This is a genomic window from Photobacterium sp. R1 (assembly GCF_054600795.1).
In genome coordinates this window covers 230,686-344,447 of sequence record NZ_BAAHZP010000006.1, presented here as the reverse complement: position 1 = coordinate 344,447, position 113,762 = coordinate 230,686, and the positions used below count along the sequence as shown (strand labels likewise).

The window sequence follows — 113,762 nt, the reverse complement described above, 5'->3', positions numbered from 1 at the left end:
TAGGTATGCCCGTCAGAAGCTAACTGCTGGTCATATATGGCATCGTTGATCCTCAAGCTGATTTGATCAACAACGCCCATAAAAGGTAATAGCAGCATTTCCATAACCTTCGTAGTTATTAATTTCCTCAAGAACCATTTCGTCTCGAAATGCGGTTTTATTTTGCCAAGGTAACGCAGTGCCTTGATATTTAACTTGTGTTTGGATTACTTTTCGCCCCACTTCTGGAGTACTTGGATAGCCCAAGCGATTTAAAAATTCGATTACGGTGGTTTTTCTTGAGCCAGGTCCACCAGTAAAGACAACTCGATTATTCAAATGAATCTCCGTAGACGGCTAACAAATGACATGGCTCCCCCTTTAGGCTTTGACACAACTGGAAAGTCTGAACACAGATCACTGGAAGCCACCATGTCACCATTTGTCTAAGGCATCGATTTGGCCAAACATAGCTTTATGTGTTCACGGTGAGGATCATCAAGGCAAGGTGCTGATGCACAAATAATCATGCGGTCTAAAGTCCTTGAAGCTTTTGTAAACATGCCACCCTGCCAACATCTGCACATTTTTTGGGTGACTGCCACGATATATATTTCATAATGATATAAGGTTAAGAGTTTTTGCGGGAAAGCCTGATAATGCGGCGGCACGTTTGTTGCCTTCTAACAAATGAGAAAACGTAACCGCGTAGTGTCATCAGGGTCATGGTATAAAAGCCAATCAACAGAGCGAATGTAGAGCGGCAGTTCCAAACCTTATATAACCTGACGCTGTTGTTGACAACCGGAGGGAGTCTATGTTGCTGCATTTAGGTGTGAGCAACGATGGAATGAGAAATGCCAAGCGTTGGGAATCGCTCTTAAGCAATTTGTCAGTACATGCGCTACTTCTATTTGTGCGCTCCAAGATATTGAAAAGTGGCATAATATGAAAAGCTTTGAACACTGAAGTGAGACTGGCAACTACAAAACTAAACCTCATTTGAGATGACGAAAGCTGGCTAGAAGAAAATAGCACTGAACACCCCTAACTTTGCAAGCTTCAAATTGAAAAAGGATTCGATTCTCGCACTCCGACGACAGCACCGAAGAAAGACAAGATTCGCTTAGAAACAACCGCGAGAATGAAAAAGCGCCAAAGAAATAAGTTAAGAGTTAGAAACCGTAATCGATGAAACCAAAGCGAACACTCTGCATTTAGTGCCACCAGAAAGAACGTGAAAGGCACAAACTGTCCGGTGTAAACATGAACACCAATACAAATAAACACCAAAACTTATGACCTTTGATGCCAAATCCGAACTAACGCTTGGGCTCACTGGCAGCCAAAAGCGGAGTGGCTTGAAGCAAAGCAGAAAGCCGCGCAGCTTTTGGTTGTCCGGTGTAGCCCTTTGTTATGCAATTTGATTTATGGAGCAATTACTCCCAGAAGTTTTTTTATAGATATCACTGTACTGGCCACCGAGCCAACGGCTTTAATACCATCAAGCAAAGAAAGCAAGATAGACTTTGCACTAAAGAAATTAGGAGAGTCTTTCTCCAATTCTGATTTTGCCAATTTGGCAGCATCTATTTTTTCATTTCCAACGTCAGAATTTTCTAAATGCTCAATAAGCCGAGAGATTTCAGTTACCAATTCTAATAGTGCTGGTTCTACAGTATTACTGCCATGTTCGTGATTAGAAATCTTGGCGTTTTCTCCGACGGCCAAGTTCTTAGCAGTCAGTGTCCCACCAGTCATAATAACACCTTGATTTTCCTTGTCGGTAGCTCGTGTCACGACTTGTTACCTCCCCCTTTAACAGCTTTTATAGCATCTTTGGCGATAGATGCTCCCTTTCCAACAGCGAATGAATCTGCTTTTACCTCTCCGCCGGATATCATTACGCCCTCGTTAACAATCTTTGTTGATGTCTGTGAAAACTGCTCGGTTGATATATTATTTTTCTCAAGATATTCGCGTAAAGCTCCTAAAAACTCACTTGTAACCAATTTCAGTGCTACGTCCTTGTCAACCTTTTGAAAGTAGCGCTCAAAAGACACAGAAGACCACTTTTCTCTCAATGAGCTATCCCAGCCATAGTTATATAACCTATTAGACTCTAATTCCCTTTTCCAACCTTTCTGACGCGCGCTATCAGCCATAAATCCACCTTGAACGAAAGTAAGCACATTGATTACTACTCCAATCCAGGAAAATGCTCCAGTAAATATTGATTGGATGAGGCTTTCACCAAACTCTTTGCCTGTTGGTTTCAAGGGGATTTCATCAATTGCTAAATATTTTTCTTTTAAAGGAGGAAGGAGAAAGAATCGCGCCTCAGTAAATAAATTGTCCTTAACACTTAAAAACCTATAATACACACTTAGTATCATCTGACCATCCCACATGGGAATTCGCACAACTCTGTAATGACGCTCTCTTTTGTCGTCATTATTTATCTTAGTGTTAATATACTGAAGGTCGACATTATCAACCGGCTTAGAAAGGCGGCCATTTGGAAGCAAATACGCAACCAAATTAACATCTTTCCCGTTGATGTATAACTCATCCGTTATTTCAATATCGTCAATGCCAAGAGATAGTAATCTTTTTTTTAGTTGTTCATGCAATTCTGTTACCGAAACTGGCTTTACGGGTTTACTCTTATCCTCGGCTTCTTTTGTATTTATTGTAAAGGACCAGCTATCTAAATCAATGCCAGCACCTACAAATGGAGAATATCCACCAGAAATCATAATATTCTTTTTGTTTGTTTTGTTTTCCTCATCATCTTTATTTTCACCAGCTAAAATTAGCCGAGCTTTTTTCTTTGCGGAACGATTATAAATAAATTCCGCGATTGAAGTTAATGCCAAAGCAGGTATCAACATTACCCAATTGTCTTTTGGGTCCTCAATGAAAATAAAGAAGAAAATCAAGACAACTATAAATATAAATGCCGATTTTCCAAAATGACTTACTTTCGCTTTTTCAAGTTCTTGACTGATTTTATTCAATTCAACGCCATACTCAGGCGCTGAAGATTTATATGGGTGACCTAACCTCTCTTTCAAGTCCTCTTTAAAGTCGTCCGGGTACAAGTGCGCCGCCGACATTAACAGTCTAGTAGTTCTGTTTGTATTGGTCACAACATCCTCCTTTTCATTGTCAACGATGAATTCACTGCGTGGTCTATTACGCATAACGCCCTATTAAGGTGTGAGTATCGCAATACTGAAGCCGCCGCATACCACCTTAAACACTAAAACCAACGCATAGTAAAAATGCGACGCGTGCCGAATCACCTTGAACAATTTGTTATGTATAATTGGGCAACACTTTGAAATTCTTCCTCACTTGAGACAACTATTCCCCCCTCTATAAATAGAAGATGTTCGACTGGTAGCTGATCCTCTATTAGAGCACAAAGGTCTTGGACAGATTTAGCTATGCCAAATCTACATTCACATACTCTTTTGACCAGAGTACCCATTAATGTATCAGCTTGAGTAGCAGCCAAATTGTCAATATCTTGATCTATCCAAACACTGGCATTTGGAGGAACGCCCCTATAATTAACAGCTATATCATGTAAAATACATGTCGAACCTCCGTCATTTCTATTTCCATTTGCACAACCATTTGCTTGGCTAGAGTAAAACTGCTCCCAAATAGCAAACCCCATGTTAAATGGCTTAACCTGACGCGCTAATTGGGTAGAAAAATGAGATACTTGAGATGTTTTATTAGGTTTAAGATAGTCCCAATTAATTCGATCAGTTTTAGCTTCGAATAAACAGAGTTTACATTCACGAAGATCATGATCTACTAATATGATACAAGCATCAACGCCCCATGCTTGTTCTGCATTAGCTGGGAGCTTTTGTGCAACTGTAGTTGCTCGTAAAGGAAGATGAGTATTTATGATTCGACGAATATGTGCGGTCAAATTAGACGTATAATCATTTTCGTCAACTACATACCCTAAATTAAAATCTGTCCTGATTTCTGCATCCGATATATTAATCAAATGCTCCAATTCAAAACGAATTTTATGATCAAACAATGCCATACTCCCTCTCTTTATACATAACGCCCTGTTAAGTAGTGAGGCACGCTATACAAAAGCCTCTGCACTACTCCGTAATCAAAAAACTAACTGCAAACCAAAAGTGCCACGCGTGCCGAATCTGCTTGAACAGTTTGTTATGTGCGTAGCCTTTGGGGCGTGATGAATTGTTCATAACACTCATTACACAACCAAGTGCTGCCGCCATAGTAATAGCCAAATCCAGACTCTTCATCAATTTTATGGAAGATTGTCCAATAACATATTAAACAATGTTCGTGTTCATCTTGTTCACAGTATTTTTTAAATATCCAATCCTGATGTTTTTCCCAATCGACATTATCTTTAATATCTTCAAGATTCCATTTATTTCCATAAATTAGAACTTTTTGAGTCACATATTCTCCCAAGTACATAACGCCCAATTAAGGTGCGACAACGCTATTGCACTATACTCTAACCTTACCACGTAAACACTGAGGCTAACTCTAAGTGAAATCACCAGGCGTTGGGAGTCTCTCTTAAATTGTTTGTTATGTTTGTAATAGCGGTTACTCCACTTTTATAGCGTACAGATCATGTAACTGTTCATTATTCGAAGAAGCTAGATTCTGACCTTTACAATAGAGATAAATTGGATTATCAGGCTTATTTTGACAGCCATAAATTATCTCTAAGATTCTAATAATGCTAAGGTCAATAGCTTCGGCAACGACCTCTAAAAGTAGAATTTTCTCATCGTCAGACATTGTACTCAGCCAGCCTTGAGCACGACTAGATACCCCAAAATTATTTCCAGTCATCCACTCGATTGTATGATTCCGTGCATTTTTAATTATAAGGCTCATCAAATCGTTGCTATTCATTTTTTCCCTCAAAACATAACGCCGCGCTTTGCGGCTGGCTTGGAGCACAGCGGAAAACCAGTCTTACAACAGCGCCTTGTTACACATTTATTTGAATTTTGCCTGTTTGGCGAAAAGTTTATACAGCAAACTGCTATTAAATATGACAAAGGCTGCCAAAGCATAAACCACCATGACATACAGAGTGTTATCTACATCAAATTTCCAAAATTCGATTTGACTTGATGAGATAATCTTTACTGCTGTTGGCAAGTTGATGTAGAAAAGCACAAAAAAAGCAATAAATATGGGAAGCACTGTCCCATATAGAGTTTTATTGATTTTATCTCGACATCTTTTTCTTGCACTATCCCCTGATGTGGCCTCATCCTGGTTTAAGGCCTCAGTAATTTTTGGCCAAGCAAGATTAAATAGAAATGTTACGAGAGTAAGCAATAAACCCGATACGGCAACAATATCACTCAACTTCATTTAGACCTAGCTCCCGGCAAAGCAAAGCATGAGAGTCTTCACTAATTTCGAATTGACCAGCACTTCCTTTCCGCTTGGTAATAGGCTTATAGGTTGGTTCATTCTGAGTGATAAGCATATTTAACTCATCTTTGACAACATCAGAGCTTATAACAACCAGATACATCTCATTGACGTGGTCAGCTGATTCTATAACTGTTCTCATTGTACTTGCGAGTACATCGTCTAGTTTATGCCTAAATCGAGAAACAGTATTTTTCAATAACGTCTTGCTTTGGCTTTGAGTTAACTGAAAAATTGTTGATATCTGAGACTCTGTCGGAATACTCTCCTCAAAATAGCTTTCTATTAAGTAAAGCAATCTATCTTGCTTTGCTTCATCAGCCCTATTTGGCATACCGCCTTCTACGAGCATAGTAAGATATTCTGTAAGCGATGCTCTGGCGATTTTATTTAGCGCACCTTGTATATCATGATCTTCAATTTTCAGAGTCTTCTTTATAAGTTCTTTCTGCTCTTGCTCAAATTCATGAGCATCAATTTGGAATGTGATCTCCATTTCTACTCCTTATGTGTAACATTTCATTCAACGACATCACGTCGTGTATCTTATTTCAGCCCATAATCATAACCATCTGTTTCTATAAACTTTTATCATCTGATAAAACATCCCATTCAGCGACAGTGTATCCACATCTGAAAAGCGACATCGAACTGCCACCGCCATCTGCCACCACACGCATCAGGCACGCTACCGCCCATAACTCTGAAGTCACTGAACAAAATAAAATTACAATTATCACCACACTTTTCAGTTATGGGGCAGTTTTCACTAAAAGGCATATTCGGGATTGCATATCTGTGCTTTGGGGCAAAGTTCTGAGGGGATAGAAAAAAGAAGAGATGAGGTTGGCAGCTGTCGCACCGACGCCATGCCAATGTTCAGGAGACTTGCGCCTGGAGCAGGATGAGAATGTGTAGGAAGCAAACTAGCGACTTACACCATCATTTGACCCATATCGTTGTTTTCTTTCGGGTTGGGGCCATATTCGTTGGTGCCGGGTTGGCCGTCCTGCACAAAAAAGTAAAGTAAAACGAGAAAGCCCAGAACCGGGATCAGGCTGAGCAGCATCCACCAGCCAGAGCGGCCAATGTCATGTAGACGCCGGATGCCGACAGCCACCGAGGGTAAAAGTACAGCCAGTGAATAGACTCCCCCGAGCAGCCCGGTACCATCTTCCGAGCCGGGGGTATTGAGCAAATGATCGACAATGCCCAACGCCAATGTAATCACCAGATTAATCAGGAAGAAGTACCAATACTCCTGTCGCTGAGCACGTCCTGCAAAAACCGCGTACTTTTTGAGTGCGTAAAGATACCAGTTCATCTGACTCCCTCTGGGCAATTGACCTTTCAGGCATGTCTCATTACGAGCTGATGGACACTTACAGTCTAGTATAGAGGCAGATCACAAATTTACCGGGCAGCTCATTTAAAAATAATGAGAAATCGCCTGATAAGCCTGACGAATATGCTCGATCAGTAAACGAATTTTTTGTGATGGCTGGCGTGTGAACGGGTAAACCGCATAAATTCCCAGTTTCTTGCCAACCTGATTGGGTAACAAATCAATCAAAACGCCCGACATTAAATCGTGGTACACCAGACATCGCGGCATGTATGCAATCCCATAACCGGCCAAAGCTGCCTTTCGGAGCGCGGCGGCATTGTCCGTCGTCAGATTACCGCGGACTTTGAGCGTATACCCTTGCCCGTGTTCATCCAGAAACTCCCATTCTGCTGCGCCAGTGCTCTGATAGGCATATTGCAGACAATTCTTGTGCAACAAATCTTCAGGCTTCCGGGGCTTTCCTTCCCGGCGGCAGTAATCGGCCGAGGCACAGACCACCCATTGCGAATCAATCAGATGGCGGGCAATCAGACTGGAGTCTTCCAGATAGCCGGTACGAATGACGAGATCAAATCCCTCACCCACCACATCCACAAACCGGTTTTCCATCGACATCTCAACCGTGATCTTCGGATGCTGCTGACAAAAACCGGCCACAGCTTCGGCCAGTAAGAGTTCACCTGAAATCGTCGGGACAGACATCTTCACGTGCCCGCTCAGGCTTTCGCCAAAACCACTGACGGCATCCACGGCCTCGGCTGCCGCCTGTTTGACATGTTTTGCCCCCTGATACAGCACTTTTCCGGCTTCACTCAGCCGGATACTGCGCGTGGTGCGAAACAGCAACTGAACGCCCAGTTCGTTTTCAAGCCGGGCGATATGCTTACTCACCACGGAACTGGTGATCCCCAGGTTATCTGCAGCTTTGCTGAAGGAGCCGTCTTCTACGACCTGTACGAACAAAATCAGATCATCGGTCTTTATCATCTGGATTCATCAACTTTTGGAATGAATGTTTTTCATTACATTCATTTATTGCCAAAAAATAAAGCGATAGTGTTCACAACCGTTTCACATGGATGAAAACAAAATGCAAACCTGGGATCCCAAACACCCATTCCTGTTGCAGGCACGCTAGACTCAAAATCAGCACCAAATATCCATCTGATTCATAAACAAAAGATTTTCTCAGATAACAAAAAGACTCTGACCCAAAAACAACTGAGCAAGGGCACCTGAGCAAAGGCAGATCAATCATGACGAACAATGATCAACAACTGATTTCCCGGCTGACACAGTTCCTCACCCCAGAACAAATCATCACCGACGAAGCCAAGCGGCTGGCTTACGGTACGGACGCCAGCTTTTACCGCATGGTGCCCAAGGTCGTCCTCCGGCTGCATACACTTGAAGAAGTCATTCAGGTGATTGGCCTGTGTGCCGGGCTGCACATTCCCTACACTTACCGGGCAGCAGGCACCAGCTTGTCAGGGCAGGCCGTCTCCAATTCTGTGCTGATCACCCTGAGCGATCAGTGGCGTCATCATGAAATTGAAGATGAAGGACAGAAAATCACGCTGCAGCCCGGTGTGATCGGGGCTGACGCCAACCGTTATCTGGCCCCTTTTGGCCGGAAAATCGGACCGGATCCGGCCTCTATCAATACCTGTAAAATCGGCGGGATTGCGGCCAACAACGCCAGCGGGATGTGCTGCGGCACCGCACAAAATTCATTCCGTACGGTAAATGGCATGACGATTGTGCTCACCGACGGCACCGTGCTGAATACCCGGGATGAAGCCAGTAAAGCTGCGTTCCGGCAAAGTCATGCCGATTTACTGGCGGGAATCGCGGCACTCAGAGAAACCGTCGAATCCAATGCCGACCTGAAAGCACGAATCAGTCATAAATACCGGCTGAAAAACACCACCGGCTATGCGCTCAATGCCCTGACCGACTACAGCGATCCCATCGACATCATCGAACACCTGATGATCGGCTCCGAAGGCACGCTGGGATTTATTGCCGATATCACCTACAACACCGTGATTGAGCATCCGCACAAAGCATCCACCCTGCTGGTGTTCAGCACGATTGAACAGGCCAGTGAAGCGACTTCTGTGCTTGCAAAAACACCGGTCTCTGCAGTCGAAATGATGGACGGCCGCGCAATGCGCTCTGTCGCTGATAAGTCCGGCATGCCCGCCTTTATGACCGAGCTTGATCTGGAAGCCGCAGCCCTGCTGGTCGAAACCCGGGCCGGTACAGAGCAAGACCTGATGAACCAATGCCAGAAGGTGATGGAAAGTCTTGCAGATTTCCGGATTATCGAGTCCGTTCCCTTCACGACCGAGCCGACAACGGTCGATACCCTCTGGGCCATCCGGAAAGGGATGTTCCCTGCAGTAGGTGCGGTGCGGGAAACCGGCACCACAGTGATCATTGAAGATGTCGCCTTTCCGGTTACGGATCTGGCCCGTGGCGTCCGCGACCTGCAGGCTCTGTTTGACCAGTTCCATTATGATGAAGCCATTATTTTTGGTCATGCGCTGGAAGGAAATCTGCACTTTGTGTTCACTCAGGGCTTTGAGGCGCAAAGTGAAATCGACCGTTACGGCGCTTTCATGGATGCTGTCGCAGAACTGGTCGCGGTGAAATACCAGGGGTCGCTCAAAGCCGAACATGGTACCGGACGAAATATGGCGCCCTATGTCGAGCTTGAATGGGGCAAAGACGCGTATCAGCTGATGCTGCGGATCAAACAGCTCTTTGACCCTCAGGGGTTACTGAACCCGGGCGTGATCATCAATGAAAACCCGCTTGCCCATATCACGCACCTGAAACCCATGCCCGCCGCCGATCCATTGGTGGATCGCTGCATTGAATGCGGCTTCTGTGAGCCTGTCTGCCCGTCCAGAACCCTGTCGCTGTCTCCGCGGCAGCGGATTGTTCTGTACCGCGAGCTGCAGTATCGCAGGCGCAGCGGACAAACGGCGCAGGCAGCTTCGCTGGAAAAAGTCTTCAACTATGAGGGCATCGATACCTGTGCAGCCACCGGCTTATGTGCTGAGCGCTGTCCGGTAGGGATTCATACCGGCGAGCTGGTCAAAAAGCTGCGCACTGAAAAATACCGGCGTTTTACGCCGATTGCCCGGTGGACCGCCAATCATTTCTCGACCACCACGCGACTGGTCAAAACGGGTCTGGGCGCTGCGCATGCGCTGGAGTCCATGCTGGGAGAGCCGCGAATGCTCGCGCTCAGTGAACACGCGAGAAAATTTACCCGGGGTGCCACCCCGCAATGGTTGCCGGAACTGCCGGTACTGAATCGCCACCAGCTCGGTGATGCTGACAGCACTCAGAAACATGGCGACAAAAAAATTGTCTACCTGCCGTCGTGTGCCAGCCGTGCGATGGGACAGCAACCGGATAATCCGGAAACCCGCCCCCTGACGGAAGTGACAATGTCACTGATAGAGAAAGCCGGATTTGATGTCATCATCCCGCCGCAGGTGAATGATTTATGCTGCGGCATGCCCTACGACAGCAAAGGCATGGCTGAACCGGCCCGCCAAAAGATAGAGCAGCTGGAAGCATCACTCTGGCAAGCCAGTGACCACGGCAAGTATCCGGTGCTGATTGATACCAGTCCCTGTGCCAAGCGCAGTCTGGAGCACTTCACCAAACTGATGCATGTTGTCGAACCCGTTGGTCTGGTTCTTCATTATTTACTGCCTCATCTGGCGCTCAAACGGAAGCAGGAAACCGTCATGCTTCATATTACCTGCAGCAGCCGCCGGATGGGCCTTGAACATGAGATGGTCGAACTGGCAAAAGCCTGTGCCAGTCAGGTTGTGGTGCCGGAGCATATTCAGTGCTGTGGCTGGGCCGGTGATAAAGGATTTTCCACACCGGAGCTGAACGCTGCCGCGCTGGCGCCGCTGAAAGCACAGGTGCCAGATCACTGTACCCGGGGATTCAGTAACAGCCGTACCTGTGAGATTGGCCTGTCACACCATAGCGGGATTCCCTACCAGTCGATTCTCTACTTAGTCGATGAGGTGGCCAGTTGACCCGACGGCCGCATAGCAGATATCAGATGTGCTGTTTTATTTTCTATCAATAGTGGTAGGCAGCGCCCATTTCTCACCGTTAAGACAGTCAGGGGGAGCCGTGACCACTAAGATCAGTAATGCCTTTAGGTCTTACAACTAGCGATGAAAAAACCCGCCTTGGGGTACCAATGGCGGGTTTCTTATTTCGGTTTTTGTTTAGGTTATTAGATAATCAGAAATTCGCTTCTCCGCTGTTTCAGGACACCCTGAAGAAGCTGACCTGATCCTTCACTTCCTGGCTGACCCGCTGCATGTCATCACTGCACTGAACCGTGTCAGAAGCAATCGAAGACGTCTTATCCGACAATGCCTGCACCGTATGAATGTTCTGACTGATGTCTGCAGCCACGGCGCTCTGCTCTTCCGCTGCCGTTGCAATTTGCTGGGTCTGTTCATTCACCTGGTGGATCATATTCATGATGTCATCCAGCAGCTGATTCGTTTCGGCCATTCTGGATTCGGCCTGATCGGCTTCCGTGGTGCTGTCAGCCATCATATCAACCGCACTGCTGCATGCCTGCTGCAGCTGAGTCAGCATCTGCTCAATTTCATTGACTGAGGTTTGTGAGCGCTGCGCCAGTCCGCGCACTTCATCTGCAACCACCGCAAAACCGCGGCCCTGTTCACCGGCACGGGCAGCCTCGATGGCAGCATTGAGCGCCAGCAGGTTTGTCTGCTCCGCAATCCCGCGGATCACTTCCAGAATGCTTTCAATTTTTCTCGATTCGCCATGCAGCTCATTCACAACGCCCGAGGTCTGCTGCAGGGTTGCCACCAAACGTTGCACGACTGACTGCGTGTGATTGGACGATTCAATGCCCCGCTCTGCCAGCACTAGCATCTGATCTGAAGCCCGGGCAGAATCTGAGGTGTTCGAAGCAATACTCTTGCTGGTGGTCGACAGCTCTTCAATCGCCGTCACCGCCTGAATGGTGTGCTCCGACACTTCACCGGCAGCGACCTGAATATTATTGTTGGCTTCCTGCAAAATGTGACTGTTTTCCGCAACCAGTACGCTGGAGCTGACAATTCCTTTCACCGTATTCTGTAAACGATGCACCGTACTGTCGATCGCGCTGCTGAGCTGGGCCACTTCATCCCGGCCCTGAACATGAGACAGCACATCCAGATGACCGCTTGCCAGTGCTTCTGCCGTGGCTTTGACCCGGCTGATCCCGTTCACCAGACCCCGGGCGATCCACTGACTCAGGACAAAAGCCATCACCACCGCCAGCACAATCGAGATGTAAAACACCATGTTGGCATCATTGATCGCTTTAACTGTATCGTCATTGGCACGGACAGCGTTCTCCTGACTGGCCTGCTGAATTCGGTCAAACTGTAAGTTCAGCGCCGCATAACTGTCCACAAATGCCCGGAAGACCGCATACGGGGCCTGATGATTCGGGGCACTTTCCATGTCGTTGACAAATTGCTGTGTATTCTTCTGATAGATATTGAGTTTGGTTTCAAACTCAGTGAACAATGCCGGATCACCGCTGTAATCGTGTTTGAGTGTTTTTACTAGCTCAGGAGTCTTTGCACTGTTCTCATCAATGATGGCGCGAAACTCTGGGACCTGCTCCGTGAGACCCAGCAGATAGACGACCTGCAGCCCCCTGACATTCCCGATGATGTCGGCCTGTGCCTGGCGGATCTGCCCGATCAGCAAAGAGACCTGATAATTGTGCTGGTAAAACTCACTGAAATTTCGGCCAATCCGATCATTGGCTGACTTAATAAAAAGCATTGCAACCACAAACAGCAGGGAAACAGCACTACCTAATACGAGAATTTTGTTACGAATGGATAAATGACTCAGCTGCATCGAAGCATCCCAACAATCAATTGATGTTATTTTGTGCACCAACTATTCACAAATTGGATACTAAAGGCAATAAAATGCGGCATAGGAATGATAGAATGTCCCTCGGGCTCAAATTTTCTTATAAAAATTATCGGTTTTCTTAATTCCGACTTGAATATCGGACAATGATTTGCTTGATCATTGTATACAAAAAATGCATATGCATCGCGCTGATTACATGACAGCATACGGCTTACGAGCCTTGCTGCTCCTGGATATACAGTGCATATAAGATGAGGTATCAGCCACTTTGTTACTGGTACTGCGTCGCTGGTACTTTGTGGCAGGTACTTTGTCGCCGTCGACGCATAACTGCCCTGCCGTTCAGCAAAGTTCCGGAAACAGCGATGCCCGAGGGTCAGGGATGGCCGAAAGGCGGGAGGTGGATTCCAAAAACAAACGCCTTTTTTAGAATAAAACATTCCTTTATGGGATAGTTTAAGAACATTTCGTAATCTAAGATTCCACATTCATACCCTTTCTCCCTGATTTTCAGCCACTTAGCGTTGTCTTCATAGAGTGTTCAATAAACTGCAACAAACCTGTCATAAAACTCTCCTAACCTGTGCCTCGTTCGTTAAACACTGATTGGCAATTTCGCCAAAATCGAAAGGATTAGGAAAATGAAAGCAAAGGTTCTCGGCGCAATCGCACTGGCAGGCTCAATGGTTTTCAACCCGGCTATGGCGGCTGAAACAATCTCTGTCGTAGGTTCTTCTTCTGTGACTCCTCTGATGGAAGTATTCGGTGAAACTTACGCGAAATCACACGATGTTGTCGTTGAAGTTCAGGGCCCTGGTTCTTCTGCAGGTATCCGTGCTGCGCACGACGGTTCTGCTGACCTGGGTATGAGTTCACGTGATCTAAAGTCTTCTGAAGAAGCACCAAACATCAAGGAAGTGGTCATTGCACGTGATGGTATCGCTGTGGTTGTTCATAACTCAAACCCAGTGAAAAACCTGACCAAAGAACAAGTTTCTAAAATCTACAAAGGCGAAATCAAAAACTGGAAAGAAGTGGGTGGCGAAGACAAGCCAATCGTTGTTGCGACGCGTGACACCGCTTCTGGTACTCGTGGTGCATTCGAAGAAATCATGTCACTGCAAAAGAAAGTGAATGGTAAGAAAGTATCTGCGATTTCTCAGCGTGCTCAGGTTGCCAGCGGTAACGGTCAGCTGAAAACCATGGTTGCCAGCAACCCATTCTCAATCGGTTACATCTCTCTGGGTTCAGTCGACAGCTCTGTAAAACCTCTGGCAATCGACGGTCACCAACCATCTGTTGAAGCGATTAAAGCCGGTGATTACGGTGTTCAGCGTCCATTCCTGGTGGTTTACAAAGAAGGTCGTCCTTCTAAAGCTGCGCTGGATTTCCTGGACTGGATTAAAACTGCAGACGCTCAGAAAATCGTTGCTGCAAAAGGCTTCATCGCAACTCACTAATTTGCAAAACTTTTATGTCCGGTCTGATTTCAGGCCGGACATTTCGATTCCTCAGTACCTGAATGTTTTGGTTCAGTGTCTGGAGTAAGAAATAATGACCATCGCGAACAATTTTGAAAGCGCCAACAACAAATCCCCGCTGCCCGCAGCGGAAAAAATCGACTGGCGTGAACTCTTCTTCAAGTATCTGTTTCTGGCAAGTGCCGTTCTGGGCATCTTGTCTCTGATCACCATCGGCTACTTCATCTTCCGTGAAGGCTATGCGGCTTTTGCAGAAGCTGGCGTGGCCGGTATTGTGCTGGGTGACGAATGGCTGCCACCTGCGCTGTTCGGTATTTTCCCGATGATCGTGGCTTCCGTCGTTTCAACCGCCGGTGCCGTGATTCTGGGTGTACCAGTCGGGGTCATGACAGCGATTTTCATTGCTGAAATCGCCCCGAAACGCCTGTCGGACATCATCCGTCCAATGGTCGAGCTGCTGGCCGGTATCCCTTCCGTGGTTTACGGTTTCTTCGGCCTGGTGATTATCGTGCCGATGATTCAGAACGTCTTCAACGTTCCTGCCGGTAACACTGTGCTGGCCGGGATTATCGTGCTGGCAGTCATGATTCTGCCCACGGTGATCACGGTTTCAGAAACCTCGATTCGTGCGGTGCCCCGCAGCTATAAAGAAGGCTCGCTGGCACTGGGTGCTTCGCACATTTTCACGATTTTCAAGCTGCTGGTTCCTGCTGCCCGCTCAGGCATCATGACCGGTGTGATTCTGGGGATTGCCCGTGCACTGGGCGAAACCATGGCCATCATCATGGTGATGGGGAACTCCCCGGCGATGCCGCAAGGTATTCTGGATTCCGCACGGACACTGACCGCAAACATTGCGATCGAGATGTCATACGCGACCGGTATCCATGCAAGCGCACTCTACGCGACCGGCATTGTCCTGCTTGTTTTCATCATGGTGCTGAATGCAGCGCTGCTCTACCTGAACCGTGAGCGTGCGAGGTAATCACAATGAATTTATCGACTTCGAATATGATCCAAAAGGCAGGAAACCCTGCCAGGCAACAACTGAAAGACAAGATTTATCTGGGCCTGATCTGGACATGCGCCACGATCACCGTCGGATTCCTGCTGTGGGTGGTCTGGTACATTCTGAGCAATGGCCTGGCCTATGTCGACTGGACCTTTGTTTCCAGCAATTACACCACTCTGGGCGAAGAGTCAGGCATCTGGCCGATGATTGTCTCCACCATTTATATGGTGCTGGCTTCCATTCTGGTTGCTGCGCCACTGGGCATCATGACTGCGATTTACCTGACCGAATACGCCCGAGTGGGCAGTCGTCTGGTGAAAGTGATCCGTTTCTGTACCGAGTCACTGGCGGGTATTCCGTCAATTATCTACGGTCTGTTCGGGATGACCTTCTTCGTGGTCGTGCTGGGCTTTGGATTCTCGATCCTGTCCGGCGCACTGACCCTGAGTATCCTGATCCTTCCAGTGATCATCCGGACCACAGAAGAAGCGCTGATGGCTGTGCCGCAAACCTATCGTGAAGGTTCATACGGCCTGGGTGCTTCAAAAATTTACACCATCTGGCGTCTGATCCTGCCAAGTGCAATGCCAGGTATCGTTACTTCTATCATCCTCAGTGTAGGTCGTGTTATCGGTGAATCAGCGCCGGTCTTCATGACAGCAGGGATGGTGGCGCGTCTTCCGGAGAGTCTGCTTGACTCCGGCCGAACGCTCACCGTTCACCTGTATAAACTGACCCAGGAACTCTACACCATTCATGAATGGCACCAGGCTTACGCCACCGCCACCATTCTGATTGTTGTGGTTCTGGTCATTAACCTGTTTACCAAGCTGATTGCAAAACGCTTTAACACTGCGACTTACTGATTTCGAGGAAAGACAAGATGAACAAATTCAACATTGAAAATCTGGACCTGTTCTACGGCGAAAACCAGGCACTGAAAAAAATTAACCTGCCTATTCCAAACCGTCAGGTTACCGCATTGATCGGCCCTTCAGGCTGCGGTAAATCAACGCTGCTGCGCTGTCTGAACCGGATGAACGACCTGATTGAAGGCGTCAAAATCAAAGGCAAACTCACCATGGACGGTACAGACGTCTATGGCAACATCGATGTTTCCAAGCTGCGGATCAAGGTGGGCATGGTATTCCAGAAGCCAAACCCGTTCCCGATGAGCATTTATGAGAACGTGGCCTACGGCCTGCGTGCACAGGGCGTCACGGATAAGAAACAACTGGACGAAGTGGTTGAGCGTTCACTGCGCGGTGCCGCGCTGTGGGATGAAGTGAAAGACCGTCTGAAGTCTCACGCGTTTGGCCTGTCTGGTGGACAGCAACAGCGTCTGTGTATTGCGCGTACCATTGCGATGGAACCGGAAGTTATCCTGATGGACGAACCGACTTCTGCACTGGACCCGATTGCAACCAAAAAAATTGAAGACCTGATGGAATCTCTGAAGAAAGATTTCACCATTGTCATCGTCACCCACTCCATGCAGCAGGCGCGCCGCATTTCAGACCGCACTGCCTTTTTCCTGATGGGTGAACTGGTGGAACACGATGATACTTTTGCCCTGTTCAACAATCCGCGTGACGATCGTACCCGCGGTTATGTGAACGGTGACTTCGGCTGATTCACCCGAAATCAGCAGTGTTCAGCTCAATTGTTCCCGGCAGGCTTTGGCCGGTCTTCCCGGGAACAACCGGATAATAATAGCGATGGTAAACACTTGCCCCCTTTTCAGGGGGCTTTTTTTGTTCTCATTTTTTACTCGTGCCTGACATATGAATCAATAGCCGGACATAGACTCCAAATGAACACTGATTAATTCCCTGAAAGCCAGAACCATGGCCCAGCTCTACAGGTGAAATGATGCAAAAGAGTCATGAACTATCACAAGCAAAGTCCTGGATTGACATGCTCTCAGCTATGGATGCTAAACCTAAACTTACTGGCATTCTCCAGTCTTCAAGAGTCATCACCCAACAGCTGGCAGCATTCAGCCGGCTGCATCATCTGATGGCCTTTGCCTATACCCGAAAAAGCCACCAGCAGTTGCTGGCCGAGACCATTGCTGCGTCTGGCTGCGACACCCTGATCTGTGATCAGCACCACTACCCTGCGCTCTGGTATATGCTGCGTCAGGTGAAACGCCCTATGCTGATTATTCTGAATCAGGAACTGTGGACCCCTGACTGGTGCTGGCAGTTCAGCCATCATCGGTTTCTTTGTCAGCAAGATCTGCTTTAAAAGCATCCCGATCATCCACGAATCACATCGCGGTACGCCTGTGACCGTGATGATCTGTCTCTAGCTGTCCGCATGAATCCGGAATCCATTCAATGATACGCACGCTTTTACTCCTTTTTACCTTCATCACTTTCAGCTTCAGTGCTCTGGCAGAACCTGAAGTCACCCGGTCGAAACTGGACGATCTCGCCCAGCTCAATCAGGAAGTCATGGAACTCTACCAGGCCAGCCAGTCGCGTACCGGCTCCACCCGGGATGTCCTGCGTATGCAGGTGCTCAATAAAAATAACGACCTCAGAGACCAGCTCGGCCAGCTTATCAGTGCCCCGCCTGATGGCTCAGAAGGCAAACTGATTGACTATGTGAAGCATCAGGTCCGCTACACAAACGCGACGACAAAATATCTGGCTCAAAAGATTAAAACAGATGAGAAGACACTGGACAGTGCGCCTCAGGAAGAACAGCTGCTCAAGCAAAAGCAGCTGGATGAAGAGCGCCAGCTCTCCGTCGAAATGCTGGGAGACCAGTGGACAAACTACAACTGGCTTGAGCAGCTGAGTATCAACACTGACAGAGACAAAGCCAGACTGGCCAAAGATATCAGTGAGCGTCTGGCGTTTGTGTCGGCGTCACTTGAGTACAATAACCAGCAGGAAAGAATGCTGTCAAAGCAGCTGAAAGACGCCTCGGAAAGTGAACAGTCTGCACTGCAGCTGATGCATATTCTGGCGCAGCGAAAAGTGTCCAGCGACATTGATCGTCTGAACTATCTGGTCAGTCTGGGTGACAAAGTTCAGATAGACACCTCCGGCTATAAAAAACAGCAATTTGAAGTGACCGGTGACCTGACCAACGATATTCTGAATTTTCAGGTGATTTACTCGATTTTTGCCACCTGGTCCGGAAACCTCAAAAGCTGGGTGGTCGACTACGCACCGCAGGTGCTCTTCAAGATTTTCATCTTTATTCTGGTCATTCTGGTTTTCCGGTTACTGAAAAACCTGACCCGCAGAGTTGTGAAGCGTGCAGTCTCCTCGCCGAACCTGCGGATGTCGCAGCTTATGCAGGACTTTTTCATTTCAATGTCCGGCAAGACGGTGTTTTTCATCGGTCTGCTGATTGCCCTGTCGCAGATTGGCCTGAATCTGGCCCCGGTACTGACCGGTTTCGGAGTGGCGGGTGTGATCGTCGGTTTCGCGTTGCAAGACACACTGTCGAACTTTGCCTCCGGCATGATGCTGCTGATCTACCGTCCCTTTGATGTCGGAGATTTTGTTGAAGCGGGTGGTGTTTCAGGAAAGGTCAGCCATATGAGCCTGGTGAATACCACAATCCGAACTTTTGATAACCAGATCATCATTGTGCCGAACAGCAAGATCTGGGGCGATACCATCAAGAACGTGACTCATGAGCGTGTACGGCGGGTGGACATGGTCTTCAGCATTGGATACCACGACAGCATTGAGCAAGCCGAAGCCGTTTTACACGATATTATTGACAGCCACCCGGCTGTTCTGCGGGCCCCGGAAAAAACAATCAAGGTTCATACCCTGAATACTTCATCCGTGGACTTTATTGTCCGCCCTTGGGTAAAAACAGATGACTATTGGGATGTGTACTGGGATGTCACGCGGGCGGTCAAACTCCGATTTGATAAAGAAGGACTGACCATCCCTTTCCCGCAACAGGATGTGCATTTACACATGGTTCAAGCGGAAAATCTCAACTCGTAACCAACAGCGCGCAATTCACTTCTACAATAAATTGAGTTGCGCGCGGAATTTTTTGTCTCGACGAAAGTCAAAAATACTCAAATCCATCAGGGGAAAAACAATGAAAAAACACCTGCTGACCGCAATGGGCACTGCCCTGTTGTTATCTGCCTGCGCCGGAACAGGTGGCAGTACCGCCTCTCAATCGTCAGGCGATCTGACTCAGTATGAATGGGAACTGACGAAAATCGACAGTCAGGCTGTCACTGTACCGTCCATGGGCGCCGTTCCGACGCTGGGCTTTGAAAATCAAACGATGGCACATGGCCATTCCGGCTGTAACCGCTATTTCGGCAATGCCGAACTGAAAGACGGCCAGTTCCGCATTGAAAAAATGGGCATGACCATGATGGCCTGTCCTGAAGATGCGATGAAACTGGAGCAAGTGATGAGTGACACGCTGAGTCAGTGGAGTAAAGCGGAATTGAAAGGCAATACGCTGACCCTGTCGAACAGCCTGCATACGCTGACGTTCAAAGCGACCCAGCCTCTGTAATCTCAGTCCTTTTTTTGTCTGCCTGATCCCAGGCAGACAATTTATCTATCAGCTGAGTGCCTGCTCAGCTGATGTTTCCCCTTCACGCTGATCCGCACATATCTTATTGAACCCTTCTTCCTGAGCGCGGCTGAGTAATGCTTCAGTCTGATGGAACAGGGCTTCTGCCGTCATCTCCCGGGTTTCAAACACCGTCAGAACGCCGACCGATACCGTCAGGTATGGATTGGCACTCATTTCCGTGCTGGCAAGATTCAGTCTTTCAGCCGCTGAACGCAGCTGTCGTGCGACGACTTCCCCATTATTGGTGTTCGGTAAGACTGCAGCAAACCGGTCGTCATCCAGACGCGCCATTTTATCTCCGGGACGTTTCAGGGTCCGGTCCAGCTCATTGGCCAGCATCCGCAGGCTCGAATCCAGCATTTCAGCAGAACACTGTCTGACAAAGTGCTCATAGTCGTCGATCTCAATCACCAGCAGTGCCAGCGGTGTTTTTTCCCGCCGGGCAATCCGGACCGTTTTATCCAGCTCCTCCTCAAATGCACGCTGGTTGGCAATCCCGGTCAACGGGTCGACCCGGCTCATGCGTTCCAGTTTTTCATTCACAAGAAGCAAACGGTCATTTTGCTGATTGAGGTTATCCAGATACACCTGACCGCGTTGAAACACAAAAAAGCTCACCAGTGCGGCCAGTGCAAAGAACGCATTGACGCCAAAGAACACCCACCACGGCGTTGATGCCTGGTGACTGGTCACATAATCCTGCAGCGGAACCGCTTCAATCACCCAGCGACGACCACCTTTACTCAGCACCTGGTGGATATACCGGTAGTTTTCAGCATAGTGTTTTGCCAGTGCATCCGGCGTGAGTGCTTTCTGAACGTAGTGGTAACGCTTCTGCTGACTGACCAGCCCGGTTTCAGCTTCCGGCACCAGACTGAACACCACGCGATGGCCCGAAGGCGCCAGCGTGTCAATCAGCGTCAGTGAAAAAGCGTTGGCCTCACGGGCGCCGGAAGACGATAAAAAAATTTGTGCCGGATTAAAAACGCCGCCCACGAAGCCCAGCAGGCTGTCCTGCCGTTCGACAGAAGTCATGGGCTCCGGAAATTCATACACTGGCAACAGGCTAAGCACCCCTTGCGCCTCGACGTTATTCTGGTGTATCTGCAATGGCACGGTCAGCTGCAGCTGACCGCTGTCACGGGCGCGCTGTACGGCTTCAAAACGCAATGCATGTGATCCTAAGTCATACCCCATCACCGCTTCGTTCCCGGCGACCGGTTCCACATAGTAAACCGGGTAGTACAGGCCCCGGTCTCCGGCTGCCACACGCGCGCCGGAAGCAACCTGTTCGGTGATGACATAGCCCGGCAGCCAGGCACTGGCCTCTGATTCATGCGCAGAACGCGCCTGATGGTCCACTTCAGGAATCCACTCAAGGGCAGTGATTGCCGGATAACGTTGCAGGATTTTGCCGGTCAGGGCCTGGAAGCCCTTGGCATCAGGAATACCCTGCGTATCCAGGTTCAGTTGCAGGGAATATAAAGCTTCGAAATGACTGTTGATCGCCTGGATAAAAGCATGCGCCGTTTCCGTTACATCCGACTGAAACTCCCGTTCGAGCCGCTTCGTTTCCAGGTGAGAAAAAATGAACAGCAGGACCACGGATAACAGCATCCCGGCGGCGAGCAGTAAACTGATAAAGGTAAGGCGTTGTCGCTTCATTGATTTCCCTTACACACGCTACATTCCATTCGGCCTACCCCTATTTGTATGCGAGTTACATGATATTTGCCAATGAGTGATCGGAATACGGATCCAAGATCAATATGCGGCAGTCTTTCAGGCCAGATGTAATCATTTATAGACGTCTGGATGTTTACACTTCTCTCAAGAACCAGTACCCTGATTCACAGAAAACTTCAGGGACTGAGTGAACATGATCGAGATTAAACACCTTCGCACGTTAGCGGTACTGAGAGACACCGGATCCCTGACCGCAACAGCCAACACGCTGTGCCTGACCCAGTCAGCACTGTCCCATCAGATTAAAGATCTGGAACAGCGCATCGGTGCCCCGCTTTTCCTGCGAAAAACCCGCCCGGTGAGATTCACGGCGGAAGGAGAGATTCTGCTCCGGCTGTCGGATGATCTGATCCCCCGCATTACACGGGCAGAACATGAACTGGCGAATTTGAAGGAAGACGCCAAAGGCCGTCTTCATATGGCAATAGAATGCCACTCCTGCTTTCAGTGGCTGATGCCGGCGCTGAAGGAATATCAGATCCACTGGCCGGCCGTCAGTCTGGATTTTTCTTCCGGTTTCAGTTTCGAACCGATTCCGGCTCTGGCAGCCGGTGAATTGGATCTGGTGATCACCTCCGATATCAACCCGCGCGCTGAAGTTCACTATGAGCCCTTATTCGACTTCGAAATGCGTCTGGTGGTTTCGCCGCAGTCACCGCTGGCTGAACTGAGCACCATCAAACCGGCTGACCTCGCCAGCCAGACCATGCTGACGTACCCGGTTCATAAAAGCCGCCTGGATGTGGTGAAACATTTTCTGCAGCCAGCGGGGATTGAACCAATGGTATGGAAACAGGCCGACAACACCCTGATGCTGGTTCAGATGGTATCTGCCGGTCTGGGGGTTGCCGCCCTGCCAAACTGGGCGATTCACGATTTTGCCCGGCAGGGACTGATTGTCAGCAAACCACTGGGCAAAGGGTTATGGCGCAGACTGTACGCTGCGGTCCGGGCTTCAGAACGGGAACGGCACTATCTTCAGGCATTTTTTGCCACCGCCCGCCAGCAATGTCAGACCCATCTTGAAGGCATTAAAGCAGCCTGACCCATGAAAGACGACGGGCGCCATTTCCGGCGCCCGTCACACTGACTCACTGATTATTTAAACTGATTTGAGATTGGATCATATCGGTAGCCCAGCGACGCCATTTTTTCTCTCAGCGCGTTCTGATCCAGTTCATACCGGGTTGAGAGTTCCTCAATCGTATCGCATTCCAGCCGCAGTCTTTCGTTCACGATTCCCAGGACAATGTTGGCATCCATGTTCAGCAGGTTTCTGATTTCCACAGTCCCTCCTTCGGCGACAGCCGTCCGAGCACCAGCAAAAGGGAAATGGCTTCCCCCACAATGCATCTCAATCAGAATGATTGACATGACCTGTTATTAGCATAGACGCAGACGCTGGTATCTCACCAACAGAGCACCATCCGTAACTTTCAAAGCCAACCTTAAAAGAGGGAAAGCTGCAGACCGGCCGAAACTGTCAATAAGAACGATGCACAGGCAAGCTGCCAGACATGAACGGTTTTCCCCAGAACAATGTGGCCGACCCAGACCAGCTGCGCAGCAATCAGCAGCAGCAGTGCCGCACAGATAACCAGCAACTGATTTTCAACAGCGGCCTGAGGCAAGGTGTACAGCTGCCACAGCATGAGCAAGACCGTCAGCATGGCACTGACCAGACCAGCCGCAGGTAACAGGCGATGAAATGCCTGCAATCGGGTCCGGGCACGGGTCAGCAGCAAATGGGCTAAGGAAGATCCCAGCAAAGCAACCGCAACCAGGCTCATCCCGGATACAGGTAATGTCAGTGAAGGCAACAACAGCAACCAGTTCAGCAATGCCGCAGCGCAGGAGGTATACAGCACCCACAACGGACCGGCATCGCGGGTTTTGCCGGTTTTCACCTGAAAGGTAAACCAGGCTAATGTCAGTAACGGCAGCAGCGCAGCTGGCTGACTCGCAGTCACCAGAACCCAGCCAATCAGCAGCACCGGCAGGGTTTTATGGATTCGTCCCCGCTGACCCGGGCATATTTCCCCCTTCGTCAAAACCAGAGACAGAATGAGCTGTGCCCCAAGCAGGGCAGGAATCAAAAATGTGGTATAGGCAATATTCATGACAGGCAAACAACGAAGACACTGATAAGGCGCGAATTATATCAGAAGGCTGCCGGAAATACCCAGTGCTCATATTTTGTACACCAAACGCGGTTTCACATGTGTTATATGAACCAGGATCACGGTTTTGAGCCGCATCATGTAGAATAATTGTCCAATTATAAAAATAAAGGACGATTAGCGTCTGTTTTTCATTACAAAAACAGATGTCAGATGAGCTGGAAGCAAAGATGATATCAACCTATAACCATTTTTACAGGCATTTGTGCCATTCCCTCAGGCTCTATGTCCCGGATTTATGGAGTGCGAAGGCGCACACCCAAAATTTCCAGAACACCCGAAGCGGTTATCTGCGCAGCCGCATCTCACTGCTTGCTATCGTCTGGGCGATCCTGATCATCGCCTGGATCCCGTTTGATTTCTTTTATCTGAAAACCGGAGAAGATATCCGCATTGCCTCCGCACGGCTGATTCTGGCAACATTTCTGATCCTGGTTGCGCGGCTGAATGAATCTCACACCACCCTGCGCCAGTCGCAATTCTGTATGGTACTACTGGTCACCGGGCTGAACCTGTTTTACAGCTATTCCATCTGGGTCCTCGGTTTTCCGAAAGTCTACAGCGGATTTGAATACGGCTATACCCTGCTCCCGATATTGCATGTCGCGATTCTGACGATTTTACCGATCACCCTGAAAGAAAGCCTGTGTTTACTGGCGATCACCGCGATTACGGAAATGAGCGTTGATGCGCAGGCAGGCAGCATACAAACCCCGGAAACACTCGCCAATTACTGGCTGCAAAATATTCTGGCCGTCATTGTGATCTGGTCACAGCTCTCGAAGCTTTATATGCTGATGCGCCTTTACCGTCAGGCAACACTGGATCCGCTGACCGGTATTTACAACCGTCGCATGCTGTTACAGCAAGCCCAGAAAGCACTCGATATTTGTCAGGCAAAACGGCAGCCTTTCGCGCTGCTGCTGTTTGATATTGACCGGTTCAAGCGAATCAACGATACCTGGGGGCATGGTGTCGGAGATAAAGTGCTTCGGGGCTTTGCCGAGCACCTTCAGCAATCCTCCCGAAAAACAGACTTGTTCGGGCGCTATGGCGGTGAAGAGTTCATCCTTTGCCTGCCGTTTTGCGACACTTTAACGGCCCAGAAAATTGCAGGCCGGATGTTGCAAGACATCCGGGAGTTATCATTACCGACCGATATCGAAGACACTCATATTTCCGTGACTGCCTGTATCGGCATCTCCGCCTACACACCGGGTGACAGCCTGATGACCATGATCGACAGAGCCGACCGCGCACTGTACGAATGCAAAGATGCCGGCCGGGACTGCTTTCGTTTTCATCCCCACGGTTATCAACCTGCCAACCATGACCGGAGAACACCACTTGAGGCACGTACAAAGAAAACCCCAAGGGTTGCTGTCGTTGATTAGGGGGATGAACCTGCTCACTTCCCCCTGAAATCATCATTTTGTTACTTGTGGGGGAAGTCAACAAAAGTCACTCAGTGAGTGTTTATCGCTTACCCAGTTTTCGACGAATTTCTTGATAACTTTCAATCATAAACTTGATCAAACCACCCTCTGGATAAGAATTATTATACTCATCCAGCGCATAAATATAATTCGATCGGAACTTTTCCACCGCTTCTTCGGGTGTTTTTGCATAAATGACATCGTCTTCAACTTCAAAGCCTGATTGCAACAGCTGCTTCTTTTCTGCTAAATACGTATCACTTTCCATATTGATATAGGTAAACTCCCTGCGCTTGGAATCGGGTATACAAAAAAACTGATATTTAGCCACTCTTCATTTCCATTTTCAGTGATAAATGCAGCGACAACCAAGCAGTGATGTCACGACTTGGCTGATATATTTAAGAGATTATTGATGTCGAGAGCGACGTATCCAAACCAAAAGCAATAACAGAAATACTGCTCCGAAGTCGATACTACCACCACCTCTTTTACTGTTGTTATTGGCTCGCATCAGATCAAGCGTTTCACGCAGAAGATCATATGTGAGCTTTTGATGTTTGATATCAGTTACGCTGACGTGGCTATCTGATTCATTGCTATATTGATGTCTGTGATATACCAGACGAACAATATTACTTTGATTATACATCTCAATCGAGTGCGAACCTCGGTTAAAGATGTCACCTAAATTACCGCCTCGCATCGTTTGACTTTCTTTACCATTCACATAAATAGTCAGTGAATCGAGAAACTCATGAGAATGCACCCAATAATTAAACGTCAGCTCTCCTCTTGGCAGGCCTTCTAATACCAGCTCTGAGACTTGATCTTTTTCAAGAGAACTTGTACTTCTCAGATTTTCTCCACTGACTTGCCAAACATTGCCATTATCGTATGCTTTGTGGCCAGGTAATGTGGATAAATAATCAGTAACCTCTTGAGGCGCATCCTGCAATGCATGATAGTCGAGCCAAGCAGCAACTTTACCTTCCCTGAAATCATCCGAGTCAAATTCCAGCTGAACTCTACCCTGTTTGAATCTTGGAATCAGATAAGATATTTGGATGTTACACTCAGCACCGGGTTCTAAATCACCACTACATTGGTCTTGACTTGAATCAATATAGCCAAGTTCCATACCATCTACAGTCACTTTAGGGTTATTGAGCCGAATCGTATTGTCAGAGTGGTTCGTCAACGTAAAAGTATGGGAGTAGTTACCCATTTTAATGATGCCGAGATCTTCACTTTGACGATAAGAGAGCCCTTTTGTGTGATCGGAAATCCAATCACTGTAATAACTGACTTTGGTATACACACCAGGATAAATACCACATCCTCTGCCCCAGCTCACGATTCCCATTTGTCTGGGACCATCATTCGTGTCGAATATAATTGGACCACCACTGTCGCCCATACAAGTATCTTTACCCGTTTCTCCCGCGCAAAATACACCCTCCCCCAAATTTTGGTAACTGCCGGGCAAGTTTTTGCATTGCGTCAGTGGAACAAAGGGAACTTCGACTTGATGTAAAACAGGAGAACTATCGCTGCCTTCTCTCCGAGTCGGATCATATTGGCGATAGCCAAAGCCAATCGCTGTGAGCCCAAATCCCGCTTTCAACTCCTCAAAATGATTCAGATTCGCTAACTCTATGCGTGACTTTCCTAGCGCTCGGGTTAATTCAAGAATTGCAATATCATCGCCTTGGGCTTTGGAAGAAATTTGATAATTTTTATGCAGGTAAATATGTTTGATAGAGACACGCTCGGCTGGTGATAAGTTATTCATATCATAAGCACCAATCACAACTTCAGCATCGGTTGGCTTTAACCCCTGAACACAGTGAGCAGCGGTCAGAACATATCGATCGCCTAAAAAGCTGCCGCCACATAAGGCGTCATTTTTATTCGGCCGTGTTAAAGCGACCATAAATGGCCATGCGTTTAATTTCGCTTTGTCACCACCAATAATTCGGCTAGTTATGTCAGATTCCATTCCAGAAGCAGCAAAGGAGAACGATGCCAGCAAGAGTGCTCCAATCACTCCTGATAAATAGAATTGCTTCATAGATACCTCAAAAATATCCCACAGCCTTCGTGGGAACGGTACCATAGCATGATTGATTCAAAAGTAAATCAAAGAGATTTAGGCGTGAAAATTTTTACGATATGTATACTTTTATAAAACAAATCTCTTTAAATTTTTCAAAAATACCAGGACAGACATCTAAAGAAACAATAACCTCCCCTGGTTCGTCTCATTAAAATCAGAGAAGTCTAATCAAATTTTTCTATCGGATGACTGCCCCGTCATTTTATGTGCTGGGCCATTCATATTTAAAACACGCCATTTCCATTTCGAACTTGGCCACCCGTCATCAGTGCATACAACCGCATAGAGAAACTAATCCCTTCTACCGCATCCCAGTGTTCAACCAATCGACCGTCAGAAACTCTCCACGTATCTATAATATTTAAGCCCTGAGTATCATCACCGCGATGTTTCGCTTTCAGCGTGGCATGCGAATGTAAAATCACGGAGTCACCATCCACATAAACATGCTTCACGTCATAGCTAAACTCTGGCGCATTTTTAACCAAGTTACTCACCGTTTTAACCACGCCCTCAATCCCATTCGCGATGTTCCGATTATGCTGCTCATAAGGCTGGCCTGCATATCGACGCGTCATTTCGTCAAAATTGTGGTCGTTCATCATTAGCTGTACAAATTCGATTGCAAGCGCTGCATTCCTTTTGTCTGTGCTGCTCCAGTGAGATTTTTCCAGCGCTTCCAGATTGATTTTTGGGGATGACATCGATTCACTCCTCAGCATTTCAAGAGACTTTCCAGTGTGACCAGGTGGCCGTTCATTTAACTTTCAAAATGCAAGTTAATCCATTTGCTTGCAATGTGCAAGTGTTTTAAACTGAGCACTTCAACTGAAAACGAGGTAAGACATGACACGACGTTCAAACTGCCCAATCTCGAATGTACTGGATATTGTCGGCGACAAATGGAGCTTACTGATACTTCGGGATCTCATCTTTTTTGGCAAACATTCGTATTCCGAGCTACAACATTCGGAAGAGCGCATGGCAACCAACATACTTTCCAGCCGCTTAGAGCGGCTCGAGAAAGACGGCTTGATCACCAAGCAAACTGATGTCAACGACAAACGAAAAAAACGTTATGCGCTGACACAGGCTGGTAAAGACATGTTACCTATCCTGTTAGAGATGATTATTTGGAGCAGCAAATACGATCCGAATACCAATGCACCCACTCAGGTCATAGAGAGAGCACAAAATGACCGTGAAAACCTGATCAATGACTTGCTGGCAAGAATAGAAAACTGACAAACGATATGATCTCGCACATCAGATTAGGCCAACATATCACTCGCGATCATCGGCATAGAAGCATCCCATAAAACACTATCATTTGTTATGTTTCTGAGTACATTTCTCAAATCAAGTTCGTACCTTGATTTACTAATACGGAAATGGGCAATGAGGGCAAACATAATGAATGACAAGGCTCACCAACCAGGTATTGCTACACTTGGTGAGCCTGTTTAATTTAATCAATTCCGATATATGCCACTTGGTTTGATAATTCAGTCGTATCACTCGTATTCACGGAAATATTCACTTTCCTCTCAGCTGCTTTTGCTGCGAGCGCAACAGATAAAAAACCATTAAATGCAGGATGACTTAAATCTGCATGAACATAGGATTTACCACCACAGCTCTGAATGAGTTTAATCACTAACTTGTTTTCAAAAAAATGCTTATCATCGCGCGAACCTTCCACGGTCACTTTATCCAATGTGATACCTTCACAATCAATGGTCTCTGCCATTGAAATACTCGAAAATAAAAGTGGCAAAACCAAAAAAAACTTCTTCATAAGAACTCCACGATTGATAAAAGTTAATACGTCTAACCCTATCGATTCATGCCATAGCGACTCGCAGCGAAATTCATCTGCTACAGCGCCTTCCGAACCAAGCAATACCGCTGAGATGATAAAGATGTATGTGCACCGTTTCATGAATTGATGCATTTCAAGTCGCATCTTTGCGGGTAAGCGCAAAGTTGCATTGAGGAGTCGATTAAAATGAGTGCGCAGGAACCAATCAAAGCGCCCCGTCACACAGGAGCGCTATGAATTTCATCAAGTTAGGAGGGGGTTCTCAGGATAAAACGTTCACAACGGCTGTTTGTTAACGATGTCGTTCCCGTTCAGCCTTCAGGTTCGCTATTGTATGCTTGCTGAAAACTTGAATACCTTCACACTATAAGAGAGCCGCCGTTACTCCCGAACCGTCCACTTTTACTCTGCTAAAAGTGCCATCGTAGATTGCTGAACGGCCACACGACGGACTTGTGATCGTTATTCTCCGAGTTCAAGAGGTAAACTGCGATCGGCCGCCAATATTGGCAGAAACAGCATGCGTAACTCTTCAGCCGGACGATAGCGCATCGTAAAGCACGACATGAGTGCCCTTCCCGATACCTGCCGGCCCATGTGGTCGGCGAACCATTCCGCGGTTGGCATCGTAAACGTGTAGGAAGACCGTTGGGGATCCGATATTTTCAGGAGATCAGCAAATGTTGCGCCTGGAATGTGGCTTCGCTTAAACTCACGCCTCCCGCTTCTGATACGCGGAAATGGCCAGAGTTTAACTTGCACCATAGCATCCACAATGCGCAGGCCAGGGTCGTCCAGATGTTTCTCCAGCCACTCTGGTTCGACAAGCGGGTGGAGAGTGCCTGTCTCGGGTAAATGCATATTGAACTGACTCATAGCAATCTCCCTGTGGTTCCGCACCAGTGTCTAATCGCCGCCTGACGCGCCAATAATACGCCGAGAGGAGTGCAGCGTATTATTGGTCGGATTTATTGAGATCTGTCAGGTCCTGAAATCAGCTTTTCAGGGTGCCTGTCCCAGTATTCCAAACAGACGATCTGTATGTAACGAAGCTTATTACAGCATATCGATTAAAAGGGGAAAGCCCCACACTACTTCCATCTGGGCTCAAGTGGGGTCGTATCCTCTTTCGTTGCGGCAGAACGGTAGACCTTATGTTAAAGCAAAATACATCAATACTCATGAAAGTAAAAAGTCATCGAGAGTCGATGACTTCACCGTCAAACAGCCAGATGAAGATATTCACTGTGACGGTCTATCTCATGGCATTTTGTTATGATTCTGATGCTTCCCCATTTGGGCGTAGCTGATGTTGCAGACCTAACAAAAAGTTTCGAAGAACTTGGTCTTTGCATTCTCTATAATGTTTGTTCTCAGATTTACGGAAAAATGCACTGAGTTCATGCTTGCTTAAATGAATGTCAACACGCTGCAGAATGTCGAGAATATCTTCAGCTTTCAAATTCAAAGCAATGCGCAACTTTTGGAATACGATATTATTACTCAATTGCGCTTCCGGCTTGGGTTGTTCACCTTCCCGCTTACCACGTTTAAAGTTGATAAAACCGTTTAAAAATATTGCCAGCTCAGTATCGCTAAGTTTGACAAATGATTCGTCGTCTTCATTCTTTAGCCAACCAGCAACTTGTTCGTCTGTCACATTGAGATCTGCTAAAGAGAAGATTTCAGTCATTACATTATCTTGTAAATCAAATGTATAACGTACAGAGCATAAAATATCATTATTGGTCAAAATAGTTCCTAATCTTAGGTAAATCCAGTGCTATCAACGTGATTACTGGAAGACTGGGATTTTACCAGACTTACTTCCTGCTCCCTACCAATTGTGTCATTTGGCCTGAGAATCATAACGAATGATATGACTCACCCCAGCCAGGCATTACCACACTTGGTGAGCCTTATTGATGGTTTAAAAATTCAGTCGTAAGGCTCGTGTTCACTGAAAGATTCACTTTTCTCTCAGCGGCAGTTTTCTCTCAGCGGCAGAAAGATACGTTCCATTTTGGGCCATCATGATAGCGAAATATGAGCAGCATTTCGGAAACCATCTTTGCGGGTAAGCGCAAAGTTGCATTGAGAAGTCGATCAAAATGAGTGTGCTGGAACCAATCAAAGCGCCCCGTCACACAGGAACGCTTTGAATTTCAACAAGTTGAACAGAGGAATTATCAGGACGAGGCATTGGCAACAGTCGTTTCCGACATCGGGGCCAGATTGCCCAGTTTCCAGCACAGGCCGTAAAGCAGCAGATAAAGCCCGCTTCCACCCGCCAGCACACCGTGCCATCCCCAGTGTTGCCAGCAGGTAATCAGATAAAACCCGCCGAGGCTGCCTCCGAGGTAATAATGCACCAGATAGAGTGCCGTCGCGGTGGCTTTGGCAGTTCTGGCTTTCTGACTTACCCAGGCATAGGCCAGAGAATGGGTGAAAAAGGCGCCGGAGCTGATCAGCAATAAACCGGCCAGCATGGCAGACAGTGAATCCAGCGCTGCAACCCACATACCCAGCACGCTGATGGTCGTGCCAAGTACCATGCCATTGAGCGGCTTATACCGAAGACTCCAGCGACCGCTCAGTTTTGCAGTCAGAGTGCCGCTCAGGTAACACAGAAAAATCATCGAAGCCCAGCTGACGGGTAAATTATACGGCGGAGACACCAGTCTGAATCCCATGACGGTATAAAGATTCACAAATAAAGCAAAATTGATCCCGCCGATCAGCATGGGTATCCATAACACAGGCTGCTGCACATGTCGGATCACATGCTTGGTGTGATGACGCAGTTGCCCGCGCTGTGGTGTGAAATACTGTTGCGGGGGTAACAGTCGCGCGACCACAACGGCACCAATCAGGCTCAGGACCGTCATGCCTGCAACAGCACCCTGCCAGCCCCAGGCATCAGAGGCGAAACCGCCGAACAGGCGACCGGCAATGCCACCTAAAGAGTTCGCACTGATATAACCGCCAACCGCCAGCGACAGCGCTTTCGGCGAGAACTCCTCGGCCATATAAGCCACTGCGACGGCAGCAAAACCCGCCAGTGAAGCCCCCATCAGTGCTCTCGCTAAGCTGAGCATCAACAGGCTGTTGGCAAACAGCATGATCCCACCCACGAAAGGGAGCAGAAACAGGCTCAGCAGCATCACGCGACGCCGGCCAATCATTTCAGAGCTGACAGCCCAGGGCACCAAAGTCAGGGCCAGAGCCAGTGTCCCCGCAGCCAGCAGCCAGTTCACCCGGGTCGCACTCGCCGAAAAAGCCTCGGTCATCACCGGTAACATGGGTTGAAACAGGTAAAGATTACAAAACACCAGAAATGAACCCAGTGCCAGCGCAAAACTGGCACGACGATACGCAGCGCTATGCGTTTCTATCATAAACAGCGACCACACAATAAAAAGATACGCAGACGGTAGCAATTTCCATATGATAGTGAAAATATATTAAAAATATTGTCTCCATATATTTTATTAATGGATAAAAGTGCAAGCATGGACGTCCGACAGTTAACCTACTTTATTACCATTGCTGAATGCGGCAGTTTCACCCGTGCCGCATCAAAACTCCATATCGCACAACCTGCCCTGAGCATCGCCATGAAAAAGCTTGAACAGCAGTTGGAGATGCCGCTGTTTCATCGCAGCGACCGGCAAATTGCCCTCACGCATGAGGGCGAGGTATTGATCCAGCATGCCCGGCTGATTTTGCAGCAGGTGGAAGATGCGCGGATTGCCATGGCAGAACTGAAAGGACTCCAGAAAGGAGAAGTCCGGCTGGGCGTTCCGAGTATGCTAGGCTCCTACTTTTTCCCGGAGATTCTGATGGGATTTAAATCCCGTTACCCTAACCTCAAACTGACGCTGGTTGAAGCAGGCACACAGTCCATCCGCAGTATGCTGCTCAGCGGCGAGCTGGATTTAGGGGTTATCCGCAGTGCCGACCTGCCCGACAGTCTGGAAGCTGAGCCCTTACTGACTTCAGAGATGGTCGCCGTCGTGAGCCCGAACCATGAATTTGCTCAGCTTCCCGCCGTGTCGTTTGAGCAGTTCTTCAGTCAGGAACTGGTGATGTTCAAGCAAGGCTACTTTCACCGTGACTATCTGGATTCGGTTTGCCAGAAACACAAACTGAAGCAAAAGATTGCATTTGAAACCAACCTGCTACCGATGATACTCAGCATTATCCGTCAGGAGTTTGCCGTTTCCGCGCTGCTCAAAATGGTGACCCGTCACGAACCGGGGCTGACCGCCATTCCTTTCCGTGAGCCGGTTCACCTGAATCTGGCGATTGCCTGGCGTAAAAATGGTTATCTGTCGCTGGCTGACAGAGCCTTCATGGAGTTCATCAAGGCACATCAGCGTCACCGCAAACCTCATTCCATCTGATTTCGCTTCGTACCGGGATATTTGAGCCCATTGCAAAGACGCAACGTGATCAAGATCACGTGATATTTTCCGATAGATGATGTTTGTGTTTCATTTTCTTTTACAATGGAAGCGAACCTGGAAACCTGATCGCACCGGAATGTCAAAAGCCATACCGGATTTCTGGTTGTCTGATCTCTTTGCTGACAACAGATTTTCGATCAGACTCACACGACCATCATGTGCTGGTGGTCTTTCCGGACATCTCCACCGTATCACTGACTAGCATGGATGATTCACGAATGTTTGAAAAAATCGTTGCCGCACCTGCCGACCCAATCCTGGGCCTGACTGAAGAATTCAAAAATGACCCTCGCGCTGAAAAAATTAACCTTGGCGTGGGCATCTACAAAGATGAATCCGGTAATACTCCGGTTCTGGCGACAGTGAAAAAAGCTGAAGCAATCCTGCTGGAAAAAGAGACTACCAAATCTTACCTGAGCATTCCGGGTACCGCTGAGTACGGCCTGGCTGTTCAGGAACTGCTGTTCGGCAAAAACGCATCAATTATTTCTGAAAAACGCGCGAAAACCGCGCAAGCACCAGGTGGTACAGGTGCACTGCGTGTCGCAGCTGAGTTTATCAAACGTCAGTTGGGCGATGTGACCGTGTGGATCAGTAACCCGACCTGGGCGAACCACTTTGGTGTTTTCGGCGCAGCTGGTCTGCAGACTGAACAGTACACTTACTACAGCGCCGAAACCAAGAGCATGGATTTCGACGCGATGCTGAGCTCGCTGGAAAATGCCAAAGCAGGCGATGTTGTTCTGCTGCACGGCTGCTGCCACAACCCAACCGGTATCGACCCGGATGCTGATCAGTGGCTGACCCTGGCAAAACTGTGCGCAGAGAAAAATCTGCTGCCGATGTTTGACTTTGCTTATCAGGGCTTCGCCAAAGGCGTTGAAGAAGATGCAGCCGGTCTGCGTATTTTTGCCGAGCATAATACTGAACTTCTGATTGCCAGCTCATTCTCCAAGAACTTCGGTCTGTACAACGAGCGTGTCGGTGCGTTCACTCTGGTTGCGAAATCTGCTGACGTTGCGGACACCGCGTTCAGCCAGGTGAAAAGCATTGCCCGAGTGATCTACTCAAACCCACCAGCGCACGGCGCTGCCGTTGTGACTGAAATTCTGAACGATACTGCCCTGCGAGCTGAATGGGAACAGGAAGTCGCAGACATGCGCGATCGTATTCAGGAAATGCGTACCCTGTTTGTACAAACGCTGAAAGATCTGGGCGTTGATGCTGACTTCAGCTTCATCGAGCGCCAGAACGGCATGTTCTCTTTCTCGGGTCTGAATAAAGATCAGGTTGCACGTCTGAAAGAAGAGTTCGGCATCTACATCGTTGGTTCCGGCCGTATCAGCGTCGCCGGAATGACAAAAGACAATATGATGCCGCTGTGCAAAGGCATTGCTGCGGTTCTGTAATTCATCCTGAATCAGGCTGAACATCAGAAGGGGCGCCATGTGCGCCCCTTCTTTATATTGGTCGATAGTTGGTTCCTGATTCTTCTGCAATGCCTGAAGTTATTCTGCGATGCCTGAAGGCTGTCAGCCCGATTTATCCAGAGGCAGCACATTACAGAACAGTTCCCGTTCGTACTGTTGTTCCAGCTGTTCACGCCAGGAACGTTTCGAAATATGAACGAGATAGAAATTTTCCCGTGACGTGTCTGTCACGAATGCCATGCCGTATGGCATCAGCTCATAATGAATATCGTGAACAAAACCCAGTGAAAAGCTCTGGCGGCCTGTCAGCTGGTTAATATCCTCACGTGTTAAGCACACACCCTGTTCATCCTCGGCAAAACGGCTTCTGAGCCATTCTGAAAACTCTCGAGCACTGATCATCGTCATATCACCTCGTCTGTGAGTGCCTGCATCCGTGAATAACCCGATCCTCATATAAGGTATAGCAGAGTCACATTACTTCGTCAGAACAAAACGAAATTACACAATAAAATCAGCCAACAACGGCAGAAATAATAAAGACGGGAGCACAGAAAAAGAAAGGATAAACAGTTGAAAGGAAGAGAGATGAAGATACCCGCTCCTGAAGCGTCTCAGGAACGGGACAGGACAATTATAGCGCTTTATATACGACTTTATTGCCAGCCAATTGAAGACGCTCAACGAGGTTTTCTTCAACCAGCTTTTTCAATGCACCTGTTGCCCAGGAAGCGGCTTTGCTGTCTTCCTGACCGGCTTCAAGGCCGATGCTTTTCGGGTTAATGCCTTCAGCATTCTTAGCCACGATATCCAGCACCTGTTGCTGTTTTGGTGTCAGAGAGACTGAGGTAGCGACTTGAGCCGCTGGTGCCGCTTGCTTCTCTTCAACCTGAGGCTTTGCCGCTGCCACTTTAGCTGGGGCTGCCTTTTTCACTGCTGCTTTGGTGACAGGTTTTTGAGCAACTGCAGTGGCTGCTTTAATGCGTTTTTGCAGTTTCAGCTGTACTTTACGTTTGTGAGAGATTCTCATTAACTTCCTACTCCGTTGTACTACTTTCAGTCGCCAGTTTGGATGTCCAGCGGGAAAAAAGTAGCGCGTGTTATACCAAGTATGTCAACGAAATGCCAGCAAACGGCTATTTTAAGCACGATAAAAGCCAGATTTAAGGGATTTTAAGCAACAAGATCTCATTTTTATCTTTTTTACGGACATGCCATTTATGGCATAAAAAGTACATTTCATGCACACTAACTCCCTGTAAATCAAAATGAAGCTGTCAAAGGTTTGACATCAGAAATGCACGTTACAGGTGCTGATGTATCTGCTGTAAATTTGCCATACTTACTCAAGTAAGCTTGTTGATTTTTTGCGCTGTCCCGGAGTGATTTTGAACACGGTCTATATTCTGCCCCGACATCCCAAACCCGGTGCTTACCTGATCTGGCTGAGCCTGCTGGCCATCCTGGGTCTGGGCGTGACCGTCTTTCTTTTTCCCGACATCAATGGCGCTGCAGTTGCCCTCCTCCTGTTCGGGCTGCTCTGCCTGCTGGGGATTGGCATCCGGCTGAACCGGCAGCCACCTGTAGGTTTCACGCTCACTTTCATGCATCTTCAGTATCACAGTCCGCAGGGGGGATGGATCACCAAATGGCAGGATGTGGCTGAGATTGGCCGTGCTTCTGTCGGCTACGAGGGCTGGTATCAGCCTTTACCCTGGATTGGCGTGCGGCTGAAGCATTACGATGACTTTCTGGACAGTATCTGTCCCCGCATCGCCAGCCAGATTCTGATGGAACAGCGCGGGCTGCTGATCATGGCTTACAAGCGTGCAGACAGTCCACCCCATGAAATTGAAGACATGCTGTTCGATGATAAACACTTTGTGGGCGAAAACGGGAAAGTAAACAAAGGGTTGCTTGCCATGCTGGCAAACCGGATGCGTTACAACCGTGAACTGATGGGGTTTGATTTCTTTATTTCGGAAGATTTACTCGACAGACCAGCCGATGATTTCATCGGGCTGGCCCGTCGTTTTCTGGCGCAGTCCAGATAGGCGAATCAGTACAGTGGCATTTGATCCGCGACATGCGGATTGCTGGCACGTTCTTCACCGAAGGTAGACATCGGGCCGTGTCCGGGAATAAAACGGGTTTCATTCCCCAATGGCCACAGTTTGTTTTTGATTGAGGCAATCAGTGTTCTGTGGTCACCGCGGGGAAAATCTGTCCGGCCGATGCTGCCGTTAAATAACACATCACCGACAGCCGCGAGCTGTGCTTCCGTGCTGTGCAGAACCACGTGACCCGGCGTATGACCCGGCGTGTGGTACACGTCCAGTTTCTGTTGGCCGAAAGCAATACTGTCCCCTTCCGCCAGCCAGCGATCCGGCTGAAATTGCGTCACCGGCGGGAAACCGAACATCTGACATTGCTGCAGGAGGGCATCAAGCCAGAATGCATCGTCCTGATGAGGTCCCCAGACCGGCACATCCAGCTGACGCGCCAGCGGCTCAGTCCCGCCGACATGGTCCAGATGACCATGGGTCAGTACGATTTTCACAACCCGGATCCCTAATGCATCAATCCGTGCAGTGATACGCTCGATATCGCCGCCGGGATCGACGACAACACCTTCCATCGTCTGATCACACCACAGAATGGAGCAATTCTGCTGGAAAGGGGTCACTGGCACGATTTCAAACTGCAGACTCATAAACTTGTCCTAACTGTTCCAAAACGGCGTCAGCATAACACACTTCATCCGATCCCGGATGCCACACAATGCAAGCGATTTCAGTCTGATTTACCAGCGACGGACCGGACCGGTATCAATATGGACAAAACCACTGCGGGGATAATAGCCCACCCCACCCAGTTTCAGATCCAGGGCAACACTGCGCACACGGGACAGTGAAACCCCTTCAAGGTTAAAATCGATCGCCTGGCCGGTCATGTGGTAGCTTTTCTTCGCTACACCTTTGGTCGTGTTTCGTAGCATCTGGTTGGTTTTGGCAGAGCGGTAGCCAGAGATAATCCGAACCTGGCCATTGTGTCCCAGTTCTTCCCGAATCTGAGAAAGTGCATCGAACAGACGTCGATCCATCGGAGCGATTTCATTCTGACGGTAATCACGGCAGATATGATTCAGGCGTTTCAGTTCACGGTCGAGGTAGAACTTCCCGTCAAAGTAGCGGGTTTCCACTTCTTCCTTGGTGTGAATGTTGCAAAGATACAGCTCTCGGGGGCTCTTGGCCCGGTATGGGCTTGCCACAGCAATCTGAGGCAACGCCAGGGCGCCTAAGGTCAGCCCGCTCGCGATCAGGAACTGACGACGCTTATTATCTACTTCTGACATCCTGAAAAAACTCAACTGGAAAACACAAACAAAAAACAGGCGCGCAAGCCCGTAAACGACAGCAAGATAGCCGTGTGTTTTCTTTGAGTCAACGCACAGATGTCAAAAAAACAGACATTGAAAAGACGTAATTTTGACTACCTATTGACGAATAAGGAATTTAGTTTTTGTAAACGGATGCAAGTTTTTCTGAGTCTGGTGAATTTTTGCTCTGGTCATCATAACGGTAAACATCATCCCGGTAGTTCACCAGCCCCTGCTCATCCACCCAGGCCGTCTGATAGATAAGGTGAACTTCAATCCGGGGTTTCACACCAATCGTTCTGGTCGATTGTCTGCCCGCAAGCTGCGCAAACCGTTCTTCCGAGACACCGGCATAGGTCAGCAGCATTTTGGCAAGTTCGTCGGCGCCCTGGACACGGATGCAACCTGAGCTGAATGCCCGGACATCTTTATTGAACAGGTTTTTAGACGGCGTATCGTGCAGATAGATCGACTTGTTATTGGGGATATTGAACTTGAAACGTCCCAGCGCATTGTGCGCACCGGGTTGCTGGCGCAAGCGGTACGGGAAGTTTTTGGCGGAGACATAACGCCAGTTAATGCTGCTGATTGGAATCTTCTCGTTACTGTTCCAGCCACGCAGCACATCATAGTGATGACGGTACAGATAACCCTCGTCGTAACGGACTTTGGGGAGTATGTCCTTCCTCAGAATGGAATTGGGTACATTCCAGTACGGATTAAAGACCACGGAAGCGATGCGTGAACTCATCACAGGAGTCGGCCGTTTGGGCTGACCGACAATCACTCTGGCATCAAAGACCTGCTGATTATCCAGCCGCAGTTTCAGCGCAAATCCCGGAATATTCACCACCAACTGGGACGGAAAATCGGACATCCACGCTCTGCTGCGTTGTGCATTAATTGCCAGCAGACGAATACGCTGTTGAGGTGTCACAACCAGCCAGGCACTTGTCTGAGGGCCGATGGCACCGTCCGCTTTCAGACCGTGGCGCAGTTGAAAGTGTTTCACCGCCTGCACCAGATCCACGTTGTAATGCTTCTTGCCTGATGCCCTGAGCTGTTCGGCCTGATACGGGGTCAAATCTCCCAGACGCTCCAGAATCGTAATCAGAGCATCGGGGTTCCGGAGCCGGGCACCCAGCCGGATAATCCGCCGCTCACTGTAAACGGGCCAGGGCTGCTCAGCCAGACTTTCCATCCGGCGTATAGCCTGCATCAGCTGGTGATATTGTTTACCGGCGGGTTTCAGAGACAGCACGAAAGCATTCAGCTGATCACGCTCGAGGATGCTCATCAGCGTGGTCATGGTCTGTTCAGACGGAGCAGGAATTTGGGGTGGGACCGTTTCACCAAACAGCCAGTGCGTGCGGCTGTCACGTACGTTTTCGATGAAACTCAGATAAGCCAGCAAAGTGTCTGTTGCCAGCAAATCGTATTGCCGCCAGTCGTTTGTCTGTTTGAGGTGCCTGAGCTGACGCAGCCGGTGCTCAAAATCCGGACTGACCTGAGCCAGCGTGAGAAACCAGAGCTGCTTTTCAAACTCGGTGACCGTAAAGCTGTCCTGCCAGAGCGGGACATAACCCAGACCATGGTAGACCTGCGCCAGTTGCTCCCGGTACCGCAACCCGGGTAGCTGGCCGGAGACTTCGTTCACCCAGGCAAGCGACTTCTGGCGGACTTTCGCCAGTTCTGCGGCCTGAGCCTCAGCCTGAATCTGTTCCGGAGTGAGTGCCGGTTCTGCCTCAGCCGGCACGGCTGGAGGAATGGCAGGATCTGCAGACACTGCCTGCTCAGCAACGGAGGCTACCGTTGCCACAACCAAACCATCAGCAGGCTCACCCGGATCTGTCTGCTGACTTTCCCGGGACTGCATAGGGAGTGAAATGCTGCCCACGAGCAGAAGAAGCCCAAAACGACCTAGCCTCGTCATGTGTGCTCTCCGATTCCGACATTATTATTATGGCAAAGCGAAACACTTACCGCCTGAAGCAAGCGGTAAGTCAAAACTGTTTCGTTCTGTTAATAAAAGTAGCGAGAAGTGCGGAGGGTCAGTTGTTTCAAAGTTTCAACTGAGCAGCAGATTCCAGTGGTTATCCCACATCACAGCAGACTGAGCAATCTGCCCGGCGTTTTCAGGGCCACGGGTCAGGATCTTCCCGGCCCCGGAGCCCACCACCCATTGCCCCTCGCTGACAGCGACACCGGATGCGTCCGTGAGCGGTCGCAAATCGACCAGCTCACCACTGGCTTCGTGCCAGATCCCGTAACAGTTTCCGCGTGGCGAGGTCGCCAGCAGATAACCGTCCAGACTGGCAATGCTGGCGATGTAGTGATTGAAATGCAGCCATTCCTCGTCTTCAGCCAGTAAGGGCCGGAGAGCCCCGCCACGACGGTGAAGATGAACCAGTGGCGCAGCCTGTTCTGGCTGGCCCCGGTATTGTTGTCCGCAGGCAATTTCACCGGTATCCGTCACAGACAGATGCCGGATGCTGAGCCGCTTATCCGCCAGAACCGCTTTTTCCAGCACTTCCCCGGTTCGGATATCCAGATACACCAGCGCCGGTTGCATGGTCTCCAGATTCAGCGGTTCACGTCCATGGGTATGCACACCACCGACACCAACAGCCAGAGTATGAGCGTCAGCAAGCACCACCTCATGCGGTCCGATGCCAAACCCCGTGTATTCTGCGACTTTCTTTAAACCGGCTGAGGCATCGTAAACACCGATGACGCCCTCGCTGGTTGCGCTGATCCCTTCAGTGGTAAACAGATAGCGGCCATCCGCCGAAAACGCCCCGTGGCCATAGTAATGTCGGCCTTGATCCGCGCGTCGCAGTGGTAATGCCACGCCGGTGTTGGGATTGAAAGCCTGCATATAGCTGCCGGGACGCCTTGCAAACGCAACCGCCAGCTCGCCGCCCGGCTGAATGGCAACGCCATGCCCGCGCTCCGGCAAAGCAATCTGATGCAGCGGTCGGCCGTGCGTGTCAGCCACGACCACCGCAAACCGGCCGTCTGGTGTCCGGCTGCAGCCAATAATGCGATCACCTTGTGCCACAGACAGACTTTCATCAGCTTCTGCTGAAACACAAGCCGACAGCACGCCAGCCGTCGGCAGCAGAATCGCCGCGCCAAGCGCTTTTTTCAGAAGCGCACGTCGTGTTAAATCAGTCACCATCGGTTGCATTAAACCCTACTACAATTCCCAACGCCTGCGAGACTTCATCATGAAGCGTGAAACGGATGGACTCCAGATCATTGTAAAGACTGATCAGCTCACGATATCCGTCCTTTGATTTCAGCATCGCCCCCATGCCCGGACTCTGTGGCCAGTCTGCCAGCACATTCCTGAACTTGTCCGTCAGCCGCTCAGCCATCGCTGTTTCGCCTTTCGCACGCAGCAATGCATCCAGACCATTGCCTTCGGCAAGGTACAGCGCCTGCATGGCTTGAACATTCGCCTTCAGATTGGCCAGTGAGGTCTGAGAGCGCCACGATTCCGCCTGGTATGGACGCGGATGACCCGGTTTCCCCATCGGCAACGTCAGTTTCTTCATGGCAAAATCAAGCTGGTTTGTCAGAGCACCTAAATATTCCCCCAACGCCAGTTGCGGCGTCATCGCCTGCCACGGGTTGTCCTTCCAGGCACGTTCCAGCGCGTCACCGCTTTGCATCAGCCGTTGGCCGACCGCTGTGGCAAGCTCACAGCCGTGCGGCTGGTTCAAACGCTCCGGGTTGCCATACAGCAGCCATTCCATCGCGCCGACACCCTGCACAGCCACACTTTGATCCGCCAGTTCACGGGCAGTCCAGTTTTTCTGCTGTGCCAGCAGCTGCTCCATTTTACGGCCCGTGATGTCTTTTTTGTCCGGCCAGAACTGAATCTGCCAGGACAGAGACAATGCCTCTTCACTGCCTTTTTCCCGCCCCTGCAAGACCATCCAGTCCTGCATCAGCGTCTGCCATGCCGAACGGCTGGCCTCAAGCGTCTCTTCTGAAGGAGAGGCACACATCGTTGTCACGGCACTTTCAAGCCCTTTAGAGGCGGCATAAACTGCAGCCGCCGCTTGCTGATGTTGCTGGTGAATCGCCGCTGTCACTGAGGCTTGTTTGTCGTTACACCCAGCCAGCCCGGAAAGGACTGATATCAGACTGAGCGCAATTAACGTTTTTTTCATGCGATTGTCCTTACAGTGAGTGCAGGAAGGCCATCAGCGCTTCACGATCTTGTTTGTTCATTTGCAGAACCTGCGCACGGCTTCGCTCGGCTTCTCCGCCATGCCAGAGGACAGCTTCCATCATGTTCCGCGCACGGCCGTCATGCAGGAAATAAGTGTGACCGTTCACTTCTTCTGTGTAACCAATGCCCCACAGCGGTGCGGTACGCCATTCACGGCCATTCGCCAGGAACTCCTCCCGGTGATCCGCCAGTCCTTCGCCCATATCATGCAGCAGTAAGTCTGTATACGGATGAATGGTTTGCTCTGAAAGTGCAGGCAGGCTGTCTACTTTCGTAGTCTTCAGCTGACTCTGGTGGCAGGAACCACAACCACTCTCCGCAAACAGATGCTCACCGCGCTGCACCTGAGGGTCGGCCAGATTGCGTCGGATCGGCACACCCAGATGGCGGGAATAAAACTCAACAAAGTTCAGAATCTTATCACTGACTTCCGGTTCGCCACCGTTTGGTAACGTCTGGCAGGCGGTTTGTCCGCTGGTGCAATTTTCAACCGGGAAGAGACTGCTGGTCAGCCCCATATCCCCGTTGAAAGCACCGGCATCCTGCTGTTTCAGGGTTGGCTGACCGGCTTTCCATCCAAAACGGCCTGCAACGGTCTGTTGTTTCTCAACATCCCAGACACGGTTCAACCGGCCGGAAACGCCTTGATCTTTTTTCAGCTGTGCTGCTGCCAGAGATTCCAGCGTCTGCTCAGGAATCTGCTCCAGCAATCCCAGTCCGATCATCGGTGGTGCGACACGGGCAGACATCATGATATCCGGGTGCATCTCACCATAATTTAAATCGGTGATGGCCAGCTTCGGCTTGCGCAGAGTCACCACTTCACCGTCAGCAAAAATCACCGGGACATCGGTGTAAATCACCTTTACCTGCCCTTCCGGTTTGGCATCCGGCAGCGCAAAGTCCTGAAGTTGTCCGCCGTAAACCGGATCAGGCACCACGCCATCCATAATCAGGGATTTCTTCTGTTCCGGGGTCATCGCCGGAATACTCAGGCGCACCAGCATAGATACACTGTTCTTGTCACCGGCTTCAGGCGGATGGCCGCGACCATCTTTAATGTGGCAATTCTGGCAGCCATTGGTGTTAAACAACGGCCCCAGACCGTCACGGGCATCCGTCGTCGCAGGCGCCTGAACCCATGGGTTTCTGAAAAAACTGTTGCCGACACTGAAATCCAGACGGTTCACCAACGGCAGGTTAGCCGCCGGCATTGAAAATGCGTTCGCGCCGGCCTTATTCACACTGGTCTCTCCACCTGATTTCATCAGGGCAGATTCAGTTGTTAAGGCATCAGCGGTCTGGGCAAAAGCCGGAAACGTCAGCGGCAGAGAAAGCACAGCAATCCTGGCTGCAAAAGTCCTCAAATTCATTGTTGATACTCACATTTTTTCATAGTTTTTCTGATGAACAATGACGACAAAAGGGCTCAACTGAGCCCTTCTCTTTATTTATAATTTTTTGACGTCATCACGAATTAAAACTGGTGATCCGCAGTATCCGGATTCAGGCTTGTGACACCCAGAATACCAGCGGCACGTTCAATTTCTGCCGTCTGTTTTACCAGTGCCATAATGGCGTCATTCACAAGCTTATTCCCGGCTTTGTTGCCTGCTGCAATCAGCTGGTCAAAATGCTGGTTATTTTTCTCTGCTGATTCAACCAGGGCATAAACCTGTGCACGCGTCTGGTCAAATTCAGCGTGGATGGCTTTCGCCGCTTTTGGATCTTTCTCAGCAACCAGGTCATGGATGCTCGGACCGGACAAGGTGCTGCCATCAACACGCTTGTAAGTACCGGTGTAGATGTTGTAGATACCCTGCTCATCGTAGAAATGAGAATTATGGGTATTGTCTGAGAAGCAATCGTGCTCATCTTCAGTCGAGTTTGCTTCCAGCGCAACTTTCATCCGCTCACCGGCCAGTTCGCCCAGCGACAGAGATCCCATTCCGAACAGCATTTTGCGCAGACCGTTTTCCGGGCTGTCTGCCAGAAGCTCACTGCGGTAATTGCCTTTCTCTGTTGCCGACCATTGCTTGGTCATCCAGCCCAGATCCGTCAGCAGCAGCTGAGAAGCGGATTTCAGGTAAGTCCGGCGACGGTCACAATTACCGTGAGTACAACCCTCACCGCTGATAAAGTCGGTGTAAGCACGTTCACCTGCACCCGCATTGGTGCCATTCAGATCCTGTCCCCACAGCAGAAACTCAATTGCGTGGTATCCGGTTGCGACATTCGCTTCAGAACCACCAATTTCATTCATGTCTGCCAGCAGCTCCGGCGTAATTTGTGACGCATTGATGGTCACATTGCCAACCTGAATCTGTTCATTTGCAATGATATTTGCCGTTGCGCCTTCATTACCCAGCTCATGATGGTAACCCTGCGCGACATAGTCGATCAGGCCTTCATCAAGTGGCCATGCGTTCAGTTGGCCTTCCCAGTCATCCACAACGGCGTTACCGAAACGGAAAACCTCAGATTGCTGATAAGGGATACGCGCCAGTTTCCAGGCAGCTTTTGCCTCGGCCAGCGTCTTTTCAGATGGGTTTGCAATCAGAGCATCAATCGCCTGGTCCAGGTTGCGCGCTGTCGATTGCGCATCGCTGAATACGTTAAAAGCAATATCTGCATAGTGTTGAACAACGTCTTGCTTGGTGGCCGCCTGTGCATGACCTGTCGCCAGCACTGAAGCCGCGAGTAAAGAAAGGGCAAACGTCTTTTTCATTGTGACATGTCGTCCTTGATCAGTTTAAAAACAATTAAGGCTAAAATTGATAATCATTATTATTCACATGAGCAACAATAACAAGTAACAGAAAGACACAATTTGAAAAATAACGCACAAAATTTGTACGAACAGAAATATGCAACGATGCTTCGCTTAAGTTTTATACAACATAAAAATCTCATTTTCACGGCGGCCTTCCGACAGCTTATTCACCCGTACTCACATCAAAGGACCGTCACAATTTATCGCTCACTGCCAGTCGCCTAAACTCAGTAAGAGGCTCCTTCCGGTTGTACAAAACAGCTGCGAAAGCGCTCATCGGCATCCAGAAGCACTAAACAAAGATGAAAAATCGAGCAAATCATGGTTTTTACTGCGTTTTTTGATAGAAGGCTAAACAATTGGCATGCTAGAATTTCGCATCAGCGAAAGGGACCTGCCGGTTTACTCCAATCTCACGCAGCTGTTTACCCTAATATAAGAATCAATCATGCATTTGCCGCTTCAGCTTCTGTCTGAACTTTCAGGATGGACGAACGGCAGAAAGGTGGGAGAGCAACATGGACAAACATGAAGAAGTCCTTATCGCCCTGCGACAAATCATTCGTGCAATCGATTTGCACTCAAGACAACTGAATAAGTCGACCGGACTGACCGGGCCGCAGCTTGTATTAATGAAAGCCATTCGTGATTCAGGTGAAGTCACCATCCGTCAGCTTTCCAACAATACCAATATGAGTCAGGCAACGGCGACGACCATTCTTGACCGTCTGGAAAAACGCGGACTGGTCGTCCGGGAAAGAAGCACACTGGACAAGCGAAAAGTCCACGCCCACTTAACCGATGAAGGACGAGCACATCTGGAAAAGGCGCCTCTGCCGCTTCAGGAGAGCTTTGTATCCCGTTTCCAGCAGTTAGATGAGTGGGAGCAGTCGCTGCTGTTATCCTCCGTCCAGCGAATCTCTGCCATGATGAATGCAGAACATCTGGATGTTGCACCGATGCTTGAAGTCGGCAGCATTACGCAGACCCATCCGGACGACACCTCGAACAACTAATCCCCTTTTCCAAGCCGCCAGCATCTCATGACTGGCGGTTTCCTGTTTCCTGTTCCGCATACACACGATTCTTTGCTAGAATTCATTCCGTTTTTTCATGAATGAGTCATCCGGAGACGCTGATGCTGCTTGAAGGTGTGGAAACGCTGCTGGTTCTTGCAAAAGAAGGCACAATGAGCCGTGCCGGCAGCCGTTTGTATATCAGCCAGAGTGCGGTCAGTAAGCGTATCGCCCGGCTGGAAAAACGGTTGGGAAAAAAACTGATTGTTCCCGATGGCCGCCACATCAAACTCACACCGGATGCACAGGCATTAGTGGCTCAGGTTGGCCCCGGATTCAACGAACTGAAAGGCCGGATTTTCGAGCAGCAATCTGTCCGGGATAATACACCGATCACAATGGCGTGTTCAGAAACGCTGGTCTCCGGCTATCTGGCCCCTTTCATGGGGAAATACCTGAAAACCGATCCCTATATCGTGATCAGTACGCATCACACCCCCGTGATCGTCGAACGGGTGCAGTCCGGGGATGCGACTCTGGGTTTTTGTGCCGGACACATGCCGGGCCAGCATGGTCTTCAGCTCATCCACCTGATGAATGAGCCCTTTACCGTTGTGTACGACCGGCATCTCGCTGAGCCGCCCGCCGCCCTGCTGACCAATGATCTCAGTAATCCGGCCAATGCGTATCAGGCCGGATTACTGCAGCAGGCCGGTATCAAGCCACTGATGGAAATGGACTCTTACACCGCCGCAGCCAAGCTGGCTCTGGCTGGCACCGCACCGGCCCTGGTGCCCTTCTCTGTGGTTCAGACCCTGGCCATTCCACCTGAAAATTGCCAGCACTTTGCCTTTCTGGATGATTTAATCCGCCCGATTTATCTCTGCTACCGCCAGCACAGTTACCGCGCAGAACGGGTCAGAACTCTTATTGAAACCATTGCGGATTTTGTTCCCAGAGCAGCTTTGCAGCCATCAGCATCGACATCGTCACCACCATCGGACGAATCAGCTTCCGCCCCCTGCTGACGACTACTTTGGCACCGAGCCGCGCTCCCATAAATCCGCCCACCGCCATCACCAGACCCACTTTCCAGACCGGCAGCCCGGCCAGAACAAAAAACAGCAACGCGGCAATGTTCGAGGTGAAATTGAGGACTTTGGTTCGTGCCGTTGCTTCCACAATACCAAGCCCCGCCAGCGTCACAAAGCAAATGGTAAATAATGAACCGGTGCCGGGACCAAAGAAGCCGTCATAAAATCCGATGCCCGTTCCCACGGTAAACGCAAACAGGTTGTCAGATATCCGGGCCTTTCCGCCATGAATACTGGCCTGCGGCGCCAGCAGAAAGTAGAGTGAGATGGCAATCAGCAGAACCGGGATCATCATGGTCAGCACACTGGCATCAATCTGCTGAACCCATTCTGCACCGACCGCTGACCCCGCAAAGGTACAGGCAATCGCCAGCCCCATTTGTCTTAAATTCACCATTCCGTGCCGGACAAAATAATAAGTGGCCGAAAAACTGCCAAATGAGCTTTGCAGTTTATTGGTCGCCAGTGCCTGAGTCGGCGGAATCCCGGCGGCCAGCAGTGCTGGCATCGTGAGCAGTCCCCCGCCGCCAGCGATCGCGTCAATAAATCCGGCCAGTCCGGCTACAAAAAACAGCAGCGCCAGAATGTCTAATGATATGTCCATACTTCTCCCTGAAACCAAACACTTACATCAGGCGAGAAAAGTAACAGCCTTCAGCTACGGATAACAGCGAAAGCTGAGATATAAACTCATTCCATAATGGAATTGATATCAATGCCGTGCTGAACAGCAGAATGAAGCTTACCGTTGACGGGTCTACAATTACTGAGGAGGTGCAAATTTATGTGTTTCTGCAGATATTTGAACGCGATTAAGCCAGGTTTTCCGGAAACTGAAACCTTGCAGGAATGGGTCGAAGCCGCCATTCAGGCCATTGAAGATCTGTTTAAGTCACCTCAGGATGCTGCAACGTACTGAATGGATGAACACGATGAAAAAAGGGAGCCTCGGCTCCCTTTGAACATTCAGTTCAGCGTCCTTCGCACACCTTCACCCGGCGTCTGCGGACGCAGGCTGCCACGGAGAGCAGACCAAAGCCCAGCATCGCCATTCCGGAAGGCTCTGAGACCCATGTAGGCGGTTCATCAAAGTACACGGTGCTATGTGCCCATTCTTCATATCCGGAATCAAACTCATCAAAACTCGCATACAGAACAAAGTTTTTCTGCCCGTCAGGGATTGATGACAGATAATCATCATTGATGAAAAATGCTATGTCCGTTGCACCGCTCCCCGGCCCGTTATTGTTCTTCCTTGCATCCAGACGGATTGAATTATCCTGAAACGTACCGCTATCACTCCAGTCCAGACTCCACAATAACGTCTTGTCTTGCAGGTGACTGATGTCGTCCACATTCTGGCTTGGTGTACTGGTCGAAAAGAGCATCAAATTCGTCAGCACGATTTCGTTGTCATTTCCTGTTTCATCAACATCCAGAATGAAAGTATAAAACCCGTAAGCGGACTGAAGCTCAGAAAACAATACATCACGTGTAAAATTTCCTGAGGGGTGCTGATCCATCATGTAAGGATCCGTGGTGCTGGTATTAAATCCTTCCTGAATACCGTTGCCATCTCCGTTGCTATTTCCGTTCCCGTTGCCATTTCCGCTTTCCTGAATACGCAGGAAAGATCCTAAATGACCTGAGCCGGCCCCGGTTTGCTGGTAAACAGTAACATAGCTGTTACCCTGACTCCCCATGTTCAGAACAGCCTGCTCCGTCCCGGGTGCTGCCAGGTTAATCTCAGCTGCACTGGCCGAGACTGCAAAACAACACGATGCAGCTAATGTTAACTTAATCAACAATTCCATGCTTTTATCCCCTGCGCAAACCACCTTGACATGGGTAATAAAAAGCAAGAAGCAGACCAAAATTAACCAACAGTTTTTCACCCAAAAGTATTCGCCCGAGAAATGAAGTCTAAAAATTTCCGGCGTCACACTTTAGTATGATGGAAGTCGTGTCATTTCTGCAGCCAGTGTCAGTTGCACCATGACATAACGTTTAAACACTTCATCATAAGGTTGAGCATCCAGTGCATACTGCATGCAATCAAGCCAGGCTTGCTTTTCTGCGCCGTTCAGACGGAGTCGTTTGGGGTTCGCCGACAGATAGCGCCGGCCGTTTGCTTTACTGTATAACGGCGTTTCTCCGGTCATCCAGATCGTGAAAAAAGAAACAAGAGAGGCCCGGAACTCTGACAGATCTTCAGGATATTTCTGACGGATACCGCTCGCTTCCGAAATTGCATCCAATGCATTGCAAAATGCATCAGCAAGCAAACCGATGCCCGCTTCTCCGCCGACAGCCCGCATGCGGTTTTCACCGGAGGAATAATCTTTACTGTCCAGACTGACAATGCCTGAAATATCGCGTTCTGGTGGTATCACAACAGCAAGAATCCCGAAAATCATCCATGTATTGATTATGTGTCAGCTGCTGTGAATTTCTGTATTTGAAATGGGAAAAAGAAAGCCTTCACAACGGGTGAAGGCTTGATATTGCATAACAGGAGAAGAATGATTGGCGTTATGCGAAAAGGGAATTACAGTGAAGCACTGTAAATCGTCTGATTTTGCTGATACAGCTTCAAACGCTGTGTGAATTTCGCAATTCGCTGTGCCTCAACATCCTGCTCCAGCTTATCCAACGCAATTTGCTGGGCTCTGACAGCCTGTAGGAACTGACCGCAGGCAGCATATGCAGCGGCGAGGTTGTCGTAATCACCTGCATCAGGACTGGTTTTACTGATCACCTGTTTTGCCAGTTTCAGCGCCAGATGACCATCACGTGCTTTTTCATCTTTACAGGTTGCATACAACCAGACCAGATTACGTTTCGAATCCAGTGAACCGCCGTTCGATGCCTGAGTAAACCAGTGAATGGCTTTACCGCAGTCCACCTGACCATCCGCACCTGAGGCATAGAACATTCCCAGCTCTTCCATCGCCGGAATGTCACCTTCATTTGCGGCTTTCGTGTACCAGTGCACCGCCAGTTCGCTGTCCTGTGGCACTAACTGACCGTTCTTGAACAGATCACCAATCATGGTTTTCACTTCGGGCATATCCACCGAAGCCTGCTCCAGCCAGTACAGACCCTTCAGCGGATCCGATTCAACTCCGCTTTTACCTTCCAGATAGGCGCGCCCCAGGAAAAGCTGCATATTTTTATCGCCTTCCTGAGCCTCCAGCTCTACGTACTTCAACGTAGACTCCAAATGATTTGTTGGCTTCGTTGTCACAGATGCCTGTGCCGGGTGAATGCCGTACCCGAACACAGCCAGACCAAGCACTGAACTGAATGCAAATTTTTTGAAAGAAGTGAGTCCGTTCGATGCCGGTGAAAGCAGTTTGCCACTGAATGTCATAGCTGTTTCTCTTTGTTTCCAATACGCGATGCAGAAGGAATGTAATGAATCGGAGGTTAAAAAACAACCAGCAAAAGCTGGGCAGGAAGGGATGAAAACAGCGACATTTGCGACAAAAATCACAAGAATCAAAGAGTTGATATCCAACGATTCAGATAATTTTTGCGCAAAAATGAGATATTGATCTTGCTACAAAAGCTAAAAACTCACATGTACAGCATGATCATCTGAGTGTTCAGGGAGTATTCAGTGTACGCCTCAACAGCAAACCGGCCAAACAAAGTTGGCCGGTTGGTTCGGTTCATGCAACAGCAGCATCTTTAATTCATTGAATCATAAAGGTCGTAGTTACCCGACGCATTATCGGTGACTTCAACATCATACTTACCATAGCCGGAGAACTCAGGGATCGCATCGTCTACATCACACATGATTTCGAAGTCGTAATACCCTTTCGGAATACTGGACATGCCGTAAGAGTATGTACCGTCGCCGTCATCATTGGCCATGGTAATGTAGTCTGGATCACCACCTGAACTTGGTCCTTCAGAATCTGACTTGAACAGATAAATCAGCTTCATTGCATCTTCGACACAAGCCGAGTCCAGCACGTCCCCCACAATATCGACCGCATCAAGCTTATTGACCAACCACATCCCCTTGCCGGTCAGGCCATACGCGCCGTTGTCTTTCATTTCCAGTGCGCTGTACGGGTCAATCATCATGGAATAGGTTTGCGGATAACCATATTTGTCTTTCAGGTTAAAGCCGGCAAATTCCAGCTTACCGCCCAAATCGACCGCTTTGTAATCGCCGTCATATTCCTGCACATAGGAATAAGGACTGCCTGAACTGATGTCCACATCACCGTCAAAGTCGATGTCGAAACCGCCATAAGTGCCCTGATCATTAATTTTCAGCGTCACGCTGACATAATCATCGACCGGTAAACCGACGCCTTTCAGCAAGTACACCAGATCATTACTCATGTGCAGCAGATCGACCAGTACCATGCCCTCGGGCAATGCATCTTTCACAATATCGGATGGCGGCACGCAATCCGGATCAGATTCCAGAGCCTGCTGAATGACCTCATTGGTGTATTCAATAATATTGCCGCTGCTTCCTTTCAGCTCCAGACCCGTAATCGCCAGACAGACTTTACGGGGGCCATCATAACCGTTGCCCGGATTGCTCGGGTCAGAAGGATCGCCTGGATCCGTATCCGGGTTCTCCGGAACCTCGATGGTGACAGGTACTTCCTGCTGACCATCAGAGTCCAATGGTGTATTCGCAGCATTGTCCGCACTGCCTGAATCACTACAGCCCGCCACTGCCATCATAGCGAGCATTAAAAGAATTATATTTTTCATGTCATTACCCCTACGACAAAACTGAATGAATCGTTTTTCTACACTCAATCACGGCCGCCAGGCTTCGCTTTAGTATTGAGTGATTAGTCAGATGGCCGACTCCAACACTAAAATTCTAGGCACTCAGTCACAGCAAAAAGCGCTATCGTCAGCGACACTAACGATTGAGAAAGGGGTCTTAGGAACAAGACAAAATTGGGAACAAAAAAAGTCAACGGCTGTGAATAAACAATGAGAATTCAGATGAAGTGAGCAACGGCCCTCAATACTGAGGGCCGATACAGGAAGGAGAATAAACGCTAGAAATGAAACAGGGTATTGATTTCAGACTGCAGTAACTGGTCGAGTTTACTTAAACCCTCTTCCAGCTTCTGATCAGAAGAAACTGACATCAGAGATAACCGGATGTGATCAGATTCTTTTGAGTCCGGACAAAAATAACTGCCGCTGCTGACAATCAGATCCCGGCTTTTCGCTTCCATCACAAAGCGCTCGGCCCGCCAGCCGTCCGGTAAAGGCAGCCAGATATGATATCCGTGAGATGTTGTATAAGGCACACTCAGGACCGACTGCGCAATCTGCTGCCGCTGTCTGGCAATTTGCTGCTGCAGCCCGGCCACATGGAAGGCGCTGCCATTTGTGATCATCTCCGCAGCAGCAATATAGTTGATAGGTGAAGACAACCAGATATTGGCCCGGATATGAGCATTCATGGCGGCCACCTGACTGTCCGGAACTTTGATAAATCCGCAGCGTAATGCAGGACTGATCGCTTTCGACAAACTGGTGATATGGAAAGATTGCTCGGGGATCCAGTTACAAATCGCCGGTATCGTCTCACTGTTCAAGAAAGCATAAACGTCATCTTCCACCAGCCACACATCTGATGCTGCAATGACGTCTGCTATCTGCTTCCGGCGTGCTTCAGGCATCGTCACCCCTGTCGGGTTCTGATGTGAAGGGATCGTGACCACCAGCTTCGGTTTATCATGCCTGATGACAGCTTTGAGATGTTCCGGCAGCATGCCTTCATCATCCATGTCGACGCCGACGACCCGCCGTCCCAGCAAACTGGCAATTGCCAGAATCCCGGGGTAAGTCAGCCTTTCAACCGCAATCGTGTCGCCGGGCTTTGTCAGCGCGATGATCAGCAATGACAGCGCATTCTGCGCCCCATCCACCAGCAGCGTATTTTCTGGGGTTCCTTTTTCCAGCCCGTAGCGGGCCGCCCACTGGACACCTGCAGCACGGTGCGCCTGATGGCCGGAAAATTCTGTATAACCGATCAAATCGGTACTCAGTTTGTTTGAAGCCTGTGTGAACGCCGCCTGTAGCCAGGGCAGACTCTGTGCCAGACAGGGCTGAAGAATGGAAAAGTTATAGACGGTTTCAAGGTCTGGTGCCTGAATCACCTGATCCAATTCAGTGTTCCCTTTTACAAAGGTGCCCCGCCCTACGAAAGATTCCACGTAGTTCTTTTCGACCAGCAGTTTATAGGCTTTCGCCACTGTTGCGGGGGTTGTTTCCAGTTCTTCAGCCAAATCACGATGCGTTGGCAGTCTTGAATTCGGCGGGTACTGACCACTGTCGATTCTCGACTCTATTGCACTGGCAATCTGCCTGAACTTGTTTTCACTCACGCCCAAACTCCATGAGGTGGCCATCTGATTTCAAAGCTCCTTAGTTTAATCACGATTAAAATAATTTGATACCCGCATATTGACATATGTCAATTGAATTCATTAAAGTCACCCCGTTGCGCAAATTACATCATGTCATGATCCAACAACGCCACATGCCGCTTTCATACAGTCAGGAACAGCTGAGGCTATTGTCAGTGCACTTGGGTTTGACATACATCATTTAAACCATATTGACCCAGAATCTGGGGGACGGGAGAGAATCATGGAAGGAAACAAAGTCGCATTTATCGGTTTAGGCGTGATGGGCTACCCAATGGCCGGGCATTTGTCCCGCGCCGGTCATCAGGTCACTGTGTATAACCGCACAGGCGAAAAAGCTGAGCACTGGACCCGGACATACGCCGGACAATCGGCTCAGACACCGAAGGAAGCAGCTCACAACAGCGATATGGTGTTTGTCTGTGGGGGTAATGATGACGATGTCCGGAGCGTTATCTATGGCGAGACCGGTGTACTCTCTTCAATGAAACCGGGCAGTATTTTAGTCGACCACACCACAACATCGGCTCATTTAGCCACTGAACTCGCCCGGGCCAGTAAAGAAAAAGGCGTCCATTTCATCGATGCACCGGTTTCCGGAGGTCAGGCGGGGGCTGAAAACGGCGCGCTCACGGTGATGTGCGGCGGTGAAGCCGCGGTTTATGGCCGGGTCGCTGAAGTGATCCGTGCCTACGCAAAACATGCTGTGCTGCTGGGTGGTCACGGACAGGGCCAGCGGTGCAAGATGGTGAACCAAATCTGTATTGCCGGTGTGCTGCAAGGTCTGAGCGAAGCCCTGCTGCTGGCAGAAAAGTCCGATCTGGATATCACGCAGGTCACCAGTGCACTGACGCAGGGGGCTGCAGGCTCCTGGCAAATGGCAAACCGTGCCGTCACCATGGCAGCGGATTCCTTCGACTTTGGCTTTGCCATTGACTGGATGCGCAAAGATCTGCTGATTTGTCTGGAAGAAGCTGAGCGCAACGGCCTGGCGCTGCCGATGACACAGGATGTGAATCAACGCTACCAGCAGCTGATCCAGCAGGGTCTGGGCCGCATGGATACCTCCGTCCTGATTCAGTCGTACAAAACCTCATCCGCCTCGGTTCATGAAGAGGGGTAACCAATGGATCTATTCCTGAACGACTTCTCTTTGTGGATCATTGGTGCTTTAATGCTCGCTGCACTGGCCGCCGGATTTATCGACAGCGTCGCTGGCGGCGGCGGGCTGATCCTTGTGCCTTCATTCATTCTTGCGGGTTTACCCCCGCAAGTCGCACTGGGCCAGGAGAAAATTGTCAGCACCTTAGGCACCATTGCAGCCATTCGTAACTTTGTGCAGAACCGGAAAGTCATCTGGACCGCAGTCGCCACCGGTATTCCTGCCGGGCTGATTGGCGCTTATGCCGGTGCACAGGCCATTTTATATTTTGATCCGAACACCATCGGCAAAATTATTCTCGCCATGTTACCGGTTGGGGTTCTCCTGTCCTTTCTCCCGAAAAAAGAGACCGTCGATGCTTCACAGCCGGTCAACGCAACCGTATTGCTGCTCGGTGTTCCGATCGTCGTCTTTATCATTGGTTTTTATGATGGTTTCTTCGGACCCGGGACAGGCAGTTTTTTGATTCTGGCGCTGCATTACATGCTCAGATTTGATTTGGTCTCTGCCTCAGCGACCTCGAAGCTGTTTAACTTTTCATCCAATATCGGCGCACTGATCGCCTTCATGATTTCAGGCAATGTGCTGTACCTGCTGGCTGTCCCCTTAGTGCTGATGAACCTGCTGGGTAATCATTTAGGCAGTGCATCCGCCATGAAATATGGTCCCGGGATGGTTCGCAAAACCTTGTCCCTGTCGCTCACGCTTTTGATGTGTTCTCTGGGATATAAGTTTCTGATGGCCTGATCCGCTGTCGGCACTGTCCCTCAAAATCATCTGTTCTGACCCCTGCCCTTTCAGGCATAAAAAAACCAGCATGTTTCCATGCTGGTTTTCTCACTTGCCGATGAAACCTGATCAGGCCGGATCCAGTTCCAGTTGCCGTCCGGTTTCCGCCTCAATGGTTTTTGGTTCCTGACCAAAACCACGCAGGCCGACGACATGGACGTGCTCACGATCTTTAAAGATCTTCCGCACCAGCTTGTAGGTCGTCCCCTTCTCCGGACTGATGTTTTCCGGTGCTGCAATCAGCAACTGCATGTCCAGACGTTCACACAGCTCGAACAGGGTGGCAATTGACTTAGCATCCAGACGTGCAGCCTCATCCAGGAACAGCAGACGGCACGGGATGATATCTTTCCCGCGCAGACGGCGGGCTTCTTCTTCCCAGCTCTGCACAACCATCAGCAGAATCGCCTGGCCTGTACCAATCGCTTCACCGGTCGACAGTGCACCCGACTCGGCCTGCAGCCAGCCATCCGTACCCCGGTTAACCTCGATGCTCAGCTCAAGATAATTCCGGTAATCCAGCAGCTCTTCACCCAAGGTCTGCGGCGAACGCTGACCCATATCAATATGCGGGTTCAGACGCTGGAACAGCTTGGCAATTGCTTCAGAGAACGTGAGTCGGTTATTTCCGAACAGATCCTGATGCTGCTCCTGCTGCTCAGACAAACCCGCCAGCAATGCTTCGTGAGTTTCGCGGACATTGACGTTCAGACGCACGCCTTTCACCTGACCAAAGCTGATATTCTGCAGGCCCTGGTTCAGCATCTTGATCCGGTTCTGCTCACGCATGATGGTCTTGCGGATAATGTTCGCCACGCTATCTGAACTGATCGCCAGACGTTTTTCACGGGCAGTCAGCTCTTCCGTCAGACGCGCCAGTTCCACTTCCATCTCTTCGATGGCTTCCACCGGATCATCGGTACGGATAATGTCGTGACGGATCCGCTCACGCAGGTGCTGATACACGGCAATATAGAAGAGGACCTTACGCTCCGGACGGGAAACATCTTCCGACTGACGCAGCGCATCGCGCAGGGTCTCATTATCCGAAACGGCCAGACGCAGTGCACCCAATGCTTTATCCGACAGCGAACGCAGCTCATCGGCACTCATGTACGCCATTTCACGGCGGTGCAGACGACGTTCGACATCGCTTTCACGAGCCAGACGCAGGACCGCACACCAGCCCGCTTTAGTGTTCACCACCAGCGTACGCAGGTCGGCATAGTCTTTCTCGACCTTCCGCAGACGCTTCACCAGCCCGCGCATTTCCAGTTCCAGCGAAGTGGTCGCTTTTTCCAGTTCACTGCGACGGTTGCGTGAGCTGTGCAGGCGCTCGTGCAGTTCGTCACGGCGCAGACGGGCGCGTTCTTCCGCTTCCACATCCGCACGGACACCCAGTTCCTGCAGTTCTCGTTCAAATTCCTGAACCGTCTCCAGCTTCGCCTGATGCGAACTCTTCAGCGAGGCCAGCAACTGGTTGTACTGGTTATTCTGCGTCTGCGACTGCTTCAGGTTTTCACGCTGACGCGTCCGTTCACGTTCTGCCGCTTCCAGTTTCGATTTGAGCTGCTCGTTCAGCTCAGAGCTCTTGCTCAGCAGCTCAACCGCGTCGGCATAGCCAAAGTGGTGACGGCGCTCAACCAGATCAGACAGGGCAAAGATCTGACTCTTCAGCGTTTGCAGGGCCTGATCGGCTTCCTGGTATTCGCTCTGCATCGCATCGAAACGCTCCGGGTCAGCATCCAGTGCAGACACCAGACCTTCCAGTTCATCCAGCGCTTTACCGTGACGCTCCAGATAATGACGTGCTTCGTCGATTTGAGACAGTTGCTGCTCAACCTCTTCCAGTCGTGCTGCCAGTGTGTCATCTTCCAGCATGCCAACGACAGGCTGCAGTTTCGCCAGCAGAGACAGACCTTCACGCGCTGCCGTCAGCTGACTGCGCTGCTGCTGTTCGGTCGCTTCGGTATCACCCAGCTGACGCTGAATCTGGTTCCGTTGCTCGCGGGCGACGCGAATGGCTTCTTCCGGATCCGCATCAAAAGCGACGGCCAGATGACTGGCAACAAAGGCATTAAAGCTCTGATATAAACGCTGCAGTTTCTGTGCATCAAAGGATGCCTTGGCGTGATCTTCAACAACCTGATCCCGTTCTTCACGCAGTATTTCCAGACGCTGTTCACGGGCCGCGCGGCCAAACAACGGGACTTTCGGGAAACGTGAATAACGCAACTGTTGTTCGTTCAGCTGAACACAGACGGCGCCTTCCAGCTCATCAACCACAAAGCTGCTGTCGTCAAACGAGTCGGCATCCCCTTCGATGATATAAAGATCATCCGGGCAGTCATCCAGCTCCGCCAGTTTTTCTCGCACCGCCTGCAGATCCTGAACAACGATCGCATGACGGGCCGGGCCATACATGGCACTGAAATACGGCGCATCATCAATAGTAATGTCATCATAAATTTCAGACAGCAGAGTGCCGCCAAGCACTTCCGCAATCACACGCAAACGTGAGTCATCACTCCCGCCCGGCAGCGCCAGACGCTCGATTTCATGCTCAACGTCCTGCTTGCGGATCGCCAGTTTGTCACGGGTATGAATCGCTTCACGCTCGGCTTCCAGCGTCTGATGCATGGCTGTCATCACCGCCTGACTGTCATACAGATCCTGACCGGACTGCTCCGCCAGTTTTTCCAGCGCATCACTGGCTGCAATCCAGGCTGGTGCCTTGCCTTCCAGCTCTGTCATTTGCTGGGATAGCTGCTGCTCCTGACGGCGCAGTTCACTGCGTTTTTCCACCAGTTCAGACTGGTTTTGTTCCAGACTTTCCAGCGTGGCTTCGTGACGGGCCTGTTCTTCTGCCAGTGCAAGTTCACTGTCCAGTTCAACCGCAAAGCGTTTGGTATAGGTATCAGCCAGCTCCTGCGCCTGACGCTGGTGTCGCATATTGCGTTCCAGATCGCGGTATTGCGCACTCAGCTGCTCGCTGCGCTGGGCAATCATGCGCATCTCACGGCCGGTAGCCAGCAATTCACGGGCTTTCTGACCGGCTGAAGCGCGATCCACGGCACCGGCAATGGTGATCACCAGTTGCAGACCTTTCTCAAACTGCTGTGCCGCAGCCGCTGACATATCCAGTTTGTGTTTCAGCGCCAGCAGAGCGGTCGTTTTCCCCTCTTGCTGCTGCTTTAAATGGCTCAGCAGTTCATTGGCATTGTCTTTATCCAGCTCAGTATCGCCGGTATTCGCGCGGGCTTTCTCCAGTGCTTGAACCGCCTGCTGATATTGAAGTGCACGGGTTTGCTGCGTGTCCAGCGCCTGCTGGTAATCGGCCAGCTGAGACTTCAGGCTGTCCACTTCTTCTTCACTCAGCATGGCCTGTTCTTCGACCATCTCCAGCTGCTCTGCCGCTTCCTCGACAATCATCACCTGCTCTTCCAGGCGTTCTGTCAGCTCGAGCAGATCGTCACGATAGCGCTCAATTTTTTCCTGCTGACGAACCGCCGTCTGAACCAGTTGCAGGTGGTCAGAAGCGGCCTGATGATCCTGCTCCAGCGCACTCTCGTTGTCTTTCAGCTCGTCCAGTTCCTGCGACATATTGCTGAACACCAGCTGCTGATCAATCAGCGTATTGCGAGAACCCAGCAGTTCGCCACGCAGGTTCAGCGTCTGCTCCAGTTTGGAGCGGCGCTCATTGGCATGACGCATATAGTCCGCGGCAACATAGTTGGTTGCTTCGGTGATTAGGTGCTTGAACAGATCGCGGTCATTCTGAGTGACTTTGATCGCTTCCAGTGTCATGCGGTTTTCACGCAGCGCCGCTTCCATATCCTGGAATGCTTTTTTCACGCCGGAGTTATGCGGCAGCAGGTAGTCGCGCAGAGAACGGGTAATTGCACTGGAAATACCGCCGTACAGAGAGGCTTCAATCAGACGGTAGAATTTTGAGCGATCCGTGCTGTTGCGCAGTTTCTTCGGCAGCACACCAAACTCAAACATCTGAGTGTGATAGTCCGTAACTGAGCTGAAGGTTTTAAACTGCACGCCTTCATACTGAGAAACCGCGTCTTTCACTTCATTGAGTTGACGGATCCGCGCCTGATTCTCAGACAGGGTTTCCATCAGCACATCCGTTGGTTTCACCGCTGCCGGCAGCCCCTGAATCAGGAAAGGTTTGATATCGACTTTCTTATCCCGGCCCGCGACCTGTTGCAGCTTCACTGCAAAAATCACACGCTGGTTTTTCGAGTTCACCACGTCCAGCGCTGAATAACAGGCACCCGGCTTCAGCTTACCGTGCAGACCTTTGTCACGAGAGGCAGACGAGCTGCCCGCTTCTGTAGTATTCCGGAAATGCAGCAGGCTCTGATCCGGGATCAGAGACGTGATAAAAGCGGCCATGGTGGTGGATTTACCCGCACCGTTACCGCCGGAAAGTGTGGTCACCAGTTGGTCAATATCAAAGGTACGGGCAAAGAAGCCGTTCCAGTTGACCATGGTCAGAGACTGATACTTACCGCGCTCCATCAGGCTTGCTCCTCCTGCTCCGTTTGTTCTTCGCTTTCTGAATCCTCGCCCTGCATTTCATCAATCAGGCTGGATTGTGTTGGTGGCTGCTGATGCACCACGGCTTCACCGTCGCGGATCAGGCGCAGCTGGGCTTCACGAATGTCTTCGCTAGTCCGCACATCCGCACCAAAGCGGAATACGGCTTCGCTAATCCGGAATTTACCGGAATCACCCAGCATAATGACCATCCCCAGACGACGCATACGGCGCAGAGAGGTTTTGACTTTGTCGAACAGCTTTTCGCGATCCAGGTCTGAACCCGTGGCACGGTTGGTCACCAGCTTCATCAGCTTCTTTTCATCTGCCAGTGACAGAAGTTCATCAAAGAGTTCCTGATTGGTGAAGATGCCTTCATGCGCCAGTCGTTCCGGGCTCAGGTACAGGAAACACAGGACCTTGCCCACCAGCATATCCAGTTCAGACAAAACCGATCGGCTGATCAGAGATGTTGAGCGCGGACGCAGGTAAAAGAAACCTTCCGGTGCGCGCACCAGTTCCGCGTTATAGCGCTTGTAGAACAGCATCAGGTCCTGCTCGAATTCCAGCAGGAACGCATGGTTATCCAGATCTTCGCTGGAAACATGACGACCAGAGCGCAGGGCGTTATCCAGTGCCGGAAACAATGGATTGGCGATGGCCTTTGCCAGATTCTCTGGCATAAATTCTTCAATATTTGTCAATGACATTGGCTTGTACCTTGGCTCCGTAGTCGTTGATCAGTTCCCAGTCAGGCTGGATGGCGGTGAAGTCAGACTCTGAATAGCCTAACCTCACGGCCTGATCGACAATAATACGAGCTAAATCAAAATGTTGAGCATGCGGATGCTGGGCCAGATACTCCCGGATCACAGAACCCAGATTGATCGCAGTTCCCTGTGATTTATGGATATCCAGCATGGCGGCAATTTTTTCAGAGAGCTGATCATTGACCTGACTCAGTTCTTCAAATTCCACCGAATCAGGGACGATCCCGGTCACTTCGTCATCACGCAGGACCAGTTCCTCATCACGCATATCCAGCAGACGCTCAGCGTCCGCATAAGTCAGCTGCCAGGGCGCATCAAAAAATTCTGCGACAGACTGGCGCAGGCGCTGACTGAAGGCCCTGTTTTTATCCATATCGATGGCGGTACGGATGAACTTATGCACGTGACGGTCATATCCGATCCACAGGTCAATCGCCTGCTGACCCCAATTAATAATGCGGTCCAGCTTGGCCTGCAGGGAATACACCATGCCGTCGATATACGCCAGATCCAGCTCAGGTTCGGAAACGACCGCATCCTGAATGGCCAGAAGCTGAGTTTGCAGCTGGTCTCCCGCCGCCTGAAGGGTATCCTGCAGTTCACGCAGGGTGCTGGAGGTTTCATTCAGCAGACTTTCACAGTTCGTAATCGCCGCGCGCCAGTCCTGATTCAGCAGCTCAGCAATGTCTTGTTTGACCTGCTGCTGTTGCTCGTCCATGGTGCGCTGGTTGAGATCAATCCGATCGAAAATCTCAGCGACTGAATATTTCAGCACCGCATAAACGTTCAGTTTCCAGTGCTTGTCATCGCCGCCTTCATGGGCCGCGACCGCTGCCTTGTTCAATTCATCGGCCACCATGGCAAGCTGAATCGACAGCTTCATCGATGAAAACTCACGATGGCGTGAGTAATAATCGGCAATCCCCAGCGCCAGCGGACTGAGCCGGTAAATATTTGCACCTTCGGTCATTTCGCTGGTAAAACGGGAAATCAAACGCTGACGTACCAGCTCATTGATTGCATTGTTGGCACGAAACACCAGGGTGTCTTTCGACTGGTCAAACAGATCGCTCACAATTTTGAACGCATCAACCAGTTCACCTTCCCCCAGCTCTTCATCCAGGCGCTCGCCGCTCAATACAGCAACCGCCAGTAAAAATGCCAGCCTTTCCGTGGACAGGTTCAGGGCGAATTCATGCTGTTTCACCCACGTCACCAGCTCAGGAACGGTCTGGGATTGGTCACTCATCCGTTGTCCTTATTTGTTAGATTTATTGCATGCAACAGACAAAGAAGTCATTTGCTTACTGCAACGGCTTTTGGGCGTAAACGTGAATATAGCGCCCCAACGATAAATACGGTTCCTGACGGCAGATTTTCTGCTCCATCGCCAGCAATTGTTCCAGACTGAATTCACCGACACGGCTGGTCCGCATATAGTCGTGAAAAGTCCGCACACCGGTTTTGCCTAAAATGTTAAAACCGCCTTCCGTGAGCCAGGCATACACCTCTTCAGGCTTCTGTGCCGATTGCGGCTGAAGCTTAAATCGTTTTCGGTGAGGCATGCCCTGTTCAACATGGGTCAGGTTGCCGCAAATCAGGTTCTTAAACATCAGGCCGTTATAGTTGTAAAACATCACGGAGATGATCCCGCCCGGTTTGACCTGATTCATCAGCGTTTCCAGCGCTGCGCGCGGGTCTGTCAGCCATTCCATCACGGCATGGAACAGAATCAAATCAACAGGCTCGTCCAGATATTCATCGATCTGCTGTACCGGACAGTGAACCAGTCGATATTGCTCAAGCAAGCCATTTTTAGCAATTTCCTCGCGGGCCAGTTTCAGCATTTCTCCAGAAAGATCACATAAAGTAATCCGGTGACCCAGTTTCGCAATCAACTGCGAGAGCTGCCCCATGCCACCACCGGCATCCAGAACGTGCAATGATGCTCCCTGACTGGCCGAAGCCACGTCAAGGGTATGTAAAATCTGCTCCAAATCTTGCCATACGACAGTCTGACGGATCAGCCCTTTTGCTGTACCGTAGATGTTTTCTGAGAACTTTTGGGCTAAATCATCAAAATTTCGGTCTCTGATCACGTCAGTTTTCGTTATGATAGCGTTCTTGTCAGACGCTTATTGTGTCACAAGCTTTAGAGGAATAAAGGCTTGGAGCACGTTTTCAAGCTCAATTGCTGAAATTTCGGACGACCTGATATGTTTGAACTGAAAAAAATCTTGTCGGCTTTTCTGATGCCTCTGCCACTGCTGCTGATTATCGGTGTTACCGGTCTGATGGTACTTTGGTTTACACGCCGACAGAAACTGGCCTCCTGGCTGCTGAGCATCTCCCTGCTGGGTATTTTCCTGGTAGCATTCCAGCCTATCTCGACCCATCTGCTCAGACCGCTGGAGCGAGAATACAAAGGCTATATTCCATCCGGACAACCGGTCGACTACATCATGGTGCTGGGCAACAGTCATGTGGTCGACAAAGAGTTACCGATGACCTCGGAACTGTCCCGCGCTTCTCTGATGCGTCTGGCAGAAGCAATCCGCATTCACAACCTCTCTCCGGGCTCTAAAATTATCCTCTCCGGGTATGACGGCGGAACGGAGATCAGCCAGGCACGGATGATGGCGAAAGTCGCAACGGCTCTGGGCGTGAACAAACTGGACGTCCTGCTGCTTGAAACGGCCAAAGATACCTGGGAAGAAGCCTTCCAGGCCGCTTCGGTGGTCGGGAAACGAAGCCTGGTTCTGGTGACCTCTGCCAGTCACATGCCGCGCGCTATCACAGAATTTAAACTGGCAGGCCTGGACCCGATTCCGGCCCCGACCAATTTTCTGGCCAGCAATAAAATTCACCAGCCATGGCTGAAGTACGCGCCGAAAGCACAGTACCTCGAGCAGACCGAACGCTTCTGGCATGAAACCCTCGGCCAGTGGTGGCAAAAACTGCGTGACATGGCCGACAGCGCCGGTCCCGTGAATGTGGTTCAGCCTGTCTCTGAAGACACGACCGCCTGATCCCTTCAGCCCGACCAACTCACAGCCAGGTACTTCCTGGCTGCTCCTACCCAAAAAAGCGCTTTTTTACTTCAACTTGAACATGAATGCATCCATATTCTGTTTGGTTTTAACATGTTCCATTTTTGAATAGTCAAAGTAATGAGCAGCCATTTCTTCTGCGTCGCTTAATCCCTATGATGCAGGAAAATTTTATACAGTTCTGCGCACTGCCCTGTGCGACATTCCATACAGACTGAACCCCTTTAAGTAGAGAGAAATATGTATCTGGTCATCAATCTGGCGATTTTTGCACTGCTGATCGCCTTGCTGGTTCAACAGCAGAAACGTGAGCAAACACTGTCCAAACGTGTGTTCACTGGCCTTGGGCTGGGTGTTGTGTTTGGTGCTGCACTGCAGTTTTTCTATGGTGAAGGGAATGACACCATCGCCACAACGCTGAAATATGTCGGCATTGTTGGTTCTGGTTATGTCAGCCTGCTGAAAATGATTGTGATGCCGCTGATCATGGTTTCCATTATTGCAGCCATTGTGAAAGTGAAAAACGCAGGCTCACTGGGCAAAATTGCCGGTCTGAGCATTGGTATCCTGCTGGCAACGACAGCGGCCTCTGCGCTGATTGGTATTCTGGTCAGCAACCTGTTTGGCCTGAGTGCCGAAGGCATTGTTCAGGGTGCCCGTGAAATTGCGCGTGGCGAAGCATTGCAAACGCGCCTGACATCAGTTGAAACGCTGTCCCTGGCGGACATGATTATTTCTTTCTTCCCGGCCAACCCGTTTGCTGATCTCGCGGGTAGCCGCCCGACATCCACCATCGCAGTCGTAATTTTCTCGGCTTTTGTTGGTGTTGCCAGCCTGACGGTTATCCGCACGCAGCCGGAACTGGGCAAGAGCCTGGAAACATTCGTCAATGTGGCACAGGAAGTGGTCCGGACGCTGGTACGTATGGTACTGGCGCTCACCCCGTATGGCGTGCTGGCCCTGATGACCAAAGTGGTTGCCGGTTCTAACTACAGCGACATCCTGAACCTGCTGAACTTTGTCGTTGCCTCCTACGTCGGTCTGGGACTGATCCTGGTGATGCACCTGCTGCTGGTGTCCGGCATTGGTGTCAACCCGATCCGCTTCCTGAAAAAGATTCTGCCAGTCCTGACATTCGCGTTCACTTCCCGTTCCAGTGCAGGCACCCTGCCCCTGAACATTGAAACGCAGGTCAAAAAACTGGGGAATGGCGAAGCTGTTTCAAACTTCTCGGCTTCATTCGGTGCCACCATGGGCCAGAACGGCTGTGCCGGTCTTTATCCTGCCATGCTGGCTGTGATGATTGCGCCAACCATCGGCATCAATCCGATGGATCCTGGCTTCATGCTGACGCTGATCGCAATCGTCACCATCAGCTCATTCGGTATTGCCGGTGTAGGCGGCGGCGCGACTTTTGCTGCACTGATTGTTCTGTCCGCGCTGGATATGCCGGTTGCACTGGCTGGCCTGCTGATTTCAATCGAACCCCTGATTGATATGGGCCGTACCGCCGTGAACGTGAGCGGTTCGATGACTGCCGGCACAATCACCTCCCGGGTACTGGGTCAGGCTGACCACAGCGTTTTCGAGCAGGATGAAGAAATCAGCGGTGAGCGCGTCAACGCTTAACGCTCAGAGCATGCTCTGAAACCTCCCCCTGAGAACGAAACAGCCCGGTCATTTGGCCGGGCTGTTTCTTGTCTGGCGTTTCTTTTTTGTCACTGACTACACCTGAATACCCAGCTTACGCAGACGGCGATACAGGGTATTGCGGCTGATACCCAATATCTTTGCAGTCCGGGAAATATTGCCGTGATTGGCCTGATAGGTTTCCAGTAAAGTGCCCGAAATTGCAGCTTCGAGTTTTTTCGTCTGCTGACGGGCATGACTTGTATTAGCCGCAGATGGTAATTGAGTCGCGAAATGCTGCGGTAAATGTGCCAAAGTCAGAACCGGCTCGCCTTCTGCCAGCGCTGCGGCCACTTTCAGCATATTGTCCAGTTCTCGAATATTCCCGGGCCAATGATATCCGGCCAGCCGGTCTGATAACTCAGAGCAAATCTGCAAGGTCGTATCACTGTATTGCAGCAAAATCGCCTCGATCAGTTCGGCTTTGTCCTGCCGCTCCCGCAATGGCGGTAAACTGAGAATCAAGCCATTGAGCCGGTAATACAAATCTTCCCGAAACTGCCCTTCTGAAACCGCTTGGGCCAGGTCTTTATGGGTCGCGGCAATAATCCGGATGTCCACTTTCACAGACTGGGTTGCCCCCACTGGCATCACTTCTTTTTCCTGCAAAACATGCAGCAGGCGGGTTTGGGCGGATAAGGGCAATTCAGCAATTTCATCCAGAAACAAAATCCCCTGATCCGCCTGCCGGATCCGTCCTTGCTGCCCCTGTCGGCTGGCACCGGTAAAAGCGCCTGGCACATACCCAAACAACTCAGACTCAATCAGATTTTGCGGCAGCGCGCCACAGTTCACGGAAACCAGAGGGGCATGCCGTCTGGCACTGTGCTGATGGAGCTGTTTGACGAACTCCCCTTTCCCGACACCGGTTTCACCCAGCACCAACAAGTTAACGTCTTTATCAATCAGTTTACAGGCTTGCTGCCAGGCCAGTTCAACCCGGTCATCACCATGATGCAACGGGCAGGCCGGTGACCATAACTGACGAGATGAGATGCTGTTTTTTTTCTGTGCCGGTTTCATCATTTTCCGCTGAAAAACCAGTGGCTGGGCATGCCGGGTACTCCGCCGGGACGCCACCAGCGCATCAATATCACGGCCCAGCACAGGACGTTGACCCAGCAAGCGCTCGGCAACACTGTTATAAGCCAGAATCTTCCCTTGTTCATTGGCCACCAGAATGCCCTGCCAGCCGGTGTGCAACAAAGTCTGATCGCACGCCAGATCAATGCGTATGCTGGCTTCCGGCAACTGACACAACAACATATTTTCCACTTGTTGCACCATATGCTGAACAAACAGCCGGGTCTGGTCGGAGTGCACCTGCTGTTCGCTGGTAATATCCAGCACCCCAATCAGCTCACCAGACGGACTGAAAACCGGCCCTGCCGAGCAACTGATAAAACGGTGCTGGCGAATGAAATGCTGATCACCGACCACAGTAATGAACTGTTTTTCGGTGAGTGCATTGCCGATGGCATTCGTCCCTTTCAACCGCTCTTGCCAGCACACACCGGACTCAAGCGCAATGCCGGTTAATCGCTGCTCGAATCGGGACTGCCCCCAGGACTTGATAATCACCCCTTCGGTGTCGCCCAGCAGCAACCGGCTGTTGGTTCCGGCAAAAACCTGATTGAACAATGGCACCGCCTTATGTTCGACGGCTGCAATCAAATCAGCAGCATCTGAGCGACGCTCATCCAGCTGTGTGTGTTCCAGACGGATATTTTCAGGCAGTTGGCTCTCTCTCAGCCCGGCAATCTGGCATCGGTGCCATGATTCGGACAGCCAGTCGGCGGGATCCCGGCTTGCAAGTGTCGGCATGATCAAGTGTTCCATTTTGGGACAGTGTTCCATCCCTCTCTGAGAAAGAATGGAACACTGGCAGCGGACAACAGTTCAGCGCCCTAAGCGGCACCGTTTTTAATAATATTTGATTCATCATAGCTTTACATTTATTTAACAACAAGCCCGCCGCGTTGGCCCGCAACTTGCGTTGTGAATCGGGAAAGCAAACATCACTCTTTTGTCTATCGCATTGAAAAGACGGGTGATTCGTCAAGGTTTGAAACCACAGGAAAAGGATATTGCTATGATCTACGCTCAACCGGGTTCCGCTGACGCGCTCATCCAATTCAAATCCCATTACGACAATTACATTGGCGGTGCATGGGTCAAACCTGTCTCCGGCCAATACTTCGACAATGTGTCACCGGTCAATGGCAAGGCCTATTGTCAGGTTGCCCGTTCCGGTGCGGCCGATATTGAACTGGCTCTGGATGCGGCCCATGAAGCGCGTGCCAAATGGGCCGCGACCAGTGTGACCGAGCGTTCCAATATTCTGCTGAAAATTGCCGACCGAATTGAAGCCAACCTCGAAATGCTGGCCATTGCTGAGTGCTGGGAAAACGGCAAACCCATACGTGAAACACTGGCAGCTGATCTGCCGCTGGTCGTCGATCATTTCCGTTACTTCGCCGGTTGTATCCGGGCACAGGAAGGCACCGCCGCTGAATTAGATGCCAACACCGCCAGCTACCATTTTCCGGAACCTGTGGGCGTGGTCGGCCAGATTATTCCCTGGAACTTCCCGATGCTGATGGCCGCGTGGAAGCTGGCACCAGCCATGGCCGCCGGATGCTGTGTGGTTCTGAAGCCCGCCGAACAGACGCCAACCTCCATTCTGGTGCTGCTGGAAACCATCGGTGACTTGATTCCGGCCGGTGTCGTGAACGTCGTCAACGGCTTCGGCAGCGAAGCCGGTCAGGCACTGGCAACCAGCAAACGCATCGCCAAGCTGGCCTTTACCGGTTCGACGGATGTGGGTCATCACATTCTGAAATGCGCCGCAGAAAACCTGATCCCGTCCACCGTTGAGCTGGGCGGGAAATCACCGAATGTTTACTTTGAAGACATTTTCGATCACGAAGATGCCTATCTGGATAAATGTGTCGAAGGTTTGCTGCTGGCCTTCTTCAATCAGGGAGAAGTCTGCACCTGTCCGAGCCGGGTTCTGGTGCAGGAATCGGTTTACGACAAGTTCATCACCAAAGTCATTGAACGAGCCAGCACCATTAAACAGGGGAACCCTCTGGATACCGACACTCAGGTCGGCGCGCAGGCATCTCAGGAGCAGTTCGACAAAATCCTGAGCTATCTCGAAATCGGCCGTCAGGAAGGTGCTGAAGTCTTACTGGGCGGTGATGTGGCAGTGCAGTCCGGAGAGATTGCATCCGGCTATTACATCGCACCGACCATGCTGAAAGGTCACAATAAAATGCGGGTGTTTCAGGAAGAAATCTTCGGCCCTGTGATTGCAATAACCACTTTCAAAGATGAAGCCGAGGCGCTGGCGATTGCCAATGACACCGAATACGGCTTAGGGGCCGGGGTGTGGACCCGGGACGCCAACCGCGCTTATCGCATGGGCCGGCAAATCGAAGCTGGCCGGATCTGGGTCAACTGCTACCACGCCTACCCCGCTCATGCAGCCTTTGGCGGCTATAAGAAATCCGGGATTGGCCGTGAAACCCACAAGATGATGCTGGATCACTATCAGAACACCAAAAACCTGCTGGTGAGCTACGATGTGAATCCGCTGGGTTTCTTCTGATACCGGAAGATTCATATCAACCCAAACGCGACCGGAGGCAATACGCCTCCGGGATTGAATGAAATTCAGGACAATTTCCGGCTAGAACTTCTTCAGCATTTTCACCAGCTGATCGAGCAACGCGGCACGCTTTCTGAAATCTATAAAGAAGTTATTCAGCAACAAAACCAGCCCATCACCAGAATAAGGATCAATCATGACCCGGGATAAAATTCCCGGTCCGCCGCCGTCATGTCCCCAAAAACTTCATTCCTGCCCCATGGGAATCGAAACCATCCCAGGCCAATAGCACTCCCGGTGAGTGGATCCAGACGCTGCATTTGCCATAATTGCTGCATGGTCTCCACTTTGAGTAAAGGCTGTGCCGCATGATTAGAAGGCAGAAAAGCACACAGAAAAGAGACCAGTGATACTGTTGAACTCCCGAGCAAGCCCGCAGCATTAAATGGCGAATCATATTCACATTGGGTAAAGGCATAATAGGCTTCGTCACGATTCATCTGTACTTCGACAGAACTCAGGTAACCTTTCTCTCTCATGGTATTGGTATAGACCGCCATGACAGGTGGCCGCGGGCTACGCTTCGCTTCGTAAGGTGTTATCAGCCGTTGTTGATCCAAGGTACTCGTAGTCCACGCCATGTCTGTGGCCGAGATGGGTTCAAAAATAAAACGACGAGTATAGAATTCAAAAGACATCTGGCTGACCTGCTCAATGAGGTATGCCGCCACCATCGCATTCAGATTTGAGTAGCCGGAAATCACACCCAGTGGATCTGCAGTCAACTGTGGGAAATCACCGGGCCGATAGGGATCAAACACTTTTTTCAGATCGGTTTTCAAACCGTCCGGGGCAATGTTTGTGTCGACCCAATCCTTTAATGTCCCTCCTTCTGCCGAGCAGAAAAAATCGGCCATACTGTCCGGCGCTGACGTCATCCTTCGAGTCGACAAAGAAGAACTGTGCGTGAGCAGATGATAAGGCGTAATCGGTGTTTCCGGATAATCAGGATTTCTCAACGGAAAGCCAAAATAACCACTGACATCACCATGCAGATCAACCTTGCCGTTTTCCACCAGTTGCATCAAGGCTGTCCAGGTGATCAATTTAGAGACTGAACCCAGTGACGGCCAGATACTATCCAGCGTTGCAGGCACGCCGCTATCCAAGTTTTGATAACCAAAACCTTTTCCCCAAACCATCTGGCCATTTTTGATCAAAGCGGCGCTAATTGATGCGGCAGGCAGATCCGTTAAAGCATCATTGAACATGTTGTCCAAAGCCTCCTTCGGCGTTTGCCCGGCATTGAGCCACCACGCGCCTGTGGCACCCGAAACACCGGTAATCACAGCACCTTTCAGTAAACCTCTCCGAGAAATCTTTTCCATCGTTAACCTGCATTAGTCGCCATATGAAGCGTCAGATTTGGGTAAAGCATCGGAGCAATTACAAGTCCAACACCGCCGCCTGATAAGCAACTTATTTTATAACGAATAAAAAGGAGAAATCTGCACAATGAGTTACTGATATAAAATCAGTTGCTAAGAATGGTTGTATATGAATGGTCAAGACGTGCAAAAAGCCGGTCTGATGACCGGCTGTTGAATGTCGTGTTTACTGAATCAGCAAACGGACTTTTTCCAGATCTTCCGGTGTGTCTACACCAGCTGGCGGCGGCTCAATCGCGACATCGACATGGATTTTCTCACCATGCCAGAGCACACGCAGTTGCTCCAGCGACTCGATCTTCTCGAGTGTGCTGGGCTCCCAATGGATGTAAGTGTTGATGAAACCCGCCCGGTAGGCATAAATCCCAATGTGACGCAGCAGGTTCTGATGAATCTCCTGCGGGCGTTTTGCGAAGTTATCGCGATCCCATGGAATCGATGCACGGCTGAAATAAAGCGCGTAACCATTTTTGTCCGTGACAACTTTCACCGCATTCGGGTTAAAGACTTCATCAGCATGGTCAATTTCAACGGCCAGTGTCGCCATCGGCGCGATACTGTGTGCAAGGTTATCCGCTACCTGACGAATAATACTCGGCGGAATTAAAGGCTCATCCCCCTGCACATTCACGACAATTTCATCTGCAGCGAGCTGATACTTTTCGACCACCTCGGCCAGACGCTCAGTCCCTGAATCATGATCAGCCCGCGTCATACAGACCTCGCCACCAAAGCCTTTCACAGTATCCGCAATACGCTGATCATCTGTTGCAACAATCACCTGTTTTGCGCCTGCTTTGCTGGCCTGCTCGTAGACCCATTGGATCATCGGCTTTCCGGCAATATCAGCCAACGGTTTACCCGGCAGACGTGACGATTGATAGCGAGCCGGAATAATGACCGTAAATGACATTACATCACCTCTTCCGCACTCAGAGTCCGTGCTTCTGGCTCCAGAAGAACCGGGATGCCGTCTTTGATCGGATAAGCCAGACGATCAAATTTGCAGATCAGCTCATGATTGTCTTTATCAAAGTGCAGTTTGCCTTTACATACCGGGCAAGCAACGATTTCAAGCAGACGATGATCCATATTCTTCCTTCACTTTTTTAATTTGATTCAACAATTCTGTCGACTCCGGTTCAGACAACCGGGCTCTGACAGGCAGATACCACCAGTTTGGCTGAGCGAAATCCTGACATTTCACCGCATCTTTTTCCGTCATAACCAGATGCTGGCCCAACTTCTCCAGCTCGCTCAATGCTTCAACTGTATACGGCTGATGATCCGGAAAAGACTGGCAATGGACAGGGGTCAGTCCTAATGCGTTCAGTGTAGCGAAAAAACGAGGCGGATGACCGATACCCGCCATTGCAACAACATCCTGCAAACGTTCTGCGGGGCGATGTTCCCCTGTCACGAGATTCACCATCATTTCGGGCTCCAGCTGCATACTGATTTCACCCGGCTTGGCATCTCCGCCGTTACAGATCAGGAAATCAACGTCCTTCAGTCTGTCACACGTTTCACGGAGCGGCCCCATTGGAATAAGCATTTCATTGCCAAAACGGCGCTTGCCGTCAATTACGACAATTTCGATGTCCCTGCTGAGAGCATAGTGCTGAAGACCGTCATCCGTGATAATCACATCGACCTCATTTTCCAGCATTTTGACCGCTTCAGATCGTTGAGGCGCCACCACGACCGGAGCGCCGGTACGACGCGCGATCAGCACAGGCTCATCACCGGCTTCAGCCGTGGTTGTCTGTGCGGTCAGCCGCAACGGATAATGTGCAGATTTACCACCATAGCCACGGGAGACCACGCCGACTTTCATGCCCTGAGCCTGAAGCTGCTCGACCAACCAAATCACCACCGGAGTCTTGCCATTACCTCCGGCGGTAATATTACCCACAACCACCACAGGTACACAGGCGCGGTAAGCCTGCTTCTTTCCGTTCTGATAAGCCTGCCGGCGGGACCGGCTCAGCCAGCCAAAGAGCTTGCTCAATGGCCAGAACACGGGTGCAAGCGCCCACCCGGCTGGGTGGCGCTCAAACCAGATTTTTTCGATCAGGTTCGCCATGAGGTGCCTGCTCAGTCGCCAAACTGAATGCGATGCAGCTGTGCATAGGCGCCGTCTTTTTCCAGCAACTGCGCATGCACACCGCGCTCAATGATTTCACCTTCATCCACCACCAGAATTTCATCAGCATTCTCGATCGTCGACAGACGGTGTGCAATCACCAGAACCGTTTTGTCTTTCTGCAGCTCATCCAGTGCCGCCTGAATCGCACGCTCAGATTCCGTATCCAGCGCCGAAGTTGCCTCATCCAGAATCAGAATAGGCGCATCACGCAGCAGTGCACGGGCAATGGCGATACGCTGACGCTGACCACCGGACAAGCTGACACCGTTTTCACCGATAACCGTATCCAGCCCCTGTTCCATGCCTTGAATGAAGTCCATGGCATAAGCCAGTTCAGCCGCTTTTTCAATATCTGCGCGGCTGTAACGATCGCCGCTGGCATATGCGATATTGTTGGCAATCGAGTCGTTAAACAGGTGGACATTCTGGGAGACAATCGCGACCTGATCACGCAGATTGGCCAGCTTGTATTCGTGAATATCACGGCCATCGATGGTAATAACACCGGAATCGATGTCATAGAAGCGTGTCAGCAGGTTAGCAATAGTACTTTTTCCTGAACCGGAGCGGCCGACCAGTGCCAGCGTTTTACCGGCAGGGAGATCAAAGCTGACCTGACGAAGTGCGGGTGTGTCTTTAGTCGGATAAGTGAAGGTCACGTCTTTGAAAGTGACATTCCCTTTCACACGTTCAGCAACGTATGTACCGTGATCTTTTTCAGTTTCCATTTCCATCAGGCCAAACAGGGTCTGACAGGCGGCCATACCACGCTGGAACTGAGACGTTACATTGGTCAGCGCTTTTAACGGACGCATCATGCCGAACATGGCGCCAAATACCAGCGCAAAGGTTCCCGGTGTCAGTTCGCTGCGCAGGCTTTCTGTATTAGCCAGCAGCAGCACAGCAACCAGAGCCATCGACGCAATAATCTGAATAACCGGGTTGGCGATCGCCTGCGCAGAAACCAACTTCATGGTTTGCTGACGCATACTGTTGCTGACTTTCTCAAAGCGGGATTGCTCAACCTGCTGACCACCGTAGCTCAGCACAACTTTGTGTCCTTTCAGCATCTGTTCGGCAGATGAAGTGACCGACCCCATGGTGTCCTGCATGTTTTTGGAAATGCGGCGAAAACGCTTGGAGACGATCCGGATACTGATGGCGACCACAGGCGCAATCACCAGTAAGATGGCGGAGAGTTGCCAGCTGTTCCAGAACATCATGGTCATTAAGGCAATGATGGTTGCCCCTTCACGGACCAGGCTGACCAGCGCGCCACTGGTTGCGGAAGCAACCTGCTCGCTGTCATAGGTAATGCGGGAAAGCAGCGCACCGGACGATTCCTTATCAAAAAAGCTGACCGGCATTTTCATGAAATGGTTAAACACCTGGCGACGCATATTCATCACCACATTGCCCGACACCCAGGACAGACAGTAAGTTGAAACAAAGCCGCTTAAGCCGCGAACCAACATCAACCCAAGAAGATAAAAAGGCATCATTGCCAGGAAATTGGATTCCACGCTGTTCAGACCGCCGAAACTTTCGTCCATCAACGGTTTGATCATCGACAGCATCAGTGCGTCACTGGCAGCATTGACAACCAGAGCGATAACGGCGGCAATCAGCCCCGTCTTATATAAACTGATAGAAGGCCAGAGTCGTTTAAACGTATCCCAAGTGGATTGATCGTTAACTTGTGTCATGTAAAACCGATTGTTATCTGTTAGTGGCGGCTATTCTACTCGTTAACTTGAAATGCACCAAGTCAGTTGCCAACGCCTGCAGGCGCCTCACGCCTGTTTTTACAGCGAATTGTAGATCATTCAGTCAATATCACGGTCTGAACAATGCCTGATACCAGTCCGTTCTGTGATCCTGCCGGTAACGTGTCACCGTGATCTCTCCCTTATGGATACGAAGACTGATTTGCCCGCTTTCCGACGTGTCCAGCCAGGTGATGCCATGCGAGCGATAACGCTCCCGGATCCGTACTGATGGTAAGGGCCAGGGGCTGTATTTCCCCGTTGAAACCAACGCGTAACGGGCTTGCAGCGATTGCAGCCAGGTCTGTGTAGACGAGGTATTACTGCCATGGTGTGGCACCAGTAAAATGTCTGCTTTCAGTTCAGGTTCGAGCCGGGCCAGCAAGAGTTCAGAAATGGCATCAATATCACCGGTTAACAGCAGGCTTGTCTGAGATTCAGGATTCAGCCGGGCATCACTGACCTGGATCACGCAGGAATGCGGGTTTGCTGCTCGCCCGACCCGCTTTGGCGGCCACAACACCTGAAAACTCAAATCCAGCCAGCGCCAGGCTTGCCCGCGGACACAGGGGGCAAAACCTTCACGCCTGTCGCTGCTTCGTTGCCAGTCAGGAGAAAGTCTTTCCAGCACATCTGCCGTGCCACCCGCATGGTCAGCATCCGCGTGACTGAGCATGAAACCATCGAGCCCGGTAATGCCCCACCGGTGCAATACTGGCTCTACCACGGAAAGCACCATGCTGCCTCCCAGCCAGTGGTTTCCGGTGTCATAAAGAACAGCCCGGCCATGTCGCTGAATGATGACGGCAAGACCATGTCCGACATCCAGCATATCGATTTGCCAGTCTTGTGGTGGGACGCGATAACTTTTATATCCGGTATAACTTCCCCACAGCACAATCGCCACACTCAGATGTAAGCCTGCGAACTGACGCCAGGGCAGAAACCATCCCATCGTCAGCAGGACGATCAGAATCAGCAAGCCCCAGAACAATCCATCAGAAAGCGGCAGCCAGGTCCCCGAAGTCAGAGTCGCGACGTTCATCACCGGGTGAAGTGACCCGTCTGCCATTTGCCAGAACATCCCTGAGATTGCCGGAAAGGCCAGCGTAACAACAGCCAGCAGGACCAAAGGCACAGTGATCAGGCTGACCCAGGGTACAGCCAGCAGATTGACGAGCGGCGCGACCGGCGAAATCCCACCAAACCATACCCATTGTAATGGCAGCATCAGCCCCAGTAACACCAGTTGCAGCAACATGTATACCCGGCAGTTTTCTCGCCAGGCAGCGACTCCAGAAACCGAGATCCCTTTTCTGCGCCGGATCCCCCCGACATTCGCCAGATAAAGCACCAGCACTGCGCCGAAGGACAGCCACAGACCAGCCGAATATGTTGCGAGGGGATTGAGGAAGAGACAAACAGTGAACACCAGCAGCCACACTCGCATGCCACTCCAGACCACTTCCAGCCGGATGAGCAATAAGCAGAGGGCGGACATCAGCAGCGCTCTTTGGGTCGGTATACTGAAACCGGCCAGCCAGGCATACCCCAAGGCGAGTAAGAGCGCCAGCCATAACGGCAACCAGTATGTCTCCTGAAGTTCCGGCAATGCGCCACGCACGCGGTTCCCGGCCCACCAGCCCCAGGCGACGACCAGTCCGATATGCAGCCCGGAAATTGCCATCAGATGTGCCAGCCCGCTGTCGCGGAGAATTGTCCAGTCCTGTTGATCCAGCCCTTGCCGTTCACCAAAACTCAGTGCCAGTAAATAGGCCTGATAAGGCAACATTTCTGTCTGCTTTATCGCCTGTTCGAACCAGGTCTGGCGAAGACTGGTCTCAGATACCCCGGACAACAGCTGACCGGACAACACGGTACCAATTCCGTGAATTCCGGTTCCGACGGCGTATCGTTCGGCATTAAATCCCGCCGCATTGACACGTCCGTTCGGACGGCGCACACGAATATTGAACTTCCAGCGCTGCCCTTGTCTGAATACAGGTGCGTTGGGCCATTCGAGTTGTAACTGTATCTTTTCTTTGCGCTGAAGATCGCGGTCAGACACAGTTTCAGTTAAGAAAATGAATTTCTTATCAAGAATATTATGATTTATTAGGCTACGAACTTCGCCAGTTATGGTAATATTTCCGCGCTCCAGCGGAAGACGGTTCACGGTCTGACTATAATCAGCTGCAATCAACCAAGCCCAGAGCCCACCCATCGCGAACGTCAAAATTATGACGGATCGCAAACACAGGTATATCGCTCCACCGATAATCATGGCTGTAATAAAGCAGATGTAATCTGGCAAGGATGGCCAGAAGTGAAGTGACAAAATCCCGAGAGATAAACCGGCAGTCATCTGGTACATCATGACAACCCGATGAATACAGCCAAAAGAAAAAACGACATACGATGCCAAAACAACTCATAAAACGCTTCATGCCCAGCCCGGAAATGATTAAAAGCCATAAAGCTTTGAAAGTGTTTGGTACTGTGCTGCATAACCCTAACCTGTGGTGTCTGAACCGCCGCTCTGCCTCAGGCGCATTTGCGGTTGGTCTGTTTATGGCTTATGTGCCTTTACCGAGCCAGATGATCATGGCTGCCGGTCTGGCCATACTATTCGGTGTCAACCTGCCGCTTTCCGTCTCCCTCGTTTGGATCACGAACCCCATTACCATGCCCGTCATGTTTTATGCGGCCTATAAACTCGGGGCGTGGTTAATGAATGTGCCTTATCAGCCGTTCCACTTCGAACTGTCCTGGGCCTTCCTGCAGGAGCAGATGAGTCAGATTGGCCCGCCATTTCTGCTGGGCTGCTTTGTTTGTGGCACGATCTGTGCGCTGGTTGGCTACTTTGGTATCCGGGGATTCTGGCGCTATTCTGTCGTACGCAGCTGGAACAAACGCCGTTTCCGTTAACCGCATTCTGCACCGATACAAAAAAACCTCGCAATGCGAGGTTTTTTATTGGAAATCGAACTGGAAGACACAGCACCATGCTTCCGGAGACATCAGACAATCTGTCTGGTTCCGCTCCGGGGCATATCACACATTTTGCACGTAAACCTTCAGTTATTTCGCACTCAGTACCTGTGCCGGTTGTAATGCACTGGCACGTCTGGCCGGATACCAGGTCGCCAACAGGCTCAGCAAAGTGGCCGTCGCCATGACCAGCACAACATCCTGCCATTCCAGCTGGGTCGGCAGAAAATTCACAAAGTAAATATCCCCGGACAGGAACTTGTGTCCGGTCAGACGTTCGACAAACTGAGCAATTGACGTCAGATTCAGCGCCACGGAAGCACCGAGCGCAGCGCCCAGCAAACTCCCCAGCAGGCCTGCAAGCAATCCGTGCCAGACAAAAATCATCCGCACCAGCCGATCGCCCGCGCCCATTGTGCGCAGAATCGCAATATCTGCCGCCCGGTCTTTCACGGCCATCATCAGAGTCGAGATGATATTGAAACAAGCGACACCGATCACCAGAACCATCACCAGATACATGATGGTACGGACCAGTTGAATATCCCGGTACAAATAACCGTATTTCTGAGTCCAGCTCTTCAGGTAGACATAAACAGGCAGGGTCATGCCGACCTCTTTGACAATGGCCGTAGCATCCAGCACCTGGTCGACATTAATCGCAATCCCCGAGATTCCCTCACCCATGGTCAGATAGTCCTGCGCATCTTTCAGCGGAACCAGAGCAAAGTTATGATCGATTTGCCCCCCCAGCGCCAGAACACCGGCCACCTGAAGCCGAATCCGCTTAGGCGCTTTAAGCTGCTGACCACCATCCCGGTTCGGCAACATGGCTGAAATCCAGTCTCCGACACCAATACCCAGTAAATCTGCAACGCCCTGTCCCAGAATAATCTGCTTCTGACCTGCTTTCAGATTCTGCCAGGCATTGTCCTTCACATAATTTGGCAGCGCACTGACCCGGGTTTCCAGCAGCGGATCAACGCCCCGGACTTCGACCGCTTTCAGCTGAGTCCCTTTCTCCAGCAACGCAGTAAACTGGACATAAGGCGCAGCCGCCTTCACCCGCTGATTCTGCTCAACCGTTTCCAGTACCGGTTTCCATTCGGTGAAAGGCGGGCGAACTGCTTCCAGTTCTCCGTGCGGAATCACAGCCAGCACCCGGTTTTGCAATTCCCGCTCAAAACCATTCATGGCTGACAGGCCGATAATAATGACCGCCACGCCCACCGCGATCCCCAAAATGGAGGAAATGGAGATAAATGACACCATCCGGTTGCGTTTTCTGGCCCGGCTGAAGCGACTGCCGATAAATAATGACAATGGACGCATCAGGCCACCTCAACCGCCGCCAGCTGACCATCCTGCATGTGGAGACAGCGATCCAGCTTTGATGCCAGTTCATTATCATGGGTCACCACCAGAAAAGCCGTTCCGGACTCCCGGTTCAACTTGCGCATCAGGTCATAAATCTCCAGTGCTGTTTTATGATCCAGATTTCCGGTCGGTTCATCGGCCAGTACCAGCGCGGGTTTATTCACCAGAGCACGGGCTATCGCCACACGCTGACGTTCACCGCCACTCAGTTCAGAAGGACGATGACTGTATCTGTGACTCAGACCGACCTGACCCAGGATGCTTCTGGCCTGCTCGATTGCCTTCACAGCCGAAACACCGCCAATCATCAATGGCATCGCGACGTTCTCTTCTGCCGTAAAGTCCGCAAGCAGATGATGGAACTGGTAAACAAAGCCAATATCCTGATTGCGGATTTTCGCCTGTTTATTCGCACTCATACTGTTGAGTTTCTGGCCTTTGAAAAACACATCCCCTTTCGTTGGCGCATCCAGCGCTCCCAACAGGTGCAACAAGGTACTTTTACCGGAACCGGACGAACCGACAATCGCCACCAGTTCCCCGGCATTGATTTCCAGGCTGATATCATTCAGTACCTGGGTTTCCAGTTGGGCTTCCCGGTACACCTTGAAGAGGTTTCGGCATACCAACAATGAATTACTCATAACGCAAGGCCTCTGCAGGACGGACGGAAGCCGCCCGGTAAGAAGGAAATAAGGTTGCTAATAAACTCAGGCTGATTGCGCCAAGAATGACTGTTGCGACCTGTAACGGCTTCACCTCAACCGGCAAAGCGCCGCCCAGATTGACCAGGTTGATCCCCAGCAGCGACATCAGGGGGTTAATATTCAAAGCGAGGATGGTCCCGAGAATGCCGCCGGCTAATGCCCCAATCACCCCACTGCTGGCGCCCTGAACCATAAAAGTCAGCAGAATCTGACGGCTGGTCATGCCCTGAGTTTTCAGAATTGCCACTTCAGCCTGTTTTTCCATCACAACCATGATCAGGGCGGAAATGATATTAAACGCGGCCACACCAACCACCAGTCCCAGCATCAGGCCCATCATGTTCTTTTCCATTTTGACCGCCTGAAACAGCTCGCCTCGCTGCTCCCGCCAGTCAGACCACTGCCAGTTGTCCGGCAACGGCATTTGAGAAAGCTGCGTGACACTGAATGGATCCTCAAGGAACAGGCGCCAGCCTGAAAACTCACCGGGTTTATAACGCAGCAATCGGCCGGCATCTTCAATATTGGTCAGCACCAGTGACTTATCAACATCCGATCCGGTGAAGTAAATCCCGGCAACGATGAAATTACGCTGGCTGGGAATGCGGCCGAGCGGCGTGTAAACACTGACACTCGTGACCATCAGACGAACTTTGTCGCCAACTCTGACACCCAGTTGCTGTGCCATACCATTCCCCAGAATCACCCGGTAGCTGCCGGGTGTCAGGTCGCTGACAGCGCCCTGCACCATATGCGCAGCCAGCGGCTCAAAACCATCCGGCGTGACACCCAGCATAGAGCCCGCCGCAAGGGCATTCGGGCTTTGCAGCACCGCTTCCGCACGGGTCAATGGCGCAACCTGATTCACCTGAGGGATTGCAGAAAGTGCTGCCGGTGGCTGCTCGGGTTGTGTAAAGCGGCCATCGGGATGTGAGATCAGCGCCTGAGGCAACACACCTAAGATCCGATCTTTGAGCTGCTGCTCAAATCCGTTCATGACAGAGATCACAATCACCAGCGCCAGCACACCAATGGTAATGCCTGCGGTAGACATGCCGGAAACAAAGCGGCTGAACCGATCGCCGGAACGGCCTTTCAGATATCGAAGCCCAATAAATACGGGCAATGGATGAAACATCATTCGGTCTGGAACCATCCTGTTAACAGTGTTCAAAAGGATACCTTCTGACAAACGGGATTACCACGAAGTGGTGTAAAAGAAATGAAAAAAGAGTGGCTAAAAATCAAGCTCTTGATGCCTCCGGCTTGCCCGCCAGCCTGTGCTAAGTGATAATCGAAGCATCTGCATGAAAACACGAGTAACACATGAATCAGGACGAGTACTTTTCAGTCCATGCCGGGCTTACCATTAATGTTGAACCTTTGCCGGTACAATTTGAACTGCCCGACGATCTGACGTTTATCCGCGAAATCCCGCCGCTATTTCGTGTTGCGAGTGAATGCAGCGAACTGGAGCACAATGCTGAAAAGGTTCTGCAGCAGGAAAGTAAAAACATGAACCGCACCCTGCTGGATTATCTGGCAACCCAGAATCATAAAATCAACCTGCTCCTGTCGTTTGTGCTAGCTCAGCAGGATGATCCGGCATTTCGCCAGATCACACAAACTTTTGGCGCCAGTCAGCTGACCTATATTTCCGGGCAGCCACTGAACGCCGGCAGCCCGGTCCGTTTGAAACTCTTTCTTGAAAATCCGCCTGCTGCCGTGTATTGCTATGCCAGTGTACAAAACTGCCAGCCAGTCGGGGATGATCGCTTTGAAGTTACCCTGCATTACACCCGACTGCAGGAAGAAGACAGGGATCTGCTTATCCGTGCGGCGTTACACATTCAGCAGAAACTGCTGAGGCAACGCGCGATGCAACGAAACGATAACCAATAATTTGTCATGACAATACAGACTTTATTTTCGCTTCCGGTACCAACCAAAGCCGGCGATAAACGATTCGTCGGTCAGGTTTCCGGAGCTGCGCTGGCGATTGCCATTGCCGAGCTGGCCAAGAGTCATCAGGGGCCGGTTCTGGCGGTCGTGCCGGACACTCAGACCGCGCTTCGCCTGCAGCCGGAAGTGAGCCAGTTTACCCAAGTCGAGGTCAATGTGTTTCCGGACTGGGAAACCCTGCCCTACGACAGTTTTTCACCGCATCAGGACATCATCTCCGACCGGCTGGCGCGCCTGTATCAGTTGCCTACCCTGAATGAAGGCATCCTGCTGGTTCCCGTCAGTACCCTGCTGCAACGACTCACACCGCGCACTTTTCTGCATCAACATGCCTTGCTGGTCAGCAAGGGCGATCGTCTGTCACTGGAGAAACTGCGCCTTCAGCTGGAAGCCGCCGGTTATCGCCATGTCGATCAGGTGATGGAACATGGTGAGTATGCCAGCCGTGGTTCACTGCTCGATTTATTCCCGATGGGGAATAACGAGCCGTACCGGATTGATTTCTTTGATGATGAAGTGGATTCCATCCGCCAGTTCGATCCGGAGTCCCAGCGTTCGACCGGCGAAATCGGCAACATTCATCTGCTGCCTGCCCATGAATTTCCAACCGATGAAGTGGCAGTAGAAAACTTCCGGATGCGCTGGCGCGAGCGCTTTGAAGCACGCCGGGAACCAGAGTCAATTTATCAGCAGGTCAGTAAACGGACCTGGCCTGCCGGGATCGAATACTGGCAACCTCTGTTTTTTGAGCAAACAGACACCCTGTTTGACTACCTGCCGGCAGACACCCTGCTGCTCACCATTGGCGAATTGGAACAGGCCGCCGAACATTTTCTGAGTGATGCAGATTACCGCTATCAGGAACGCCGCGTCGATCCGTTGCGCCCGTTACTTGAACCGAAAGAGCTCTGGCTGTCGGCAAGCGACATGTTCTCTGGCTTCAAAACACTGCCGCAGGTCAGACTGAGCAAAGCGCCGGAAGAAGAAAAAGCCGGTCGATTCAACCCGGCAATCACACCGGTGCCGCCTCTGACGATCAACCATCAGCTCAAAGAACCGATGTCTGCCCTGCGCAAGTTTCAGGAAAGCTTCACCGGCAAAATCATATTCTCGGTTGCCAGTGAAGGGCGCCGCGAAGCCCTGCTCGATCTGCTGGCACGGATCAAATTACGGCCAATGGTTTGCCAGAGTCTGGAAGAAGCGATGGCTGCTGCCAGTCCCTGCACCCTGGTGATCGGAGCTGCGGAACAAGGATTTATTCTTGAAGATCCGCAGCTGGCCTTTATCTGTGAAAGCGATTTGCTGGGTGAACGCGTCATTCAGCGTCGCCGGCGTGAAGAAAAGCGGACCGTCAGCTCCGATACCATTATTCGCAATCTGGCGGAACTGAAAATCGGCCAGCCTGTCGTCCATCTGGATCACGGCATTGGCCGCTATCAGGGACTGCAGACCCTGGAAGCCGGCGGCCTGACGACTGAATACGTCACACTTGAATATCAGGGCGGCGCCAAACTCTATGTGCCGGTTGCCTCACTACACCTGATCAGCCGCTATTCAGGCGGCGCCGAAGAAGCAGCCCCGATTCATAAGCTGGGCGGGGAAGCCTGGCAGAAAGCCCGGAAGAGAGCCGCTGAAAAAGTCCGGGATGTGGCCGCCGAGCTGCTGGATGTCTACGCGAAACGTGAGCTTAAACCGGGTTTCAAATTCAAACTCGATCGTGAGGCTTACGCCGATTTCTGCACCGGTTTCCCGTTTGAGGAGACCCACGATCAGGCACTGGCAATCAACGCGGTGCTGTCTGATATGTGCCAGGCGAAAGCGATGGATCGGCTGGTGTGCGGTGACGTGGGCTTTGGTAAAACCGAAGTCGCCATGCGTGCCGCTTTTGTTGCCGTCGATAACAGCAAGCAAGTGACTGTGCTGGTCCCGACAACTCTGCTCGCTCAGCAGCACTTCGAGAACTTCCGCGATCGTTTTGCCAACACACCGGTCCGGGTTGAAGTCCTGTCCCGTTTCAAAACGGCCAAAGAGCAAAAGGTCATTCTGGAAGACGTCAAAGAAGGCAAGGTCGATATTCTGATTGGCACCCACAAGCTGCTCAATGCCGAGGTCAAATATCATGATCTTGGCCTGCTGATTGTCGATGAAGAACACCGATTTGGGGTTCGCCAGAAAGAGAAACTGAAATCGCTGCGCGCAGATGTCGATATCCTGACTCTGACCGCAACCCCGATTCCGCGAACCCTGAATATGGCGATGAGCGGGATGCGGGATCTGTCGATCATTGCCACTCCGCCGGCACGCCGACTGGCGATCAAGACCTTCGTCCGTGAGCGGGAAGATCTGATTATCCGGGAAGCGGTGCTGCGTGAAATCATGCGTGGCGGTCAGGTGTATTTCCTGCACAATGACGTCGAAAGCATCGAAAAAGCGGCCCAGGAACTGGCAACGCTGATCCCGGAAGCCCGGATTACCACAGCACACGGTCAGATGCGTGAGCGCGATCTGGAAAGGATCATGAGCGACTTTTACCACCAGCGTTTCAATCTGCTGGTGTGTACAACCATCATCGAAACCGGTATCGACGTTCCGACAGCCAATACCATCGTCATCAACAGAGCTGATCATCTGGGACTGGCGCAGTTACACCAGTTACGCGGACGGGTCGGTCGTTCCCATCACCAGGCTTACGCCTATCTGCTGACGCCACATCCGAAACGCATGACCAAAGATGCCGTCAAACGTCTGGAAGCGATTGCGTCACTGGAAGATCTGGGAGCGGGCTTTACGCTGGCAACACACGACCTCGAAATTCGGGGAGCAGGTGAACTGCTGGGTGACGAACAATCCGGCCAGATCCAGTCTGTCGGTTTTACGCTGTTTATGGAAATGCTGGAACAGGCCGTTGAGTCACTCAAAGCAGGAAAAGAACCATCGCTGGATGATCTGCTGCGTGAACAGACCGAGGTCGAGCTGCGTTTGCCAGCCTTGCTCCCGGAAGACTACATTCCGGATATCAACACCCGGCTGTCGCTTTACAAACGCATCGCCAGTGCCGGCAATGAAGAGTCGCTGGATGAACTGAAAGTGGAGCTGATTGATCGCTTTGGTCTGCTGCCGGATGCCACAACGAATCTGCTCACCCTGAATAAGCTGAAACTGAAAGCGGCCAGCCTGGGCCTGCGACGGATTGAAGCCGGCGAAAAAGGCGGTTATTTCGAATTTACCGAAAATGCCGCCATAGACCCCGGTTTTCTTGTGAGTCTGTTACAATCAAACCCACAACAATTCCGGATGGATGGCCCGACCAAACTGAAGGTCACAGCGCCGCTGACGGATCGCCGGGAACGCATCAAGTATGTTGACGGCTTCCTAACACAATTAGCTGAAAACACCCTATAATGGCTGCATACCAGTGCGGAGTATTATCTTGAAAAATCTGATTTATTTACTGCTGCTTGTCATCAGTTTGCCAAGTTTCGCAGAGCGCCAGTTTGACATTGAGATCATCATTTTCAAACGCAATGTGAATCCGGATCAAACCGGTGAATCCTGGCCAGACCAACCCGCACCCCTGGATTATTCCGGAACGGTGCAACTGAGCGGCTCACCACAGCTGTCGAACCGCGGCATTACCATGATGCCTGCCAGCCAGTTTCAGCTGAACAGCCAATTCCAGCGTCTGAAAGACCATGCCGGTTTTACGCCGCTCGCACATTTTGGCTGGCGCCAGGGTGACCTGAGTAAAGCACAGGCACCAACCTTCCATTTGGTTGCAGGCCGTGACTTTTCTGACCAGTATCTGGCAGATGGCTCATCCAAAGCGGAAGCAGCTGCACAAGCAATGGCTGCACCGCCGAGCTTTGAACTTTCAGAAGACGCAGCTCAGGCAGCCCCTGCTGTGCAGCCAAACACTCCGCTTTATGAGCTGGAAGGTAAAATTCAGGTCTATGTGAACCATTACCTGTTCACCAATGCACAGCTGGACTTGCGTGAATCTGGCCGCCGTGAAGTGGTTGTAGGCACCGAACCCCTGGATGACCTTTCCACCGCGCTGAGTGACAATGTTCAGTTTGGTCAGTTACAGGAAGTGAAGAAGAAAATTGAGGTGGAAGAGTTCCTCAAAACTTTCCGATTTGATCAACAGCGTCAGATGCGCAGTGGTGAAACTCACTATCTGGATCACCCGCTCATGGGGATGGTCGTACAAATCCGACGTCTTGATTCATAACGCATTAACGGGGCCGTCACTGGCCCCGTTTTTGATCGACTGGGCAGATACTCAGATGAAACTGGATTATGTTTTAACCACTCCCCGTCTCTACCTCCGCCCATACAAAATGGTCGATCTGGCTGACAATCTGGCTGCAGTCCTGGAATCGCAATCTGATCTGGCCCCCTGGGTTGAGTGGTGTCATCCCCACTATAGCCAGCAGGATGCTCACGCCTGGATATCAGCCTCCCAAATGAACTGGAAACTGGAAAACGGTTACGAACTGGCTATTTTCACACGCCGTGATGACCAATTTCTGGGTACCGTTTGTCTCAATAACCTGTCCAGGCTGACAAACTCAGCCGAATTAGGCTATTGGATTCGCAGCAGTTGCCACCGGCAGGGATATGCCTGCGAAGCTATTTTGTCTCTGGCACGTTTCGCCTTTGAAACGTTAGCGCTCACCCGGCTGGAAATTGTCGTCCATATCGGGAATCATGCCAGTCAGAAAACCGCTGAACGGTGTGGCGCACGGTTTGAGTCTTTAAGCCGGAATCGCATATTCACGCACGATCAACCGAAGGACGGCATGGTTTATTCGCTCATTCCGCAAGATATCACCAGGTTTTTAGGCTAAACTTCTCCTCAGCAGACTTAACAAAAGGTAGGAAAATCAGTGTCTAAAATTATCATTGCTGTCATTCTCATTGGCTTACTCGTTTTCTTCTTCCAACGCAGCCAAAGTAACAAGCAACAGGCACAGCAAAATATTGAGGAAGGCAAAGCCTTTCTAGATGCCAACAAAAATCAGGAAGGGATCAAAACAACCAGTTCCGGACTGCAGTACATGGTGCTGAAAACCGGCACAGGCACAGTGCATCCGAAAGCTTCAGATCAAGTCACCGTGCACTACCACGGTACTTTAATCGACGGCACAGTATTTGACAGTTCAATTGAGCGTGGCGAACCCATTGCATTCAGTCTGAATCAAGTCATCCGGGGCTGGACAGAAGGATTACAACTGATGGTTGAAGGGGAAAAGGTAAGACTCTTTATTCCTGCCGATCTTGCCTACGGGAACCGCAGTATGGGAAAAATTGGCCCGGGCTCGGTGCTGATCTTTGATGTTGAACTTCTGAAAATCAACTAAATAGGTTGGAAATCCCCAAAAAGAAAACCGCCTGAACGCAGGCGGTTTTTTTCGGTCATCAGCCAGGGAGTTTCCCCTACCATGACCAGGCACGACATTAATGCAGCTTCAGGTTCGGGCGCAGTACGCGGTTGATCCGTCCGACCAGCATCATCAGACTGGTCTTAAAGAAGCCGTGCAACGCAATATGGTGCATCCTGTACAGTGAAATATACATGACACGTGCAATCCGCCCTTCAATCATCATCGAGCCTTTCGTCAGATTCCCCATCAGGCTCCCGACAGTAGAAAAACGACTCAGTGAAACCAGTGAGCCGTGATCCACAAACACATAAGGCTTCTGTTGACGGTCTGTCAGCTTCGCCACAATGTTTGAGAAACATCGACTGGCCATCTGATGGGCCGACTGGGCGCGCGGCGGAACCAGCGTGCCGTCTTTCTGAGTACATGCAGCCAGGTCACCAATGACATAAATATCATCATCACGTGTGGTTTGTAGTGTATCTTTCACCACCAACTGGTTGATCCGGTTCGTCTCCAGTCCGGCGATATCTTTCATGAAATCAGGTGCTTTGATACCAGCCGCCCAGACCATCAATTGAGCCGGAATATGCTCACCGTCTTTGGTGGTCAAACCGGTTTCATCAGCCTTGGTCACCATGGTTGCCGTGTGAACATTAACCCCGAGTTTGGTTAGTTCACTGTGCGCAGCTGAAGAGATCCGTGGCGGCAATGCCGGAAGAATTCGCTCCCCCGCTTCAACCAGATTGACGTTCAGGCGTGAACTGTCCAGATCACCAAAGCCGTACAGACGTAATTCTTTGACCGCATTGTGTAATTCAGCCGACAGCTCTACACCGGTCGCACCAGCGCCAACAATGGCAATATCAACCGTTTTCTGTTCTTTATTAGCATGCAGTTTCAGGAACTGGTTGTTCATTTCCGTTCTGAACTTACTCGCCTGCTCCGGGCTGTCGAGGAAGATACAGTGTTCACGAACTCCAGGCGTGTTGAAGTCATTGCACTTTGATCCAATCGCCAGCACCAGAATATCGTATTCCAGTTCACGTTCCGGGATCAGCAGATCGCCATGCTCGTCATTCAGTGCATTTAACTGAATGACTTTCCGATCCCGGTCGATATCTTTGAGCGCACCCAGCTGAAAATCAAAATGATGATTTTTGGCATGCGCCCGGTAACTCAGCGCATCCACCCCTTCATCAAGCGAGCCTGTTGCGACCTCGTGCAGCAGGGGTTTCCACAGATGACTGCTGTTTTTATCGACAAGGGTAACGTTTGCCTTGCCCTTACGGCCAAGTGTCCGCCCAAGTTTTGTGACCAACTCAAGGCCACCAGCACCGCCTCCAACTACGATGATTCTAGTCACAGTCTTTTCCTCTAGTTTTTATAAATCTTGCACAAACCGACAGGGCAAAAGCCCTGCCAGGTATAAATTCTGACTGACGTAGAGTTTGACCAGGTGATGACTGTCATTCACCTGCAGAGGGAGAGGCATATACTCAATTTTTTGCTTTAAACTGCTTTATTGTTTGTAAGTGCTGGGAGATTTTTTTGAATTTATGCGTTTGGGTCTCATCCCAGATGACTTGGTAATATGCGTCCAATGTTCTGCTTGTTGATAGATTATCTAACACTTCATCTTCAGTTGAAAGTATGCAGAGACACTTACCGGCATTTTTTTCCCGAAAATCAGCCACACATTTTGTTGCGATATCCGAGTACTCTTCAGGACGATCAATTTTACCTTGCATAATTGTTTCAGGATGTAAATTCGGATTAAAGATCACTTGCTTAATACCGCAAAGAAATCCGATACGCTCGGCCCAGTAGCCGCCCAGTCCCACCCCACAGATTAAAGGGGAAAGATCATCGCTGGCAGAAATCTGCTTATCCACCTCTTTCAGCAAGTGCTGCATATCATGTTTGGGGTGAAACGTACTGTAAGTCACAGCTCTGACGTCGGGATCAATAAACTGCAGCTGAAGTACTTTTTCATGATTGCCGGGGCTGGTTGAATCAAATCCATGCAGATAAATAATCACTGATGCCTCCAATGTATATCCGGATTAATTTTGTGGATATTTACTATACGCAACATCCCTGCGTCCCCACAATCTCAAAATGGATATCCATTGAGCCAAATCATCAGATCACTGCTGAATCAGCACGGCAATGTCCTTGCGGATGACGGTCAGCTTATCAATGAAGTGCTGACGTTGTTTCTGAGAAAGGCTTTGATTCAGCCGGGTCATGACAGCAAACCGGCGTTGCAGATATTGATCCAGCTGAGGCTGAACCGGCGCATAACGAAAGGCAACAATATCTTTGAGCAGCCGCTCAAGTTGCGCTTCAAACTCAGGACGATGACGCTTCTCCATCAATGCCAGCCACTGCTGATACAACCCCTCGCGGGTCGAGAAAAAAACCGGTTCAATCTCCAGCTGATACTGAGCCAGCTCCGAAATCATGGTCTTTTGCTCTTCAGTTAAAGAGCCTACCCATTCCCGGCTGATTTTCTCAAACCGGGCTTGATATCGCTTGAGCTTCTCTTGCTTGCTCAGTTTGTCCCGGTCTTGACGCAACTGGTCCAGATCTTTGTTGACCCTGGTATTTATCTGTTCAACCTGAATATTGCTGAGATAACGAAGCAGATTGGTCACCGGTGGGGTAAAAACCGCAATCGTCTGCTCACCAAGCGCAGTAAAACTGTGGTGATACCCCTGAATTTGAGCTGTCGTCATCGGTCGCTGCAAATCCTGCTGCAATTTCAGAATATGCTGATGCAACCGGGGCAGTTCCTGCGCCCGATGGATGGCCTGAGCCTGCCGGAGTTCACCGATAAAACGCGCTTCTTGAGCAGAAGTCAGACTGACATAATCATCCAGATACCAGGGAACCCAGTAATCCATCGTGTTATAGGCAAGCCGGGCAGTACAACCCGTGAAGAGAATCAGTGTCAGAAAAAGGAAAAGCAGCCTTTGCCGGCAGTTTCGGATCACAGCCACTTTCCCTCCTTGAGCAGATTACACTGCCCGGTTAACTGGCTGGCCATGGCTCATCAGTGCGTCAGCTTTGCAAACAAAGCTTCTGCTTCAAGACGATAGGATGGATCCTGCCACAGATTTGCGCCAGCATAATACCAAAGCATAGCCAAGAAATCGCACCACGGAAGCCATTGCAAAACAGCTTCTGAGACAACCTCGGCGTCATACCTCATTTCCCGGGCATAGGTATTTACAGCCTGCTGAACGTTCAGAGAATTTGCCTGAATTGTCAGCGAGAGATCCAGCATCGGATCACCGGCAGCCGCATATTCCCAGTCAATTACCCGGATTCGGCCATCGGACTGCCGGATCAGATTGTAGTAACCCAAATCATGGTGACAGCAAGTATCCGCATACCGACTTCGAGGGATCTGCCGGAAAAATTTGGCGCAAACACGCTCTAATCCGTCGTGCCTGTCGTCAGGATGCACAGATTTCAGATATTGTTCTGCCCGCTGCCTGACCTCAAGCCGCCATTCCGGAACGGGTAAGCGATGCACCTGCGTCTGAACCGTGATCAGCTCATTCAGTGAAGGGGGTTGTTCGAAAGTTTCGCCTTCAAGCCAGGCGACCAGAATCCCCTCTCCTGTTCTAGCGACAGGCGCAGGAGACAAACCGATATGCTGAATTGCCGTAAGAATTTGATATTCGTGGTCACGGTTCACCCCAAAAGCAAGGCTTGCCGGACTGACGGGGCGCCAGACGGCTGAGGTGGTACTTTTACCGTCGGAAGGAGATGAGACAGGTTTTAATGTCAGTTGCCAGCAACGATTACTCAGCCCGCCCCCTAAGGGACGGGCCTGGATCACATCAAACCCTGCAATACGGGAGAACGGAAGTGCTCCCTTTGCGGAAAGTGATGGCACTTACCAGCCCAGCAGGCGCTTTGCTTCCTGCTTACGGATTTCAGTTTCGTCTGCCCACTCGATGAGTCCTGTTTCCAGATCCATCAGTCGCATGGTCATCTTGTAGTACACATCTTTATCGCTGCCCGCCTGTTTGACGATACTGGACAGGTTGCCGTACATCATGTACTGAGCACCCACCATTTTTCCGAACTGAATGGCTGTGCTCTGGTTCACCAGCTCATCGTTATTCTGGAAATTCAGCTGCTTACGAACTGACTCAACACGCGTCATATCGACAAAACGGAAACGACCTGAGTTCAGCAGCTTCGTACTGATAGAGTCCGTCACAGACTCAGTATCAATGTGCTCACTGGTTTTATTCTTGATGCTTTCGACAAAGATGATCGGACGCTTGCCAGCAGTAATAGCCGCCACAGAGCCAGACGACAGCATGCTGTCTGTCATATCTTCTGCAATTTTTTGTAAATCGCTTGAGCCGAAATCAACCGTTGTGGTTTCAACTGCCTGAGCATCCCCGTAAGAAACCTGCTTCGCACAGCCGCCCATCAGTGCAGCAACACCCATTAAAGCAATGACGCGTTTTTTCATTTCTAACCCTTTATCGGTTTAATCTTGTTTTTTGAATGCTGTGCCGGCTAAAAAGCCGACCCAATCCAGAATGCTTACCAAGTAGTCGTGGCTTCACGAATGTAAATACGGTAGTTTTCCGCTTCAGGTTTTTTCGCCATGGCTTTAATCGTCATGGTGTCCTTACCGTGCAGAACAAACTGACGCCACGGACTGTCGCTACCGCCGATTTCCAGTCCTTTTGCATCATACCAGTAGAAACGGTATTGCAGCTTAATGTCACCATCAACTTTACTGACTACCGGCACGCCAGCCTGTAATAAACCGTTTTGCCGCGTCACATCAGCTTTTTCGATGCCTACTTTGTTCGCCAGCTGAGGGTTCGCAATGACAACACTCTGATTACTGCTGTCGATGCTGATCCCTGATGTTGTCGTCCGGGCACATGCCGTCATCATCAGCGCCAAGCAAATCGCTATCACATATTTCATCAGTTTCCTCCTAATAGCACGGACCAACCGTCCATTGTCTCTCCCTGACGGGATACCCAAACCAAGGTTGTTCGGCCTTGTTTCACCTCTGCATCAACCGAATGCCCTTGCCAGTGAATCTGGTGAGTCCCCGGACGCAAATCGTCCTGATAGAGGGTCACCTTTGCAGGCAGAGTCTGCCAGCTTCTGGTATCAGGTTGTTCAGTCAATGTGTTGAATATATTGGCCAGCAAATTACCGACATCATTGCCATTTTGAGCCGCAGCCTGCCGCAGCTGCTCTTTTGCAATCACTCTCAAGACCTGCCGTAAAACTCTCGCCGGCATGCTTTCGCTCAGGCTTTGCTTTGCCATTTGCGTCACATCAGTCAACGACGATGCATTGACTGCCTGCTCACCAATGCTGAGCTGTCCCGGCAAAATCACTGGCCGCGGCGGATAATAAGGCAGCGCCAGATTATGCAGCACGTTCTGACCGTTGTCGTTATACACCCAGTACGGTGTACGTCGGCCTTCCGGCGCTTGCACGACCCCTTGCTCATCTAAAATAATCAGGCGACCAGTTCCGGATTCCGGTGATTTCAGGGCGCCGTATTTTTTAGCCAGCAACTGCTGATCATTTTTCATGCCCAGCCTTACAGCCAGCCGCTGAACGGTTCGGGCCACATACAGGTTATCCGGTGCAACAGCCAAAGCGCGTTTGTAATCGATATAGGCGTCATTCAGATTCGCATCAGCTTCAAACAACACACCGGAGAGATAGAACAGATAGCCATTCTGTACCGCTGCCAATTTGTTCCCTGCACCAGGGTAGTTTGATAAAACGGCACCAATATTGTCGGAAAGCCCTTCATCTTTCATCTGGGTTTCTGCGGCCTGCAGCTCAGATTCACGCAGTTTCTTTGCGGTCTCCTGAACCATGTTTGCACGTCGCATTTCGACCAGCGCACCTTCCAGGTCATGTTTCTGAATGTAGTTCAGAGCCAGATATAAATGCAAAAAACCCAGTTCATAATCAGAGGCTTGGTAGGTGATCATATTGTCATTCGTGAACAATGACCCAGCCTGATTCAACCCTTCCGAGATCTGAATCTGTGCAGCGTCCTGCTGTAGCTTCACAGCATGATCTGCATACTGAAAAGCCGATAAACTGTCCGGGTAGTCCCTTGTGAGAAAGTTCAGTCGCCCGCGTTCCATTCCATCCAGGATAGGACCAGCAGGTTCTTCAGGCAGCGCCTCCAGCGCCGTCTGGTATTGCCCACTAACCAACGCATGCCTGCTGGCAGTTGTGCTGGCACTGTAATGGCTGAACAGACTGTGTCCCGATAAATTGGTACAGCCGGCAAGAACAGAAGCGCAAAAATAGATAATCGGTGTACGCAGGAAATTCTTTTTCATTCGATCCTGTCTGTCATCTGGCAGTCGTCATACTTTATATGTGACGACTGCCAAGGAGATTTCTTTAACGATTAACCAACCAGCATCGGTCCGAGCGGGCGACCACCTAAAAGGTGCATATGAACGTGATAGACTTCCTGCCCGCCAAACGGATTGCAGTTCACGATCAGCCGGTAACCGTCTTCGGCAATCCCTTCCGCCTCAGCCAGCTTGCGCGCTACCGTAAACAGACGTCCCATGGTTGCTTCATCATCGGCTTCAACATGGTTCACAGTCGGAATCAATTTGTTTGGAATGATCAGAATATGACTGGGTGCACGTGGATTAATATCGCGGAATGCAGTGACCAGATCATCCTGATACACAACATCAGCCGGAATTTCCTTACGAATAATTTTGCTGAAGATAGTTTCTTCTGCCATGGCTAGCTCCATTTTCTCATTTCTTACCATCACCGAGTATGCTCGACTCCTGTCGATGGCGCAATATTGAACACCGTTTTAAACACTTTTTCCAGCATTTATTTTCAGTCGATTCAAGTTTTTGCTACCCCTGGCAAAGTATGTGTAGATAACATTTGTTTATCTTTAAAACACTCATTAGCGCAAGCAAGGAGACCGAACCCATGAACGTCAGAAATCTGACTGTCCATAACAAAACCGGATGATATTTTGATGACATGGTCACGGCTTTCACATGACTTATTTTACGTCGTGAAGCAAACGTTGTATGACATCACATGACAATAACAAATTGATAAAAAAGAAAGGCTAAGCCACCAAAGTTTAAATGGACAGATTTTGCCGATTTCGGCACATGCTGTTTAGGGACGATAAGCAATGAAGAAACAAACCTCTGTTATCAGGCGCATGTATGCGGGTTTTGCCGTCATGATTGCTCTGTTCGCAATGACCAGTACGCTCACCCTGATGGAAACCAAAAACATTTATGGTCATCTTGAGACCGTCAATACAGAATCCTTGCCTCTGGTCACTGTGTCGAGCCAGGCCAATGTCGAGCTCCTGACTGCGGATAAAGTCTTTAAAGACTTCCTGACCAGCAATAATCAGACGCAGATGAAGCACGACAAAGCCCAGTTTACCGAAGCCTTTGAACAGTTTCGTCGAACGCTAGAACAATTGGTCGAAACAGCGCAGGATGACCCCGCACTAAGCAACCAGCTTGATGCGCTGAATGCCCTCGAAGATCGTTATTTTGCGCAGGCTCAGGCTGCCATGAGCAACTACCGGGAGCAACTGGCTGCAAATGAAGCGCGACAGCAATCCATCCGCCGGTTTCAGCAATTGCACCGCGATCTGAATGTCCGCATGAAAGATGTGATTGCGGATCGCAGCCGGGTGTCCGAGCTGATGCTGGCCAAAAGTTACTTTGACAAGCTCAGTCAGACAGAAGCCATTACTTCAGACGCCCTGGCTTCTTCTGATGTCGATAAAATCAACGAAGCAATCAAAAACAACAAACGACTGGTGAGTCACCTCAAGAATTCTTACCGGACGTTGAGCAGTATGATCCCGGATCTGAAGCGTACTTTTGATTCGCCCATCGAAGAATATAATCAGGATATCGGCCAGCCGGGCGGTGTGCTGAACGTTCACTTCAACTACATTCAGGCCCAGGAACGTCTGTATGCCAACATCAGTCAGCTGACTGCTGAAATCAACAACGCAAATTCGCTGCTGGCCAGCTTCCGGACTCAGGCTCGCGCAGATATGGATCGTGCTATCGAACAAGCGGGCGAATCTTATCAGTCCGGTGTGACACATACGATTCTACTGGGTTGTCTGACTGCCCTGCTCGCTGTGATCATCGGCTGGTTCCTGGCACGAAATGTCCGCCAGCCACTGGCTTCAACACTGCAAACACTGGAAGCTCTGACTGCAGGCGACATGACACAGCGCATCACGAACAACAAATTTGCGGAATTCAGCCAGCTCAGTCACCACATCAACACCCTGGCCGATCACTTACAGCAGTTGCTGCGCCAGCTTAGTGATGCATCTGGGGAGCTGACCAAGGTTGCAGCACAAAACCAGTCGACGACCACAGATGCCAAAAACCGCCTGCACGAACAGCGTCAGCAAACAGCATCTGTTGCCACGGCAATGACAGAGATGGAACACTCCGTGTCTCATGTCACCCAAAGCGCTCAGCATACACTGGATAAGGTCAAGAACGTTGAATCGGCTGCAGCCACGGGCCGCGATGTCATGGGCCGCAATATTTCGACAACGCATCAACTGTCGGAACAACTCGACGAGTCCGTACAAGCCGTTACCCAGCTGCAGCAAATGAGCAGTAATATCGGCAGTATTCTGGACGTCATTCGCAATATTGCGGATCAGACCAACTTGCTGGCATTAAACGCTGCCATTGAAGCTGCTCGCGCCGGAGATCAGGGACGCGGGTTTGCCGTGGTTGCTGATGAAGTCAGAATTCTGGCCCAGCGCACTACAGATTCGACCGGCGAAATTGAGTCGATGATCCAGGAGCTGCAATCCAGTGCCAGTCAGGGTGTCCGGGTGATTGAAAGCTGCGTGCAGGAAATGGAAAACAGTGTCAGTCAGACCTCGGAAGCCAGCAGCGCCATGGAAGAGATTGAGGCCATTATCATTGAGATCAGTGATATGAGCAGCCAGATTGTGCAGGCAACGGAAGAACAGCGTAGTACTACCGCCAGCATTGCCCGCAGCCTGGAAGACATCAGTGAAATTGCTGATGCCAATCTGGCATCCATGGAAAGCGTCACCAGTGCCAGCCTGAAGCTGGATCAGCAAGCCAAAGAACAGAACGAACTGGTGCGACGATTTAAATTATAGTGTTACCAACTGTCCAATGGCCGGATGATTATCCGGCCTGTTTATCATTTAAGATCAGTATGTTGAGTGCAGGAATTTGAGTTCACTGTATAGCCTCAAACACGCGTTACTTAAAATCAGCTTTTTCCGAGCTCCATCCTAATAGCTGCACTATCTTCCAACCTACATAAGCAATCGACACATAACCGTAACCAAAGATCAGTCCTAAAAAGCAAAGAAACAAAACAGTGGATCCAGCGCTAGAAAAACTGTTCGGTGGGCTAGCGAGCAAAGAGGCGATTGAAAGAAAAGGCAAAAAAATCAGTGGGGTCAACCACATGACCTTTTTCACTTCATGATCGCTTCGGTCCCTCATCCAATAGAGGGTACAAGCCACAAAAAGCGCGTAAGGAAAACCAGCAATCAGGACGGAGAGTACGATAAGTAATACAAGAAAACTGTCGGCAGCCAATCCAAAAGAAAAGTCCAGCAGCATGGCTATCAAGCCGCAGATAAAAGGAATAAAGAGGGCATATCTAAAATAGACTTTGAACATCATCAACTGAACCACTTCCACTCAAATTTTATAAATTCCATTCACTCAACAGCGACATCGTTCTTTGTCAAAAACTGTGCGCTCATGTCTGAAATACTGACTGTTCTCAAAGTCACAGACTAGGATTTCAACATGAACGCTTTGCGGACGAGCATCAATGCATAACCGAGCAGATTTTCCCCGCGCCATTGCGCCGGATCTTTCGCACGCTCATCGTCGGCTGCCAGACCTATTCCCCAAACTTTATCCACCGGACTTGCTTCAACAAGTATGCTGTCTCCAGTAGAAATCAGGAACGCGAGTAAATCCGGATTTTGACTGAATTTAAGCCGATTCGCCTGAACCACAATACTCAATCGATTTTGATTCCACAGCGTCTCATCAAAGCCTGAAACTTCACGCCCCAGCTTTTTCACTTCATTCGGAAGATCACACCGGATGATTTTTTCGGCCACAGCAAAGTCACCAAACAAAACTGCTTTTTGATACATCATGTAGTGCTCAGCCGTGTGAAACTGAATGCCATTTTCCTCAAAAGAAGCGTCATACCATTGGCTGAAACACGATTTCGACACACCCGACTTTGGCTTCTGATGACCCCAAAAGAAAACATATTCAGGTTTTCCGCCCCGCAAAACAAACTCTAACAGATCTTCATTTTTCTGAATCATAACCATTTGCAAATATTCCTCGTATTCACTATCCCGTCCGGTCAATCAATCCAGCTTTGGCCTGAGATGACGAAAACTAAGCCTTTCGTCATTCCTCAGGATGCATTTTCACAATTTGATTGAAGGACTGTTCTGACTCAGCCAACCCAGAATATTTGAGTTCTGAATTGTCCAGCCGTCATGGCTCTCTTCCATGGTATAAGCTTGCCTGGAGCCCTGAAATGGCCCCGGATTTTGCTGAATGATTTCGATCGACTGCGTTTCTGGATTCACCTGAGAAACAATCGCAACATGTCCGTATGGATTCAACAGACTCGCGTCATAGACAACAATATCACTCACTTTTGGCAACTGTCCTGCACCATTGGTAAACTGAATCAAATCTCGTTGTGTATTCAACGCGCCTGATTGAAGCTTTTTATCAAAGAAATCTTTGGCATGCCCGTAAGTATCAGGCATCCGGTGATGCAGATATTCAAAATAATAGCGCTTGATAAATTCCACACACTGATACTTCAGCCCGATGTTGTAGCCATCTGCAGATAAATTTCTTTCGGAGACATGGTTCACGCCGCCATTGTAGTAAACGACAATGCCGTTCAAAGAATCAATTTCCTCACCAACCTGGAAGTGAGGATTCAGGTTGAACTTTGTGACAATTTGATACGCCCCCAGACCTAAAAAAATGAGCACGGACAATATCAGAATGACTTTTTTCATTGCGGTTAAACCCTTCTCTCTGCCGTTCAGGTTGATTCTATCTAATGCGTCACATCCAGTTCAAAGATGAAATGCTTTAAACGTCAAATTGATGCGGGCATGAAAGCACAGCGTGCAAACAGCGAAGGCTTTTTGCATCGCACAACCGTAAGATTCGGGAAAAAAGACTCAGAAGAAAACACAATGACACATGAAGCAAATCAACCATAAATTTGGATGAGGTGACCCATGAAAACGAAGATCGACCCGCTCACCTTTGTCCTTCTCAGCATATTCCTGAGCTGGAGTTGGACAAAGCTGACGCATGAGCCTGCTTGTCAACAGATCATTATCAATCAAGGCGGCGAATATATCGTTCCGATTGATTGCGATGACGTGCCGATTTCTTAAACAACGCCGAAACACTTTCTTCGGCACCGACAAGGCAGTGATATACAAGCTGGATACCTTCACAGTTCAGAATGCTGAGTTGAATTCAACAATTATACTCATTAAGAATTATCATTAACTTAAACTCTGATCATAATTATTTCCCTAGTTGAATTGATTCAGATCTCATCTTGTGAGAGAATCCACCCCAAACAAATCATGAGGAAATATCTTTGTATTTAGAAAAATCACTTCATGTTCTGGATACTATTTTTAGTTTTTCCGTTATATTCGTTATCCCTTGTGTTTTTTTGTTTGTCATTTTATTTGTGTTTAGAAAAAAATTTTCTCTTTTTTACATTTTTTTAATCTCCCCTTTTGCTCTGCTGATTATCATCATGACCATTTTTCCATATCTGGCACGAGAGAACATTTCTAATGTAACAAAAACAGAAGATTTTTCTATCACAGTAAGCCAAGGTATTAGCATTGAGAAAATAAAAAAGTCTCTCACCCAATTGAAATACATAAATAGTAAAAATTCACACCCAATTGGTGATAAGATTTACATTCAATTAACATCACCTTACATGAAAAAGAAATTATCAATCAGGGCGGACTCAAACAATATAAAAATATATTGGCTTTATGATGAGGATTTTCATTTCAGCCAAGAAAACAACATTGGATATCTATATTTAAAATAGAAAGGAAGCATCAATGAGAATAATAAAAACTTTTATCTTCTTACTACTACACATCCCGTTTTATAGTTATGGGATGAATGTTATTATCGATGGTAACATGAATGAGTGGACTAGTCTAAAAAAAACAAATATCAAGGCTTTCTCTCAAATATATAATGATTCAGAATATATTTACATTAGTTACCTAAATGAATCTGACACTACATTCATTCCAATACATTCTTCTGAAAGTTTATTTTTCATTCCCAAAAGCAAGGTTCATAGCTATCTATCGTTTGGGAAGTCTATAATAAACAATAGCAATAACAACCACACGTCTAGTTCTAACCTTGAAATAACACTTATCAATGGTACACCGCGATTTAAATATCTAACCCCAATTAATAGTTCATACAAATCATTAGTTAAATATAAAACAAAAAAAGTAAACAACCTCTACTTTACTGAAATTGCCATCCCCAAAAGACTATTTGGTAAAAGTACTTTGAGCCAAAATGTCACACTAGTAAATGTATACTCTGGTTTAATAAAGAACAAAATTAGCTATTCTAGAAATATCATGCCTAGAAGTAGTATTCAACAATTTTCTCAAAGTAATAATGGAAGTACTACGATTTCAGACTTTTCTGATGTAACAATTACTGTCGGTATTTCCGCATCTGGACTAGGGACAAACTTTGCAGCTGGACTCGCGGCCGATGATAAGGGCCTAGGAGGATATTTTGACAAAACAGCAGGAGATGCGGATCTAGGCATTTCTATTGATATTGGTGTATTTCAAGGGGATGTTACTGATTTAAATGGTGAAACATTTGGTGGTTCAGCACCAATCAAAGGTGCAGGTATAAAGTTTGAGCGACCTTTATCAGGGTCGCCATTCGGTCAAGGCTTCACTGTTTCTCTAGGTTATAAAGGTGGCTACTCTCAAATACCTGATCTGCAAATTACATCAGGAAGTGCAGCTTACTTTGTTACTGATGAAAGTGCCATGAAAGCAATTGACAGGGCATTTGGAACGAAATTTAGCACTAATTATTCAGGCCCTTCAAACAATGATAATCATTCAAGAAAAGGTGGAGAAAACAAACATGACCACGACTCAGGATTAGATAATGGCCCTGATGCCATTGAAAAAGATCTGAAGACAGGAAAAGTGACAGAAATTAACTTTCCATAAAAATCGTTCATAATAACGGCCACTGCTCCAGCAGTGGTTTTCTATAACCCAGAGAGATTTCTTACGCAACTAAGATTATCGCTCTCAACCACACACCTAATTTTCAACCTATATGTATTCATCTAACTAATCTTCTATAGTTTTTATACCTTAGACTTCAGTGATAACACTCATCCATTAATACTAAAAAGCCACATTTACCAGAACACCAAAACAAGTGAATTTAATTTTTCATTTCAAAACTCTATAGATCACTTACGAGAATGAAATATAAACAATCTAAAAATCATCTTCTATCAAAAAGAAACTGCTACAAAACCCACGCAATATAAAAAACATATTGTTCCTATGATTACTGAATAAAAACGAATATTCATAATTATTATTTCTTCAATTTTATGTTATGAACAATATTACAGGTGATAATGATTAAGACCTTTCAAACCAATCTATGATATAATTCGCCAGTTCCCGAGGCATCTCCAGTGGCAACATATGCCCAGAACCCGAAATACTTGTCACGGTTAGAGACGGATTTAAATGACAAAGGGCATGGAGCCATGTTGAGTCCACCAGCGGATCGTTTTCACTATGATAGAAATGAATTCGACCCGAATACTCTGCGAGTGCTTTCGATAAATCTTTTCGTTCGGACGTATATTGATACTGGCTCAGAAACACTTCGGCGCCCAACGCCTGATCCATGTTCAGGATCATATCTATCAACGCATCGCTTTGATTTCTGCCATCCAGCATGGACGCCGCTTTCCGGCGAGTCATTCCCTTGTATCCGTACTCTCTGACCAGTTGGAGTACACTCCCCCTTTGCTTCAATTCTTCTGGCGGCAAGGCCGTCGGGCTATTCGAAATAACAAACACTTTATCGACGCGTTCCGGATGCTTCATCGCAAAATCAGTTGCGATATATCCCCCCAGAGAAAACCCAATGATGTTTATTTTTTCGTCGGATAGTCGCTGACTGTATTCATCTGAAATGTCATCAAAGCTCATATGAACCGGAATATCCAGATGAACCAGCTCAAATGAGGGAGGTAAATAAGAAGCCATTTTTTCCCAAAGCCTTTCATTACACTGAGTGCCCGGTATCAGGTATAACTTTTGTCGCATGACTTTCCCTTTCATTTCATCAATGTTTCGCTGTTTTTTACTCATCGGCGTCTCATGACGACATAAACTGACTGGCACACCACTCACTTCACCCGTTGCGTGTCATGGTCAAAAGCAGTCACTTTGGCATAACCTTCAGACTCATAGCGCCTTCGCTTTTTCATTTGAGGCCGCTGTCGCGAGTTTTACCGTGAGTGCATTCGTTTCTTTGGCAAATGTTTCCACATGCTTTAACAGCGCTCGCGCAACACCTTGATGACGGTCATTTTCTGCAACATAAAGGTCGTTGAGATACCACATTCTTTTCATCGCAACGGATGAAAATGAAGGATAAAGCTGCACAAATCCTAACGCTTCACCGGTTTCATTTTGCGCAAGAAAAATCACTGAATCTTGTGCCTCTAAGCGCATTGCGATAAATAATCGGGCTGCTTCCAGATCGGAGCTTTGTTCATAGAACTGACGATATGCATCAAACAAAACTTCGACTTGTTCTAACTCAGCATTCGATACGTTTAAGATTTTCATCTGAATGTCCATATTTCAAATTGATTCAATATATATGACTTCAATCCAAGGCTCCAATACTGAAAAGCATCAAAAATAATCCTTTAAAAATGCACATTCAAAAACGATCATGAACAACGAAAAAAGGGCGGTTCGCCCTTTCCGGATATTGTTGCTCGCCATGCTTGTATCATTCGCACGACTCAACATGTCATTTTATTGGGTTTGAGTCTGAGGTAATTGCGATACTGTTTGATTTGACCGGGAAGATAGTTTTGGTGACACCCAAAGCAGGATCAGCCCGACAACAGCAATGGCAGCCCCCATCCAGATTGTGCTGCGGAGACTGAAACCAAAGTCCAGCATCAGACCGGCGGCAAAACTGCTCGACATGATTCCTACATTCACAACAGACGCATGCAACGTATTAATCAATGACCGTTGCCCCTGCGGCAGTTCCATCAACCGGCTGACCAGAGCCGGGTTGAGGCTCACACCGCAAAAACCCATTGCCACAAGGCACACTACGGATACCCAGGCAACGTCGGCATACAGAGCGAACACCACAAAAATCATGATCAATCCACCTAAACCACCTGCGAGTGTGGCTTTCGCGTGTTTCACCGCAAGCTGAGCAACGAAGTGGTTCCCGAGCAGCATGCATAATCCGTAGACAAACAGCAGCCAGGTGACGACCCCGTCCGGCAATACCGCAAGGTCGGTCAATATCGGCACGATGAAACTGAACGGCGCATAGACTGCGCTGAGAACACAAAAACTGGTTGCAAATACCCACCATAACCGCGCGTCCAGTACCCCTTTCAATTCTTGCTTCACAGGTTGCGGCGCTTCAGCGGGCAGAGACGGAATGACTTTCAGGGTCACCCCTGAACTGAACACGGCCAGTACGGCCACAACATAAAAACTACCGCGCCATCCCCAATGTTCAGCAATTAATTTCGCCAGCGGCAAACCAATAATAGTGCCCAACATGATGCCAGCCAGCACCATGGCGATGGCCCTTAAGGTATCTTGCGGCGCAGTTATCCTTGTGCAAAGCCCGATGGATACCCCAAAGAATGCACCCGACACCATTCCAGTTACTGCACGAGCAAACATCAGCTGGGGATAGCTTTGTGCAAGCGCGCCGAACAATTCACCCAGAATGAAAACGGCATAAAGGCTGACCAGAATCGTTCGGGGCGGGAATCGGGACAACACAAGCATGAGGAGCGGGCCGCCAATCGCCATACTGGCCGCAAAAGTGGAAACCAGATAACCAATCTCAGCAAGAGAAACGCCCAGATCAGCCGCCAGTGCAGGCATAAACCCCAACACCTGCAACTCGCAGGAAATCATCATAAAAATACCAAGACTCAGCAGGTAAACCCCTGAAGGTAAAGAAGATCGCATAAATTGATTCCAGATAAAAGATAAGGTTCACCCAGTATCATTTATGAATTATCATCAATAAATATCATCATATCATTTCACTAATGACTTAAATCATGGATGCTGACCTCAATGCCATCCGGCAATTCATCAAAGTTGCCGACAATCGAAGTTTCACTCTTGCAGCAGCACAATTAGGCATCACGCAATCCGGTATTTCACGGGCCGTCAGCCGACTGGAAACACAGCTGGGCGTAAAGTTGTTACACCGTAATACCCGCAGCCTGAGTCTGACCGCAGACGGTGAACTCTTTCTGACCCGCGTCCGCCCTTTGATCACCGGATTATCTGACGCCCAGCATGAAATGCAGCACCATGGCACGGCCCCCAAAGGGACGCTGAAAATCAGTGCCCCTTCCGCATTCGGACGCCTGATCCTGATCCCTATCGTCAGCGATTTGCTGACAACGCATCCGCAGCTAAATATCGAGTTAGTGCTGACCGACCGAACGGTCGATATTATCGAAGAGGGATTTGACGCAGTGATTCGGAGCGGCCCCGTTGCGGATGCCAGGGTGATCGCAAAAAAGCTGGCACCGGCCAGTTGGGTCACTGTCGCCTCTGCCAAATACCTCGCCCGACGGGGTGTGCCTCAGTCCATTGGGGCATTATCACAGCATAATTGCCTGAGAGTCAGGCTGCCTTCCACCGGGCAGATGAATCCCTGGCAGTTTACGGAGAACGGCAAACGCATCAGCCTTGAGGTCGGCGGAAACCTGGTCCTCGATCATGGTGATCCTTTGGTCGACGCAGCCAATGCCGGAACTGGCATTGCACAACTGCTGACATTTTTCGTCCGCCCTTACCTCGCCGACGGACGATTACAGGAAGTGCTCAGCCAATACGCACCACCGCCACAACCTATAACCTTACTCTACCCGCCCTCGCGCCAGTACTCAGCGAAACTGACTGTATTGCGTGAGGCACTGGTATCGCACTGGGGTGATCACACGACAGGGACACCATTCACGGCCTCTCTATGAATTGAAAGGTGAAAGTGTTCAGAAAGAAGCACCTGCCAGACCCCAATGGCAACATCGCTGTAACCATTCTGGTAAATCGTCTTCAGAAATGGATTCGAGTTAATCTCCAGCACCTTAAAAAGCCCGACATCAGAATCCATATCGCAAGGTGAAAACAAATCGACACCGATGACTTCAAGTTTGGTGGCAGCATAGATCTTCGCTGACCAGTCAACGATTTCTTTTGAAAATGAAGTCCGGAAATCTTCAATGACTCCACCGTTATTCGGGTTCGCATTTGGCGCCAAAGGAATCGTCTGAAATCTTTCCGGAATGCCTGAGAGTGCCCCCACAACACTGGATAAATACCCTTGATAGCGTTCATATTCATAAGGTGATTTATCCAAAAGCGTCTCATATGAATCCATGCCATTCGCGATCAGCATTGGAATATATTTTTTATAGGAAAAGTAAGGCTTCCCTTTCAGAATGACCAATCGATGCTCACATCCGGAGACAACTTCCTGAAGAACAAATCCATTGTATTCTCCCGGAAGCAGCACAAGTTGGCGATAAAGCTCAGCATCTGAATAGATGACTCTCGCAAAACGCCCATGAGATCCATTGATCGGCTTAAAAAAAACTGGATAACCAAGTGCATTGGCGTATTGAAATGCTTCTTCAACCCCTTTCGCCGTAAGGTTTTCACCTTCAACTTTAAAAAAGTAATCCCCTTGAGGCGTTGCGATTCCCGCGCGTTTTAAGATGATATCTGTATACGCTTTGTCTTGGGCAAGGGATGCGGCGGTTTGTGAGTTACAAAAGTATTGCGGTGACTGAACAAGAATGGACTGATCCAAGCAAGAGATCTCTGCGACTCTCTTTGAGTACTTGTCCAATATTTCAAAGTTCAGCCCAAGACTTTCAGCCGCTTTTTTCACAATTTCCAGGTGGACAGACAATTCCATTTGTTCAATTCCTATTGATAATTACAGCTCATAATATGGACATTTTCTCACCAGAATTAAGAAAATTGGCAAGCCTGATAACAACGAAAAAACATAGAATAACCACTGAATTTTCTCCGTCCCGCTTTTTCAAATTTTCAGGTTCTGCAGAGTTCAGGATGTGAAACGGCATTCTATCATCCATATCATCGGGTTATTCTATTGCATTCATGCAACTGCCGTTTACACAAATGCATACTTATCGGACCACTTTCACTTGCTATCCGAGAGAATTTTTCTTTACTTTGATGATCCTGCGAGTCTTACATCAAATTTTAGCGATGGGTTCCCTTGTCGCGTATCGAAGCGAATATCCAAAATAAAAGGATCATCTTTTGCCAACTCTAGTCCACCTTCCCTAAATCACGGTCCAAAATTCCACAAAAACAAAACAAACCGCCCCATCAGTTATCTACAAATAACTCATCCAACATCGGTCTGGGGTTATTTAGAAAAGCCTTGGTAATCGTGTAATGCTCCGTGTCTTCGTATTTGATCGGGTGTATGCCAGACGGACCGATTTGATAGATCCGGGCGCCGGGATAGGCCATAAGCATCGGGGAGTGGGTGGCGATGATAAATTGCGATTGGTCCTGCACCAGCTGATGCATGCGGCTGAGCACCGACAGCTGACGCATCGGCGATAACGCGGCTTCGGGTTCGTCGAGGATATACAGCCCTTTTCCACCGAATCGTTCAACCATCAAGCTCAGGAAAGATTCGCCATGAGACTGATGATGCAATGACACGCCGCCATACGAATCAATAATTGGCGGGCCGAAGCTCGGGGCTTCATCCAGCTCATCAATATGGGTGGAGACGTTATAAAAACTTTCGGCTCTGAGAAAGAATCCGTCTTTGTAACGTCTGAACGATTTACTGAAGCGCAGATATTTGTACAGTTCCGAATGGGTGCTTCGGGTTGAAAAATGAAAGTTTTTCGAGCCGCCTTCGGCGTTGAATCCCATGCCAACCGCAATGGCTTCCAGTAACGTTGATTTGCCGCTGCCGTTCTCACCGACCAGAATGGTCACTTCTGCGCTGAAATCAATTTTATCCAGCCCTTTCACAGCGGGAATAGAAAACGGATAGGCCTTGAAAGAATCAATCTGATCGCGTTTGAGCTGAATTTCTCTTAAATAAGGTAAAGGTTCCATGGCTCGGATAACTTCTGGAAATAAGCTGAATTGAGCCGGAGAAATTCTTTTAATTCAAGGAAAATCACATGTTTTGACGGGATTGGCTCGAAAGGACAGAAACAGCACAGGTATAATCCCGGGATCAACAATAAGAAGAGTCGCGCTTTGAATATCCTGATCATTGAAGATGAACCCGCCATTGCGGACACCCTGATTCACGTGCTGGAACTGGATGGCTATCAGGTCAGCTGGTTTCCGACCTCAGGCGAAGGGCTGGCTTACCTGAAAGACCACCAGCCTGAGCTGCTGGTGCTGGATGTCGGCCTGCCGGACGGCAATGGTTTTGAGCTGTGTAAATCCATCCGTGAATTCTCCGATATTCCGATTATCTTCTTAACGGCAAGAAATGATGAAATCGATCGCGTGGTCGGCTTAGAAATCGGCGCGGATGATTATGTCACCAAGCCGTTCAGCCCGCGTGAGATGCTTGCACGCATCAAACTCAGAATCAAAAACCGTCCAGCGGCTGAGTTCGAGGCTGCACAAACATCTGCACAGGCGTCCGTACAGGAAACTGTGCCAGAAGTCGTGACAAATAACCTGTTTGCCGACAACTTTGACTTTTGCTACCAGAGCCAGCCGCTGGGGCTGACTGCGGCCGAGTTCAAAATCCTCGACAAACTGGTGCTGGGCAGTCCCCGGGTTTTCAGCCGAGAACAACTGATGGTGGCGGCTGATATGGCCCCGGAGGCCGTGTATGAACGCAATATCGATTCCCATATCAAAGCGATCCGCCAGAAGCTGAAAGCTGTCGGCCTCGCGGAACGGATTCAGACCAAACGCGGCTTTGGTTACTTCTATTCAGACAAGGAACACGCATGAGCCGCTGGCCCCGGATCCCGCTGGGTATCCGCCTGTTTATTCTGTTTTTTGTCCTGGTTGCCATGACAGCCTACGGGGTCAGCACCACGGTGATTCAGGAACTCAAGCCGACAGTGCGGCAGGCGACAGAAGAAACGCTGGTAGATATGGCAAATTTACTGGCTGTGCTTGCTGAGGATGATTTAGCCAATGGCGATATCACTGAAGGCCGTCTGTCTGAATTGATTTCAGCTTACGGGAAGCGTAATCCGAATGCCCGGATCTGGGAAATCGGAAAAAACGCCATCAATCACCGGATCTATATTACGGACAAAAACGGTATTGTCGTGGCCGATTCCTGGCGGCAGGACATCGGACAAGACTATTCACAATGGAATGATGTTTACCTGACCCTACGGGGCAAATATGGTGCCCGCAGTACGCCGCTGGATCCGGAAGATCCCACCTCCAGCGTCATGCATATTGCCGCGCCGGTGTATCACAAGGGTGAAATCATCGGCAGTGTCACCGTTGCGAAAGCTAACCGTTCGATTCAGCCATTTATTGATCAGACCAAACGAAATGTAGCGTTCTGGATGCTCTTAATGACCGCTCTGATCTTACTGGTCGGCGGTCTGGTTGCCTGGCGGGTGCATTCTGCCCTGCACCGGCTGGAAGATTACGCTGAAAAAATGGGGGCCGGCAAAAAAGTCGCCCGGCCGACATTTCGGATCTTCTATGAGTTTGCGACCTTGAGTAACGCCCTGGAAAAACTGCGTAATCAGCTCGATGGCAAACAGTACGTCGAAGACTATGTGCAGACCCTCACCCATGAACTGAAAAGCCCGCTTTCAGCCATCAAAGGGGCGAGCGAGATTTTACAAATGCCGCTGCCGGAAGAAAAAGTGGCCCGTTTCGCCGGGAATATTGAGCGGGAAAGCAGCCGGATGCAGCACCTGATCGAACGACTGCTGGAACTGGCGCGACTGGAAAAAATGCCCCAACTGGAGCAGGTCTCCCGGATTCCGCTGTACCCGTTGCTCGACACTGTCGTGCAGTCTTCTGAAGCGAGGTTAAACATCAAAGCAGCGCGCTGCCGGATCAACGCAGATGAAACACTGGCCGTTGATGGTGATCCCTTCCTGCTGCAACAGGCGTTGTTTAACCTGATGGAAAATGCACTGGACTTCGTGACCCCGTCTGGCGACATTCAGTGGCATGCCGAACGGCAAGGCAATCACATCACGGTGACAATTTTCAATCAGGGGCCACAGATCCCTGACTACGCCCTGCCCCGTCTGACCGAACGCTTCTATTCACTCCCGCGGGCCAATGGCGCGAAAAGTACCGGTCTTGGGCTGAATTTTATCGAACAGGTCATGAAGCTGCATGGCGGCGAACTGACAATTGAAAACGTTGCTGAAGGGGTTTATGTCACGCTGATTTTACCAACTCCATAAAATCTCCACATTCTCACCATCATGACTCCAATTGAGGTAGATAAAGTTTCTGCCAACAAAGGAGACGAATGATGAAAAAACTCTTTCAAAGTGAGATTGGCATGAAGTTCGGGTTGGTGCTGTTCTTGCTGGTGATGCTACAAATCCCGACATCCATGATTCAGGACTTAATCAGCGAGCGTTCTGACTTGCAGCAATCCGTACGCCAGGACATCGCCCGGAGCAGCAGCGACAAGCAGTCCATTTTAGGGCCGCTGATGATTGTCAAATACAGACAAACCGTAAACGGCAAAGAAGGGCCCTATGAAATCAGAAAGGCCAAGTTCATTCTGCCGGAACAATTTCGCATCAACGCGGCACTAAAAAGTTTTGAAAAATACCGCGGCATTTACACCGCCCGGCTTTATCACGCCGATACCCAGCTGACCGGACAGCTTGATCTATCGCCGATCACAGAGCTGCCGCAAAGTCAGATTGATACCGTCGAGCTGGTCGTCGCCGTTTCCGACAGCCGTGGTATCAACCACATTGGCAAAGCAAAGCTCAACGGCACGGATTACCAGGTTGAGCCCGGTACCGATCTGAAGCACTGGTCCCAGGGATTCCACATTCCGCTGGATCTGGCAACGCTCGATCTTGCCCAACCACTCCGCTTTGATCTGGCCATGGTACTTCAGGGGATGGACTCACTCAGTGTCTCCCCGATTGGAAAACAAACTGAGGTCCGCCTGAGCTCCCCCTGGCCGCATCCAAGTTTTACCGGGGATTATCTGCCGATCGAATCTGACATTTCTGAACAGGGCTTCAAGGCGGTCTGGATGACGAACCACCTGTCCAGTAATATTGACGAGCTGCTGAACCGTTGCCAGTCTGATGATCAGTGTTCACAACTGAACAGCCGTCAAATGGGAGTCAGCCTAATTGAACCGGTTGATCATTATCTGAAGTCATACCGGGCCATTAATTACTCGCTGCTTGTCATCACATTGGTTTTCGCGGCCTTCTATTTGCTGGAAATCTTTCAGGCCAAACCGATTCACCCGGTTCAGTATGGTTTTGTCGGCCTGGCACTGGCGGTGTTTTACCTGCTGCTGATTTCTTTCAGTGAGCACATTGGCTTTAACTGGGCATATCTGGTCTCTGCCATGGCTTCCAGTGCGGTGTTGGGTGTTTATGTTTCCGGTATCCTGAAACACAACCGGCATGGTGCAGTTTTCGCGGGGTGCATGCTGGTACTGTATGCCCTGCTGTTCGGACTGCTGCAGGCAGAAAGCTATGCTCTGCTGATGGGCACCCTGTTGTGCTTCGCCATTCTGAGTCTGGTGATGGTCATGACACGACACATCAACTGGTATGGCAAATCACCCATTCGTGAAGCCTCTGAGCCAGACAACGAGTCAAACACAGAACCCGATCCGACGGCTTAATCACACCACAATATCAACCGTTTCATCTCAGGTGCCGTTTACACAAAACGGTTCCTTTCCTCTGACCCGAATAAAACGAAGGATTCCGATGTTCCGATTTTCCCCTGCTCGCTGCCTGACCAGCTTCATGTTGCTGGTTGTTCTGGTACTGATTGCCCTGTTTGTCCGTGACAGTTTTGTGCGCCCTTTCCTGGGTGATGTGCTGGTCGTGGTCTGGATCTATGCCTGCGTGACCTCGGTCATTCGCTGTCAGCCATGGCTCGCCAGCCTGGGCGTACTCGCATTCGCTTACGCCGTCGAACTGGCGCAGTATGTTCAGGTGCTTCAATGGCTGGGCTGGGAAGATCACACGGCCCTCCGGATCATTCTGGGCGCCACCTTCGACTGGCTCGATATCCTGGCTTACACCATCGGTTGCGGGATATGTCTGGTTGCTGAAATATCCTCCAAACCATCCCGGACTGACAGCTTGTCTGAGCAATAAACGCTGCAAACAAAAAAGCCTCAGGCCAACTGCCTGAGGCTTTCAATGTCTGAAGAACTGAAGTCAGAAAACCAAACGAAACTTACAAACTGGCTTCCAGATGATATTCACCCACCATATCCCCGCTCTCGTTCAGGAAACGATCGTACAGGAACGGACTGATATCCACACTGGTCGGTTCGCCACGAACCAGTTCGTTCAGCAGCTTACCGGTGATGGCTGAGGTCAGCATGCCGGTACGGAAATGACCGCAGGCATTCATGTAACCTTCGATGCCGGGCATCGGACCGAGAATCGGCAGTTCATCCGGCGACCCCGGACGTAATCCGGCCCAGCAGCGTTTGATATTCATATCACGCAACTGAGGGATAGACTTCATCGCCCCCTGAGCCAGCTGCTTCAGCAGGGTCAGATCGGTGCTGGTGTCATAGCCCCGCTCTTCTGTCGTCGAGCCAATCAGGATCTCACCATTGTCTTTCTGCGCGATGTAGCAGTCACTGGTGGTAATACAGCCATTCAGGATCTTTGGCAGCTTTTCTGAAACCAGCACCTGGCCTTTCACCGGGAAGACCGGCATTTGCATGCCTGTCGCCCACAAGCTGATTTGTTCAGCCCAGGAGCCACCGGCATTCACGATCATCCCGCAGTCCAGTTTGCCCCGTGACGTCTGTACCGCCGTGACCCGGTTGCCCTGACGCTCAATGCCGGTCACCTTGGTATTGAGGTACAGGTCAACACCGTTCTGACGAGCCGCTTCAACATAAGCGTCGTTCAGCCGGTACGGGTTGATCTGATGATCCGTATCGAATTCCATGGCACCAATGGCTTCACGGGAAATGTTGGGTTCCTCACTGAGCAGGGTATCCCGGTCAAGCCAGCGAATATGCTGCTGACGGTCGGGCACGGCCGAGGCAATGTGCTCAGCGTAAATCCGGTCATACTGATCGAACAGCACAAACTTCAGCCCGGTTTTTTCAAATTTCATATCGACGCCGTGCTTTTCCAGCAACTCCTGATTGAGCGCCGGATACATCGCGTTCGACATCATGGCCAGATCAAAAAACGGCTTTGGCATAATGTGCGGCTTCATGCCTTCGGCCTGCGAGACATCGGCGCCTTCCTGCAACTGCTTCGACAGAGTTTTAAACAAAATTACGCCGCAGCCCAGTCCGGTAGACTCGCCCATTGCCCATAAACCACCAGCGGAAGCCCGTGAGGCATTCCCCGGATTTTTATAATCGACTAAGGCGATCTTCAGGTCCTTATTCCGGCTGAGTGCATAGGCGACCGAACCGCCAATGACACCTCCTCCGCAGATCACCACATCATATTGACTCATGCTTCGTCCTCCATGGCTGAGAAAGGAATTGGATCGAGCGGGAAACGGGTCCTGAAATGTCCCTGCTCATTGTTGTAGCCCTCCTGGGCCAGCCGGTCATAACAATAGTGGCTGCAGGTTTTACCCTGACAGTCGCCCATGGTGACGCGGGTACGCATCTTCAGGCTCACGGTATCACGACAGCCTTCATTGATGGCTTTATCGATAGCTGAACGCTTCACCTGCTCACAGCGGCAAATCACGGTGTCCGACTCTGGCAGTTGCAGGAGCCCTTTTTTCCGCTGATTGGCGCGGTCAAATGCACCCCGGAAACGATAATAACGGCGCAGCGTTTTTTGCAGCTCGGGCAGTCTGGCTTTCACTTCGACCGCCTTCTCCGGCTGAAGTTCGGCCACCAGCGAGAGTGCAGCAATCTGCCCTTCAACGATGGCGACATCCGCGCCTGCAAACCGTGCTGAGTCACCGGCACAGTAAATATTCGGACGACTGCTGCGCTGATACTCATCCGTAACCGGAATCAGGCCGCTGAACTCATCCACACGAACTTCCAGCTCCATCAGTTGCGCCAGCTGAGAACGGGACGCAAAGCCGTACCCGACACCCAGCAGATCCGCGTCAATCCATTGAATATGCTGCTTATCGGCTTCCCAGTTGCGGTTATAAGGCGCCACTGCAACGCGCTCGAGGGCTTCGCCGCCTTCTGCTTTCACAATTCCCCAGCCATGTTTCACCGGGACATGATGCCGTTTGAGGTACGCCATCAGCGACATCCCCTCCAGCGCGACCTGCGGACGGTTCAGTAATGCCAGCACCTCTTTGCTGATCTCAGTGAATGGCGTCGCATCATAGACCCCTTTCACATCCACCCCGGCACGGTGGAGCTGGCAAGCAACCAGGATTAGCAGAGGTCCGGTTCCGGTCAGCACGGCCTGATGACCCGGGCGCACCAGCCCGCTTTTCAGCTGCAGCTGAATGCCCCCGGTCAGCATCACCCCCGGCAACTGCCATCCCGGAAATGGAATACTGCGCTCCTGACAGCCCGTCGCCAGAAACAAATAATCGAAATCCAATTGTGACAGCTTGTCCTGATGCGAAAGCAGCAGCTGATTTTGTGCCAGTGGCCCCAGCACCCGGGTTTCGGTCTGCAAATCAATGTTGTCCTGATGCTTCGCCACTAAAGCTTGCTGTAAATGAATCTTTTTCTGCAGGCTTTCATCCAGATGAGGCATGGA

102 protein-coding genes and 2 pseudogenes (1 of these 104 running past the window's edge) are annotated in these 113,762 nt (G+C 49.9%); 36 read left to right on the top strand and 68 right to left on the bottom strand.

Annotated features, from left to right (window positions below; translation table 11 throughout):
* Window positions 1–72 precede the first annotated feature (72 nt).
* The 10 genes and pseudogenes from ACYP03_RS12830 to ACYP03_RS12785 all read right to left on the bottom strand — a co-directional run.
* Window positions 73–318 (bottom strand): annotated as a pseudogene (locus tag ACYP03_RS12830) (AAA family ATPase); the annotation flags it as partial.
* A gap of 1,089 nt (window positions 319–1,407) precedes the next feature.
* Window positions 1,408–1,779, bottom strand: coding sequence for a hypothetical protein (locus tag ACYP03_RS12825; protein WP_330959294.1), 372 nt, complete (start codon window positions 1,777–1,779; stop codon window positions 1,408–1,410).
* Window positions 1,776–3,131, bottom strand: a complete 1,356-nt coding sequence (locus ACYP03_RS12820) for a hypothetical protein (RefSeq protein WP_459780200.1) — start codon at window positions 3,129–3,131, stop codon at window positions 1,776–1,778. Before ACYP03_RS12820 ends, ACYP03_RS12825 begins: the two co-directional genes overlap by 4 nt.
* Before the next feature lie 152 nt (window positions 3,132–3,283).
* Window positions 3,284–4,054: a hypothetical protein gene (locus ACYP03_RS12815; protein ID WP_459780198.1), complete on the bottom strand. Its 771-nt coding sequence runs from the start codon at window positions 4,052–4,054 to the stop codon at window positions 3,284–3,286.
* 134 nt (window positions 4,055–4,188) lie between these two features.
* Window positions 4,189–4,449, bottom strand: coding sequence for a hypothetical protein (locus tag ACYP03_RS12810; RefSeq protein ID WP_459780196.1), 261 nt, complete (start codon window positions 4,447–4,449; stop codon window positions 4,189–4,191).
* A gap of 153 nt (window positions 4,450–4,602) precedes the next feature.
* A complete protein-coding gene (locus ACYP03_RS12805) occupies window positions 4,603–4,965 on the bottom strand; it encodes a hypothetical protein (RefSeq protein WP_459780194.1) in 363 nt (120 codons plus the stop codon).
* A gap of 39 nt (window positions 4,966–5,004) precedes the next feature.
* Entirely contained in the window at window positions 5,005–5,388 is a 384-nt protein-coding gene (locus tag ACYP03_RS12800; RefSeq protein WP_459780192.1) for a hypothetical protein, read from the bottom strand.
* Window positions 5,375–5,947: a hypothetical protein gene (locus ACYP03_RS12795; RefSeq protein ID WP_459780190.1), complete on the bottom strand. Its 573-nt coding sequence runs from the start codon at window positions 5,945–5,947 to the stop codon at window positions 5,375–5,377. The genes ACYP03_RS12800 and ACYP03_RS12795 overlap by 14 nt, the downstream gene beginning before the upstream one ends.
* 438 nt (window positions 5,948–6,385) lie before the next feature.
* Entirely contained in the window at window positions 6,386–6,775 is a 390-nt protein-coding gene (locus tag ACYP03_RS12790) for a DUF805 domain-containing protein (RefSeq protein WP_248140581.1), read from the bottom strand.
* A 105-nt stretch (window positions 6,776–6,880) separates the two neighbouring features.
* Entirely contained in the window at window positions 6,881–7,783 is a 903-nt protein-coding gene (locus ACYP03_RS12785) for a LysR family transcriptional regulator (RefSeq protein WP_330959843.1), read from the bottom strand.
* Window positions 7,784–8,055: 272 nt separating this feature from the next.
* Here ACYP03_RS12785 and ACYP03_RS12780 point away from each other — a divergent pair, with 272 nt between their 5' ends.
* Window positions 8,056–10,872 carry an FAD-binding and (Fe-S)-binding domain-containing protein gene (locus ACYP03_RS12780; RefSeq protein ID WP_459780188.1) on the top strand — a complete coding sequence of 939 codons (2,817 nt, stop codon included), beginning with the start codon at window positions 8,056–8,058 and terminating at the stop codon, window positions 10,870–10,872.
* 238 nt (window positions 10,873–11,110) lie between these two features.
* Here ACYP03_RS12780 and ACYP03_RS12775 read toward each other — a convergent pair whose 3' ends face one another.
* The gene (locus tag ACYP03_RS12775; protein WP_330959288.1) at window positions 11,111–12,742 is read right to left on the bottom strand and encodes a methyl-accepting chemotaxis protein; all 1,632 of its coding nucleotides are present in this window, start codon (window positions 12,740–12,742) and stop codon (window positions 11,111–11,113) included.
* 662 nt (window positions 12,743–13,404) lie between these two features.
* Here ACYP03_RS12775 and ACYP03_RS12770 point away from each other — a divergent pair.
* From ACYP03_RS12770 to ACYP03_RS12740, 7 genes are all read left to right on the top strand, one after another.
* Window positions 13,405–14,223 carry a phosphate ABC transporter substrate-binding protein gene (locus ACYP03_RS12770; RefSeq protein WP_248140584.1) on the top strand — a complete coding sequence of 273 codons (819 nt, stop codon included), beginning with the start codon at window positions 13,405–13,407 and terminating at the stop codon, window positions 14,221–14,223.
* 94 nt (window positions 14,224–14,317) lie between these two features.
* The gene (gene pstC / locus ACYP03_RS12765; protein WP_248140585.1) at window positions 14,318–15,229 is read left to right on the top strand and encodes a phosphate ABC transporter permease subunit PstC; all 912 of its coding nucleotides are present in this window, start codon (window positions 14,318–14,320) and stop codon (window positions 15,227–15,229) included.
* Window positions 15,230–15,234: 5 nt separating this feature from the next.
* Complete coding sequence (gene pstA / locus ACYP03_RS12760; protein WP_248140586.1) at window positions 15,235–16,122, top strand: phosphate ABC transporter permease PstA; 888 nt, start codon at window positions 15,235–15,237, stop codon at window positions 16,120–16,122.
* 17 nt (window positions 16,123–16,139) lie between these two features.
* Window positions 16,140–16,889, top strand: coding sequence for a phosphate ABC transporter ATP-binding protein PstB (pstB, locus tag ACYP03_RS12755; RefSeq protein ID WP_248140587.1), 750 nt, complete (start codon window positions 16,140–16,142; stop codon window positions 16,887–16,889).
* 239 nt (window positions 16,890–17,128) lie between these two features.
* Window positions 17,129–17,506, top strand: a complete 378-nt coding sequence (locus ACYP03_RS12750) for a hypothetical protein (protein WP_459780183.1) — start codon at window positions 17,129–17,131, stop codon at window positions 17,504–17,506.
* A gap of 92 nt (window positions 17,507–17,598) precedes the next feature.
* On the top strand, window positions 17,599–19,239 hold the full coding sequence (locus tag ACYP03_RS12745) for a mechanosensitive ion channel family protein (RefSeq protein ID WP_459780180.1): 1,641 nt from the start codon (window positions 17,599–17,601) through the stop codon (window positions 19,237–19,239).
* 100 nt (window positions 19,240–19,339) lie between these two features.
* Window positions 19,340–19,774 carry an META domain-containing protein gene (locus ACYP03_RS12740; RefSeq protein WP_248140590.1) on the top strand — a complete coding sequence of 145 codons (435 nt, stop codon included), beginning with the start codon at window positions 19,340–19,342 and terminating at the stop codon, window positions 19,772–19,774.
* A gap of 48 nt (window positions 19,775–19,822) precedes the next feature.
* Here the strand turns inward: ACYP03_RS12740 and ACYP03_RS12735 are convergent, their stop codons facing one another.
* On the bottom strand, window positions 19,823–21,502 hold the full coding sequence (locus tag ACYP03_RS12735) for a CHASE domain-containing protein (protein ID WP_459780178.1): 1,680 nt from the start codon (window positions 21,500–21,502) through the stop codon (window positions 19,823–19,825).
* Between the two features lie 214 nt (window positions 21,503–21,716).
* On the opposite strand from ACYP03_RS12735, the gene metR reads away from it, so the two are divergent.
* On the top strand, window positions 21,717–22,628 hold the full coding sequence (gene metR / locus ACYP03_RS12730) for an HTH-type transcriptional regulator MetR (RefSeq protein WP_248140592.1): 912 nt from the start codon (window positions 21,717–21,719) through the stop codon (window positions 22,626–22,628).
* Window positions 22,629–22,681: 53 nt separating this feature from the next.
* Here the strand turns inward: metR and ACYP03_RS12725 are convergent, their stop codons facing one another.
* On the bottom strand, window positions 22,682–22,870 hold the full coding sequence (locus ACYP03_RS12725; protein ID WP_248140593.1) for a DUF4250 domain-containing protein: 189 nt from the start codon (window positions 22,868–22,870) through the stop codon (window positions 22,682–22,684).
* 161 nt (window positions 22,871–23,031) lie between these two features.
* Complete coding sequence (locus ACYP03_RS12720) at window positions 23,032–23,703, bottom strand: hypothetical protein (RefSeq protein WP_459780176.1); 672 nt, start codon at window positions 23,701–23,703, stop codon at window positions 23,032–23,034.
* A gap of 230 nt (window positions 23,704–23,933) precedes the next feature.
* Here ACYP03_RS12720 and ACYP03_RS12715 point away from each other — a divergent pair, with 230 nt between their 5' ends.
* The gene (locus ACYP03_RS12715) at window positions 23,934–25,157 is read left to right on the top strand and encodes a GGDEF domain-containing protein (protein WP_330959284.1); all 1,224 of its coding nucleotides are present in this window, start codon (window positions 23,934–23,936) and stop codon (window positions 25,155–25,157) included.
* Between the two features lie 82 nt (window positions 25,158–25,239).
* Here the strand turns inward: ACYP03_RS12715 and ACYP03_RS12710 are convergent, their stop codons facing one another.
* The 3 genes from ACYP03_RS12710 to ACYP03_RS12700 form a co-directional block, all read right to left on the bottom strand.
* The gene (locus ACYP03_RS12710; RefSeq protein WP_459780173.1) at window positions 25,240–25,530 is read right to left on the bottom strand and encodes a hypothetical protein; all 291 of its coding nucleotides are present in this window, start codon (window positions 25,528–25,530) and stop codon (window positions 25,240–25,242) included.
* 78 nt (window positions 25,531–25,608) lie between these two features.
* Entirely contained in the window at window positions 25,609–27,273 is a 1,665-nt protein-coding gene (locus tag ACYP03_RS12705; protein ID WP_459780171.1) for a S1 family peptidase, read from the bottom strand.
* A gap of 269 nt (window positions 27,274–27,542) precedes the next feature.
* Window positions 27,543–28,022, bottom strand: coding sequence for a nuclear transport factor 2 family protein (locus tag ACYP03_RS12700; RefSeq protein ID WP_459780169.1), 480 nt, complete (start codon window positions 28,020–28,022; stop codon window positions 27,543–27,545).
* 142 nt (window positions 28,023–28,164) lie between these two features.
* Here ACYP03_RS12700 and ACYP03_RS12695 point away from each other — a divergent pair, with 142 nt between their 5' ends.
* A complete protein-coding gene (locus tag ACYP03_RS12695; protein WP_248140599.1) occupies window positions 28,165–28,563 on the top strand; it encodes a winged helix-turn-helix transcriptional regulator in 399 nt (132 codons plus the stop codon).
* A gap of 223 nt (window positions 28,564–28,786) precedes the next feature.
* On the opposite strand, the gene ACYP03_RS12690 is transcribed toward ACYP03_RS12695, so the two are convergent.
* The 4 genes from ACYP03_RS12690 to ACYP03_RS12675 all read right to left on the bottom strand — a co-directional run bounded on the left by ACYP03_RS12690 (window position 28,787) and on the right by ACYP03_RS12675 (window position 32,538).
* Window positions 28,787–29,260, bottom strand: a complete 474-nt coding sequence (locus tag ACYP03_RS12690; RefSeq protein WP_459780166.1) for a hypothetical protein — start codon at window positions 29,258–29,260, stop codon at window positions 28,787–28,789.
* A 342-nt stretch (window positions 29,261–29,602) separates the two neighbouring features.
* Window positions 29,603–30,016, bottom strand: coding sequence for a rhodanese-like domain-containing protein (locus tag ACYP03_RS12685; RefSeq protein ID WP_459780164.1), 414 nt, complete (start codon window positions 30,014–30,016; stop codon window positions 29,603–29,605).
* A 397-nt stretch (window positions 30,017–30,413) separates the two neighbouring features.
* Window positions 30,414–30,893, bottom strand: coding sequence for a YehS family protein (locus ACYP03_RS12680; protein ID WP_248140602.1), 480 nt, complete (start codon window positions 30,891–30,893; stop codon window positions 30,414–30,416).
* Window positions 30,894–31,329: 436 nt separating this feature from the next.
* Entirely contained in the window at window positions 31,330–32,538 is a 1,209-nt protein-coding gene (locus ACYP03_RS12675; RefSeq protein ID WP_459780162.1) for an MFS transporter, read from the bottom strand.
* A 114-nt stretch (window positions 32,539–32,652) separates the two neighbouring features.
* Here ACYP03_RS12675 and ACYP03_RS12670 point away from each other — a divergent pair, with 114 nt between their 5' ends.
* Both ACYP03_RS12670 and ACYP03_RS12665 read left to right on the top strand, forming a co-directional pair.
* Entirely contained in the window at window positions 32,653–33,546 is an 894-nt protein-coding gene (locus ACYP03_RS12670) for a LysR family transcriptional regulator (RefSeq protein ID WP_248140604.1), read from the top strand.
* A gap of 281 nt (window positions 33,547–33,827) precedes the next feature.
* Window positions 33,828–35,018 carry an amino acid aminotransferase gene (locus ACYP03_RS12665; RefSeq protein WP_248140605.1) on the top strand — a complete coding sequence of 397 codons (1,191 nt, stop codon included), beginning with the start codon at window positions 33,828–33,830 and terminating at the stop codon, window positions 35,016–35,018.
* Window positions 35,019–35,141: 123 nt separating this feature from the next.
* Here ACYP03_RS12665 and ACYP03_RS12660 read toward each other — a convergent pair whose 3' ends face one another.
* Window positions 35,142–35,447 carry a hypothetical protein gene (locus ACYP03_RS12660; protein ID WP_036751706.1) on the bottom strand — a complete coding sequence of 102 codons (306 nt, stop codon included), beginning with the start codon at window positions 35,445–35,447 and terminating at the stop codon, window positions 35,142–35,144.
* 226 nt (window positions 35,448–35,673) lie between these two features.
* The gene (locus tag ACYP03_RS12655) at window positions 35,674–36,069 is read right to left on the bottom strand and encodes a MarR family transcriptional regulator (protein WP_248140606.1); all 396 of its coding nucleotides are present in this window, start codon (window positions 36,067–36,069) and stop codon (window positions 35,674–35,676) included.
* A 352-nt stretch (window positions 36,070–36,421) separates the two neighbouring features.
* Between ACYP03_RS12655 and ACYP03_RS12650 the strand changes: the two genes are divergently transcribed.
* Window positions 36,422–37,093, top strand: a complete 672-nt coding sequence (locus ACYP03_RS12650; RefSeq protein WP_248140607.1) for a DUF2982 domain-containing protein — start codon at window positions 36,422–36,424, stop codon at window positions 37,091–37,093.
* 5 nt (window positions 37,094–37,098) lie between these two features.
* Here the strand turns inward: ACYP03_RS12650 and ACYP03_RS12645 are convergent, their stop codons facing one another.
* The 7 genes from ACYP03_RS12645 to ACYP03_RS12615 form a co-directional block, all read right to left on the bottom strand.
* Window positions 37,099–37,752: an MBL fold metallo-hydrolase gene (locus tag ACYP03_RS12645; RefSeq protein ID WP_248140608.1), complete on the bottom strand. Its 654-nt coding sequence runs from the start codon at window positions 37,750–37,752 to the stop codon at window positions 37,099–37,101.
* A gap of 90 nt (window positions 37,753–37,842) precedes the next feature.
* Window positions 37,843–38,394 carry a YcbK family protein gene (locus ACYP03_RS12640; protein WP_248140609.1) on the bottom strand — a complete coding sequence of 184 codons (552 nt, stop codon included), beginning with the start codon at window positions 38,392–38,394 and terminating at the stop codon, window positions 37,843–37,845.
* 160 nt (window positions 38,395–38,554) lie between these two features.
* Window positions 38,555–40,351: a L,D-transpeptidase family protein gene (locus tag ACYP03_RS12635; RefSeq protein ID WP_459780159.1), complete on the bottom strand. Its 1,797-nt coding sequence runs from the start codon at window positions 40,349–40,351 to the stop codon at window positions 38,555–38,557.
* A 135-nt stretch (window positions 40,352–40,486) separates the two neighbouring features.
* Window positions 40,487–41,608, bottom strand: a complete 1,122-nt coding sequence (locus ACYP03_RS12630; RefSeq protein ID WP_459780158.1) for a DUF1513 domain-containing protein — start codon at window positions 41,606–41,608, stop codon at window positions 40,487–40,489.
* Window positions 41,589–42,599: an imelysin family protein gene (locus ACYP03_RS12625; protein ID WP_459780157.1), complete on the bottom strand. Its 1,011-nt coding sequence runs from the start codon at window positions 42,597–42,599 to the stop codon at window positions 41,589–41,591. The genes ACYP03_RS12630 and ACYP03_RS12625 overlap by 20 nt, the downstream gene beginning before the upstream one ends.
* 10 nt (window positions 42,600–42,609) lie before the next feature.
* Window positions 42,610–44,034, bottom strand: coding sequence for a di-heme oxidoreductase family protein (locus tag ACYP03_RS12620; protein WP_459780156.1), 1,425 nt, complete (start codon window positions 44,032–44,034; stop codon window positions 42,610–42,612).
* A 104-nt stretch (window positions 44,035–44,138) separates the two neighbouring features.
* Window positions 44,139–45,389 (bottom strand): imelysin family protein, encoded by a 1,251-nt coding sequence (locus tag ACYP03_RS12615; protein ID WP_248140613.1) that lies wholly within the window; start codon window positions 45,387–45,389, stop codon window positions 44,139–44,141.
* A gap of 563 nt (window positions 45,390–45,952) precedes the next feature.
* Here ACYP03_RS12615 and ACYP03_RS12610 point away from each other — a divergent pair.
* Window positions 45,953–46,450, top strand: coding sequence for a MarR family winged helix-turn-helix transcriptional regulator (locus tag ACYP03_RS12610; protein ID WP_248140614.1), 498 nt, complete (start codon window positions 45,953–45,955; stop codon window positions 46,448–46,450).
* Between the two features lie 122 nt (window positions 46,451–46,572).
* Window positions 46,573–47,478, top strand: coding sequence for a LysR family transcriptional regulator (locus ACYP03_RS12605; RefSeq protein WP_330959271.1), 906 nt, complete (start codon window positions 46,573–46,575; stop codon window positions 47,476–47,478).
* On the opposite strand, the gene ACYP03_RS12600 is transcribed toward ACYP03_RS12605, so the two are convergent.
* The 6 genes from ACYP03_RS12600 to ACYP03_RS12575 all read right to left on the bottom strand — a co-directional run bounded on the left by ACYP03_RS12600 (window position 47,378) and on the right by ACYP03_RS12575 (window position 53,930).
* Entirely contained in the window at window positions 47,378–48,148 is a 771-nt protein-coding gene (locus tag ACYP03_RS12600) for a TSUP family transporter (RefSeq protein WP_248140616.1), read from the bottom strand. The two genes, ACYP03_RS12605 and ACYP03_RS12600, sit on opposite strands and share 101 nt — an antisense overlap.
* Before the next feature lie 367 nt (window positions 48,149–48,515).
* Complete coding sequence (locus ACYP03_RS12595) at window positions 48,516–49,358, bottom strand: hypothetical protein (protein ID WP_459780154.1); 843 nt, start codon at window positions 49,356–49,358, stop codon at window positions 48,516–48,518.
* 132 nt (window positions 49,359–49,490) lie between these two features.
* Window positions 49,491–49,937, bottom strand: coding sequence for a globin domain-containing protein (locus ACYP03_RS12590; RefSeq protein ID WP_248140618.1), 447 nt, complete (start codon window positions 49,935–49,937; stop codon window positions 49,491–49,493).
* Between the two features lie 155 nt (window positions 49,938–50,092).
* The gene (locus ACYP03_RS12585; protein ID WP_459780152.1) at window positions 50,093–50,917 is read right to left on the bottom strand and encodes a tetratricopeptide repeat protein; all 825 of its coding nucleotides are present in this window, start codon (window positions 50,915–50,917) and stop codon (window positions 50,093–50,095) included.
* A gap of 320 nt (window positions 50,918–51,237) precedes the next feature.
* The gene (locus ACYP03_RS12580; RefSeq protein ID WP_248140620.1) at window positions 51,238–52,290 is read right to left on the bottom strand and encodes a hypothetical protein; all 1,053 of its coding nucleotides are present in this window, start codon (window positions 52,288–52,290) and stop codon (window positions 51,238–51,240) included.
* Between the two features lie 299 nt (window positions 52,291–52,589).
* Window positions 52,590–53,930, bottom strand: coding sequence for an aminotransferase-like domain-containing protein (locus ACYP03_RS12575; RefSeq protein WP_459780150.1), 1,341 nt, complete (start codon window positions 53,928–53,930; stop codon window positions 52,590–52,592).
* Between the two features lie 265 nt (window positions 53,931–54,195).
* On the opposite strand from ACYP03_RS12575, the gene ACYP03_RS12570 reads away from it, so the two are divergent.
* Both ACYP03_RS12570 and ACYP03_RS12565 read left to right on the top strand, forming a co-directional pair.
* Window positions 54,196–55,095, top strand: a complete 900-nt coding sequence (locus tag ACYP03_RS12570; protein WP_459780148.1) for an NAD(P)-dependent oxidoreductase — start codon at window positions 54,196–54,198, stop codon at window positions 55,093–55,095.
* Window positions 55,096–55,098: 3 nt separating this feature from the next.
* On the top strand, window positions 55,099–55,881 hold the full coding sequence (locus ACYP03_RS12565) for a sulfite exporter TauE/SafE family protein (RefSeq protein WP_459780147.1): 783 nt from the start codon (window positions 55,099–55,101) through the stop codon (window positions 55,879–55,881).
* Between the two features lie 111 nt (window positions 55,882–55,992).
* On the opposite strand, the gene mukB is transcribed toward ACYP03_RS12565, so the two are convergent.
* Genes mukB through cmoM form a run of 4 tightly spaced genes read right to left on the bottom strand, consistent with a single transcriptional unit; the run spans window position 55,993 to window position 63,343 of the window.
* Window positions 55,993–60,456 carry a chromosome partition protein MukB gene (gene mukB / locus ACYP03_RS12560; protein ID WP_459780145.1) on the bottom strand — a complete coding sequence of 1,488 codons (4,464 nt, stop codon included), beginning with the start codon at window positions 60,454–60,456 and terminating at the stop codon, window positions 55,993–55,995.
* The gene (gene mukE / locus ACYP03_RS12555; protein ID WP_248140625.1) at window positions 60,456–61,184 is read right to left on the bottom strand and encodes a chromosome partition protein MukE; all 729 of its coding nucleotides are present in this window, start codon (window positions 61,182–61,184) and stop codon (window positions 60,456–60,458) included. The genes mukB and mukE overlap by 1 nt, the downstream gene beginning before the upstream one ends.
* Complete coding sequence (gene mukF / locus ACYP03_RS12550) at window positions 61,165–62,493, bottom strand: chromosome partition protein MukF (protein ID WP_248140626.1); 1,329 nt, start codon at window positions 62,491–62,493, stop codon at window positions 61,165–61,167. Before mukF ends, mukE begins: the two co-directional genes overlap by 20 nt.
* Window positions 62,494–62,548: 55 nt before the next feature.
* Complete coding sequence (gene cmoM, locus ACYP03_RS12545) at window positions 62,549–63,343, bottom strand: tRNA uridine 5-oxyacetic acid(34) methyltransferase CmoM (RefSeq protein WP_248140627.1); 795 nt, start codon at window positions 63,341–63,343, stop codon at window positions 62,549–62,551.
* Between the two features lie 117 nt (window positions 63,344–63,460).
* Between cmoM and elyC the strand changes: the two genes are divergently transcribed.
* Window positions 63,461–64,273 (top strand): envelope biogenesis factor ElyC, encoded by an 813-nt coding sequence (gene elyC, locus ACYP03_RS12540; protein WP_248140628.1) that lies wholly within the window; start codon window positions 63,461–63,463, stop codon window positions 64,271–64,273.
* A 261-nt stretch (window positions 64,274–64,534) separates the two neighbouring features.
* Window positions 64,535–65,923 carry an L-cystine transporter gene (locus ACYP03_RS12535; protein WP_248140629.1) on the top strand — a complete coding sequence of 463 codons (1,389 nt, stop codon included), beginning with the start codon at window positions 64,535–64,537 and terminating at the stop codon, window positions 65,921–65,923.
* Window positions 65,924–66,019: 96 nt separating this feature from the next.
* Here the strand turns inward: ACYP03_RS12535 and ACYP03_RS12530 are convergent, their stop codons facing one another.
* Complete coding sequence (locus ACYP03_RS12530; RefSeq protein ID WP_459780141.1) at window positions 66,020–67,807, bottom strand: sigma-54-dependent Fis family transcriptional regulator; 1,788 nt, start codon at window positions 67,805–67,807, stop codon at window positions 66,020–66,022.
* A gap of 268 nt (window positions 67,808–68,075) precedes the next feature.
* On the opposite strand from ACYP03_RS12530, the gene exaC reads away from it, so the two are divergent.
* Window positions 68,076–69,596: an acetaldehyde dehydrogenase ExaC gene (gene exaC, locus ACYP03_RS12525; RefSeq protein ID WP_459780139.1), complete on the top strand. Its 1,521-nt coding sequence runs from the start codon at window positions 68,076–68,078 to the stop codon at window positions 69,594–69,596.
* Between the two features lie 194 nt (window positions 69,597–69,790).
* On the opposite strand, the gene ACYP03_RS12520 is transcribed toward exaC, so the two are convergent.
* The 6 genes from ACYP03_RS12520 to ACYP03_RS12495 form a co-directional block, all read right to left on the bottom strand.
* The gene (locus ACYP03_RS12520) at window positions 69,791–70,984 is read right to left on the bottom strand and encodes a serine hydrolase domain-containing protein (protein WP_459780137.1); all 1,194 of its coding nucleotides are present in this window, start codon (window positions 70,982–70,984) and stop codon (window positions 69,791–69,793) included.
* Between the two features lie 226 nt (window positions 70,985–71,210).
* The gene (kdsB, locus tag ACYP03_RS12515; RefSeq protein WP_248140633.1) at window positions 71,211–71,957 is read right to left on the bottom strand and encodes a 3-deoxy-manno-octulosonate cytidylyltransferase; all 747 of its coding nucleotides are present in this window, start codon (window positions 71,955–71,957) and stop codon (window positions 71,211–71,213) included.
* Complete coding sequence (locus ACYP03_RS12510; protein WP_248140634.1) at window positions 71,957–72,136, bottom strand: Trm112 family protein; 180 nt, start codon at window positions 72,134–72,136, stop codon at window positions 71,957–71,959. The genes kdsB and ACYP03_RS12510 overlap by 1 nt, the downstream gene beginning before the upstream one ends.
* Entirely contained in the window at window positions 72,117–73,130 is a 1,014-nt protein-coding gene (gene lpxK, locus ACYP03_RS12505) for a tetraacyldisaccharide 4'-kinase (protein WP_459780134.1), read from the bottom strand. Before lpxK ends, ACYP03_RS12510 begins: the two co-directional genes overlap by 20 nt.
* A gap of 11 nt (window positions 73,131–73,141) precedes the next feature.
* Entirely contained in the window at window positions 73,142–74,899 is a 1,758-nt protein-coding gene (gene msbA / locus ACYP03_RS12500) for a lipid A ABC transporter ATP-binding protein/permease MsbA (protein ID WP_459780132.1), read from the bottom strand.
* 130 nt (window positions 74,900–75,029) lie between these two features.
* The gene (locus tag ACYP03_RS12495) at window positions 75,030–77,324 is read right to left on the bottom strand and encodes a DNA internalization-related competence protein ComEC/Rec2 (protein ID WP_459780211.1); all 2,295 of its coding nucleotides are present in this window, start codon (window positions 77,322–77,324) and stop codon (window positions 75,030–75,032) included.
* Window positions 77,325–77,377: 53 nt separating this feature from the next.
* Between ACYP03_RS12495 and ACYP03_RS12490 the strand changes: the two genes are divergently transcribed.
* Window positions 77,378–77,887 (top strand): DUF2062 domain-containing protein, encoded by a 510-nt coding sequence (locus ACYP03_RS12490; protein WP_330959258.1) that lies wholly within the window; start codon window positions 77,378–77,380, stop codon window positions 77,885–77,887.
* Between the two features lie 153 nt (window positions 77,888–78,040).
* On the opposite strand, the gene lolE is transcribed toward ACYP03_RS12490, so the two are convergent.
* Genes lolE through lolC form a run of 3 tightly spaced genes read right to left on the bottom strand, consistent with a single transcriptional unit; the run spans window position 78,041 to window position 81,172 of the window.
* Window positions 78,041–79,285, bottom strand: a complete 1,245-nt coding sequence (gene lolE / locus ACYP03_RS12485; RefSeq protein WP_459780209.1) for a lipoprotein-releasing ABC transporter permease subunit LolE — start codon at window positions 79,283–79,285, stop codon at window positions 78,041–78,043.
* Complete coding sequence (gene lolD / locus ACYP03_RS12480; protein ID WP_459780131.1) at window positions 79,282–79,971, bottom strand: lipoprotein-releasing ABC transporter ATP-binding protein LolD; 690 nt, start codon at window positions 79,969–79,971, stop codon at window positions 79,282–79,284. The genes lolE and lolD overlap by 4 nt, the downstream gene beginning before the upstream one ends.
* Entirely contained in the window at window positions 79,964–81,172 is a 1,209-nt protein-coding gene (lolC, locus tag ACYP03_RS12475) for a lipoprotein-releasing ABC transporter permease subunit LolC (RefSeq protein WP_459780207.1), read from the bottom strand. The genes lolD and lolC overlap by 8 nt, the downstream gene beginning before the upstream one ends.
* A 188-nt stretch (window positions 81,173–81,360) precedes the next feature.
* On the opposite strand from lolC, the gene ACYP03_RS12470 reads away from it, so the two are divergent.
* From ACYP03_RS12470 to ACYP03_RS12450, 5 genes are read left to right on the top strand one after another with little or no spacing between them, the layout of a single operon-like run.
* Window positions 81,361–81,936 (top strand): PilZ domain-containing protein, encoded by a 576-nt coding sequence (locus tag ACYP03_RS12470; RefSeq protein ID WP_459780129.1) that lies wholly within the window; start codon window positions 81,361–81,363, stop codon window positions 81,934–81,936.
* A gap of 6 nt (window positions 81,937–81,942) precedes the next feature.
* Window positions 81,943–85,398: a transcription-repair coupling factor gene (gene mfd, locus ACYP03_RS12465; RefSeq protein ID WP_459780127.1), complete on the top strand. Its 3,456-nt coding sequence runs from the start codon at window positions 81,943–81,945 to the stop codon at window positions 85,396–85,398.
* A 28-nt stretch (window positions 85,399–85,426) separates the two neighbouring features.
* Window positions 85,427–86,227, top strand: coding sequence for a peptidoglycan binding protein CsiV (locus tag ACYP03_RS12460; RefSeq protein ID WP_459780126.1), 801 nt, complete (start codon window positions 85,427–85,429; stop codon window positions 86,225–86,227).
* A 55-nt stretch (window positions 86,228–86,282) separates the two neighbouring features.
* Window positions 86,283–86,846 (top strand): GNAT family N-acetyltransferase, encoded by a 564-nt coding sequence (locus ACYP03_RS12455; RefSeq protein ID WP_459780124.1) that lies wholly within the window; start codon window positions 86,283–86,285, stop codon window positions 86,844–86,846.
* Between the two features lie 39 nt (window positions 86,847–86,885).
* Complete coding sequence (locus ACYP03_RS12450) at window positions 86,886–87,359, top strand: FKBP-type peptidyl-prolyl cis-trans isomerase (RefSeq protein WP_459780122.1); 474 nt, start codon at window positions 86,886–86,888, stop codon at window positions 87,357–87,359.
* 97 nt (window positions 87,360–87,456) lie between these two features.
* Here the strand turns inward: ACYP03_RS12450 and ACYP03_RS12445 are convergent, their stop codons facing one another.
* From ACYP03_RS12445 to hinT, 8 genes are all read right to left on the bottom strand, one after another.
* Complete coding sequence (locus ACYP03_RS12445; protein WP_459780120.1) at window positions 87,457–88,746, bottom strand: NAD(P)/FAD-dependent oxidoreductase; 1,290 nt, start codon at window positions 88,744–88,746, stop codon at window positions 87,457–87,459.
* 133 nt (window positions 88,747–88,879) lie between these two features.
* Window positions 88,880–89,422, bottom strand: coding sequence for an alpha/beta hydrolase YcfP (gene ycfP, locus ACYP03_RS12440; protein WP_459780118.1), 543 nt, complete (start codon window positions 89,420–89,422; stop codon window positions 88,880–88,882).
* A 108-nt stretch (window positions 89,423–89,530) separates the two neighbouring features.
* The gene (locus ACYP03_RS12435; RefSeq protein ID WP_459780116.1) at window positions 89,531–90,385 is read right to left on the bottom strand and encodes a DUF6279 family lipoprotein; all 855 of its coding nucleotides are present in this window, start codon (window positions 90,383–90,385) and stop codon (window positions 89,531–89,533) included.
* Between the two features lie 53 nt (window positions 90,386–90,438).
* Complete coding sequence (locus tag ACYP03_RS12430; protein WP_459780114.1) at window positions 90,439–91,290, bottom strand: phosphotransferase; 852 nt, start codon at window positions 91,288–91,290, stop codon at window positions 90,439–90,441.
* On the bottom strand, window positions 91,291–91,881 hold the full coding sequence (lpoB, locus tag ACYP03_RS12425) for a penicillin-binding protein activator LpoB (protein WP_330959250.1): 591 nt from the start codon (window positions 91,879–91,881) through the stop codon (window positions 91,291–91,293).
* A 74-nt stretch (window positions 91,882–91,955) separates the two neighbouring features.
* A complete protein-coding gene (locus ACYP03_RS12420; RefSeq protein ID WP_248140649.1) occupies window positions 91,956–92,351 on the bottom strand; it encodes a YcfL family protein in 396 nt (131 codons plus the stop codon).
* On the bottom strand, window positions 92,351–93,748 hold the full coding sequence (locus ACYP03_RS12415; protein WP_459780111.1) for a COG3014 family protein: 1,398 nt from the start codon (window positions 93,746–93,748) through the stop codon (window positions 92,351–92,353). The genes ACYP03_RS12420 and ACYP03_RS12415 overlap by 1 nt, the downstream gene beginning before the upstream one ends.
* Before the next feature lie 71 nt (window positions 93,749–93,819).
* The gene (gene hinT / locus ACYP03_RS12410; protein ID WP_248140651.1) at window positions 93,820–94,170 is read right to left on the bottom strand and encodes a purine nucleoside phosphoramidase; all 351 of its coding nucleotides are present in this window, start codon (window positions 94,168–94,170) and stop codon (window positions 93,820–93,822) included.
* Window positions 94,171–94,587: 417 nt separating this feature from the next.
* Between hinT and ACYP03_RS12405 the strand changes: the two genes are divergently transcribed.
* Complete coding sequence (locus tag ACYP03_RS12405; RefSeq protein WP_459780109.1) at window positions 94,588–96,585, top strand: methyl-accepting chemotaxis protein; 1,998 nt, start codon at window positions 94,588–94,590, stop codon at window positions 96,583–96,585.
* A 106-nt stretch (window positions 96,586–96,691) separates the two neighbouring features.
* Here the strand turns inward: ACYP03_RS12405 and ACYP03_RS12400 are convergent, their stop codons facing one another.
* From ACYP03_RS12400 to ACYP03_RS12390, 3 genes are all read right to left on the bottom strand, one after another.
* A complete protein-coding gene (locus ACYP03_RS12400; protein ID WP_459780107.1) occupies window positions 96,692–97,123 on the bottom strand; it encodes a hypothetical protein in 432 nt (143 codons plus the stop codon).
* A gap of 116 nt (window positions 97,124–97,239) precedes the next feature.
* On the bottom strand, window positions 97,240–97,797 hold the full coding sequence (locus tag ACYP03_RS12395) for an NADAR family protein (protein ID WP_459780105.1): 558 nt from the start codon (window positions 97,795–97,797) through the stop codon (window positions 97,240–97,242).
* Between the two features lie 102 nt (window positions 97,798–97,899).
* A complete protein-coding gene (locus ACYP03_RS12390; RefSeq protein ID WP_330959245.1) occupies window positions 97,900–98,511 on the bottom strand; it encodes a CHAP domain-containing protein in 612 nt (203 codons plus the stop codon).
* A 228-nt stretch (window positions 98,512–98,739) separates the two neighbouring features.
* Here ACYP03_RS12390 and ACYP03_RS12385 point away from each other — a divergent pair, with 228 nt between their 5' ends.
* The 3 genes from ACYP03_RS12385 (at window position 98,740) to ACYP03_RS12375 (ending at window position 100,764) form a co-directional block, all read left to right on the top strand.
* Window positions 98,740–98,901, top strand: a complete 162-nt coding sequence (locus ACYP03_RS12385) for a hypothetical protein (RefSeq protein ID WP_330959244.1) — start codon at window positions 98,740–98,742, stop codon at window positions 98,899–98,901.
* A 212-nt stretch (window positions 98,902–99,113) separates the two neighbouring features.
* The gene (locus tag ACYP03_RS12380; RefSeq protein WP_330959243.1) at window positions 99,114–99,587 is read left to right on the top strand and encodes a hypothetical protein; all 474 of its coding nucleotides are present in this window, start codon (window positions 99,114–99,116) and stop codon (window positions 99,585–99,587) included.
* Between the two features lie 13 nt (window positions 99,588–99,600).
* Entirely contained in the window at window positions 99,601–100,764 is a 1,164-nt protein-coding gene (locus ACYP03_RS12375) for a hypothetical protein (RefSeq protein ID WP_459780102.1), read from the top strand.
* A gap of 429 nt (window positions 100,765–101,193) precedes the next feature.
* On the opposite strand, the gene ACYP03_RS12370 is transcribed toward ACYP03_RS12375, so the two are convergent.
* The 3 genes and pseudogenes from ACYP03_RS12370 to ACYP03_RS12360 form a co-directional block, all read right to left on the bottom strand.
* A complete protein-coding gene (locus tag ACYP03_RS12370; RefSeq protein WP_330959241.1) occupies window positions 101,194–101,937 on the bottom strand; it encodes an alpha/beta fold hydrolase in 744 nt (247 codons plus the stop codon).
* Window positions 101,938–101,975: 38 nt separating this feature from the next.
* A pseudogene (locus ACYP03_RS12365) lies at window positions 101,976–102,420 on the bottom strand (GNAT family N-acetyltransferase).
* A gap of 195 nt (window positions 102,421–102,615) precedes the next feature.
* A complete protein-coding gene (locus ACYP03_RS12360; protein ID WP_459780100.1) occupies window positions 102,616–103,812 on the bottom strand; it encodes an MFS transporter in 1,197 nt (398 codons plus the stop codon).
* 95 nt (window positions 103,813–103,907) lie between these two features.
* Between ACYP03_RS12360 and ACYP03_RS12355 the strand changes: the two genes are divergently transcribed.
* A complete protein-coding gene (locus ACYP03_RS12355) occupies window positions 103,908–104,834 on the top strand; it encodes a LysR family transcriptional regulator (RefSeq protein ID WP_459780098.1) in 927 nt (308 codons plus the stop codon).
* On the opposite strand, the gene ACYP03_RS12350 is transcribed toward ACYP03_RS12355, so the two are convergent.
* On the bottom strand, window positions 104,798–105,781 hold the full coding sequence (locus ACYP03_RS12350; RefSeq protein ID WP_459780096.1) for an ATP-grasp domain-containing protein: 984 nt from the start codon (window positions 105,779–105,781) through the stop codon (window positions 104,798–104,800). The two genes, ACYP03_RS12355 and ACYP03_RS12350, sit on opposite strands and share 37 nt — an antisense overlap.
* A gap of 443 nt (window positions 105,782–106,224) precedes the next feature.
* Window positions 106,225–106,977 carry an AAA family ATPase gene (locus ACYP03_RS12345; RefSeq protein ID WP_330959236.1) on the bottom strand — a complete coding sequence of 251 codons (753 nt, stop codon included), beginning with the start codon at window positions 106,975–106,977 and terminating at the stop codon, window positions 106,225–106,227.
* Between the two features lie 147 nt (window positions 106,978–107,124).
* Here ACYP03_RS12345 and ACYP03_RS12340 point away from each other — a divergent pair, with 147 nt between their 5' ends.
* The 4 genes from ACYP03_RS12340 (at window position 107,125) to ACYP03_RS12325 (ending at window position 111,191) form a co-directional block, all read left to right on the top strand.
* Entirely contained in the window at window positions 107,125–107,841 is a 717-nt protein-coding gene (locus ACYP03_RS12340) for a response regulator (RefSeq protein WP_459780094.1), read from the top strand.
* Complete coding sequence (creC, locus tag ACYP03_RS12335) at window positions 107,838–109,280, top strand: two-component system sensor histidine kinase CreC (RefSeq protein WP_459780093.1); 1,443 nt, start codon at window positions 107,838–107,840, stop codon at window positions 109,278–109,280. Before ACYP03_RS12340 ends, creC begins: the two co-directional genes overlap by 4 nt.
* A gap of 71 nt (window positions 109,281–109,351) precedes the next feature.
* On the top strand, window positions 109,352–110,707 hold the full coding sequence (gene creD / locus ACYP03_RS12330) for a cell envelope integrity protein CreD (protein WP_459780091.1): 1,356 nt from the start codon (window positions 109,352–109,354) through the stop codon (window positions 110,705–110,707).
* An 88-nt stretch (window positions 110,708–110,795) separates the two neighbouring features.
* Window positions 110,796–111,191, top strand: coding sequence for a ribosomal maturation YjgA family protein (locus tag ACYP03_RS12325; protein ID WP_330959234.1), 396 nt, complete (start codon window positions 110,796–110,798; stop codon window positions 111,189–111,191).
* Window positions 111,192–111,273: 82 nt separating this feature from the next.
* On the opposite strand, the gene ACYP03_RS12320 is transcribed toward ACYP03_RS12325, so the two are convergent.
* Both ACYP03_RS12320 and ACYP03_RS12315 read right to left on the bottom strand, forming a co-directional pair.
* On the bottom strand, window positions 111,274–112,530 hold the full coding sequence (locus tag ACYP03_RS12320; protein WP_330959233.1) for an NAD(P)/FAD-dependent oxidoreductase: 1,257 nt from the start codon (window positions 112,528–112,530) through the stop codon (window positions 111,274–111,276).
* On the bottom strand, window positions 112,527–113,762 hold the 3' portion of the coding sequence (locus tag ACYP03_RS12315) for an FAD/NAD(P)-dependent oxidoreductase (RefSeq protein WP_248140667.1). Its footprint extends 150 nt past the window's final position; 1,236 of the gene's 1,386 nt are visible here — the last part of the coding sequence; the start codon falls outside the window, past its right edge; its stop codon occupies window positions 112,527–112,529. The genes ACYP03_RS12320 and ACYP03_RS12315 overlap by 4 nt, the downstream gene beginning before the upstream one ends.

Bases quoted from the DNA above. Each gene is read 5' to 3' on its own strand.
- ACYP03_RS12815 (WP_459780198.1), bottom strand. From the start codon at position 4,054: ATGGCATTGTTTGATCATAAAATTCGTTTTGAATTGGAGCATTTGATT.
- ACYP03_RS12800 (WP_459780192.1), bottom strand. From the start codon at position 5,388: ATGAAGTTGAGTGATATTGTTGCCGTATCGGGTTTATTGCTTACTCTC.
- ACYP03_RS12795 (WP_459780190.1), bottom strand. From the start codon at position 5,947: ATGGAGATCACATTCCAAATTGATGCTCATGAATTTGAGCAAGAGCAG.
- ACYP03_RS12790 (WP_248140581.1), bottom strand. From the start codon at position 6,775: ATGAACTGGTATCTTTACGCACTCAAAAAGTACGCGGTTTTTGCAGGA.
- ACYP03_RS12780 (WP_459780188.1), top strand. From the start codon at position 8,056: ATGACGAACAATGATCAACAACTGATTTCCCGGCTGACACAGTTCCTC.
- ACYP03_RS12775 (WP_330959288.1), bottom strand. From the start codon at position 12,742: ATGCAGCTGAGTCATTTATCCATTCGTAACAAAATTCTCGTATTAGGT.
- ACYP03_RS12770 (WP_248140584.1), top strand. From the start codon at position 13,405: ATGAAAGCAAAGGTTCTCGGCGCAATCGCACTGGCAGGCTCAATGGTT.
- pstC (WP_248140585.1), top strand. From the start codon at position 14,318: ATGACCATCGCGAACAATTTTGAAAGCGCCAACAACAAATCCCCGCTG.
- pstA (WP_248140586.1), top strand. From the start codon at position 15,235: ATGAATTTATCGACTTCGAATATGATCCAAAAGGCAGGAAACCCTGCC.
- pstB (WP_248140587.1), top strand. From the start codon at position 16,140: ATGAACAAATTCAACATTGAAAATCTGGACCTGTTCTACGGCGAAAAC.
- ACYP03_RS12750 (WP_459780183.1), top strand. From the start codon at position 17,129: ATGCAAAAGAGTCATGAACTATCACAAGCAAAGTCCTGGATTGACATG.
- ACYP03_RS12745 (WP_459780180.1), top strand. From the start codon at position 17,599: ATGATACGCACGCTTTTACTCCTTTTTACCTTCATCACTTTCAGCTTC.
- ACYP03_RS12740 (WP_248140590.1), top strand. From the start codon at position 19,340: ATGAAAAAACACCTGCTGACCGCAATGGGCACTGCCCTGTTGTTATCT.
- ACYP03_RS12735 (WP_459780178.1), bottom strand. From the start codon at position 21,502: ATGAAGCGACAACGCCTTACCTTTATCAGTTTACTGCTCGCCGCCGGG.
- metR (WP_248140592.1), top strand. From the start codon at position 21,717: ATGATCGAGATTAAACACCTTCGCACGTTAGCGGTACTGAGAGACACC.
- ACYP03_RS12720 (WP_459780176.1), bottom strand. From the start codon at position 23,703: ATGAATATTGCCTATACCACATTTTTGATTCCTGCCCTGCTTGGGGCA.
- ACYP03_RS12715 (WP_330959284.1), top strand. From the start codon at position 23,934: ATGATATCAACCTATAACCATTTTTACAGGCATTTGTGCCATTCCCTC.
- ACYP03_RS12705 (WP_459780171.1), bottom strand. From the start codon at position 27,273: ATGAAGCAATTCTATTTATCAGGAGTGATTGGAGCACTCTTGCTGGCA.
- ACYP03_RS12700 (WP_459780169.1), bottom strand. From the start codon at position 28,022: ATGTCATCCCCAAAAATCAATCTGGAAGCGCTGGAAAAATCTCACTGG.
- ACYP03_RS12695 (WP_248140599.1), top strand. From the start codon at position 28,165: ATGACACGACGTTCAAACTGCCCAATCTCGAATGTACTGGATATTGTC.
- ACYP03_RS12690 (WP_459780166.1), bottom strand. From the start codon at position 29,260: ATGAAACGGTGCACATACATCTTTATCATCTCAGCGGTATTGCTTGGT.
- ACYP03_RS12685 (WP_459780164.1), bottom strand. From the start codon at position 30,016: ATGAGTCAGTTCAATATGCATTTACCCGAGACAGGCACTCTCCACCCG.
- ACYP03_RS12675 (WP_459780162.1), bottom strand. From the start codon at position 32,538: ATGATAGAAACGCATAGCGCTGCGTATCGTCGTGCCAGTTTTGCGCTG.
- ACYP03_RS12670 (WP_248140604.1), top strand. From the start codon at position 32,653: ATGGACGTCCGACAGTTAACCTACTTTATTACCATTGCTGAATGCGGC.
- ACYP03_RS12665 (WP_248140605.1), top strand. From the start codon at position 33,828: ATGTTTGAAAAAATCGTTGCCGCACCTGCCGACCCAATCCTGGGCCTG.
- ACYP03_RS12660 (WP_036751706.1), bottom strand. From the start codon at position 35,447: ATGACGATGATCAGTGCTCGAGAGTTTTCAGAATGGCTCAGAAGCCGT.
- ACYP03_RS12655 (WP_248140606.1), bottom strand. From the start codon at position 36,069: ATGAGAATCTCTCACAAACGTAAAGTACAGCTGAAACTGCAAAAACGC.
- ACYP03_RS12645 (WP_248140608.1), bottom strand. From the start codon at position 37,752: ATGAGTCTGCAGTTTGAAATCGTGCCAGTGACCCCTTTCCAGCAGAAT.
- ACYP03_RS12640 (WP_248140609.1), bottom strand. From the start codon at position 38,394: ATGTCAGAAGTAGATAATAAGCGTCGTCAGTTCCTGATCGCGAGCGGG.
- ACYP03_RS12635 (WP_459780159.1), bottom strand. From the start codon at position 40,351: ATGACGAGGCTAGGTCGTTTTGGGCTTCTTCTGCTCGTGGGCAGCATT.
- ACYP03_RS12630 (WP_459780158.1), bottom strand. From the start codon at position 41,608: ATGCAACCGATGGTGACTGATTTAACACGACGTGCGCTTCTGAAAAAA.
- ACYP03_RS12625 (WP_459780157.1), bottom strand. From the start codon at position 42,599: ATGAAAAAAACGTTAATTGCGCTCAGTCTGATATCAGTCCTTTCCGGG.
- ACYP03_RS12620 (WP_459780156.1), bottom strand. From the start codon at position 44,034: ATGAATTTGAGGACTTTTGCAGCCAGGATTGCTGTGCTTTCTCTGCCG.
- ACYP03_RS12615 (WP_248140613.1), bottom strand. From the start codon at position 45,389: ATGAAAAAGACGTTTGCCCTTTCTTTACTCGCGGCTTCAGTGCTGGCG.
- ACYP03_RS12610 (WP_248140614.1), top strand. From the start codon at position 45,953: ATGGACAAACATGAAGAAGTCCTTATCGCCCTGCGACAAATCATTCGT.
- ACYP03_RS12605 (WP_330959271.1), top strand. From the start codon at position 46,573: ATGCTGCTTGAAGGTGTGGAAACGCTGCTGGTTCTTGCAAAAGAAGGC.
- ACYP03_RS12600 (WP_248140616.1), bottom strand. From the start codon at position 48,148: ATGGACATATCATTAGACATTCTGGCGCTGCTGTTTTTTGTAGCCGGA.
- ACYP03_RS12595 (WP_459780154.1), bottom strand. From the start codon at position 49,358: ATGGAATTGTTGATTAAGTTAACATTAGCTGCATCGTGTTGTTTTGCA.
- ACYP03_RS12585 (WP_459780152.1), bottom strand. From the start codon at position 50,917: ATGACATTCAGTGGCAAACTGCTTTCACCGGCATCGAACGGACTCACT.
- ACYP03_RS12580 (WP_248140620.1), bottom strand. From the start codon at position 52,290: ATGAAAAATATAATTCTTTTAATGCTCGCTATGATGGCAGTGGCGGGC.
- ACYP03_RS12570 (WP_459780148.1), top strand. From the start codon at position 54,196: ATGGAAGGAAACAAAGTCGCATTTATCGGTTTAGGCGTGATGGGCTAC.
- ACYP03_RS12565 (WP_459780147.1), top strand. From the start codon at position 55,099: ATGGATCTATTCCTGAACGACTTCTCTTTGTGGATCATTGGTGCTTTA.
- mukB (WP_459780145.1), bottom strand. From the start codon at position 60,456: ATGGAGCGCGGTAAGTATCAGTCTCTGACCATGGTCAACTGGAACGGC.
- mukE (WP_248140625.1), bottom strand. From the start codon at position 61,184: ATGTCATTGACAAATATTGAAGAATTTATGCCAGAGAATCTGGCAAAG.
- mukF (WP_248140626.1), bottom strand. From the start codon at position 62,493: ATGAGTGACCAATCCCAGACCGTTCCTGAGCTGGTGACGTGGGTGAAA.
- elyC (WP_248140628.1), top strand. From the start codon at position 63,461: ATGTTTGAACTGAAAAAAATCTTGTCGGCTTTTCTGATGCCTCTGCCA.
- ACYP03_RS12535 (WP_248140629.1), top strand. From the start codon at position 64,535: ATGTATCTGGTCATCAATCTGGCGATTTTTGCACTGCTGATCGCCTTG.
- ACYP03_RS12530 (WP_459780141.1), bottom strand. From the start codon at position 67,807: ATGCCGACACTTGCAAGCCGGGATCCCGCCGACTGGCTGTCCGAATCA.
- exaC (WP_459780139.1), top strand. From the start codon at position 68,076: ATGATCTACGCTCAACCGGGTTCCGCTGACGCGCTCATCCAATTCAAA.
- ACYP03_RS12520 (WP_459780137.1), bottom strand. From the start codon at position 70,984: ATGGAAAAGATTTCTCGGAGAGGTTTACTGAAAGGTGCTGTGATTACC.
- kdsB (WP_248140633.1), bottom strand. From the start codon at position 71,957: ATGTCATTTACGGTCATTATTCCGGCTCGCTATCAATCGTCACGTCTG.
- ACYP03_RS12510 (WP_248140634.1), bottom strand. From the start codon at position 72,136: ATGGATCATCGTCTGCTTGAAATCGTTGCTTGCCCGGTATGTAAAGGC.
- lpxK (WP_459780134.1), bottom strand. From the start codon at position 73,130: ATGGCGAACCTGATCGAAAAAATCTGGTTTGAGCGCCACCCAGCCGGG.
- msbA (WP_459780132.1), bottom strand. From the start codon at position 74,899: ATGACACAAGTTAACGATCAATCCACTTGGGATACGTTTAAACGACTC.
- ACYP03_RS12495 (WP_459780211.1), bottom strand. From the start codon at position 77,324: ATGACTGCCGGTTTATCTCTCGGGATTTTGTCACTTCACTTCTGGCCA.
- ACYP03_RS12490 (WP_330959258.1), top strand. From the start codon at position 77,378: ATGCCAAAACAACTCATAAAACGCTTCATGCCCAGCCCGGAAATGATT.
- lolD (WP_459780131.1), bottom strand. From the start codon at position 79,971: ATGAGTAATTCATTGTTGGTATGCCGAAACCTCTTCAAGGTGTACCGG.
- lolC (WP_459780207.1), bottom strand. From the start codon at position 81,172: ATGTTTCATCCATTGCCCGTATTTATTGGGCTTCGATATCTGAAAGGC.
- ACYP03_RS12470 (WP_459780129.1), top strand. From the start codon at position 81,361: ATGAATCAGGACGAGTACTTTTCAGTCCATGCCGGGCTTACCATTAAT.
- mfd (WP_459780127.1), top strand. From the start codon at position 81,943: ATGACAATACAGACTTTATTTTCGCTTCCGGTACCAACCAAAGCCGGC.
- ACYP03_RS12455 (WP_459780124.1), top strand. From the start codon at position 86,283: ATGAAACTGGATTATGTTTTAACCACTCCCCGTCTCTACCTCCGCCCA.
- lpoB (WP_330959250.1), bottom strand. From the start codon at position 91,881: ATGAAAAAACGCGTCATTGCTTTAATGGGTGTTGCTGCACTGATGGGC.
- ACYP03_RS12420 (WP_248140649.1), bottom strand. From the start codon at position 92,351: ATGAAATATGTGATAGCGATTTGCTTGGCGCTGATGATGACGGCATGT.
- ACYP03_RS12415 (WP_459780111.1), bottom strand. From the start codon at position 93,748: ATGAAAAAGAATTTCCTGCGTACACCGATTATCTATTTTTGCGCTTCT.
- hinT (WP_248140651.1), bottom strand. From the start codon at position 94,170: ATGGCAGAAGAAACTATCTTCAGCAAAATTATTCGTAAGGAAATTCCG.
- ACYP03_RS12405 (WP_459780109.1), top strand. From the start codon at position 94,588: ATGAAGAAACAAACCTCTGTTATCAGGCGCATGTATGCGGGTTTTGCC.
- ACYP03_RS12400 (WP_459780107.1), bottom strand. From the start codon at position 97,123: ATGATGTTCAAAGTCTATTTTAGATATGCCCTCTTTATTCCTTTTATC.
- ACYP03_RS12395 (WP_459780105.1), bottom strand. From the start codon at position 97,797: ATGGTTATGATTCAGAAAAATGAAGATCTGTTAGAGTTTGTTTTGCGG.
- ACYP03_RS12390 (WP_330959245.1), bottom strand. From the start codon at position 98,511: ATGAAAAAAGTCATTCTGATATTGTCCGTGCTCATTTTTTTAGGTCTG.
- ACYP03_RS12385 (WP_330959244.1), top strand. From the start codon at position 98,740: ATGAAAACGAAGATCGACCCGCTCACCTTTGTCCTTCTCAGCATATTC.
- ACYP03_RS12375 (WP_459780102.1), top strand. From the start codon at position 99,601: ATGAGAATAATAAAAACTTTTATCTTCTTACTACTACACATCCCGTTT.
- ACYP03_RS12370 (WP_330959241.1), bottom strand. From the start codon at position 101,937: ATGAGTAAAAAACAGCGAAACATTGATGAAATGAAAGGGAAAGTCATG.
- ACYP03_RS12360 (WP_459780100.1), bottom strand. From the start codon at position 103,812: ATGCGATCTTCTTTACCTTCAGGGGTTTACCTGCTGAGTCTTGGTATT.
- ACYP03_RS12355 (WP_459780098.1), top strand. From the start codon at position 103,908: ATGGATGCTGACCTCAATGCCATCCGGCAATTCATCAAAGTTGCCGAC.
- ACYP03_RS12350 (WP_459780096.1), bottom strand. From the start codon at position 105,781: ATGGAATTGTCTGTCCACCTGGAAATTGTGAAAAAAGCGGCTGAAAGT.
- ACYP03_RS12345 (WP_330959236.1), bottom strand. From the start codon at position 106,977: ATGGAACCTTTACCTTATTTAAGAGAAATTCAGCTCAAACGCGATCAG.
- creC (WP_459780093.1), top strand. From the start codon at position 107,838: ATGAGCCGCTGGCCCCGGATCCCGCTGGGTATCCGCCTGTTTATTCTG.
- creD (WP_459780091.1), top strand. From the start codon at position 109,352: ATGAAAAAACTCTTTCAAAGTGAGATTGGCATGAAGTTCGGGTTGGTG.
- ACYP03_RS12325 (WP_330959234.1), top strand. From the start codon at position 110,796: ATGTTCCGATTTTCCCCTGCTCGCTGCCTGACCAGCTTCATGTTGCTG.
- ACYP03_RS12320 (WP_330959233.1), bottom strand. From the start codon at position 112,530: ATGAGTCAATATGATGTGGTGATCTGCGGAGGAGGTGTCATTGGCGGT.